At 45.4% G+C, this 115,343-nt stretch carries 110 protein-coding genes, 1 other RNA gene, 1 pseudogene and 2 riboswitches (2 of these 114 cut by a window edge); of the genes and pseudogenes, 26 read left to right on the top strand and 86 right to left on the bottom strand.

The features are described from left to right. From HUG20_RS09090 to HUG20_RS19460, 3 genes are all read right to left on the bottom strand, one after another. Positions 1-223, bottom strand: partial view of a hypothetical protein gene (locus HUG20_RS09090; protein WP_200090201.1) — the start only. Its footprint begins 581 nt before the window's first position; only the first 223 of its 804 coding nucleotides appear in the window; it begins with the start codon at positions 221-223; its stop codon lies off the left edge, out of view. A 65-nt stretch (positions 224-288) separates the two neighbouring features. Beyond that, complete coding sequence (locus HUG20_RS09085; protein ID WP_200090200.1) at positions 289-549, bottom strand: hypothetical protein; 261 nt, start codon at positions 547-549, stop codon at positions 289-291. Between the two features lie 376 nt (positions 550-925). Then, positions 926-1,057, bottom strand: a complete 132-nt coding sequence (locus tag HUG20_RS19460) for a hypothetical protein (protein WP_281392546.1) — start codon at positions 1,055-1,057, stop codon at positions 926-928. Positions 1,058-1,765: 708 nt separating this feature from the next. Here HUG20_RS19460 and HUG20_RS09080 point away from each other — a divergent pair. After that, the gene (locus HUG20_RS09080; protein WP_200090199.1) at positions 1,766-2,296 is read left to right on the top strand and encodes a hypothetical protein; all 531 of its coding nucleotides are present in this window, start codon (positions 1,766-1,768) and stop codon (positions 2,294-2,296) included. Positions 2,297-2,357: 61 nt separating this feature from the next. Here HUG20_RS09080 and HUG20_RS09075 read toward each other — a convergent pair whose 3' ends face one another. Next, positions 2,358-2,834 (bottom strand): pyridoxamine 5'-phosphate oxidase family protein, encoded by a 477-nt coding sequence (locus HUG20_RS09075; protein ID WP_200090198.1) that lies wholly within the window; start codon positions 2,832-2,834, stop codon positions 2,358-2,360. Positions 2,835-3,373: 539 nt separating this feature from the next. Then, positions 3,374-4,003: an HAD family hydrolase gene (locus HUG20_RS09070; protein ID WP_200090197.1), complete on the bottom strand. Its 630-nt coding sequence runs from the start codon at positions 4,001-4,003 to the stop codon at positions 3,374-3,376. Positions 4,004-4,158: 155 nt separating this feature from the next. Here HUG20_RS09070 and HUG20_RS09065 point away from each other — a divergent pair, with 155 nt between their 5' ends. From HUG20_RS09065 to HUG20_RS09050, 4 genes are all read left to right on the top strand, one after another. Next, the gene (locus HUG20_RS09065; protein ID WP_246476598.1) at positions 4,159-4,767 is read left to right on the top strand and encodes a CDP-alcohol phosphatidyltransferase family protein; all 609 of its coding nucleotides are present in this window, start codon (positions 4,159-4,161) and stop codon (positions 4,765-4,767) included. After that, positions 4,768-5,736, top strand: coding sequence for a phosphatidate cytidylyltransferase (locus tag HUG20_RS09060; RefSeq protein ID WP_246476597.1), 969 nt, complete (start codon positions 4,768-4,770; stop codon positions 5,734-5,736). It abuts the gene before it with no gap. 76 nt (positions 5,737-5,812) lie between these two features. Next, positions 5,813-6,451 carry a lysophospholipid acyltransferase family protein gene (locus HUG20_RS09055; protein WP_200090195.1) on the top strand — a complete coding sequence of 213 codons (639 nt, stop codon included), beginning with the start codon at positions 5,813-5,815 and terminating at the stop codon, positions 6,449-6,451. After that, positions 6,442-6,984, top strand: coding sequence for a hypothetical protein (locus HUG20_RS09050; protein ID WP_200090194.1), 543 nt, complete (start codon positions 6,442-6,444; stop codon positions 6,982-6,984). The genes HUG20_RS09055 and HUG20_RS09050 overlap by 10 nt, the downstream gene beginning before the upstream one ends. A gap of 116 nt (positions 6,985-7,100) precedes the next feature. Here the strand turns inward: HUG20_RS09050 and HUG20_RS09045 are convergent, their stop codons facing one another. From HUG20_RS09045 to HUG20_RS09025, 5 genes are read right to left on the bottom strand one after another with little or no spacing between them, the layout of a single operon-like run. Further along, positions 7,101-8,123, bottom strand: coding sequence for an NAD(P)/FAD-dependent oxidoreductase (locus tag HUG20_RS09045; protein WP_425504116.1), 1,023 nt, complete (start codon positions 8,121-8,123; stop codon positions 7,101-7,103). Continuing rightward, positions 8,116-8,964: an ABC transporter ATP-binding protein gene (locus HUG20_RS09040; RefSeq protein ID WP_200090192.1), complete on the bottom strand. Its 849-nt coding sequence runs from the start codon at positions 8,962-8,964 to the stop codon at positions 8,116-8,118. The genes HUG20_RS09045 and HUG20_RS09040 overlap by 8 nt, the downstream gene beginning before the upstream one ends. A gap of 12 nt (positions 8,965-8,976) precedes the next feature. Further along, positions 8,977-9,972 carry a FecCD family ABC transporter permease gene (locus HUG20_RS09035; protein ID WP_200090191.1) on the bottom strand — a complete coding sequence of 332 codons (996 nt, stop codon included), beginning with the start codon at positions 9,970-9,972 and terminating at the stop codon, positions 8,977-8,979. Between the two features lies 1 nt (position 9,973). Further along, positions 9,974-11,008: a FecCD family ABC transporter permease gene (locus tag HUG20_RS09030; protein ID WP_200090190.1), complete on the bottom strand. Its 1,035-nt coding sequence runs from the start codon at positions 11,006-11,008 to the stop codon at positions 9,974-9,976. 24 nt (positions 11,009-11,032) lie between these two features. After that, complete coding sequence (locus tag HUG20_RS09025; RefSeq protein ID WP_200090189.1) at positions 11,033-11,953, bottom strand: iron-hydroxamate ABC transporter substrate-binding protein; 921 nt, start codon at positions 11,951-11,953, stop codon at positions 11,033-11,035. A gap of 561 nt (positions 11,954-12,514) precedes the next feature. Between HUG20_RS09025 and HUG20_RS19455 the strand changes: the two genes are divergently transcribed. Next, positions 12,515-12,646, top strand: coding sequence for a hypothetical protein (locus HUG20_RS19455; RefSeq protein ID WP_281392545.1), 132 nt, complete (start codon positions 12,515-12,517; stop codon positions 12,644-12,646). 147 nt (positions 12,647-12,793) lie between these two features. On the opposite strand, the gene HUG20_RS09020 is transcribed toward HUG20_RS19455, so the two are convergent. The 30 genes from HUG20_RS09020 to HUG20_RS08875 form a co-directional block, all read right to left on the bottom strand. Continuing rightward, on the bottom strand, positions 12,794-13,480 hold the full coding sequence (locus HUG20_RS09020) for a response regulator transcription factor (protein ID WP_200090188.1): 687 nt from the start codon (positions 13,478-13,480) through the stop codon (positions 12,794-12,796). After that, a complete protein-coding gene (locus tag HUG20_RS09015) occupies positions 13,477-14,469 on the bottom strand; it encodes a sensor histidine kinase (protein ID WP_246476596.1) in 993 nt (330 codons plus the stop codon). The genes HUG20_RS09020 and HUG20_RS09015 overlap by 4 nt, the downstream gene beginning before the upstream one ends. 176 nt (positions 14,470-14,645) lie before the next feature. Continuing rightward, positions 14,646-14,843 (bottom strand): DUF5957 family protein, encoded by a 198-nt coding sequence (locus HUG20_RS09010; RefSeq protein WP_200090186.1) that lies wholly within the window; start codon positions 14,841-14,843, stop codon positions 14,646-14,648. Position 14,844: 1 nt separating this feature from the next. Further along, entirely contained in the window at positions 14,845-15,264 is a 420-nt protein-coding gene (locus HUG20_RS09005; RefSeq protein ID WP_246476595.1) for a DUF6220 domain-containing protein, read from the bottom strand. 133 nt (positions 15,265-15,397) lie between these two features. Further along, positions 15,398-15,784 carry a fluoride efflux transporter CrcB gene (crcB, locus tag HUG20_RS09000; RefSeq protein ID WP_200090185.1) on the bottom strand — a complete coding sequence of 129 codons (387 nt, stop codon included), beginning with the start codon at positions 15,782-15,784 and terminating at the stop codon, positions 15,398-15,400. A gap of 52 nt (positions 15,785-15,836) precedes the next feature. After that, positions 15,837-16,256, bottom strand: a complete 420-nt coding sequence (locus tag HUG20_RS08995) for a fluoride efflux transporter FluC (protein ID WP_200090184.1) — start codon at positions 16,254-16,256, stop codon at positions 15,837-15,839. Positions 16,257-16,331: 75 nt separating this feature from the next. Then, a riboswitch (Fluoride riboswitch) is annotated at positions 16,332-16,397 on the bottom strand. Between the two features lie 103 nt (positions 16,398-16,500). Next, positions 16,501-17,415, bottom strand: a complete 915-nt coding sequence (locus HUG20_RS08990; RefSeq protein ID WP_200090183.1) for a ketopantoate reductase family protein — start codon at positions 17,413-17,415, stop codon at positions 16,501-16,503. A gap of 230 nt (positions 17,416-17,645) precedes the next feature. Next, entirely contained in the window at positions 17,646-17,891 is a 246-nt protein-coding gene (locus HUG20_RS08985) for a hypothetical protein (protein ID WP_200090182.1), read from the bottom strand. 293 nt (positions 17,892-18,184) lie between these two features. Next, entirely contained in the window at positions 18,185-19,840 is a 1,656-nt protein-coding gene (locus HUG20_RS08980) for an FAD-binding dehydrogenase (RefSeq protein ID WP_200090181.1), read from the bottom strand. Positions 19,841-19,891: 51 nt separating this feature from the next. After that, entirely contained in the window at positions 19,892-20,473 is a 582-nt protein-coding gene (locus HUG20_RS08975) for a protein-L-isoaspartate(D-aspartate) O-methyltransferase (RefSeq protein ID WP_200090180.1), read from the bottom strand. Between the two features lie 5 nt (positions 20,474-20,478). Further along, complete coding sequence (locus HUG20_RS08970; protein WP_200090179.1) at positions 20,479-21,264, bottom strand: DUF429 domain-containing protein; 786 nt, start codon at positions 21,262-21,264, stop codon at positions 20,479-20,481. 257 nt (positions 21,265-21,521) lie between these two features. Continuing rightward, the gene (locus HUG20_RS08965; RefSeq protein ID WP_200090178.1) at positions 21,522-22,517 is read right to left on the bottom strand and encodes a D-alanyl-D-alanine carboxypeptidase family protein; all 996 of its coding nucleotides are present in this window, start codon (positions 22,515-22,517) and stop codon (positions 21,522-21,524) included. Between the two features lie 212 nt (positions 22,518-22,729). Further along, complete coding sequence (locus HUG20_RS08960; protein ID WP_200090177.1) at positions 22,730-23,239, bottom strand: metal-dependent hydrolase; 510 nt, start codon at positions 23,237-23,239, stop codon at positions 22,730-22,732. 16 nt (positions 23,240-23,255) lie between these two features. Next, complete coding sequence (parC, locus tag HUG20_RS08955; protein WP_200090176.1) at positions 23,256-25,694, bottom strand: DNA topoisomerase IV subunit A; 2,439 nt, start codon at positions 25,692-25,694, stop codon at positions 23,256-23,258. Next, on the bottom strand, positions 25,687-27,678 hold the full coding sequence (parE, locus tag HUG20_RS08950; protein WP_281392544.1) for a DNA topoisomerase IV subunit B: 1,992 nt from the start codon (positions 27,676-27,678) through the stop codon (positions 25,687-25,689). Before parE ends, parC begins: the two co-directional genes overlap by 8 nt. A gap of 338 nt (positions 27,679-28,016) precedes the next feature. Continuing rightward, positions 28,017-28,433, bottom strand: a complete 417-nt coding sequence (locus HUG20_RS08945) for a CoA-binding protein (protein ID WP_200090175.1) — start codon at positions 28,431-28,433, stop codon at positions 28,017-28,019. 18 nt (positions 28,434-28,451) lie between these two features. Next, positions 28,452-29,978, bottom strand: coding sequence for an ABC transporter permease/substrate-binding protein (locus HUG20_RS08940; protein WP_281392543.1), 1,527 nt, complete (start codon positions 29,976-29,978; stop codon positions 28,452-28,454). Then, on the bottom strand, positions 29,975-31,039 hold the full coding sequence (locus HUG20_RS08935; RefSeq protein WP_200090174.1) for an ABC transporter ATP-binding protein: 1,065 nt from the start codon (positions 31,037-31,039) through the stop codon (positions 29,975-29,977). The genes HUG20_RS08940 and HUG20_RS08935 overlap by 4 nt, the downstream gene beginning before the upstream one ends. Positions 31,040-31,123: 84 nt before the next feature. Next, entirely contained in the window at positions 31,124-31,336 is a 213-nt protein-coding gene (locus HUG20_RS08930) for a hypothetical protein (RefSeq protein ID WP_200090173.1), read from the bottom strand. A 130-nt stretch (positions 31,337-31,466) separates the two neighbouring features. Beyond that, entirely contained in the window at positions 31,467-31,613 is a 147-nt protein-coding gene (locus tag HUG20_RS08925) for a hypothetical protein (protein WP_200090172.1), read from the bottom strand. A gap of 124 nt (positions 31,614-31,737) precedes the next feature. Continuing rightward, a complete protein-coding gene (locus tag HUG20_RS08920; protein WP_200090171.1) occupies positions 31,738-32,865 on the bottom strand; it encodes a THUMP domain-containing class I SAM-dependent RNA methyltransferase in 1,128 nt (375 codons plus the stop codon). A 191-nt stretch (positions 32,866-33,056) separates the two neighbouring features. Next, positions 33,057-33,436, bottom strand: an RNA gene (gene rnpB, locus HUG20_RS08915) — RNase P RNA component class B. A gap of 57 nt (positions 33,437-33,493) precedes the next feature. Beyond that, a complete protein-coding gene (locus HUG20_RS08910) occupies positions 33,494-33,898 on the bottom strand; it encodes a ribonuclease HI family protein (protein WP_200090170.1) in 405 nt (134 codons plus the stop codon). Then, positions 33,895-34,254: a cell division regulator GpsB gene (gene gpsB, locus HUG20_RS08905; protein ID WP_200090169.1), complete on the bottom strand. Its 360-nt coding sequence runs from the start codon at positions 34,252-34,254 to the stop codon at positions 33,895-33,897. The genes HUG20_RS08910 and gpsB overlap by 4 nt, the downstream gene beginning before the upstream one ends. A gap of 173 nt (positions 34,255-34,427) precedes the next feature. Continuing rightward, entirely contained in the window at positions 34,428-34,751 is a 324-nt protein-coding gene (locus HUG20_RS08900; protein WP_246476594.1) for a CotD family spore coat protein, read from the bottom strand. A gap of 189 nt (positions 34,752-34,940) precedes the next feature. Next, positions 34,941-36,170 (bottom strand): ribonuclease H-like domain-containing protein, encoded by a 1,230-nt coding sequence (locus HUG20_RS08895; RefSeq protein WP_200090168.1) that lies wholly within the window; start codon positions 36,168-36,170, stop codon positions 34,941-34,943. A gap of 3 nt (positions 36,171-36,173) precedes the next feature. Further along, entirely contained in the window at positions 36,174-38,447 is a 2,274-nt protein-coding gene (locus HUG20_RS08890) for a DEAD/DEAH box helicase (RefSeq protein ID WP_200090167.1), read from the bottom strand. A 65-nt stretch (positions 38,448-38,512) separates the two neighbouring features. Next, positions 38,513-40,240 carry an aminodeoxychorismate synthase component I gene (gene pabB, locus HUG20_RS08885; RefSeq protein ID WP_200090166.1) on the bottom strand — a complete coding sequence of 576 codons (1,728 nt, stop codon included), beginning with the start codon at positions 40,238-40,240 and terminating at the stop codon, positions 38,513-38,515. Between the two features lie 86 nt (positions 40,241-40,326). Continuing rightward, positions 40,327-40,470 (bottom strand): hypothetical protein, encoded by a 144-nt coding sequence (locus HUG20_RS08880; protein WP_200090165.1) that lies wholly within the window; start codon positions 40,468-40,470, stop codon positions 40,327-40,329. A gap of 443 nt (positions 40,471-40,913) precedes the next feature. Next, a complete protein-coding gene (locus HUG20_RS08875) occupies positions 40,914-41,198 on the bottom strand; it encodes a thiamine pyrophosphate-dependent enzyme (RefSeq protein WP_200090164.1) in 285 nt (94 codons plus the stop codon). Between the two features lie 251 nt (positions 41,199-41,449). Here HUG20_RS08875 and HUG20_RS08870 point away from each other — a divergent pair, with 251 nt between their 5' ends. Then, positions 41,450-42,427, top strand: a complete 978-nt coding sequence (locus tag HUG20_RS08870; RefSeq protein ID WP_200090163.1) for an MBL fold metallo-hydrolase — start codon at positions 41,450-41,452, stop codon at positions 42,425-42,427. 183 nt (positions 42,428-42,610) lie between these two features. Next, positions 42,611-42,988, top strand: a complete 378-nt coding sequence (locus tag HUG20_RS08865) for an FAS1-like dehydratase domain-containing protein (RefSeq protein ID WP_200090162.1) — start codon at positions 42,611-42,613, stop codon at positions 42,986-42,988. Between the two features lie 46 nt (positions 42,989-43,034). Here HUG20_RS08865 and recQ read toward each other — a convergent pair whose 3' ends face one another. After that, positions 43,035-44,801 carry a DNA helicase RecQ gene (recQ, locus tag HUG20_RS08860; protein WP_200090161.1) on the bottom strand — a complete coding sequence of 589 codons (1,767 nt, stop codon included), beginning with the start codon at positions 44,799-44,801 and terminating at the stop codon, positions 43,035-43,037. 68 nt (positions 44,802-44,869) lie between these two features. Here recQ and HUG20_RS08855 point away from each other — a divergent pair, with 68 nt between their 5' ends. Then, the gene (locus tag HUG20_RS08855) at positions 44,870-45,727 is read left to right on the top strand and encodes an SDR family oxidoreductase (protein ID WP_200090160.1); all 858 of its coding nucleotides are present in this window, start codon (positions 44,870-44,872) and stop codon (positions 45,725-45,727) included. 619 nt (positions 45,728-46,346) lie between these two features. Here the strand turns inward: HUG20_RS08855 and HUG20_RS08850 are convergent. The 11 genes from HUG20_RS08850 to HUG20_RS08800 form a co-directional block, all read right to left on the bottom strand. Continuing rightward, complete coding sequence (locus HUG20_RS08850; protein WP_200090159.1) at positions 46,347-49,745, bottom strand: AAA family ATPase; 3,399 nt, start codon at positions 49,743-49,745, stop codon at positions 46,347-46,349. After that, on the bottom strand, positions 49,742-50,935 hold the full coding sequence (locus HUG20_RS08845) for a metallophosphoesterase family protein (protein ID WP_200090158.1): 1,194 nt from the start codon (positions 50,933-50,935) through the stop codon (positions 49,742-49,744). The genes HUG20_RS08850 and HUG20_RS08845 overlap by 4 nt, the downstream gene beginning before the upstream one ends. Positions 50,936-51,006: 71 nt before the next feature. Further along, positions 51,007-54,774: a helicase-exonuclease AddAB subunit AddA gene (gene addA, locus HUG20_RS08840; RefSeq protein ID WP_246476593.1), complete on the bottom strand. Its 3,768-nt coding sequence runs from the start codon at positions 54,772-54,774 to the stop codon at positions 51,007-51,009. Further along, complete coding sequence (addB, locus tag HUG20_RS08835; protein ID WP_200090157.1) at positions 54,771-58,205, bottom strand: helicase-exonuclease AddAB subunit AddB; 3,435 nt, start codon at positions 58,203-58,205, stop codon at positions 54,771-54,773. The genes addA and addB overlap by 4 nt, the downstream gene beginning before the upstream one ends. Positions 58,206-58,207: 2 nt before the next feature. Then, positions 58,208-59,086: a S1C family serine protease gene (locus HUG20_RS08830; RefSeq protein ID WP_200090156.1), complete on the bottom strand. Its 879-nt coding sequence runs from the start codon at positions 59,084-59,086 to the stop codon at positions 58,208-58,210. Between the two features lie 979 nt (positions 59,087-60,065). Further along, positions 60,066-60,266 carry a DUF6501 family protein gene (locus HUG20_RS08825; protein WP_200090155.1) on the bottom strand — a complete coding sequence of 67 codons (201 nt, stop codon included), beginning with the start codon at positions 60,264-60,266 and terminating at the stop codon, positions 60,066-60,068. 25 nt (positions 60,267-60,291) lie between these two features. Continuing rightward, the gene (locus tag HUG20_RS08820; RefSeq protein WP_200090154.1) at positions 60,292-60,780 is read right to left on the bottom strand and encodes a hypothetical protein; all 489 of its coding nucleotides are present in this window, start codon (positions 60,778-60,780) and stop codon (positions 60,292-60,294) included. A 199-nt stretch (positions 60,781-60,979) separates the two neighbouring features. Beyond that, a complete protein-coding gene (locus tag HUG20_RS08815; RefSeq protein WP_200090153.1) occupies positions 60,980-61,396 on the bottom strand; it encodes a hypothetical protein in 417 nt (138 codons plus the stop codon). A 297-nt stretch (positions 61,397-61,693) separates the two neighbouring features. Next, positions 61,694-61,921: a hypothetical protein gene (locus HUG20_RS08810; RefSeq protein ID WP_200090152.1), complete on the bottom strand. Its 228-nt coding sequence runs from the start codon at positions 61,919-61,921 to the stop codon at positions 61,694-61,696. 111 nt (positions 61,922-62,032) lie between these two features. Continuing rightward, the gene (gene odhB, locus HUG20_RS08805) at positions 62,033-63,349 is read right to left on the bottom strand and encodes a 2-oxoglutarate dehydrogenase complex dihydrolipoyllysine-residue succinyltransferase (RefSeq protein WP_200090151.1); all 1,317 of its coding nucleotides are present in this window, start codon (positions 63,347-63,349) and stop codon (positions 62,033-62,035) included. 1 nt (position 63,350) lies between these two features. Continuing rightward, on the bottom strand, positions 63,351-66,185 hold the full coding sequence (locus HUG20_RS08800) for a 2-oxoglutarate dehydrogenase E1 component (protein ID WP_200090150.1): 2,835 nt from the start codon (positions 66,183-66,185) through the stop codon (positions 63,351-63,353). A gap of 450 nt (positions 66,186-66,635) precedes the next feature. Between HUG20_RS08800 and HUG20_RS08795 the strand changes: the two genes are divergently transcribed. From HUG20_RS08795 to HUG20_RS08785, 3 genes are read left to right on the top strand one after another with little or no spacing between them, the layout of a single operon-like run. Continuing rightward, positions 66,636-67,436, top strand: a complete 801-nt coding sequence (locus tag HUG20_RS08795; protein ID WP_200090149.1) for an HAD family hydrolase — start codon at positions 66,636-66,638, stop codon at positions 67,434-67,436. A 37-nt stretch (positions 67,437-67,473) separates the two neighbouring features. Next, positions 67,474-68,811, top strand: a complete 1,338-nt coding sequence (locus HUG20_RS08790) for a YjiH family protein (RefSeq protein ID WP_200090148.1) — start codon at positions 67,474-67,476, stop codon at positions 68,809-68,811. Between the two features lie 18 nt (positions 68,812-68,829). After that, positions 68,830-69,255 carry an acyl-CoA thioesterase gene (locus HUG20_RS08785; RefSeq protein WP_200090147.1) on the top strand — a complete coding sequence of 142 codons (426 nt, stop codon included), beginning with the start codon at positions 68,830-68,832 and terminating at the stop codon, positions 69,253-69,255. Positions 69,256-69,457: 202 nt separating this feature from the next. Here the strand turns inward: HUG20_RS08785 and HUG20_RS19450 are convergent, their stop codons facing one another. The 5 genes from HUG20_RS19450 to HUG20_RS08765 form a co-directional block, all read right to left on the bottom strand. Continuing rightward, on the bottom strand, positions 69,458-69,589 hold the full coding sequence (locus HUG20_RS19450; protein WP_281392541.1) for a hypothetical protein: 132 nt from the start codon (positions 69,587-69,589) through the stop codon (positions 69,458-69,460). A gap of 128 nt (positions 69,590-69,717) precedes the next feature. Further along, entirely contained in the window at positions 69,718-70,365 is a 648-nt protein-coding gene (locus HUG20_RS08780) for a hypothetical protein (protein ID WP_200090146.1), read from the bottom strand. A 213-nt stretch (positions 70,366-70,578) separates the two neighbouring features. Further along, on the bottom strand, positions 70,579-71,784 hold the full coding sequence (locus tag HUG20_RS08775; protein ID WP_200090145.1) for an alpha/beta hydrolase: 1,206 nt from the start codon (positions 71,782-71,784) through the stop codon (positions 70,579-70,581). 279 nt (positions 71,785-72,063) lie between these two features. Continuing rightward, a complete protein-coding gene (locus HUG20_RS08770; RefSeq protein WP_246476592.1) occupies positions 72,064-72,453 on the bottom strand; it encodes a type II toxin-antitoxin system PemK/MazF family toxin in 390 nt (129 codons plus the stop codon). Between the two features lies 1 nt (position 72,454). Further along, positions 72,455-72,739, bottom strand: a complete 285-nt coding sequence (locus HUG20_RS08765) for an antitoxin (RefSeq protein WP_200090143.1) — start codon at positions 72,737-72,739, stop codon at positions 72,455-72,457. Between the two features lie 206 nt (positions 72,740-72,945). On the opposite strand from HUG20_RS08765, the gene HUG20_RS08760 reads away from it, so the two are divergent. Next, positions 72,946-73,497 carry a hypothetical protein gene (locus HUG20_RS08760; protein ID WP_200090142.1) on the top strand — a complete coding sequence of 184 codons (552 nt, stop codon included), beginning with the start codon at positions 72,946-72,948 and terminating at the stop codon, positions 73,495-73,497. A gap of 44 nt (positions 73,498-73,541) precedes the next feature. Here the strand turns inward: HUG20_RS08760 and lgt are convergent, their stop codons facing one another. Continuing rightward, positions 73,542-74,375, bottom strand: coding sequence for a prolipoprotein diacylglyceryl transferase (lgt, locus tag HUG20_RS08755; protein WP_200090141.1), 834 nt, complete (start codon positions 74,373-74,375; stop codon positions 73,542-73,544). A gap of 417 nt (positions 74,376-74,792) precedes the next feature. Next, positions 74,793-75,884, bottom strand: coding sequence for a class II aldolase/adducin family protein (locus HUG20_RS08750; protein ID WP_200090140.1), 1,092 nt, complete (start codon positions 75,882-75,884; stop codon positions 74,793-74,795). Between the two features lie 161 nt (positions 75,885-76,045). Here HUG20_RS08750 and HUG20_RS08745 point away from each other — a divergent pair, with 161 nt between their 5' ends. Further along, positions 76,046-76,684 (top strand): lysophospholipid acyltransferase family protein, encoded by a 639-nt coding sequence (locus HUG20_RS08745; RefSeq protein WP_200090139.1) that lies wholly within the window; start codon positions 76,046-76,048, stop codon positions 76,682-76,684. A gap of 76 nt (positions 76,685-76,760) precedes the next feature. Then, on the top strand, positions 76,761-77,636 hold the full coding sequence (locus HUG20_RS08740) for a diacylglycerol/lipid kinase family protein (protein WP_200090138.1): 876 nt from the start codon (positions 76,761-76,763) through the stop codon (positions 77,634-77,636). Here HUG20_RS08740 and HUG20_RS08735 read toward each other — a convergent pair. Further along, positions 77,633-78,298, bottom strand: a complete 666-nt coding sequence (locus tag HUG20_RS08735; protein WP_200090137.1) for a YhcN/YlaJ family sporulation lipoprotein — start codon at positions 78,296-78,298, stop codon at positions 77,633-77,635. The two genes, HUG20_RS08740 and HUG20_RS08735, sit on opposite strands and share 4 nt — an antisense overlap. A gap of 172 nt (positions 78,299-78,470) precedes the next feature. Beyond that, positions 78,471-78,654, top strand: a riboswitch (Lysine riboswitch). A gap of 181 nt (positions 78,655-78,835) precedes the next feature. On the opposite strand from HUG20_RS08735, the gene dapA reads away from it, so the two are divergent. Both dapA and yidD read left to right on the top strand, forming a co-directional pair. After that, entirely contained in the window at positions 78,836-79,723 is an 888-nt protein-coding gene (gene dapA, locus HUG20_RS08730) for a 4-hydroxy-tetrahydrodipicolinate synthase (protein WP_200090136.1), read from the top strand. Positions 79,724-79,818: 95 nt separating this feature from the next. After that, complete coding sequence (yidD, locus tag HUG20_RS08725) at positions 79,819-80,049, top strand: membrane protein insertion efficiency factor YidD (protein ID WP_200090135.1); 231 nt, start codon at positions 79,819-79,821, stop codon at positions 80,047-80,049. Here yidD and HUG20_RS08720 read toward each other — a convergent pair. The 4 genes from HUG20_RS08720 to HUG20_RS19775 form a co-directional block, all read right to left on the bottom strand. Further along, a complete protein-coding gene (locus tag HUG20_RS08720; RefSeq protein WP_200090134.1) occupies positions 80,046-81,218 on the bottom strand; it encodes a M24 family metallopeptidase in 1,173 nt (390 codons plus the stop codon). The genes yidD and HUG20_RS08720 overlap by 4 nt on opposite strands. 309 nt (positions 81,219-81,527) lie before the next feature. Next, entirely contained in the window at positions 81,528-82,958 is a 1,431-nt protein-coding gene (locus HUG20_RS08715; RefSeq protein ID WP_246476590.1) for an aldehyde dehydrogenase family protein, read from the bottom strand. Positions 82,959-83,043: 85 nt separating this feature from the next. Then, a complete protein-coding gene (locus HUG20_RS08710; RefSeq protein ID WP_343073205.1) occupies positions 83,044-83,802 on the bottom strand; it encodes a homoserine dehydrogenase in 759 nt (252 codons plus the stop codon). Continuing rightward, a complete protein-coding gene (locus tag HUG20_RS19775) occupies positions 83,741-84,079 on the bottom strand; it encodes a hypothetical protein (protein ID WP_343073204.1) in 339 nt (112 codons plus the stop codon). Before HUG20_RS19775 ends, HUG20_RS08710 begins: the two co-directional genes overlap by 62 nt. Positions 84,080-84,298: 219 nt before the next feature. On the opposite strand from HUG20_RS19775, the gene HUG20_RS08705 reads away from it, so the two are divergent. Further along, entirely contained in the window at positions 84,299-84,517 is a 219-nt protein-coding gene (locus HUG20_RS08705) for a hypothetical protein (protein WP_200090133.1), read from the top strand. Between the two features lie 43 nt (positions 84,518-84,560). On the opposite strand, the gene kapB is transcribed toward HUG20_RS08705, so the two are convergent. Further along, the gene (gene kapB / locus HUG20_RS08700; RefSeq protein ID WP_200090132.1) at positions 84,561-84,926 is read right to left on the bottom strand and encodes a kinase-associated lipoprotein KapB; all 366 of its coding nucleotides are present in this window, start codon (positions 84,924-84,926) and stop codon (positions 84,561-84,563) included. Positions 84,927-85,238: 312 nt separating this feature from the next. Between kapB and HUG20_RS08695 the strand changes: the two genes are divergently transcribed. Then, entirely contained in the window at positions 85,239-85,586 is a 348-nt protein-coding gene (locus tag HUG20_RS08695; protein ID WP_246476589.1) for an aromatic acid exporter family protein, read from the top strand. A gap of 436 nt (positions 85,587-86,022) precedes the next feature. Here the strand turns inward: HUG20_RS08695 and HUG20_RS08690 are convergent, their stop codons facing one another. Then, entirely contained in the window at positions 86,023-87,510 is a 1,488-nt protein-coding gene (locus tag HUG20_RS08690; RefSeq protein WP_200090130.1) for a glutamate synthase subunit beta, read from the bottom strand. A gap of 24 nt (positions 87,511-87,534) precedes the next feature. Continuing rightward, positions 87,535-92,106 carry a glutamate synthase large subunit gene (gltB, locus tag HUG20_RS08685; RefSeq protein ID WP_200090129.1) on the bottom strand — a complete coding sequence of 1,524 codons (4,572 nt, stop codon included), beginning with the start codon at positions 92,104-92,106 and terminating at the stop codon, positions 87,535-87,537. A gap of 268 nt (positions 92,107-92,374) precedes the next feature. Between gltB and HUG20_RS08680 the strand changes: the two genes are divergently transcribed. The 4 genes from HUG20_RS08680 (at position 92,375) to HUG20_RS08665 (ending at position 96,365) form a co-directional block, all read left to right on the top strand. Further along, the gene (locus HUG20_RS08680; RefSeq protein WP_200090128.1) at positions 92,375-93,439 is read left to right on the top strand and encodes a toxic anion resistance protein; all 1,065 of its coding nucleotides are present in this window, start codon (positions 92,375-92,377) and stop codon (positions 93,437-93,439) included. A gap of 18 nt (positions 93,440-93,457) precedes the next feature. Then, on the top strand, positions 93,458-94,372 hold the full coding sequence (locus HUG20_RS08675) for a hypothetical protein (protein WP_200090127.1): 915 nt from the start codon (positions 93,458-93,460) through the stop codon (positions 94,370-94,372). Positions 94,373-94,389: 17 nt separating this feature from the next. Continuing rightward, entirely contained in the window at positions 94,390-95,325 is a 936-nt protein-coding gene (locus HUG20_RS08670) for an MBL fold metallo-hydrolase (protein WP_200090126.1), read from the top strand. A gap of 80 nt (positions 95,326-95,405) precedes the next feature. Continuing rightward, positions 95,406-96,365, top strand: a complete 960-nt coding sequence (locus tag HUG20_RS08665) for a DUF2777 family protein (RefSeq protein ID WP_200090125.1) — start codon at positions 95,406-95,408, stop codon at positions 96,363-96,365. 216 nt (positions 96,366-96,581) lie between these two features. Here HUG20_RS08665 and HUG20_RS08660 read toward each other — a convergent pair whose 3' ends face one another. The 19 genes and pseudogenes from HUG20_RS08660 to ilvA form a co-directional block, all read right to left on the bottom strand. After that, a complete protein-coding gene (locus HUG20_RS08660) occupies positions 96,582-96,776 on the bottom strand; it encodes a hypothetical protein (RefSeq protein ID WP_200084239.1) in 195 nt (64 codons plus the stop codon). 131 nt (positions 96,777-96,907) lie between these two features. Continuing rightward, complete coding sequence (locus HUG20_RS08655) at positions 96,908-98,419, bottom strand: PH domain-containing protein (protein WP_200090124.1); 1,512 nt, start codon at positions 98,417-98,419, stop codon at positions 96,908-96,910. Continuing rightward, complete coding sequence (locus tag HUG20_RS08650) at positions 98,412-98,891, bottom strand: PH domain-containing protein (protein ID WP_200090123.1); 480 nt, start codon at positions 98,889-98,891, stop codon at positions 98,412-98,414. Before HUG20_RS08650 ends, HUG20_RS08655 begins: the two co-directional genes overlap by 8 nt. A gap of 143 nt (positions 98,892-99,034) precedes the next feature. After that, positions 99,035-99,247: a hypothetical protein gene (locus tag HUG20_RS08645; protein ID WP_200090122.1), complete on the bottom strand. Its 213-nt coding sequence runs from the start codon at positions 99,245-99,247 to the stop codon at positions 99,035-99,037. Beyond that, on the bottom strand, positions 99,244-100,395 hold the full coding sequence (locus HUG20_RS08640; RefSeq protein ID WP_200090121.1) for a conserved virulence factor C family protein: 1,152 nt from the start codon (positions 100,393-100,395) through the stop codon (positions 99,244-99,246). Before HUG20_RS08640 ends, HUG20_RS08645 begins: the two co-directional genes overlap by 4 nt. Positions 100,396-100,399: 4 nt before the next feature. Further along, positions 100,400-100,846 carry a TlpA family protein disulfide reductase gene (locus HUG20_RS08635; protein ID WP_200090120.1) on the bottom strand — a complete coding sequence of 149 codons (447 nt, stop codon included), beginning with the start codon at positions 100,844-100,846 and terminating at the stop codon, positions 100,400-100,402. A gap of 11 nt (positions 100,847-100,857) precedes the next feature. Next, complete coding sequence (locus HUG20_RS08630; protein ID WP_200090119.1) at positions 100,858-101,181, bottom strand: thioredoxin family protein; 324 nt, start codon at positions 101,179-101,181, stop codon at positions 100,858-100,860. 452 nt (positions 101,182-101,633) lie between these two features. Further along, positions 101,634-102,152, bottom strand: coding sequence for a GrpB family protein (locus HUG20_RS08625; protein WP_200090118.1), 519 nt, complete (start codon positions 102,150-102,152; stop codon positions 101,634-101,636). 145 nt (positions 102,153-102,297) lie between these two features. After that, on the bottom strand, positions 102,298-102,948 hold the full coding sequence (locus tag HUG20_RS08620) for a group II intron maturase-specific domain-containing protein (protein ID WP_246476587.1): 651 nt from the start codon (positions 102,946-102,948) through the stop codon (positions 102,298-102,300). A 427-nt stretch (positions 102,949-103,375) separates the two neighbouring features. Beyond that, the gene (locus HUG20_RS08615; protein WP_200090117.1) at positions 103,376-104,011 is read right to left on the bottom strand and encodes a reverse transcriptase domain-containing protein; all 636 of its coding nucleotides are present in this window, start codon (positions 104,009-104,011) and stop codon (positions 103,376-103,378) included. Between the two features lie 726 nt (positions 104,012-104,737). Continuing rightward, a complete protein-coding gene (locus HUG20_RS08610) occupies positions 104,738-105,181 on the bottom strand; it encodes a VOC family protein (protein WP_200090116.1) in 444 nt (147 codons plus the stop codon). Between the two features lie 122 nt (positions 105,182-105,303). Continuing rightward, entirely contained in the window at positions 105,304-105,927 is a 624-nt protein-coding gene (locus HUG20_RS08605) for a DJ-1/PfpI family protein (protein ID WP_200090115.1), read from the bottom strand. 464 nt (positions 105,928-106,391) lie between these two features. After that, the gene (locus HUG20_RS08600) at positions 106,392-108,632 is read right to left on the bottom strand and encodes an ATP-binding cassette domain-containing protein (protein WP_200090114.1); all 2,241 of its coding nucleotides are present in this window, start codon (positions 108,630-108,632) and stop codon (positions 106,392-106,394) included. A 339-nt stretch (positions 108,633-108,971) separates the two neighbouring features. Next, on the bottom strand, positions 108,972-109,214 hold the full coding sequence (locus tag HUG20_RS08595; protein ID WP_200090113.1) for a type II toxin-antitoxin system RelE/ParE family toxin: 243 nt from the start codon (positions 109,212-109,214) through the stop codon (positions 108,972-108,974). Continuing rightward, positions 109,215-109,466 (bottom strand): hypothetical protein, encoded by a 252-nt coding sequence (locus HUG20_RS08590; protein ID WP_200090112.1) that lies wholly within the window; start codon positions 109,464-109,466, stop codon positions 109,215-109,217. It abuts the gene before it with no gap. A 732-nt stretch (positions 109,467-110,198) separates the two neighbouring features. Continuing rightward, positions 110,199-110,327, bottom strand: a pseudogene (locus tag HUG20_RS19140) (IS110 family transposase); the annotation flags it as partial. Between the two features lie 239 nt (positions 110,328-110,566). Then, positions 110,567-111,067, bottom strand: a complete 501-nt coding sequence (locus HUG20_RS08585; protein ID WP_200090111.1) for a HEPN domain-containing protein — start codon at positions 111,065-111,067, stop codon at positions 110,567-110,569. A 410-nt stretch (positions 111,068-111,477) separates the two neighbouring features. Continuing rightward, positions 111,478-112,230 (bottom strand): DUF3891 family protein, encoded by a 753-nt coding sequence (locus HUG20_RS08580; RefSeq protein WP_200090110.1) that lies wholly within the window; start codon positions 112,228-112,230, stop codon positions 111,478-111,480. 13 nt (positions 112,231-112,243) lie between these two features. Further along, positions 112,244-113,512: a threonine ammonia-lyase IlvA gene (ilvA, locus tag HUG20_RS08575; protein ID WP_246476586.1), complete on the bottom strand. Its 1,269-nt coding sequence runs from the start codon at positions 113,510-113,512 to the stop codon at positions 112,244-112,246. 285 nt (positions 113,513-113,797) lie between these two features. Here ilvA and HUG20_RS08570 point away from each other — a divergent pair, with 285 nt between their 5' ends. The 3 genes from HUG20_RS08570 to HUG20_RS08560 form a co-directional block, all read left to right on the top strand. After that, positions 113,798-113,980, top strand: coding sequence for a hypothetical protein (locus HUG20_RS08570; protein ID WP_200090109.1), 183 nt, complete (start codon positions 113,798-113,800; stop codon positions 113,978-113,980). 80 nt (positions 113,981-114,060) lie between these two features. Beyond that, complete coding sequence (locus HUG20_RS08565; protein ID WP_200090108.1) at positions 114,061-114,387, top strand: phasin family protein; 327 nt, start codon at positions 114,061-114,063, stop codon at positions 114,385-114,387. A 118-nt stretch (positions 114,388-114,505) separates the two neighbouring features. Further along, positions 114,506-115,343: the 5' portion of an ABC1 kinase family protein gene (locus HUG20_RS08560; protein ID WP_200090107.1), read on the top strand. It continues 833 nt past the right edge of the window; 838 of the gene's 1,671 nt are visible here — the first part of the coding sequence; its start codon is at positions 114,506-114,508; its stop codon lies off the right edge, out of view.

Raw genomic sequence — 115,343 nt, 5'->3', positions numbered from 1 at the left:
CCCGAATCGAGCCGTCGTTCGTTAACGGAAGTCCTTCATCAAACAATCTACCGGCATTCACATCCTCCATGCTGTCTTCATGGAACTCGGCGCCTTTCATCGAGAAAAACCGGTCCCGTCGGTACAATCGTGGGCCGCGCCACCCCCAGATGAATCCGATAAGATAAATGGCACAAAGCATCAAAAATATATGCAACGGAATAAATTCACCAAAAATTTCCATGTCACAACCTCCGTTTGATGTTCCTCAAGTCCGAATGGTTCTTTTTCGTAAGAGAAAAGCGTCGATCACGATTCATGATTGGATTCCTCTCCGATGGGGATAAAAATCGTGTTCCCCTTGCCATCTTTCCATCCATCAATACTCTTGCCGTGGTTTAATTGGCCAATCAGTTGGGATTGATCGTCTAAGTTCTCAGGTCTGATCACGGCTAGTAGAAGGCCGTTGACATCTTTGACGATAAATTCATGCAAATCGCCGTCCGAAGCCACTTCATTGACCTCATATAGAAACCAATCGTTGTTATCTCTCTTGACCCATGTTTGCATATGACCATTCCTTTCGTTTTTGTGCTTGTGATGTATTCTATTGCGAATGAAATCGTACGGGTGAGACTCGGTATGTTTTACAATTGCTCCCCCCTGGCCTGTCTTAATGGGTCGCGACGATCGTTATATTATCGAAGTGTCATACGAACGGTTTTTACTCTTATACCCCTTTCAAGGTTCGACATAAACAGGGGATCCCGTTGATCATTGGCTCAATGGCAGGAACTTTTGTCACAGATCGTTTTCTGTCTTCTGAGAACCCCACAGAGAATAGTAGAGTAGGAAGAGGGTTTTCACCGACTACGGCACTTAAAGGGTTAAGTTACCGAGTAAATTTTAATCACTACCGTAGGGATTGCTGAACAACTTGCAGCTATCAGCTGAAGCCGGGATGCCGCTTCCATGGCTTCGCTTTCCGCGGACGAACGGTCAAGCCTCCTCGCGCAAAACAGGCGCTGCGGGGGCTTGACGCGTCCGTTTTTCCGCTGGAGTCTCGCCATTGCAGCACCGTCCCTCCGTACGTTGTCAGAAGTGCAAGGGTTTTTTTGCTTATAGGATGGATTTCCTTGCATCCAGCTTTGACAACACCAACGGAAAAATGCTTATGTACCAGTCTTTTTCCGTTATTCAGCAGTCCCTACCGTATGACTGCGAGAGACGCCAGAAAAAAGAAACCCAACTGAATAGAAGACAGTCGGGTCTCATGTCAACCATTTTTATTTTTTCTTAACTTGTATCCAAATTTCTTTCCTTCCGGAGGGTAATATTAAAAATGTATTCTCGTTTACAGCAGAAGTAGGAATTTTCTGTTATCCGTTGCTGCCATCTTACCATTTGCATCCTTTTTCAGATCGAAAGAGAAAAATGAGGCTCTTCACCAAAATCTATGGCTGACAAACTAGGGGCAATTATGATTGGTAGTGACCGCTACGGAAAAACCCTACGCTTTCCGTGGGCCCCGAGCTCAGCCTCCTCGGAAAAAAGAAGTTCGCTTTTTTCCTGCGGGGTCTTCGCCCTGCGCTTTCCCACAGGAGTCTACGTGTTTTTCCTTCGCTCGCTAGTGGTATTACCATATTTAATCACGAATACCAACCATTGATTTTAGTGTTGACCCAAAAATGATTCGCTTTTTTTTGCTGCTAGTTTATATGGCTATATCATCGAAACCATTCAGAATTTTCGGGGATTCAATCCCCGGTTTTCTGAAGTTGGCGGTTTGGTCGATACCATTGCCGGAGCTTTATTTGGCGCAGTATCTCTTGTACTCGTCGTCTTAAGTATCATACTTGCCATTCAATTCCTGATGATGAAAGCCCCTTTAGTGCGCCCTATACTTATCATGAGCATCCGCTATGCTTTGGTCTCGGTATTTATAGCTAATCTGACAGGAATCATTATAATTATCTTGCAAGACCGTTTCATCGGAGCTGAAGGAAATTTTATTGTACTACATGGAATTGGCTTCCACGCCTTGCGAACGCTATTGTTGCTAGCTTGGCTACTGGAGCATTCAAATCAACAGCAAGACAGACAGCGACTACTCTTACATGCAGGTAGCATAGCTTGGCTGGTTTCCATTTTGTTTATAGCCGTACAAACTGGTCTGGGTCATTCTATGTTTGAACTTAGCTTATTTTCGATACTAGCCAGCATCTGTTTGCTTTTTTGGCTACTCAATGAAAGTCGTCTCGGGTGCGTATATGTTATCTTCATTGTACCTGATCATCATACTGGCTTTTTTGAGTGATTTTGATATTTCTGTCACGGAATTAGGTACATGAATACCGAAGGGTATAGATGCAATATATTCATGTCTGAAGCTTATACGATTGATCTCTGACTACTATCGTTTCTGGTTCAAATCGGACGAACAACCAGTCCATATCACCGAGTACTGCAGTGAACCGTGGATCCCACCGTTCTTGTTTTCCCATATAACGGCTTAACAATCGCTTTACCCGCTCAGCATCTTGAGGTACAAGGGTCGCTTTTCCACGAAAGCCAACATGATGGACGAGACCTGTTTCAATGTTAAAGTCCACGATCCCGATTGCACATCGAGAATCTTGCTCAATCCGTTTCGGAAAAGAATCTATCGTGTAGCTACCGATAATCCAGATGTTCTCATTTTCCCACAAAAACCATACAGGTGAATCGCGAGGTCCTTTCTCATGGGAAGTAGATAAATGAGCAAAAAGGGGACGTGAGAGGATATCTTCAAGAAGACGTTGAGATTCCTCCTTATCAACACCAAACTGGGTACCATTATCATCGACGATTTTCATTTGTATATACCTCCTTGTTAACTGTAAACATCGTGACTTTGTCTTAAAATCCACAAGTTGTTTCCTTTCAGGTTTTACGCTCAATATCAGGGGTTCTGTCCGCTTTTTCCTTTACTTCTGCTAATGTCATTTCAATTCCTTCGACCTTCGTTTCAAACCATTCAAACTTTGCTTCCATACCTCTCCGCATCAGTCACTTTTTTCAATATCGCTTCCAACATTTTTCGATCACCCACTCGCCCTTTTTTCTTGTAAATTTTATACACATTCAACACTTTACCTTCATTATATGACCGTGGCATATATCTCTGCAATATAGGCAAGCATTCATATAAATCATTTTGCCTGTGGCCTATTACAGGATCTGATAACAAGCAAAACCCCGAAATCAAAATATAGTTTAATTGCTCGGTAACTTGAAAATATAAGTAATCCTAACAGTTTCCGTGGCGTTTGAAAAGCCATAACCGCAGTAATCGTCTGAACGACAATCGCGACACGATTGGTACCATTCGCTTCTGCAGATGGCAGGCAGCAAGCTAGAGATTATTAAATTCCTCTATTCGCTTTAAAATACGATGAGGCTGCTGCTTAAAATCTGCTGTTTGATATTCCGGAAGCCATTGCACCCCAATCGTGTACACATTGGCAGCGAGTCCTGCTTCAATATCCGCGTCACTATCACCGAGAAACATTGCCTGATCAGAATTCACTTTTACGATGGAGAGCGCTTGCTGTATCCCTTCCGGATCCGGCTTTGGACATTCAACATCATCGCCGGTAATGATAACATCAAAAAAATGTTCCATCCCAAGCGCTTCCAACGATAGATCCAAACTTCGCCTCGCTTTTCCCGTGACAATCCCCACTTTTAACCCTTGATCGCTTTTCAATGAACGCAACAAATTGTGGATGCCCTCATTTTTATGTACCAACTCGGCATGGTTCTTTTTATATACTTCATAATACATTTCGATGGCATCATTTTCCGCCTGATTCGCGAGGTTGCGCCTAATAATCTCTGTCTCTGACGGACCAAACATAGACATGACCTCTTGCGCCGAGAGGTTTTTCCCGTCAAAAGTTTTAAAAGCTGTTTGAAAAGCATGCTGCACCACTGGCAAAGTGTTGGCGAGTGTTCCATCAAAATCGAATAGTATCGCTTGCATTGTACCCCTCCCGTTACTGAAATTATCGTTTTCCTTTTTGATAAATGCAAGGGATGAAGAAAAACCTAGAAAATAGGCTTATCGTCCCTTGTCCAATTACTAACATCCGATATGCTCAATATAAGATCCATTTAATTTTAGGAGGACATCTTGCTGTGGTGAGTATCTACGAATTGAAACCTAAATTTCAACAATTATTACGCCCGCTTGTGAGAGGATTGGCAAAAATAGGAGTAACAGCAAATTTTGTTACAATCAGTGCCGCTGTCCTCTCAGTCGCGCTCGGGATCCTTTTGCTTCTATATCCCTCCTATAACTGGATAATTCTACTCGTCCCTGCTTTTCTATTTTTTCGAATGATGTTGAATGCCATTGATGGGATGCTTGCCCGCGAGCATAAGATGGAATCTTCCTTAGGATCCATCCTAAACGAATTGGGAGACATTGTTTCCGATGCAGCCATTTATTTGCCTTTTGCCCTCATTCTTGATACATCTTCTGCTTTTGTCGTCTCTCTCGTCGTTTTAGCGCTTGTGACGGAAGTAACGGGAATTCTTGGTACTGTTATTGGTGGGAGCAGGCGTTATGATGGTCCAATGGGTAAAAGTGATCGTGCGTTTGCGTTTGGTGTGTTGTCTCTGTTGATTTATTTTTTCTCATTCCCGACGGTTATCTACACCATCGTGATCGCTGCATTACTTTTGCTCTTAATTTTAACAACATTTAATCGTGCAAACCGTGCTTTAAAGGAGGTTCAGTCATAAATGACATTATTATCGGATGTTATGCAGACCATTTTAGATATGAATGTTTGGGCAAGCCCTCTTGTCCAAGTATTGCTCGGGATTTTTGTGCTTTTGATTATCGCAAGTATTGTTAATGGTCTTCTGAAACGATCGAAACCGGAAAAAAATTTCAGCGAGATCGGCGATCGTATTCGCTCCTGGTGGTTTATGGCGATAGTCTTTTCCATCGCGACGTTGATTCACGAAAACATATCACTCGTATTTTTTGCTTTCCTTACATATTTGGCTTTGAAAGAATACTTTTCGATGGTCCCGACACGACGGGCAGATCGCAAAGTTTTGTTTTTCGCCTACCTTTCTATTCCCATTCAATTTTTGTGGATTTATATGGAGTGGTATGGCATGTTCATCATCTTCATCCCTATTTATATGTTCTTATTTTTGCCGATTGTGATGGTGTTTATTGGTCAGACGAAGGGTTTTCTGAAGTCCATCGGTGCAATCCATTGGGGAATCATGCTGATGGTTTTCGGCTTAAGCCACCTGGCTTATTTTCTCGCACTTCCTGAAGCGATGAACCCGTTGGCAGGCGGTGCCGGTTTTATTATCTATTTGGTCATTCTCACGCAATTAAACGATGTCTCGCAATTTTTATTCGGAAAAATGTTTGGCAAGCGAAAAATTGTCCCGGCCGTTAGTCCGAACAAAACGTGGGCAGGATTTCTTGGCGGTATCGGAGTCACTGTGCTTCTTGCCCTTTTACTTGCTCCCTTGCTCACGCCTTTTACTTGGGTCGCTGCTATTGGCAGCGGGGTATTGATCAGCATCTTCGGTTTTATCGGGGATGTGAATATTTCAGCCTTAAAACGGGATATCGGTATCAAAGATAGCGGAAAGGCACTGCCGGGCCACGGGGGAATCTTGGATCGGATCGACAGCTTGACTTACACTGCACCGTTATTTTTCCATTTTACAAATTTCTTTTAGTGAACCTCTCTCTCCAACTAAATCAAAGATTTTGAAGGGGACTTCTCGACAAAACGGTTAAAAAGGCGGTGGCACTATGCCTCGGTTACAAAAGCTCTTTTTTATTCTTATGGTAAAACCGATATTGCTCATTGTGCTCGGCATTAATCTCCATCATCCGGAACGGCTGCCTAAGGATGGACCTGCGGTGATGATCGCCAATCACAACAGTCATATGGATACACCACTATTGATGAATCTGTTTCCTCTCAGCAAATTGCCCAACATCCGTCCGATTGCCGCTGCTGATTATTTTTTCAAAACACGCTGGCTTGCTTGGTTTGCCACCAATATTATGAACATCATCCCGATTGCAAGACGTGGCGGCAAAAAAGAAAAGGATCCGCTTGAACCGTTATCAGCTGCGCTTGACCGAGGTGAGGTGCTTATTTTCTTCCCTGAAGGCACACGCGGAGAACCGGAGCAAATGACGGAACTGAAAAGCGGGCTGGCTCATTTGATTAAACGTCACCCACATGTCCCCGTTTATCCCATATTTACACACGGATTAGGAAAGGCGATGCCGAAAGGAGACCCATTAATCGTCCCGTTTACCGCGAATATTCATATTGGGAAACCGCTTTATTGGCAGGGGGACCGCGAGCAATTTATGGCTGCCGCCAGTGATCGCTTTCGTATGTTGAGAGAAGAAGGGAACTACGGCGAATGGGAATGAAGTACTGGTCTGGCGTGTGGGGGTGGGCAGAAGCGACACTCTTCTTCATCGTCCCCGATGTGCTCATTACCTATGGGGCTCTCTCAAATCGAATCCGGATGGTCGTTCGTTTATGCTTGTGGGCGCTTGGCGGAGCTTTAATCGGGGGATGCCTGATGTACATCACGGGAGTATGGTTTGCTGATCACACGCGGCAACTCCTCGTCATGATACCGGCGATTGATGACGCTTTAATTGAAGAGGTTCGCGAAGAGTTACAGACGGCAGGCTGGCAAGCGATTATCCTAGGCCCTACTCAAGGCATACCTTATAAAATTTATGCCAGCTACGCCGCTGAAGCAGACATATCTCTCCTTTTCTTTTTGCTCATTAGCGTCCCGGCGCGTGTGGTACGTTTTCTTCTTGCCGGATTGCTCGCATGGGGCCTTAGTCAATGGTTGCTAAGGCCCATCGGATTACGCTTGAAGATTGGTATCTGGTTGCTGTTTTGGCTAACCTTTTATAGCTTTTACTTTGTGCAGATGGGGGGATGAACAATGTTAACCGAATATCCCTGTGGTAGTCGTATATCCCCTTCGTTCATCTTGATAAAAGATTCAGGTCCAGGAAAAGCCTTAACCCGTGAGTTACTCAATCGATCAGATTCTAATCAACCACTTTTTGATTTTTTAAAGCGATCATTGTGGGAAGAGACACGTGCATAACGGTCGGCTTCAGGGTGGATATAAAGCTTTGCGGCATTGACAGCTAATCCAGCCTCCGTAAAAGCCCCGGCAATAAGTGGAATACTGCTTGCATGATTTGATATATCACCAGCTGCGAATATTCCCGACGCTGCCGTTTCCATTTGATTAGAAGTGCGCAATCGGCGTTCTTCCACTTGTAAATCCTGGGGATGGTGATCAAGAAAAGTCAAATCCGGTTGATACCCATGATGGATGAGAACCGCATCTGTCTTGCGCCATTGACATTTTCCGTTTTCACAGTGTTTCAATCCCACCTGTTCGATACAACAACCATCCGGACACGTTTTGATATCGTCAATGGCATAGGGGGTCAGAATATCCACCGAAGAATGCCGCATCCTAGTCACAAATTTCTCGTGCCCTCCAAAATGATGACGTCGATGCACAACCGTAACACTTTTAGCCACCGGTTCAAGTTCATTGGCCCAGTCGACCGCCGAATTCCCCCCACCCGAAATCACAACATGTTCTCCTCGGAATTGTTCCAGATCCTTTACCGTATAGTGAAGGTTCGACGTTTCAAATTTCTCCGCCCCTTCTAAGTTTAACTTCGCTTGTCGCAAGATCCCATACCCTGTAGCCAAGATAATGGTTTTTGAATAATGCTCATGATTTTGATCCGTTTTTATTTGAAAATAGCCATTATCCATTTTCTGTATGTCTATGACCTGCTCGCCTAACGCAATCGTAGGATGGAACGTTAAGGATTGGTCGATAAGATGTGAAATAAGCTGAGCGCCACTTGTTGGCGGTAACCCTCCAACATCCCAAATGGTTTTCTCCTTATATACGTTCACTTTTCCGCCAAGCTCTTCTTCATATTCAATGACTTTCGTCTTCAAATCGCGCATTCCACTATAAAAAGCAGCGTATAAGCCTGCCGGACCTCCACCTATAATCGTAACGTCATAACACGCGCTATCCAGCACCGTGCTTCCCTCCTAACGAATAAAAATTTTGCGATGCTTGTTGGGAATCTGTATGACTCAACAAATCATAGCTTAAACAAACCGGTTTCCCATTCCTCGGATCAGAAACAACATCCGCATGAATGTGGAAAACATCACGTAAGACTTGGGCACTCATCACCTCCTCGGGCACGCCTTCTTGCACGATCGCTCCTTCCCGTAACGCCACCATATGATCAGCAAAACGAGAGGCATGATTGATATCATGAACAACCAACACGATCGTGCGCCCTTGTTGTTCGTTTAAATGCTGTAAGACCTGCAGAACTTCCAGCTGATGAGCGAGATCCAAATACGTTGTCGGCTCATCAAGCAGCAACAAGTCCGTTTGCTGGGCAAGCGCCATGGCAATCCATACGCGCTGTCGTTGACCACCGGATAGGGTATCTATAGGTCTATCAGCCAAAGCTTCCAAGCCGGTCTGTTCGAGCGCAAGAGCAATCATGTCGTAATCTTGTTTGCGCAACGCTGCAAATCCTTTTTGATGAGGATGTCTCCCGTATGCCACAAGCTCTCGTACTTTTAATCCACTTGGTGCTTCTGGTGATTGCGGCAGTACGGCCATTTTTTGCGCAATCTGTTTCGTCGGTTGCGTATGAATTGATTTCCCATCTAAATAAACGGCTCCTTTTGATGCTTTCATTACGCGAGCTAACGTTTTTAAAATCGTCGATTTTCCGCAGCCGTTCGGCCCGATGATGGTTGTGATTTTTCCTTCCGGAATGTACATTGTCAGATCATCGACGATGGCTTCTTTTTCATAACGGATCGATAGATGATTGGCTTCTAGACGTGTCATTGTTTCACCTCACTATGGGGTTTTCATGAGTAAATACAGAAAATACGGAGCGCCAATAACCGCCACAACAATGCCTACGGGTATTTCTGATGGAGAGAGAAGATTGCGGCCGACCATATCCGCGAATAGCAGGATTAAGGCCCCCATCATAGCAGCTGTCGGAATCATGACCTGGTGGCGCGGACCAACAAGACGACGAGCAATGTGAGGGGCTACAAGCCCAAGGAACGAAATCGCCCCGCCAACAGACACCGACGCCCCCGCCAACATGACCGCCCATACGAGCAAACGGCGACGTGTACGTTCAACCTTGATCCCTAATGATACCGCCGATGGATCCCCTAACCGCATAACATTCAGGTTCCTCGCCTGTGCCATCACGAGGGGGATGAGAAGGAGCATCCACGGCAAAACCGCAAGTGTGCTGGTCCAACTCGTTCCCCAGATATCCCCGTTGAGCCAAACTGTGGCTTGCATAAAGTCATCGGGATTCATGCGCAATTGAAAAACGATCAGAATCGCTGTAAATCCTGCATTTAACCCAATGCCGACGAGAACTAACCGAATGGGGGTAACGCCCTTTTTCCAAGCAAGTGTATAGATGAGAAATGCTGCCGTGAGCGCACCGACAAACGCGAAAATGGGAAGCGCAAAGACCGTCTCACCCAACGACGTGCTTGACCCTTGAAAAAAATAAATGAAAAGGACAACCGCCAAACCGGCCCCCGCGTTGATGCCAAGAATGCCCGGATCGGCTAATTCGTTACGGGAAAGACTTTGTAAAATCGCCCCTGAAATCGCTAATCCAGCCCCCACCAACAAAGCAGTCACCATTCTTGGCAATCGAAATTCGAATAAAACGAGCGCGTGCTGGTCAGTGCCCTCTCCCATCATTGTTCGCCAAACATCAAGAGGAGCAATCGTCATCGTTCCCATTTGCAAACTTAAGAGAAAAACACAAATAATTAGCCCTACGATGGCCACATAAATCCATATGGTTCGCTTCATGTCAGACGCCCCTCCCTTCTTTGCGAGCAAGATAAAGAAAAAAAGGAACGCCGACTAAGGCCGTTATCGCTCCCACCGGCGTTTCGTAAGGCGCATTGACAAGGCGAACCAGAATATCCGCTACGATCAATAGTAAACTGCCAAGAATGGCCGAACACGGAACGATATAACGGTAATCAAGACCAACTAAAGCGCGGGTGATATGGGGAATGACTAAGCCAATAAAACCAATGGTGCCGGCAACAGCAACGGCAGCGCCTGTCATGAGCATCACGGCCACGATGCCCACCGTTCGAACCATAACTGTGCGTTGTCCTAAACCTTGAGCTACATCTTTTCCCAAACTTAAAATGGTGATCGAACGGGCTAACCAAAGAGCTATAACCATCCCGATTAACGCAACGGGAAGCATAAGCTGGACGCGTGGCCAATCGATGTTAGCCAGACCACCGGCAAACCAGAAACTTAAATCTTGGGCGACATCAAAATAGATTGCAATACCTGAAGATATAGCGCTTAAAAAAGCACCAATCGTGACCCCGGCTAGCGCAAGTTTAGCTGGCGTTAATCCTCCCTTCGCCAACGAACCGACAAGAAAAACAAGCGCCGTTCCCACACCAGCCCCGATAAATGCCGCAAATAAGGAACCGGCATAAGGCACGCTCGGGAAGAAGGCAAACATGATCGCGAGCGCTAAAGCCGCCCCATCTGTAATCCCAATAATCGAAGGCTCTGCAAGGGGGTTCCTTGTCATCCCTTGCATCAGTGCTCCCGAAATAGCGAGAAAGCTCCCTATCAGCACAGCACCAACTACCCTTGGGAGGCGTATTTCTTGAATAATTTGGTGGTCTGTGAGCGACTCATCATAAGCTACGATGGTTTGCCACACTGTCTCAGGCGTAATACTGGCCGCGCCTAGAGTAATAGAAATCACACCTGCGCAAACTAAGAGTATCGTGCCGGCAACCATGATCATGGTAACAGCCATCGGTTTTGCGCGAACCTGCTTCGACGTCGGAGGCTTCTGATTCACCATTTAGGGCCAATCCTTCTTTCTCATTTAACCATCGGCTTCCATTTCCCTAATCATATCCACAAATAAATCAATCTGATGGTAGACGGAAATGGGATCGTAAGGATAAAAAGTGTCATAATCATTGAGACGATAACGTCCTTGTTGTACGGCATCTAATCCTTGCCAAACGGATGAACTCTCTAGCTGATCTTTGGCATGATGCTGATTTTCCGGATCATAACTCGTGAGAAACATATAATCCGCCGCATATTCGGGAACCACTTCTTGAGAGAGCATAAGCACATCTTCTTCATTCATGACTTCGTCTTCAATAATGTCAGGGGCATCTAAATCCAAAGCGTCATATAATACTTGACCACCGCGGCCGAAATTTTCCCCAAAAACATATAACTCATTGTCATTCGTAATTTCGTAAAGTCCAAAGGTCGCATTTGCGGGAACGTGATCCTTTATGTCCTCTCGAGCCTCTTCGGTCTTATCGTGATAGTCATTTAAGAATGTCTGTGCTTCCTCTTCAGCCCCTACAATGTCTCCAAACATTTCCGTCATCTCTTCAACGTTGGTCGCTGTGTTATATGGAATATGTACCGTCGGGGCAATTTGCTCTAATTGCTCAAGATTATCATCATACATCGCCACAATTAAGTCCGGATCCAGCTCCAGAATTTTTTCCACATTAGGTGGCTCCCCGATATCTTCAACCTCTGCGAGTTCCTCTTCAAGGAAAGGATTATCAAACGCGATCGATCCCGCCCCCACGACATTGGCATCAACAGTTAACAATTCGCCGGCGTAAAAATCGGTGACAATACGTTCAGGATCATCGGGCACTTCAACATCTTCGCCGTCAATATGAACCGTGCGATCGGTTTCCTCAGAAGATCCATTCCCACATCCCGCCAACGTAAGGCAACAAAACACCATCATTATGCTCTTTTTTCCCATATCTATCTTCTCCCTGCTATGAATAACTGGATCATGTGATGGGCAAGATCGGAGATTATAACATCGTTCCTTTTCATATTAATTGAAAATGATTATCATTGTCAACTTATGATTGCACGGGAGACAGTAATTCCTCTTAGACTCCCTTTTCCTCCGTTTGAGGGGTTGGATTAAGGAGCCGCTAGTAGAAAACAGCTAAAATATAATGTTACACCTGTGTAGAAAAACCATTGTGCCCTCACTACACATTCATTTTTCCATTTTAGTGCCCGCCCAATCAGTGATCGAGTCATTCAACTCTCTCAAAAATAAAACTGCTTGGGCATTTTATTTTAATATTCAAAAAAATTAAGAGTGAAAAGTCTTCATGAGTAATTTCAATCAACCCACCAACTGGTTTCCATATCGATGAGTCAATGGTTTCGTAACATAGGGACTGCTGAATAACGGAAAAAGACTGACACATAAGCATTTTCCGTTGGTGTTGTCAAAGCTGGATGCAAGGAAATCCATCCTATAAACAAAAAAACCCTTGCACTTCTGGCAACGTACGGAGGGACGGTGCTGCAATGGCGAGGCTCCAGCGGAAAAACGGACGCGTCAAGCCCCCGCAGCGCCGGTTTTGCGCGAGGAGGCTTGACCGTTCGTCCGCGGAAAGCGAAGCCATGGAAGCGGCATCCCGGCTTCAGCTGATAGCTGCAAGTTGTTCAGCATTCCCTAACATAAGAGCCTGCAGCTTTCCCGGTACCCGGTGGTGTAATCTCTAAAATTTGAATAATTTTGTTTTTTTTGCTTGCCCAAAACGAAGCTCACTATGAACTTCGTTTTGGGCACATCTCTTTATTTTTTAAACCGATAGCCTACTCCCCATATTGTTTGAATATACTTTGGATTGGAGGGATCTTCTTCTATTTTTTCCCTTAATTTTCGAATATGAACAGTTACGGTCGTAATATCTCCGAATGAGTCGATTCCCCAAATCCGCTCAAATAAATCTTCTTTCGTAAACACGTGGTCTAGATTAGAAGCGAACAATACCAACAAATCAAACTCTTTCGCGCGTAAATTTTTTTCTTTTCCGTTGACATAAAGCCTACGTGAATTCATGTCAATGTGCAGGCCTTTTATACGAATTTCATTTGGTTCACTATTCTTTTTCACAAGCCGTTCATATCTGGACAAGTGAGCTTTCACTCTCGCGACAAGCTCACTCGGATTAAAAGGCTTCTGGATATAATCATCAGCACCACGATCAAACCCACGTATTTTATCAATGTCTTCCTTTCGCGCGGTCACCATTAAAATGGGAATATCCAATCTATCTCGAAGTTTCCTGCAAATGTAAAATCCATCAACACCAGGCAGCATTAAGTCCAGAATAATAAGATCATAATTGTTTTCATTCGCTAGTTTCAATCCTTCTTCACCCGTCATGGCAATGTCTGAGGAATACCCGTTCACTTGCAAATAATCTCTTTCCAATTCCGCAATATGCATCTCGTCCTCAATGATTAACATCTTTTTCAAGACGACACCTTCTTTAATGTAAAATAAATACTTGTGCCTTCCCCTTGCTTACTATCAGCCCAAACCTTACCACCATGCTGTCCCATTATTTTTTTTACAATGGCCAGCCCAAGTCCACTTCCCCCTGTGGAGGAGTTTCTTGACGTGTCTGTTCGGTAAAAGCTTTCGAAAATGTGGAGAATATCTTTCTTGGCGATTCCTCGTCCATTATCTTTTATTTCAACCTTAACTTGGTGGGGCTCCGATTTTAAATAGACCTCAATCATCTTACGCTCTTTATCCATATATTTCAGGCTGTTTTGGACAATATTGGTCACGACGCGTCTTAATTGCTCACGGTCTGCTTTCACTATATAATCATCATTTTTATCAGCTTTCAAACGAGCCATTCCTTCTTCTCGTTCCAGATCAAAAGCCAATTCATCAATAAAATCAGTGAAAAAAGAATACAAATCCACTTCTTCAAACGCAAACGGTACTCGTTCGATATCCAATTTGGAATATTGGAGTAAATTTCCAATAAGGCCATCCATCTCATTGGCCGTTTTATAAATGATATTCATATAACGTTCCAGTTTGTCCGGAGTATTTGCAACTCCATCTTGAATTCCTTTAATGTGGCCTTTTATTGATGTCAAAGGTGTTGATAAATCATGGGAAATACTCGCGACCAGCTCCTGGCGATTGCGCTCATACTTTGCTTGATCCGCTTTTGCTTGTTTCAAGCTTAACCTCAATGCTTCAAACGTATTGGAAAGCTCACCAAGCTCATCTTTCTTATTCGTTGCAACACTATATTCTAAATCGCCTTCACGAATCTTCTTTGCCGATAGCGTTAAGTGTTTTATCGGTGTAATGATACTTCTGGACACATAATACGTTAACAGTCCATTCGTAATAATCAAAATGAGTATAATCCCAATAAATCTCACATTTAAAAATAGTTGTAAATCCGAACCTTCTAAACTGCCATTCAAAATGACAAACATAACGTATCCCAATACGATTTCGACTAATAAAAACCCAACAATCGGAAGCACAATCATCCCTATATTAGATAATAGCAATCGTTGCTTAATGGACACGGGCTTCACCTACTTCTTACATCGATTGAAACGAGCAACTGTGAACGTAAGCTAGTCGTTAAGAGAAGTTTAGCATATCACTAATCTGATTTCAGATTCTTTTGGTCAATAATCGGCACAACCACGGCACACATAATGGCTGTAAAATAAGGAAGATATTTAATTCCCATTGGCTCGTTAAATAATGCCATTCCCAACACTCCAATAAAACTTGATAACGCGATACCAAGAACAAATCCTCCGATTAAACCAACAAGTATTCCTAAAAAAGTTCTCATATTATGCTTCTCCCATCTGATTTTTTTTGTGATCGAATGTGAATTTCCATATCTTTAAAACCATTGTGCAGGACAATACAACTAGTAGCACGCCAAAAAGAGGATGCATCGCGCCAAACCACGGTAAAATAGTTGTCATATTTGCGGTAAAATACATGAAGAACATCAAAATTAGAGTCCCAAACAACTGTCCGTATGCCCAGCGCGGCAATGCACCGATAAATGCAAAGGCCAACATGAAAATCGGTATATTAAACCCAAATAAATGAACAAATATCATGTGCTTCATCCAATTCACCGGGTTTATAAATATAGCCATGCCTGCAAATAAAATCTGAGTGGCTATACTTAATGCAAAAATAATGGCTAATACAAGGTAAACGATTCTTCCTATACGAACGCTTTGATTTATTCTTCCCAAATGGTTCCCTCCCTTGTTTTGAACGCTGTCTTTATCATACAATCCAATGATAAAAACACTCTTAAGCCATTCTTAAAAAATTCTTAAATAAAACAAGGGCTCTTAACCACCATCTATGAAAATCGAACATTATCTACCAAATCCATAATCCCAGACTGTAGCCCGCACTAAACATGACAATACTGCCCAAAAGAGAAATAGCTACATACCAAACGAATTTCCGATAGGATTTTTTACGTAAAAGTTCCAACGCTTCCATGCTGAATGTCGAGAACGTAGTAAAAGCTCCAAAAAAGCCAATGCCCAAAATGAGGAACCAGAGGTCATCATAGGCATACATCGGAATGGAACGAAAATAAGCACCATAAAAAAGACCTAAGCCAAGAGCGCCAAGTATGTTTACGCTCAGCATGGTCACAGGAATAGGAGGGTCCGGATATTTCCCCATGATGACTTGTCCAAGCAAATACCGCGCGATGGCTCCTATTCCTCCACTGATAGAAAGCATGAATATGTCCATGGACGATGGATTCTCCTTTCAAATGTATATGTAAAGATGGATCTCCCATCCACTATTCAGCATTGGAGGGAGGTGATTCCCCATTGCGAACGTTCCCTATTGAGCGCCCAAGCATCATGCCGCTCAGAGCAAGTCCAACACCACCAAAAAGAGAAATAGCCAAATAAACAAAGGAGAAGTTTACATCATCCCGTAGTAAAAAAACCGTATCTGCCGCCAAGGTGGACATGGTTGAAAATGAGCCTAAAAAGCCCACTCCTACCCCTGCTTTAAGCCAATCCGTGCCTTTCCTAATGAAAAACCACCCTGTCACTCCTCCCAACAAGAAACTCGCGAGTAAATTTTCCATAAGAGTGCCCAATGGATAGGCCGTAAATAGCGTCCACATATTGAATTGATAACGACATAAAGTTCCCAGGGATCCTCCAACTCCTATTGAAAATATCATTTTCCATTTCATATTTATATACATCAACTTATTCACCCGTTTCATGATCTACGTGCCTTTATTTCAAAACAAAACTCCTGACAGAATGCACCCTAAAAGTGCCTGCCAGGAGTCATTAGCCGCTACGATACGGCGGTTATGGCGAACTCCATCGCCTATGTCCTTGTTGAGTAACAGATTATACGTATAAGCGAGGAATGTCAATGGAATGCTCAAACAACATCCTCCGGGTATGTTCGGGTTATGTTCGGGTTCTCCTCTATGTGCCTCATTGCTTTTCCAGATACTTCACCATCGCATATAAACTCTCATTTATCGGCGTGTCGATGCTGTATTCTTTTCCCAGTTCCATAACCCTCTTCGCGAAAAAGTCATTTTCGGTTTTTCGTCCTGCTTCAATATCTTGAAGCATCGAAGATTTTCCGTCGTACCCTACCTTCGTCCATACTTCCTCGAAAAAGTCGTCAATGTCTCTTGCTGTCAATGAAATTTCTTTTGCTTTTGCAATTTGTACGACTTCACGCATCGCACTTTTTGTAAGACCCATCAGCTCTTCAGAATCCCGAAGCATGCCATGTGTCGCCCTCATAATAGCGGTTACAGGGTTTATGCCTGTGTTTACCATGAATTTATGCCAAAGCTGGCGTTCCATATCTTCTGGAATTGCATTCGGAATTTCCGCTTTATCAAACATTGCTTTGAGCGTCTCTACCCGCGAGGACAACTTATCGTTTCGTTTTTCGCCAAAATATAAAATGCCAGGATGTGTATACTCGATCTTTTGCCCTTCCTTCGTTGCATCTATGCCATTCGCCAAGCCGTAAAGCACGTTTTCTCTTCCGAAACGACCAGCAATCATATTTTCACTATCGATACCATTTAACAACGATAAAAACAAACTTTGCTCGTTCACAAGCGATTCAATCAAATCGAGTGCAGCTTCCATTTGCGGATTTTTTACACAAAAAATAAATAAATCAACAGGTTGAACTAATTCTTCAACCGTCTTGTATGCCAATGGAACACGTTCATTATTTACATAAATGCCCTCATTTTCATAACGACGCTTACGCTCTGGATCCATCACACACTGAAGATTTATCTTCGGATTTCTTTGCAATAACTTTGAATACACAGAACCGACGGCACCAATACCTATCATTACAACGTTACGTATGGTCATATTGCTTCCTCCCACACATGAAAGTTTTCCCCTCTTATTCATTTTTTTGATCAGCCACGTCCCCCCTCCTTTCCAATTTACAGGAAAGGGGGAATGATTTCTAGTAATCTTATGACGACAGGAACAATTCCGTGGTCCATTGAGGATTAGAACCCAAATTTCTGTTTTCGTATCATTGCCTTATGAATTCCCCGTTCGGCATGCTGTTTTTCTTCTTTCAACAACAAAGCTCAGGATACCGTCTCCTGAGCCAATTCCTTTTCCGATATTTCACCAAGTTTTTCTTTGATATTCTCAAGCACCATAAATTTTTCCGTGTTGGAGGCCACTTGCTCTGAGATCGTGTCGACTTGCTTGCCGCTATCAGCTGAAGTCGGGATGGCTTCGCTTTCCGCGGACGAACGGTTAAGCCTCCTCGCGCAAAACCGGCGCTGCGGGATCTTGACGCGTCCGTTTTTCCGCTGGAGTCTCGCCATTGCAACGTCCCTCCGTACGTTGCCAGAAGTGCAAGGTTTTTTTTGCTTATAGGATGGATTTCCTTGCATCCAGCTTTGACAACACCAACGGAAAAATGCTTATGTACCAGTCTTTTTCCGTTATTCAGCAGTCCCTAATTTACCAATATTCATTTCCGACCCTGTTCTTTCTAGCCATCATAAACTATTTTTGCTGTTTCCGAAAGAGAAATAAAAAGCATTCCTAGTGGAGGGAATTTTGAGCTTTGAACACAAAAGGGAACTGTCAATCATTTTCAAAGATTGACGTATTATCATCCAAGATCGTCCGCGATCGCACGACCTGCCGTGCGACCGGTAAACAGACATCCACCGAGAAATGTTCCTTCCAGTGATCGGTATCCATGGACGCCGCCGCCTCCGAATCCGGAGACTTCTCCCGCGGCATAAAGTCCGGGAATCGCATTCCCTGCTTTGTTTAATACAGCTCCTGATAGATTCGTTTGCAGTCCACCTAACGTTTTACGGCTGAGGATGTTCAGGCGTACCGCGATCAACGGACCGTTTTTCGGATCGAGTATGCTATGTGGTGTAGCCACGCGGCTAATTTTTTCACCGAAATACGTACGAGCGTCACGAAGCGCCTTCATTTGCAAGTCTTTCGTAAATTTGTTCTCCAACGCACGATCCCGCGCACGAATTTGCTTTTCAATTTCTTCTGCATTTAATAGCTTTTCATCGACAAGATTGTTCATCCCGGAGACGAGTGCTTTCAACGTATCGGCAACGATAAAATCCTCGCCCTTGTCCTTAAACGCTTGTACAGGAGCGGGTGCTCCGGATTTCACACGGCTTAACACCTGTGTAAAGCTTTTATTGGTTAAGTCGGGATTTTGTTCCGATCCCGATAAGGCAAACTCTTTTTCAATGATCTTTTCCGTTAAAATAAACCAGGAGTAGTCATAGCCGCTCTGTTGGATCGCCTCTAGTGTGGCCAACGTGTCAAAGCCCGGGAAATTGGGTGCCGGTAAACGGCGCCCTCGGGCATCCAGCCAAATCGAAGAAGGTCCCGGTAGAATACGAATGCCGTGCTTAGGCCAAACCGGATTCCAGTTTTGAATCCCTTCCGTGTAATGCCACATACGATCGCGGTTGACAATACGTCCACCTGCATTTTCCGTAATGGTCAGCATGCGTCCATCCACATGGGCTGGCACACCTGAGATCATACGCTTGGGAGGTTCACCGAGATGGCTCGGCCAATTTTGACGGATCAAGTCAAAGTTCGCACCAATGCCTCCGCTCGATACGAGCACAGCTTCAGATCGGTATTCAAAATCTCCGATTATTTCCCGTGAACTTTCTTCTCCGCGGGAAACGTTACTCGGTGCGAGTTTGGAACCACATACGCCTACAACCGCACCGTTATGGATCATAAGCTCGTCAACACGGTGACGCGAATGGAAAACAACCCTTCCGTTTTTCATATGCTCGCGCACGCTTCGTGCGAAAGGCTCGACCAGTCCTGGGCCTGTTCCCCACGTAATGTGAAAACGGGGGAGGCTATTTCCATGGCCTTCGGCAAGGGATCCCCCGCGTTCCGCCCAACTGACGACTGGAAAAAAACGAATGCCCATGTTACGTAGCCATTCACGTTTTTCCCCGGCTGCGAAGGTCAGATAAGCTTCTGCCCACTGTTTCCCCCAATAATCTTCATCCTTTTCGCGGTCGAAACTCGCTGCCTCCATCCAATCCTGCCATGCCAGCTTCTTAGAATCCTTAATGCCCATGCGACGTTGCTCCGGTGAATCGATTAAAAATAAGCCGCCAAATGACCACCAGGCTTGGCCGCCGAAGGAAGTTTCCGGCTCTTGATCCAGAAGCAATACTTTTTTCCCCGCATCCGCCAGTTCGGCCGTTGCGACCAAACCCGCAAGTCCGGCTCCAGCGACAATGACATCAGCATTCATATTTGAACACCTCTTTCGCCCGTACAGATTTATCGTTGTGTGTCATTTTGCTTACTCCTCTCCACCCACTAATCCTACAAACACCACCGGTTCGATAGCACTGGACGAAATCTCACCTTCTCCGTCCTTTTCGATTAACATCAAGTTCTGGCTATGCGGACTCCCGATAGGAATAATCATCTTTCCGCCATTCTTTAACTGCCCGATGAGTGACTCCGGAACGTCGGGAGCAGCAGCTGTCACCATGATTCGATCAAAAGGAGCGTTTTCTTTCCAACCCTGGTTTCCATCCCCGTGTTTAAAATGTATGTTTGTAAATTCCGCTTCTCCTAGCCTTTCTTTTGCCTGCTCATGCAAGGAACCAATGCGTTCCACGGTATAGACGGACGCAGAAAATGCTGCGAGTAAAGCAGTTTGAAAACCGGAGCCCGTGCCAACTTCCAATACTCTGGATTCAGGAAACAGGTCCAGTTCCAACGTCATTTTTAGAACAAGCGTCGGTTGTGAAATGGTTTGTCCATAACCAATGGAAAATGCCTGATCCCAGAAGGCTAATTCTTTATTTTCATCCATAAAATAACCGCGGTCCAATTGTTCAAAATAGCGGATGATTTCTTTTTCCAGACTCGTCAATCCTGTCACCTCTTTTCGAGATAATAAATCCATCCTTCTTCTTTCGCCAGTTTTTTTGCATGCTCCGAAGGGTGTGCCAGCGCAGGCAATAACAAGCCGTTTGTGCCGAAAGCAATGGCATAAAGGGCACAAATACAAGCATCGTAGGCGTCTGTTCCCGGCTGGACATTGGAGGGTAAATATTTATTTAAAAATGTGTCTGCTTCCGACGTTTTCGATGCTTTCACCAATGCAGGATACACTTCAATCATCATTTTTTGATCTTCTTTATCCGGTTTGCCCATTGGATAAACCTTGAAGTTGTTCTCTTTTTGCCACTTCCTTGCGTGATATATTGCGACGGTCGAGTTATTTCCAATCCGGTCAAAAGTAGCAGATAGCGGTTTTTTTCCAAACTTTTCATAAATCACTTGATCAGTATAGCGATAAGCAAGAGGATTTTCTATTTCTCTATCCGGTTTTTCTAGCGATATTGATTCTCCGTTAATGAACCGCGTGAATGTCTTCGGGTAACCAAGTGGGGCATCGATGCCAATGATAAGTAGGCTATGCTTGTCAAACGTGAAAGTAGGATCAACCGCATGTATTAAATGATGAAATGATATCCCGCTGCTTGGGATCGCGATTTCGTTCGGCACACCTATCCAATCAACGGTATTGGTTATCCGGTCCCACACACAAATTGCAATCCCGTGGTTGTTCCCCATCCATCCTCCTACATCCCAACCGATGCCGATTACTTTAGTGGGCATCATATTGGTCGTTTTGTTTTCAAAAAAGCGGTTATGCATTGATATCCCCCTATCCCGTTGATCTCATTGCCTCCCCTGTTTGGTACGTTTTTTCGCATGTCACTTTCCGAATCACAATCCAAAAGCTTCAATATTTCGACATTTTCGTAACGGGAGATTTTTCAAAATTATACCATCTTCCCTGTCGAATATGCCCTCTCAAGTCATCTCTCCTTTGGTTTCATATCTCAACTTTACATAATTACAACCCCCCGCGATTCCGGAATAACGTTTGGGAAATACGTTTTTCGCGGGGATTAATCACGCTCAGCCCTAAGGTCGTTATGTACATGTTCAAATCCGGCTTTCAATATCTTTTGCGTTTCTTCAAAACGATCCTCAACAGAGTCGGTACGCATAACAACGGCGATTAATCGTTTTCCGTGTTGTTCGGAAGTGCCGATGAATGAGTATCCTGCCCCACGGGTATAGCCTGTTTTTAATCCATCCACTTCGGGAAAATTTGAAGACTGATCGATATCCTTCCCATCTATAGTGGTCTCCACTTCTTCACTCGCCAAGAGTTCATTGGTGTTTGGCAATACCTGGTTTCTATATGAGAGGCTTAACGTCGGTTGTTTTGTAAGACTTATGATGTCCGGATAATCATGGAGCAAATGATAACCGAGCAATGCCGTATCCAAGGCTGTCATTTTGGATTCATAATTGAATGTTTCATGAGGCATGCCGCTGGCATTGATGAAGTTTGCATCTTGAGACATCCCTAGTTCTCTTGCCTTTTCGTTCATGCGCTCGATAAAAGCTTCCTCGCTCCCGGCCACATATTCAGCCAGCGCCACCGAGGCATCGTTGGCAGAGACAATCGCTATTGCCTGAAAAAGATCCGCAACCGACAAAACAGATCCTTCCTGGAGATAGATACTGGCTCCTCCGGTTGCTTCGGCAACTTCGCTAATATTCACATCGTCTTCGACATCCATCTCTTCGTTTTCAAGCGATTCCAAGATCAAATACATCGTCATCACTTTTGACATGCTTGCCGGCGGCAACGGTTCAGTTGCATTTTTTTGCCAAAGGACATTGCCTGTATCGCCGTCTAAAAGAATCGCCGCTTCTGCCTCTGTCTGAACAGCATTGGACCCCATCGGTGTAATCAAGGATCTCTTCACTGATCCTCCGTTCTTCTCCGATAATTCCGTTGCGGTTTCTTCAATCATTTGAGAGGAAAACAAAAATAAAGACGAAGCTGCAAAAATGGCGACTAGAATGATAACACGAAAAAAATGCCGCATAGAACGCTCCTTCAAATATACATCTAAAGCCTTTCATACGACCTCTATTATAAGACAAAAGCCCCTCCCGAACAATCACAAACCAATGATTGTGTAAAAAATGTTGGATTAACACCAAAATCAATGGCTGAAATGTGGGATTCATAATCAGCTCGCGGACGGAGACTCCTGCGGGAAAGCGCAATATCAAATTAAAGAGCCAAAGTGTTACGTCAAATTCCGAGCATCAACATCCCATAATACGTGACCCAAGCGATGCAGAGAACGTTTACACTTCCCTCCCCGAGCCAAGAACCGGTTCGGGTATGAAACGGGAAACGTATCGTTACATCAATGGGATAAAAAAGCTGAATGCCCCGGGACGTTAGCATATCGAGGAGGTAATGGCTTGCCATCCCGATAAAGGTCCCGTATTGGATCATCACTCCGATTGTGCCCGGGATCATGCCTGTGAGTACAGCGATGAGGACAAGGAATATTAAGCTATGAGTAAAGGTGCGGTGTCCGAAGATTCGTTTTATCAACCATGAAAAAAAAGAGGCACGTCTTCCTATTTTCGATTGTGGATGGCAGATATCAGGAAGTAGCCCCCCCAAGAGAGAGGCGCTAAAAAAAACAGCAGCGTCCCATCCCCCTTCAATAGACGGGAGCGTTTCGGGGGCGAGGATATCATAAGCCGCCGCAGCCGCTAGAGCGCCAACGAGATGGGTGCCGCCTTTCATAATCGTAGACTCCTTTTCATTCTGTTGGCCGTTCGTGATCGATGTATGCCCACACATTGCGAACGATTCCGGACGCATCCGTATCGATCACGTAGCTCCCCGTCTGATAACGGTCATAATGGCGAACCCCGGATGCCGGAATCGCATGGATGCTATTATCCTCGGTTTTTACCATCAACGTATCATTCACATCTGCAGGGATAACGGAGACTAACGTATGAGGATTCGTTTTTAACTCTCGCAACATCGTAAGGCCTCGTTTCGCGCGGGAACTTCTCGGGAATTGATCCCACGTCATCTTTTTTATTGCTCCCCGGTGGGAAACGGAAAAAAGGGATGCAGCATTCTCAGCAGGCACAGCGAACGCAGACACGGCTTCGTCTCCGTCTTTTAGCGCAATGCCTTTCACGCCGGCAGCTCGTTGCCCGACAATATTAATATCCGATTCCGAAAACCGAAGGCCATACCCTTGTTTCGTGGCAAAAAAGATGTCGCCGGAACCATCCGTAAGTCCGACATCAAGAAGCGTATCCCCTTCCTTGAGCTTAAGTGCGACCAGCGCATTGGAGAAGCGCTGTGCCTGATAATCGCTTAACATCGACCGTTTGGCCATTCCGTTTTTCGTAAAGAAAATCAAGTAACGGTCTTCATCGAAAGAACGAACCGGAATCGCGCGTACGATGCCGTCATTCGCAGCAAGGGTTACAAGGTTACTGATATGTTGTCCGTCGTCTTTCCAGCGAATATCCGGGAGTTGATGAACGGGAATATAGACATAACGGCCTTGTGTAGTGAACAGCAGTAACGTGTCCGTCGTATTCATCTCCTCGAAAAATAGCAAGTCATCCGTGTCTTTCATCCCCGGACGCTCATCAATAGATGCACTGTAGGAACGTGGGCTCGTGCGCTTAACATACCCCTCCCTGGAGACCGTTACGATCACTTCCTCGGCAGGGACCATCACTTGCATGTCCACTTTCAGTTCTTCAACCTTTTCTTCGATCACTGTTCGGCGGTCATCCGCATATTTTTTCTTCATTTGTTTTAATTCTTTTTTAATTGTTTGGACGAGCTTTTTAGAGCTTCCCAAAATTTCATTCAAGCGTTGAATCGTTTGTTTTAACGCTTCCGCTTCTTCCTCCAATGTTGCAACGTCTGTATTGGTTAAACGGTAAAGCTGCAAATTTACGATCGCCTCCGCTTGCACGTCGGTGAAACCGAAAGCGTTGGTGATATTTCGCTTCGCGTCCGCCTTGTCTTTCGATTGGCGGATAAGGGCGATAAGTTCATCCAGCACACTGACCGCTTTCATTAACCCTTCCACAATATGTTGCCGCTTCGTCGCTTGGTCCAGTTCATATCGGCTACGATTAATTACGACTTCTTTTTGATGGTCAATATAGGCGGATAATAATGCTTTTAATCCCATTAATTTCGGAGCTTTATCGGCGATCGCGACCATGTTCAAGTGATAGGTGACTTGCAGGTCCGTATGCTTATACAAGTAATGCAAAATGCTTTGTGCATCTGCTTCTTTTTTTAACTCCACAACGATTTGCAAACCGGTGCGGTCGGTGTCGTCGCGAACTTCCGCAATGCCATCAATTTTTTTATCAAAGCGAATTTCATCCATGCGTTTCACGAGGGCTGCCTTAACCACTTCATATGGAATCTCGCTAATGACAATTTGTTCCTTCCCGCCCCGCAACGTTTCGATGTTCGCGGTGCCCCGTACGACGACTTTCCCTTTGCCCGTTTCATAGGCTTGCTTGAGGTTTTGCGTCCCTTGAACGGTTCCTCCACCCGGAAAATCCGGTCCTTTTATAAAGGACAGAATTTCTTCGAGGGAGCAATCCGGCCGGTCAAGCAAATGAATGGCCGCATCGGTTACCTCGCCAAGATTGTGGGGAGGGATGTCGGTGGCATAGCCCGAAGAAATGCCGGTGGATCCGTTGACGAGCAAATTTGGAAAATAAGCGGGCAGAACGACCGGTTCTTCGTCGGTATCATCAAAATTCGGAATGAACTCGACCGTCTCTTTCCCGATATCGCGAAGCATTTCTTGAGCTAAAGCAGAGATGCGGGTTTCCGTATACCGCATAGCTGCCGGCGGGTCCCCATCAATGGAGCCGTTATTTCCTTGCATCTCCACGAGGCCATGGCGAATTTTCCAGGGTTGGCTCATGCGCACCAATGCTTCGTAAACCGAAGAATCACCATGTGGGTGATAGTTGCCAATCACATTCCCGACCGTTTTGGCCGCCTTGCGAAAAGGTTTGTCAGCGGTATTGTTGTCTCTTACCATGGCGTAAAGAATCCGGCGTTGTACAGGTTTCAATCCATCTTTTGCATCCGGAAGAGCCCGTTCCTGAATAATGTACTTGCTATAGCGGCCGAACCGGTCTCCAATGACCTCTTCCAACGGGAGGTCCAAATATTTTTCAGCTTCAGTCACGGTAGTCTTCCTCTCCTTCCGCAAACAACATTTGCTCGTTGTCCATAATATTTGTTTCTTCATCAAGTCCGAAGGCAACGTTGGATTCGATCCACTTCCGTCTCGGCTCCACTTTGTCTCCCATTAAGGTTGATACGCGTTTATCCGCCCTGGCAAGGTCTTCAACGTTTACGCGAATGAGCGTGCGCCCATCCGGGTTCATTGTCGTTTCCCATAACTGGATCGGGTTCATCTCGCCGAGACCTTTGTACCTTTGAATCGTGTACCCTTTCCCAACGGTTTTGATCGCCGCGTTTAAACCTTCTTCATCCCACGCATACTCCATTTTTCGTTTTGCGCCGCTGCCTTTTTCCACTTTGTATAAGGGAGGCAAGGCAATGAACACTTTGCCCGCTTCCACGAGCGGTCGCATATAACGGTAAAAAAACGTCAGCAACAACACTTGAATGTGCGCACCATCCGTATCTGCATCCGTCATGATCACAACTTTATCATAGTTACAATCTTCAAAGGAAAAATCCGTCCCAGCACCTGCTCCGATCGCGTAGATGATCGTGCGGATTTCTTCGTTTTTCATGATGTCGTCGAGCTTCGCTTTTTCGGTATTAATCACTTTGCCGCGCAGGGGAAGAACCGCCTGGAATTTACGATCTCTCCCTTCCTTTGCAGAGCCCCCAGCGGAATCCCCTTCCACGAGATAAAGTTCATTTCGCTGCGGGTTTTTGGATTGGGCGGGGGTTAGTTTTCCGCTCAGCAGAGCCTCTTTTTTCCTTGACTTTTTGCCGCTTCTTGCCTCTTCTCGCGCTTTCCGCGCCGCCTCCCGGACTTGTTGGGCTTTGATGGCTTTTTGGATCAACATCGTGCTCAATTTCGGGCTTTCTTCAAAAAAATACCCAAGTTTATCCGAGAGAAAGGCGTCGATGGCGGAACGGGCTTCCGGTGTTCCCAGTTTGCTTTTCGTTTGTCCCTCGAATTGCAAAAGTGCCTCCGGAATATGTACGGATAACACCGCCGTTAACCCTTCACGAATGTCGTTTCCGTCCAAGTTTTTATCTTTTGGCTTGATCATTTGCAGCTTCCGGGCATGTTCGTTCAACGCACGCGTGAGGGCGGTTTTCATCCCAAACTCGTGCGTTCCTCCATCTCTTGTGCGAACGTGATTCACGAAGGATAAAATATTCTCGGTGTACCCATCATTAAATTGAAAGGCAAACGTGACATGTATATCTTGATTGGAGCTATCGAAGGAAATGACTTCATGCAAGGTTTCTTTATCTTCGTTCAAGTAGGAAACAAAAGCTTCAAGTCCCGTTTCATATTGGAATGTTTCACTTTGTGTTGGATCACTTCGTTCATCCGTAAAGGTAATCGCTGTTCCGCCCAAAAGAAACGCGGCTTCCCGCAAGCGCTCGGCCAATGTCTCATTGTGGAAGGAAACGGCTTGAAACACTTTCGGATCCGGTTGAAAACGCACGAGCGTCCCTGTTTTCTTCGTTTTTCCTTTCTTTTCAAGCGTTGTGACAGGTACGCCGCCATTTTCAAATCGTTGTTCATAGCGATGGCCATCCCGGTAAATCGTTAAATGGAGCCAGGAAGATAACGCGTTCACAACGGAAGCGCCCACACCATGGAGTCCTCCGCTCGTCGCATAGCCGCCTTGCCCGAATTTTCCGCCGGCATGCAGTACCGTCATGACCACTTCAGGCGTCGGCCGCCCTGTCCGATGTGTTCCGACGGGCATGCCGCGGCCTTCATCGCTTACGGAAACACTTCCGTCCCTATGCAAGGTGACCTCTATATGTTCACCGAAACCGGCCATTGCCTCGTCAACGGCATTATCGACAATTTCATCAATGAGATGATGCAACCCGCGTGTATCGGTGCTTCCGACATACATGCCGGGTCTTTTTCGCACAGCCTCCAAGCCTTCAAGCACTTGAATGGCGTCGTCATTATACTCGAGTGTGTGTTTGATGTCGTCCACGAATGTCCGAGACCCCTTTCCCGTATGTACCAACTTTCGATCTAATTATCTCTTATCTACAATAAAGCATAGAACATATGTTTTCAAGTGCTGCGCGTGTTGATGTGAAAACTTTTTTGCATAGCGGATCGCTGAAACATCCGTATGTTCATCAATGCGTTTGTCTTACACTGATTTTGACAATGCTTTTCGAAACTGTCAACTCAGCTTTTTTTTCAACAACAAAAAAAACCGTAACAAACAGCTGCACGGTTTTGCTCCAACGGCTCAAATAAAGGCAAATGGGAACACAAAATTGCGCGTCCCCATTATATTCTGGTAGCTACGGCAATCATTCCTCACTGCGTCAAACGATGCTCCACTTTAATGCATCGGTCCATCACAACGATTTTACCGCTATTTTTTGCTATTGTATACCCTTCCTTGTTGACGACGCCAAGTTGCGTCCAAAAAACATTTGCATCCGTTTGCGCGGCTTCTTCGGCAATGGCCGGCACAAATTCGCTGCGTCGAAACACATTCACAATATCAATCGGTTCCTCGATTTCACTAAGCGAGGAAACCGCTTTTTCCCCAAGAACTTCATCCACTTTAGGATTGACGGGAATAATTTCATAACCTGCTTCTTGCATCACTTTTGAAACTTCGTGAGACGTGCGCTCTGGGTTATCGGATAAACCGACAACAGCAATGCGTTTGGCATCCTTTAATATTTGGCCGATTTCTTCTTGAGACGGATTAGAAATTGTTGTCATCGTCGTTCCTCCTTGCGCTTATTGCAAAAACCCGTTTTCTTGTAAATAGTCTTCCGCGACTTCTTCCGGGTTCGCATCCTCATAATCCACGAGGTAATTCATTTCTTGCATGTCTTCATCGCTAATTTCCCCGGCGAGCGTGTTTAAAATCTCTTCCAATTCAGGATGCTCATGCAAAACGTCCTCTCGCATTAAAGGCGCTCCTTGATATGGTGGGAATAATTCCTCATCATCCTCCAAAACAATCATATCATATTCAACGAGATAAGCATCTGTGGAATAGGCATCGATGACTTCCACTTCCCCTTCTTCAACGGCTTGCGAACGAAGTCCGGGATCGAGGCCATTCACGTCGGCCAATTCAAACCCGTACGTATCAACAACAGATTCATACCCGTCATCGGGCCGGTCGAGAAACTCAAAAGTAAAACCGGCAGTCAACGCATGTTGATAGGATTCCAAATCAGACACCGTCTCTAGTTCATATTCTTCCCCGATGGTTTCGCTTACCGCTAACGCATACGTATTATTGTAAGCCATGGGATCGAGATAAATGACATTGTATGCTTCTTCTATTCCCTCTTTTGTCGCTTCATACACTTCTTCTTCGTTCATGCCCGATGGATCTTCCTCTAAAAGATCCACATAAGCGGTCCCCGTGAATTCCGGATAAATGTCGATATCTCCGACAAGAAGGGCATCGAACACGATGTCTGTACCGCCCAGCCCTGCCTGTACATCGACACTTAAATCAGTATTTTTTTCGATCAAGCGTTTGTACATATTGGCCAATATCTCCGGTTCGGCATCAAGTTTTCCGCCAACAACGATGTCCTCTTGCTGTGTGGACACGATGGCCGGCGCAATCACAATCAAGAAAGCAGCTCCCATAACGATCGAGAACGTCATAAATGAACGCTTTGCCTTTTCCGTCCACCGTAAGACAAAATCAAACAGTAAGGCTAATATCGCGGCTGGGATTGCCCCGAGTAGTATATAGGATTGATCCGCCCGCTGGATGCCGGTCATAATCAAATCACCAAGACCGCCTGCACCGATTAAGGCTGCCAATGTGGCTGTGCCGATGATCAGGACCATTGATGTGCGAATCCCTGCCATTACAACCGGCATTGCCATCGGCAATTCCACTTTTCGAAGTCTTCTCGCGGGACTCATCCCCATTCCGGTAGCCGCTTCCTTAATGGACGGATCAATTTCGCGAATGCCCGTGTATGTATTGCGGAGTATCGGAAGAAGCGCATATGCGGTAAGCGCGATAATGGCAGGCACCGTTCCGATCCCGAAAAAAATAATCATAAATCCGAGGAGCGCAAGGCTCGGGATTGTCTGCAGGATAGCTGCAACGCCAATGACCGGTTCGGCGAGCCGTCGTGTGCGCGTAAGGAAAATACCGAGGGGAACGGCAATGAGAATTGCGCATAAAAGGGAAATCAAAGACATTTGCACATGTTCCCAGAGCGATTCTACAAGTGATTCTTGTTGATCGGCGAATAGGTATAAAAGCTCCCGTATTGCATCTGTCATAATAATCCCCCCGCTTCCGTTCGGTTGGCGTGGATGTATGTGACAATGCTTCGGTAACTCAATATACCAATGAGTTTGTCATTATCAACAACGGGAAGCGCATCGAAATCGGAGGCTTCCACGGCAGGGACAACTTCATGCAAAGGGAGCTCCGGGGAAATCATAGGGGCATGGGTCGTAACGTTTCCCGACGGGTCCAAACGGCCGAGAAAACGCCGTTGATCGCCAAATACATATAATGGCGCAGGGGAAGTTGGCACATGAATCATCGTCTCTCCGACCATATGCATGCTGTTGGTTTCCATCACTTCTGATATTGGCGTGTTCCATACATCCAAGCCACGATCGCCGATAAACTTTTTGACAAACGTGTCCGCGGGCGAGTGTCGAAGTTCCGATGGAGTTCCAATTTGTACAGCCTCCCCTTCTCTCATCAAACATATGCGATCAGCAAGCAGCATCGCCTCTTCGATGTCATGGGTGACAAAAACGATGGTTTTCTTTATGTTCTCCTGAAGTTTGGCGACGTCTTTTTGCAAGTGTTCGCGACTGATTGGGTCAAGTGCACTGAAAGGCTCGTCCATAAGCAAAATATCAGGATCCCCGGCCAACGCTCGTATCACGCCTACCCGCTGTTGTTCGCCGCCGGAAAGCTCATCCGGCCGACGGTTTCGATATGTATCCGGGTTTAATCCGACCATTTCCAACAATTCATCGATTCGTTTTCTTGTTTCCTTTTTCCCCCATTTTTTCATCTCCGGAACGACCGCTATATTTTCCGAAACCGTCATCGTCGGGAACAGCCCGATTTGTTGCAGCACATATCCGATATTCCACCGCAGTTCCTGGCGATTAAAATCACGAATGTCTTTTCCATCGATGGAAATGCCCCCCTCTGTCGGTTCCACGAGGCGATTGATCATCTTTACGCTCGTTGTTTTCCCGCAACCGCTCGGTCCGATGAGGGCAAAAAATTCTCCTTTTTCCACTTGGAAATGAAGGTTTTTTACCGCTTCGATTTTTCCGGGAAACGTTTTCGATATATCGTTGAATGTAATCATTTACTACTATCACCTGCCTCTTCACTTCATTCCCCTACCCGCTCCTATTCGTTGCCAAACAAAAAAACTGCCGAAAAACGACAGTCATCCTTTTTGGTTGATTTCCAGTTCATAGTAAAGCGCTTTATCAGTGCGAAGGTACGCGTCATACACAGCCGCTTTCACTTTTTCCCTTTCGTCATTTTCGAGTGCAGGCAAGTGGTGCAGTTGTTCTTCCGTGTGCTTGATAGCGGATTGGATGCGTGTGATTTGCGCGTAAGTATGCGAACGTTCTTTAAAACAAAGCTGTGCGTACAACAATTTTTCCTCCCCTTACAATAGTGGTAACAAAGCTATTGTACGCACAGAGCTGTTAGATTATACATGCAATTTTTCCTGTTAAAAATTAGGGTCTTCACCAAAATCTATGGTTGATATAAGTGAATAATTATGGATTGCTGAACAACTTGCAGCTATCAGTTGAAGCCGGGATGGCGCTTCCATGGCTTCGCTTTCCGCGGACGAACGGCCAAGCCTCTTCGCGCAAAACCGGCGCTGCGGGGGCTTGACGCGTCCGTTTTGTTGTCTTCGTCATTGCAGCGTCATCCCTCCGTACGTTGCCAGAAGTGCAAGGATTTTTTTGCTTATAGGATGGATTTCCTTGCATCTAACTTTGACAACCACGTCCTGTGACGCTTATACGAACATTGTGAAACAGGTTATCTTTTCGCCCAAAACTGATAATAGTCGGTTTTTATGTTTCCGTTAAACAACTTTCGTTTTTTTGTGGCCTTCTGTCCATAAAATTGTTCAAACTGTTCGTTTGCGGTAAGTACGTACACGGACCAACCTTGAAAATAATTCGTGCTCACACGGCCGAGGGTTTCATAAAGGGTACGAATGGTATCCTTCTCCTCCAGTCTCGTCCCATAAGGAGGGTTGCAAACTAGTGCTCCGCGTTCGGCCAAGCGCTGAAGGTCTTTCACGTTTTTCGTTCTCCACTCAATCTCTTTAACGCCTGCGAGCGTTGCATTCTCAGCGGCAAGTGCTGTCATTTCTCGATTCCGATCGCTTCCGTATATGGCGGGGCGAATCGTGTTTCGGGCAAGGTCACGGGCTTCTTCCCTCGCCTCTGCCCATGTCTTTTCGTCAATCAACGGCCATTGCTCAGACTGAAACCCCCGTTCCAAGCCGGGAGCGATGTTTTTAGCCATCAGCGCGGCTTCAATCGGAATCGTTCCGGAACCGCAGAAAGGGTCAAGGAATGCCATATCGGAATCGGGTTGCCAATTCGTTAATTGAATCATGGCAGTAGCCAACGTTTCTTTTAGCGGTGCTTCGCCATGCAGGCGCCGGTATCCCCGCTTATGCAACCCGTCTCCTGTCGTGTCGATCGTAAGAGTGACTTCATCTTTTAACAGCGCGACCTCAATTTTAAAAAGAGGGCCATCTTCATTAAACCATGATTGGTTATACGTTTGTTTCAAACGCTCCACAACCGCTTTTTTCACGATTCGTTGACAATCGGGGACGCTGTAAAGTTGGGATTTCACCGAGCGTCCGACAACGGGAAAAGTGCCGTAGACGGGGATAATTGCTTCCCACGGCAAGGCCTTCGTTCCCTCAAACAATTCATCAAAAGATGTCGCAGTGAAGCCCCCGATTTTAAGTTTCACCCGATCTGCCGTCCTTAACCAAAGATTTGCCCGGCAAAGAGCCTTTTCGTCCCCTTCAAACATCACTTTTCCGTTTTCAACCGTCGTTTCGTATCCGAGCTTTTGCACTTCTTTGGCAACGAGGCTTTCAAGTCCCATCGTTGCCGTTGCAATATATGTATATGCTCCCATGAATTGAATCCTTTCATGTCCATATTTATTAGAAAACTTGGCTTTTCGCCAATTTATGTAGGGACTGCTTAATAACGGAAAAAGACTGGCACATAAGCATTTTTCGTTGGTGTTGTCAAAGCTAGATGCAAGGAAATCCATCCTATAAGCAAAAAACCCCGTATACGGGGTCCTCCCAGAGGCTGAAAACGTTCTGTAAGCCATGTTCTGTATCGACGTGCTGCGGCTGTTCACCTTGCACGGCGATGGCAATCATCTATCTGCGAATCAATCGCCTCTCCCTGCCGTTTCCAACAGGGAAAGTGCCCCTACCATAATTTTGGGTTACTCGCTCGCGGGGTTTACCGCGTTCCACTCTTCGCGTTTCCACGAAGACTTCGTCACTGTGGCACTTTCAGAAGGATAACCGTATTCCTAAAAAAGAACGTAGGTGTCCCTTGCGCCGTCAGCCCGGATGGCCGGACTGCCCTGACTTATGGTTTCGTCAGGCACGATCGTTACAACCCTTTAAGGTTGTGCGAGCATGGACTTTCCTCTCTGTCCAGGATGAACAGAGCGATTGCCCGAACATTTTCAGCGTGTACCAAGCTGTATTATAACGCGCTTTGCCTATTTATGCAACATGGGGTCATGAATAAAAACAAGCCTTTTTTGCCAAACGATCGGCTTCTTTGTTTGCACGCGTGGGGAGCCAATCCACGATGAACAGGGAAAAGTCGGCACTTAATAGTAAAATTTCATCCAGAAAATGCTTGTAACGGGAGCGTTTCACCGCTCCCTGATTCACTGCATCAAAAACAAGTTGCGAATCCGTGAAAAAGCGACCTTGATGATAGCCAAAACGTCTCGCCCATTTCAACCCTTCATAAAGAGCCGCAAATTCCGCTTCGTGGATATGCGTTAACTGTGAAACTTCCATTTCTCTTTCCACTTGCCCACTTGGATGCTTCATAAAAAGGCCGTATCCGCATGTACCGGGATCCCCGTTACAAGCTGCATCGACATAGACATGAACCACTTGGGCGGTCGTCATTCAGATAGTTTCTTCCCAAACACTTCTTTTTCCAGATTGGAAATACGCTTTAATATATCATAATTGGTTGACCCGGCCGCTGATGGATCCGCAGCCGATGCCCGGCTCGTTGCCGGGGCTTCTTCCACCGGTTCCGTTTGCGAGCGTTGGGAGCGTTGGGTAAGGGTTGATGATTGCATTTTGCGCAATTGCTCTACTTCCTTCTCCAACTTGTCAACCTGTTCCCGAAATCGTTCATAGTCTTGGATGACCGTATCTAAGAATTGATCTACTTCTTCTTTGTTATAACCTTTCATGCTCGTCTTAAATTCTTTTTCAAGGATCTCTTTTGCTTCTAATTGAACGTTTGCTGGCATCGTACACACCCCGCGCTAGTATTCTCAATCTTATCCTTATTTTTTCAGAAGACGCGGGAAATGTCAATTTGCTGTTGATGCCATATAATAATCCCGGCAGAAAATCAATCTGCCGGGTATATGGGAAACCAGGAATGGGAGAGACAACGTTCATATCAAAGTCAGCCAATGAACTACCAAGGACGATTACACTGTTGCCCATACCCGTGTTGTTGCTTCGGCGGGCAATGAAAATGCTCTGAGTGCGCATCGGCAACTTGATCCTGACTGTGTGGATAACTGTGTACGTGTTTGTAGACGTCATTGTGAACATGCGTAGTGTGCGACGGATGCACTTCAGGCACAACATATTCCTGCTTGCTGTGTGTGACGTTGCATTTCGGCGGATGGACGACGGCAGGCAAAACAACCGGTTTTTGCTGGCAATGCTGCATCGGTTTCATTTGCGAATGGTTATTGCCGCAATGATGATTATTATTGAAATTATTATAACCCATTACACCAATTCCTCCTTTATTTTAGGGCTACTAATAACTTATGAGGAATAGGTGATTGGAGGAATAATGCAAGCACCTATTTTTTATAGGCGCTTTCACTGAAAAATCTCCGATACATTGACAGCAGTCGCGATAATTTCACATACAAAATCATTATTTTAGCGAATTATGCGCTTCCCCGGGAAATAATCACCCCGGAAATGCAGCTTCATTTCCCAATTTCCTTCTCAACCTCTCCAGCCGATGTTCCCATGCATCGCTTTTTGCATCCCGATTTTGAGTTTTTGCCTGCCCGCGCTTGCTGTAATAATAGGCGCGGACGTAATCTTTTTTATGGTGTTCGTACCAGATCGCGAGCGCCTCTGCTGCGTTAGGGGCCAAGCGTCCTTGCATGGCCCAAACCTTTTGGAAAAGATCAATACTGTCGGCATGCCGGTTTGTTTTCTTAAGAAGATGGCCTCGTTCGTAAAGAGCATGTTCATACCAATCGTTTTGATCGTTTACTTCGGCGTACGTATCCATTGCACGTGCATAGTGCTTCGTATCCCGCCACCAGCGAGCGATTTCATAGGTTTCTTTGGCTGTCGTCCCCCCATTCAGAACCCTTCCCGAAAGTTTGATGTATAGGCTAATGAGCGATAATAAATCTTGCTCGTTATGGTGAAATACACCTTCGATATAGGATGGTTCTCCTTCGGAGAGGAAATCCTGATAAAACATGGGGGCCAAATAACCCGGTATATCGTCATCTCTTACAAATCCGAGAATCTCTTCTTCCACGATGTTTAAACGACATGAAGCCAACTCATGCTTAAACAAGCGTCTGGCCGCGTGCAAAAGATCGAAATGCCCAAAAGCAGGCAACGTTGGCAGTTCTTCGCGCAGTAACGTGTGCCGCGTTTTTAGCTGTGGCCAATCGAACGCTTTGCCATTATAGGTCACGAGGGCGTGCAAGGACGTTTTGTTCATTAAAAAATGGTGGTAAAACGCGATTTCATGTTCCGGTCCCGGCAAGAAAAATTGATCGACGATGATCTCCTCTTCGCTTAGCTGTGCCGTCCCGATCATGAAAATCATATTGCCCGCCCCATGGCTGAGCCCGGTCGTTTCCGTATCGAGAAATACGAGGTCTTCCGCCTCAAGTTCTTTCCCGGGAGCGAGCGGGTGCCCTTCAATACCGGCTTCTTTCCAGGCGGCAACTGTTCTCTGTAGTTCTTTAAAGGGATGTATCCCATGCATATGGGAAAGAGGGTAGCGCCTGCGCCGTCGAACCGCGTAACCATCTTCAAAAGGTAAAACATCACATTGAAAGGCATGCCACTTTTGTTCAGGCACATCCTGCTCCTCCGGCACGGTTTCGACCGGATGGGAACGATTCATATGCGGTTTAAGCCGTTGCAACTTTTTCTGAATATCCATGGCCTACACGTTCCTTGTTTGTTTTTCCGACAATGACACTAACCATTGCTGGACGTCGTTTTTAAGCCCTTGTTGTTCACTCGTTCCGATACAAACCGGGCATCCGTCGCTACAGGGACAGTCGTGAATCAATTTGGCGCTTCGCTCAATCAGCTCGTCCATGCGCTTATACAATTGGGAAGCAAGTCCAATGCCGCCCGGGTAATGATCATAAATAAAAATCGCCGGCATTTGGGAATGATCGGCTTTTATTTGCGCCGCAACATGAAGATCACTCTTGTCACTCATCGTAATAACCGCGCCCAGGTGATGAACCACTTGGGAAAAAGACACAAGCATACGTTCGAAACGTTGCTCGCCAAATGTTTGCAGCCATGTTTCGTCAAAATCCATCCATGTGCCTGCGGTATGGATTTCTTCCTGCGGAAGATGAATCGGCCCTGAGCCGATATTTTCATACGTCGAGAGCTTTATTTTCTTAAAAATGGAAGGCATAATCGTCACCGCCACATCGCCGAACGCAACGTGATGATGTTCACGGTGTTTGCTCTCGTCTTTTTCAATGACGGTTAATTTCACATTTAGGCTCGCGTCGGTAAAATATTCGACCTCGACAAGCCGAACGTATGCCTTTTTTTCCTCCCAGTCCAGCGTTTCCACTTGGTATTGCTGTCCCTGGTGAAGATAAATCGCTTCTTCATGGAGCAACGTCATAGCACTAAAACGATCCATTTCGCCGATGACCTTTGCACTGCCCGTAATTGTCGTGTCAATAATGACGATATTTTCTTGGGAAGCCGAGCGAAGACTCACATTATGGGCCGGGAAAGCTTGGCTCATCCAATACCAGGATTCTTTGCGCTTGTGGACGACACGTTCCTCGGCGAGATAATTCATCATGTCGCTGATGTCGATGCCGCCAAAGGTGTCTCCTACCTTAAATGGTAATTCATAAGCGGCACATTTCAGGTGATCGATTAAAATAATCAAGTTGTTCGGTTCGATTCTCGCCTCTTCCACTGGAGAAGACAAAATATATTCCGGATGCTGCATCACGTATTGGTCAATAGGGGTTGATCCTGCGACCATAATGACGAGAGATTCTTCCTGACGGCGTCCGGCGCGGCCGGCTTGTTGCCAAAGGCTGGAAACCGAGCCCGGATACCCTGTAAGTAAGCACACCTGGAGTTGTCCGATGTCCATCCCCAATTCAAGGGCATTCGTACTGACGACGCCGCGGATGTCCCCTTCCCGCAATCCGCGTTCGATGGCTCTCCGTTCGTTCGGGAGGTAACCGCCGCGGTACGCGCGAATGGAGGCAGGGCCGTAGTCATCCTTGATTAACGCTTGCAAATCGCTATAGATAACTTCCACACGTACGCGGCTACGGGCGAAGACGATGATTTGAACCTCCGCTTCAAGAAACCTTTTAGCGAGTGTACGTACTTCTTTAGAGACGTTGCGTCGTACATTTAACGATTGATTGACGACCGGCGGATTGTACAGGGCGAGATGTTTTTTCCCCTGCGGCGCACCGTTGTTGTCGATGAGGGAAAATGAGCTTCCGGTTAATTGTTCGGCCAATTCTCGCGGATTGCGGATCGTTGCTGATGTCGCAATAAATTGAGGATCGCTCCCATAATAATGAGCCAGACGCAAGAGACGCCGTATGACGTTCGCCACGTGACTTCCAAACACGCCCCGATAGGTGTGCAACTCATCAATGACAATAAAGCGCAACTTCTCAAATAAAGACACCCACTTCGTATGATGGGGCAAAATCGAGGTATGCAGCATATCGGGATTTGTCATGACGATATGGCCGGCGTGGCGAATCTTTTGCCGGATGGCAGGCGCCGTGTCTCCGTCGTATGTGTAGCTATTAACATTCAAATCGGCCGCTTCAATCCATTCCGCCATTTCGCTCTTCTGGTCCTGGGCAAGCGCTTTTGTCGGAAATAGATAGATGGCACGCGCTTCAGGGTCTTCTGTGATTGCATTCAAGACAGGCAAATTATAACAGAGCGTTTTTCCGGAAGCAGTCGGCGTAACCGTCACAATATTCTTTTCGGCCTCCACTTCATCATAAGCGGAACGTTGATGGGTATATAGTGCTTCGATTCCCCGTTTGCCGAGCGTACGGGCCAACGTTTCGTTTAATGTGGAAGGGAACGCCGCGTATTTGGCTTCCTTTTCCGGTTGTTCATGCCAATGGGCGATATGTTCATCTTCTTTAAGTGCTGCGATCAAACTTTGGAGGTCTTGTTTTTGTCTCATGTTCTCCCCCCTCTTTTTCATAGTATAGCATATTAGAACGCTTGTTTGTAGATTATGTGATCGTTTTATCGGCGATTTTTCAGCGAAACTTCCACCCACCCGCGCACACTGTTAATCAGCCAGACGCGATTGGCTTTTTCCAAATCCACAATCGAAAGCACATGCTCCTTGACGATGTCCTGCTCGAAAAGATACTGCCGATAGACCCCTGGCAACAAACCGAGGTATACAGGCGGAGTCACGTATGCCCCATCGATTTCGAGCACGAGGTTGCCGATCGTAAATTCGAGAAGTTCATCCTTGTCATTATAGAGCAAAATATCAAAGACATCGGCTGATGCCCGGGAACGAAGCGCATTGAAAACGTCTCGAGACGTCGTTTTATGAAAAGAAAACGGCTCGTTCTTGGCAATCGCTACCGGGGATAACTCCACGACGACAGGTTTGCTCATCTCTTGAATCTGAGTCCCTTCGATAGAAAACCCTCGTTCCGAGTGATAAAGCAACCGAACCTTATAGGTCCCGTTCGGATGTTTTCGGGCAAAAGAAAGCAGAACATCACGCATTTTTTCCACGGAAAATGACCAATGAAAAACATCAGCAGACGTTTGCATGCGCTGACAGTGCCGCTCGAAAAACGGATAATGCCCACCTTCCAAACGTAAACTTTCCAACAAAGAAAAATCAGTCCTCATGTCAGCCACGATTTTACTTTTCAGCACTGCCTCTTCATACTCTCCTTGCGGACTTGAATCCCAGGTAATACCACCGCCTGTGCCGTATGTAATTTTCTGTTTCACGGAGTCAACGATTGCTGTACGGATGGCAACGTTGAACACACTGTCCCCTGTTGGGGTTATATAACCGATGGCCCCACAGTAGACGTCACGGGAATCACGCTCCAACGCCGCAATTTTTTTCATCGTCTCTTTTTTCGGTGCGCCTGTTATAGAGCCGCACGGAAATAGAGCACGAAATATTTCAACGAAGTCAATCCCTCGCTTTAGTTCAGCGTCTATCGTCGAAGTCATTTGCCAAACAGTTGGATAAGCTTCGATGGCAAAAAGATCTGTCGTATGGACAGTACCCGTATCGGCAATCATCCCCAAGTCATTGCGGAGCAAGTCGACGATCATGACGTTTTCCGCCTGATCTTTTTTTGAATGCCGCAGTTCTTTATACAGACGCTCGTCTTCTTGTTTCGTAGCGCCGCGGGCGATCGTGCCTTTCATTGGCTTCGTTCGCAAGTGATTCCCCTTTTTTTGAAAGAAAAGCTCCGGAGACACGGACAAGATTTGCTGTTGTCCTGTATTCAAAAACGCACTATAAATCCCTTGTTGGGATGGCTTTAAACGCTCATACAAGGTGCGAGCATGTCCTTGAAAGCGAGCTTCCATGCGCATCGTATAATTCACTTGATAGGTTTCTCCTCTTGCAATGGACTGGCGAATGTCCTCGACATTGTTTTTGTAATCCGGCGCGCTCGTCGAAAACGCCCAATCCGAGAGATGATAAGATTGTGTCATCATATCAGGTGGCGGGCTCGTTTTTTCAAAAATGCCAAACCAAACGAGGGGCATTTTATGTCCGCTAACAACGGAAAGTTCCGGCCGCAGACCTTTGGCCGCTTCGTATGATATATACCCCGCGGCATAAAACCCTTCCCCGACGGCAGATTGGACTTTTCTTATACATGCTTCTACCTCTTTTGGTTGCTCCGTTTGGATAATGGAAACGGGGTCGCGAAAGTACAGGGGCGCTTCGCGATTAAAGTCGATTTGAATGTCTATCATGGCTATCACCCTTCAGGAATTCCGTTTGCCTTCTAGCTTAAGCGAAAAGAAAAAAGAACGCCACCTACAGGCGCGTTCTTTCGTGTCTATGCTTCTTTTTCCAGGCTGCCCAGCCGTTCTTCAAACAGTTTTTGAATGGTCTCCGTGTCCATGTTTTCCAGAAATGGTCTGGGAATCCCGCATAAGTCTATCAACAGGCGACGCATCTCTACACGTGACAGTCGCGTCATTTGCATTCCCCCTCCTGTCTTCTACTATATGCATGGAAGGGGAAAAATATTCAAAATGATAGATAGAGGCTTCTTGTGAGCTATGGCATATAGAACAGGTGCAACGATTATCCAATTTTATCCGTTTCGTTAACTTAAACAACCGCGACGCTTCGTTACCCCAATTGCAGATGGAGAACATGTTAAAAATGCATTATTTTGTTATATTTGCGGACGAATTTGCCATTCGGCACCATTATCCCCCCAAACCCGAGCTTCAGGACTTATCCGATCCCTGCTCGAGACCGCTAGGCATACGTGCCGGCGGTTTTTCCACATGTAACACTCGAATGAAGGCGTACAATTGCGGGTTAGGACCCGAACAGAGGCATAAAACACGCTCGAAGGGTCACTAATCATACAATTAGCACCTGAACAGCGGGGGAAAACCGCTAAAAGGGTCTCTAACCGGCACCTGAGTCACCTTTGGAGTTCACCGCAGGTCTCGTTCCAACTTTTTCGGATTCAAATCCCATCGATTTTGCCATCATAACGAAGTCCGGATTTTTCAGATCAACGGATGTGCGCTCGCCATACGATGCTTCTTGAAGGTATCGCAAAATTCCATATCCGGAATCGTCGAACAAACGGCGGCCTTCACTTCTTCTGCATAGGTATAACGTTTCGAGATTACGGTTAAACGCATTTGGATTTACACCGATATTGACATGATTTTTTGAAATTGGCAACGTCCAATCATTCGTTACGAAAATGTATACCAATACTAATAAGCAGATCCGATTTGCTTATTAGTTCTTCCACTTGTGGATGGGCGCGAGCTTCCAGGCTTTAGGATGAAAATCCTTCGTATATGTATGCTATTCTGCCTTATTGTTCGGTCGAATCATCACGTATCATATTTACGAAACCTTCAAGAAACGGTACAATCATCTTATTGCCACATACTGAATCATCATTCAGAATAGGAGGAACAAAACAGATGGACATAGATAAAATCGGGAACCTGGAATTGGTCAAAGGAAGGCGAAACAGTAAAGTCCCCTATTCCACAAGTATTGTTGTTAAGGGGAAAAACGGGGAAAAGGATGCACTTGTAGATATTGGCACAGGAAAAGAAGGATATGCTTATATCCATGCGTCTTACAACATTCAAGACATCTTTATCACCCATTATCATATTGACCATATCAAAGGCGTTCCCCATTTCCCGGAGGCTACGATGTGGGTGAATGCCGTTGACGAACATAAATTGAACGACTTGGGAGCACTTGCCAAGGCAATGGGGATGTATGCGTTAAAAGGGAATAGCGCTGTTGAAAAGTGGATCGAAAACAACAAGAACACGCCACCGTATCAAGATGTATTGACAAGAGAGAAAAAACGCTACCCCTATGAAACACCGATGACGATTGCGGGGCAAAACGTGCAAATGCTCTATACCCCCGGGCATTGCGAAAGCTATTGTTGCCCTTACTTTCCCGAGGAAGGGGTGCTCGTCGTGGGCGACTATGATTTAACCTCTTTCGGCCCGTGGTACAACAACGCCGATTCGGACATTGACGATTTCATCACTTCGGGTGAAAGAACGTTGGATATCGACGCCGACTACTATGTGACGTTTCACCATAAAGGAACCTTTTCGCGTTCGGAGTACGAGGAAGCGCTCCGGCGGTATTTAGCGATCATCGAAAAGCGTGAACAGAAAATTATCCGCTTATTAGAGGAAGGGACGTCCATCGAGGATCTCATTTATCGTGAAGTATTTTATTTACAAAGAAATTTGGATATGGCCCCAATGTTGCTGGATTCTGAAATCATGGGAATTGCCAAGCACCTGAAACGCCTTGCCAAACAAAACAATTATTATGAGGATCCGTACCGATCGTTTCTCGCTCACCATTTTGCCGTTCCTGAATACAGCGATTGTTTTGTTCGGGAAGTTGCTGAAAAAGAATAAGGGATTCTTTTTCGGGCTCTTCACCAAAATCTACGGCTGACAAACTAGGAGCAATTATGATTGGTAGTGACCGCTAGTGTTTTTCCCATATTTCATTACGAATATCAACCATTTATTTTAGTGTTGACCCCTTTTTCGAAGCCGTTATGACTTGCGACTAATTCCTGCGAAGGAGGGATTATATTGCCACTGAAATTGGGTGAAGTGATTACTTTTGAACGTTCATTTACAAATGAGGATGTGGAGTTATTTACTAAATTATCGTTGGATGAAGGTTCGCACCACGTTATTCCTGACGAGCAAGGGAGACTCGTCATTCAAGGGCTGTTGACCGCAACGTTGCCGACAAAAATTGGCGGAGACAACAATGTGCTCGCGAGGAACATGACGTTTGATTTTAGAAAACCTGTTTATACAGGAGACACGATACGGTGTGAAGTAACAATCGATGAGTTAAAACAAAAAGAAAACGGAAGAACATCCATTTCCGCATCATTTGTCTGTTTCAATCAAGATGAAACCAAAGTATTGACGGGGACTTTTGCAGGCGTAATCTTGTAAACAACTAGCCGCATTATCCTTTTGATAATGCGGCGCTTTATGCTCCCTAGACCTCCCTATGAATCTCCTCCAAAAACGCTTCTCCGTACACTTCGCATTTATGTTCGCCAATCCCTTTGATGGCAAGCATGCCTGCTTTTGTCGTGGGCTTTTTGCCGGATATTTCTCTTAGGGTTTGATCGGAAAACACCATATAAGGGGCTATTCTATGTTTCTTTGCGAGTGCGGTTCTCAGCTCCCGCAAACGATGAAAGAGAGGATCGTCATCCGTGGCTTGTGCTTTGGCTGCTGCATCCTCTTTTTTCATTACTTTTTGTTCCCCTTTGAGAATCGCAACCGCCTTATCGCTTAGTTGCAAGACAGGATACTGCCCTTGCGTAAGCGCTAAATACCGATGAGCGGTTAAAAAATCAATGAATGCGACAACCGCTTTTTGGGACTCCCCTTTCATGAGGCCATAGGTAGACAATTGGTCAAATCGCAAATCTTGTATTTTTTGATTGCCGGATCCTGTAAGCACCTGAGCAATGATCGTTTTCCCAAACCTTTCTTTCATTCGTTTAATGCATGATAACACCATTTGTGCGTCTTTGGTCACGTCAATGACATTGCGCTCATCCGTACAATGCAAACATCGTTTGCAATCGGAAGGGTTTTCTTCGCCAAAATAGTCAAGAATGTAGGCTTGCAGGCAGGATTCGGTGTGGCAGTAATTGACCATTTCCCGTAGTTTACGGAATTCGTTCGTTTTTCTGGATTCATCAAGCTGGGATTGTTCGAGCAAGTATTGCTGAATTTGGATATCTTGAGGGGAAAATAACAAAATGCAATCGCTGTTTTCGCCATCTCGCCCTGCTCTCCCCGCTTCTTGATAATACGCTTCCATCGTCCTCGGGATTTGTGCATGAATCACATAGTGAACGTTCGATTTGTTAATGCCCATCCCGAAAGCGTTTGTTGCCACCATCACGTTAATTTCGTCGTAAACGAATGCTTCTTGGCTTTCGACACGGGCGTTTGCTTCCATGCCCCCATGGTAATAAGCGGCATTGAATCCTTTCGCCTTTAAACGTTGGGCGATTCGTTCCACTTCTTTTCTTGTTGTCGCGTAAATAATGCCCGATTCGTTTTGATTTTTTTCAATATAATTTTGTATGTACGCATCCCGGTCCTGTCCTTTAATGACAGAGAACGTGAGATTATCGCGCGCAAACCCGGTTTTTACGATGTTTACTTCCGGAATCCCAAGTGATTTGCATACATCATCAGCTACCGTCGGCGTTGCCGTTGCCGTGAGAGCTAAAATCACTGGATCGGATTGCAGTTGATTGATAAAATGAGGGATATCAAGATAACTCGGACGAAAATCATGGCCCCATTGAGATAAGCAATGCGCTTCATCAATGGCAACCAGCGAGATCGGCATGGATTGGATACGAGCCAAAAAATGAGGCGCAGTTAAACGTTCCGGCGCCAAGTATAACAAGGAATATTTTCCTGCCTGTACATCACGTAACCTCTCCTGCATATCTTCAAAGGACAGGGAACTATTCAAATAGGTGGCAGAAATGCCGAGTTCCTGAATTTCGTCGACTTGGTCTTTCATTAAGGCAATCAACGGTGAAATGACGATCGTCAGTCCATCCAAAACGAGCGACGGCAGTTGATAACAAACGGATTTCCCACCCCCGGTAGGCATAATCCCCATTGTGTGCTTCTCGTTAAAAATGGAACCTATGATCGCTTCTTGACCGGGGCGAAAATCATCATAACCATAATAGGTGTGTAGCAATTGACGCGCTTTCGTGAACATTGAGATCCTCCCAGAAAGGTTGCGATAAAATGAATCTATCATCTTATGATAGCGGGGGAAACTTTTCAGTGCAAGGCAAAAAAATCATTATTACCGGAGCGAGTGGAGGGATTGGAAAAGAAACAGCAGAAGTATTGGCGGCGAGGGGCGCACAAGTGACGATAGCGAGTCGGAACGTACGGCGGGGAGAAGACGCAAAAGCGGATATTCTCAAGCGCATTCCGCACGCCCATCTGGATGTGGAGCACTGTGATTTGGCTTCCCTTACGAGCGTCCACGCCTTTGCCCAAACGTATCGGGAAAAACACGGGCATCTTTATGCGCTTATCAATAACGCCGGAGTTGTAACAGTTAAACGGGAAAGCACCGAAGACAGTTTTGAAAAAATGCTCGGCGTCAACCATATTGGTCATTTTTATTTAACAACCAAGCTGTTGCCTTTACTTAATGGGGAGGATAACGCACGCATTATCACCCTTTCTTCCGGTGCTTACAAATGGGGAGCGATTGATTTTGCAGATCCGCATTTAGAGGCGTTTGGGATCTGGAAAGGGTATGCACGCTCAAAGCTTGCCAATGTCTTGTTTACGATTGAATTGGCGAGGCGTTTGAAAACAAGTTTTGTCAATGCCGTGAGTGTGCATCCGGGCGCTACAAGCACAGAAATCGGAGTAAATCGCGACACGGGGTTCGGTCAAACGATTCATGATGTCCTGCGTCCTTTTCTGAAAACAGCACGGGAAGGCGCACAAACGAGCATTTACTTGGCTTCGACCCGTGAATTGGTGAACGGCGGGTATTACTATGAAGGTGGAAAGCGCCAGGCGTTGAAGAAAAAAGCATTGGACCACGCACTCGCGAAAGAGCTTTGGGCATGGAGTGAGATGGAGATCTTGCGGCGGGGGTTTACGATCGAAGCTGTTTAGTTTTTCGTATATTGTGGGCAGCATGAAAAAAGAGCATCACGATTTCCCGTTGAAGGACGCAATGTACCTCGAATTGGGCTAAAACATCCCAATCCAAAAGTTGTAAAAGGCAATCGCGTAGGTCGGTGAGTCCTCATAGATGTACGCGACTGCCCTTTCCAAGTCATTAGCAGCCAGGCTTGACCAGATACGACATGTAGCATAAAAGAGATGGCCATGAAGCAACCTCATGACCGTTTCTCGCTCATCCTTTACCTACAGTTTTTTAGGAAATAACAAACCATACAATACTGAGGGCAAGAGGGTTTAGGATTTCGGCACAATCCTTTGTCTTTTTGACTTTGATAACGTTGCGTCCCTAAATGTATACGCGCATCAAATGACATGATAGTCCCTCATTACTTTCATTTTTCGTTATTGTATGCCGGAAAGCCATGGATTGCATAGGGAGAAGCCCAGCACAGATTTCTTTTTCCGCTTTTTTAGCTTCACTTGATCCCCATAAGGCACTCATGGCAACTGAATTCATCTTTTTTCTTCCGCTCAGGCTCCATAGGGCGTTCATGGCGACCGAATCACTTGTTTTTCTTCTGCATCGGGCGCCATGGCCCATAAATAATCAGTGCGTGATCGTTAACCGGCTGCCTTGGCCTTCGGGTTTTGGCGCTTCCACAAGCAAGCGTTTATGCAGCCGCTCCTGCAATTCGGGGACATGACTAATGATGCCGACGGCAAGGTGGTCGGTCTGCAATTGTTCCAGGGCGTTGACGACAGTATCCAACAGTTCGGCATCCAGCGTGCCGAAGCCTTCATCGAGGAAAAAGAATTCGAGGGGATATTGGCCTCTCAACTGAATGGAAACGGATAGGGAGAGGGCCAGCGCCAACGATGTTAAAAAGGTTTCACCTCCGGAAAGCGTGGACGTCGGCCGTTTTTGCCCACCGTTAAAATAATCGGCAATTAAAAAGTTATTGTCCGAATCAAGGGCCAGGGCGTATCTTCCCTGTGTGAGGGCATGAAGTCGCTCGGAGGCATGACGGGTCACCTGCACCAGTTGTTCCTCGGCGATAAAGTTAACAAACGCTTTGCCTTTAAAAACTCTCTCCAATTCTTGATAATGACCGATCCTTGTTGCCAGTTGCTGCCGTTCTTCTTCGAGCTTGACATAGCGGTGGTGCTTTTCTTGCAGATCCTCCCATTTTGCGCGGGCAACGCTTCGTTCTTCCTTCCTTTGTTCGACCTGTTCTTTTTTCTTTTGAAAAGCTTCGTCTAATGCTTCCCATTCTTCCTCTGTCATCCGTTTTCCGTCCAATGCTGTTTCTATTTCCGCTAACCGCTGTTTCGTTTGGGCCCATTGCGTTTCAAAACGTTGAATTTCCGCTTCATATTCATTTCGTTTTTCAACATTCAGGGCGTAACCTTTCAGTGTTGTGCTGTCCAATTGTGCTTGCAAGCTGTTTTTGGCTTCCATGCCTTCGTCTGTATTTTTTTGCTGTTCCCAGCGTTCGTTTGCCAATGCATGATTTCTGCGCGCAGATGCGTATTGTTCCTCGGCGGCCGCTTTTGTTTGTTCTGCTTCTTGTCGGCTGGCTGTCGCTTTTAGGAAGTTCTCTTCAGCGATTTTCTCCTCGGTTTGGAAATGCCGGAGGGCTTCCTCTTCGTCCGCCAACGCTTTCGTTGCTGATGTGTTTTCACCAAGTGTTTCATTAAGTTTCGCTTGGGCTTGATGGTATTCTTTTTCCTGTTGTTCCCTTTCTGCTTTTCGCTGCAAAAGAGCCATTTGTACGTTGGTTCGTTTGGATTCAATCTGTTTTATGTTTTCTCGTAGAGATTCTAAATGTTTTTGTTGTTGACGCATGTCTTCCCTTAACTTTTCCTGCTGATCATGATCTTTTTGTGCCGTTTCCCATTCTTCATGAATCGTTTGCAAAGAATGGCCGGGGAAGGATTCATGCCATTCTTTCTTTTGTTTTACATAGATGTCTTCCTGTTTTTGTTTTTTCATTGTGACATCTTCGCGATTGGATATCGTTTGCGTGTACAACGCTTCGATTTCGTTGAGATTAGAGGTATGTTGGTGCGCTTGTTCGATCCATTGCTTTGTCTTAGCCAGAAGTGTATCTAACGATTTGGTTTTTGCTTCCAGCTTATGAAAAAATTGATCCGCTTTCGTTGGTGCATCCTCCGCCGTCAAATCGCTTAAACGCTTCGGATGGGAAGGCGTGCCGTATAAACCTGTTGGTTGTTGTGCTGCTTTTTCCTCTGTCACTGCTGCGATTTGCTCAGAGTAGCGCTCAAGTTCCCAACGATATCGGTCAATGCTTGTATCTGCTTCCAAACGCTCGCATATGGATTGAAGCAAATCTCTATCATGCGTGTCCTCATCAAGCGAAATTCCCGGCGCCGGGTGTTCGGTGGAACCGCAAACGGGGCAAGCGTTACCTTTTTCCAGCCGGGAAACGAGCGCTTGCACCGCTTTTGCCTCGTTCGCATGAATGTTTTTTGCTTGCATGTCCTTAATGGTTGCGATTAACGCTTGCTGTTCTCTTTTTGCTTCGCTTAAATCAAAAAACCACTGATAAAGGTTGTTGTGGGTAGACGAAAGCCATTCGAATGTTTCATCCCTTTTTTGTTTTTCCTCTTTCATGTAAATTTCCTGTTGTTTCTCTTTGTCGATGGCGTTTCTTTCCGCGTCTTTCTCCTCTTCCAGACGCTCGGCTTGTTGCTTTAAGGCTTCGCCTTTTTCAAAAGCTTGTCGGATGTTTTCCCGTTTGGATTGGGCTGCTTCAAAGGCGGTAAGCTGCTCTTCTTTCTCCTTTATAAGGTGTTTTGCGCTCGCTTCTGCTTCTTGTGCTTGCTGCAGGGTGCGGTCTTCGGTGTCTTGTTCCTTAGATAAGCTTGATTCTTCTTTCCGGACTGCGTCCATTTTTTGAACAGACGTTTGCAGCTCTGTCTCCAGTACTTTTGCTTCTTCAAGTTTAGCGATTTTCACGGTTAGCTGTGGCTCTTCCGCTTGTCGTTTCTCTCTTGTATTCCGAAAGGTTTCTTGAGCTTCTTGCTCCTTTTTCACAAGTTTATCCGCTTGTTCCTCGCTTTCTTTTAATGCCTTTTCGGCCTCAAGCCATTCACGTTCGCTCCGTTCCTGCTCTTCCCGATACGGGAGCAGCTGATTCGCGATTGCGCTTATGCGTAAGGCCTCCCGGCGTTTTTCATGTTTCGGGCGTTCCTTCGATAGGGACGCTAGCTCGCTTTCGAGTTCAGCCTGAATCTTCTGTTGCTGAAGCACTTCTTTTGCCCTCAGCCATTTGGTTTCCAGTTCATCTTTGAAGCTTTCTTTTCTATGTAGCGCGTTTTCTATTTGAACAACGGCCTGCCTGGCTTTCGTCAACGCTTCTTCGGAAGCATCTCCGAGACCGTTCTTCTCGGCTTCAATTGTGTCTTTTTTTGCATTTGCCTCGGTGAGATGTTTTTTGATTTTCTCGTTTAACTCATCCCCGTATTTTTCTAAATCAAATAATCGCTGCAGCATTTTGCTGCGTTCGGCGCCTTTGAGGCTCAGAAATTCGGAAAACTTATTTTGCGGGAGAACGACTGCGCGAGTGAAATCTTCGATTTTCAGGCCGATCATCGCTTCGATCTCCTGATCCATCACCCCTTTTTTGTCGGCCAATACGACAGGTTCTTCGGTCGTTTCGATAAATCGGGAACGCGTGGTTTGCAAAGCCGCATCCTTTCGTTTTGCCCTTCTTTCGGCGATAAACGTACGGTTTCCGAGCCGAAAGGAGAAAGAAACGGCGACTTCCGTCTCCGATTGATTAATCATGCTCGCACCAACGCTTCCAGACCGGCTGATTTTCCCATACAAAGCAAACGTCATCGCATCCAGAATCGACGACTTTCCGCTTCCCGTAGGGCCGAAAATGCCAAAAACACCACCATCGCAGAGTTGGTTGAAATCAATTGTTTGTTCTTCACGAAAACTGTGCAAGCCCCTTACCTTTAACTGCAATGGTCTCAACGGACGCTCACCTTCTCTCGAGTGCGATCTTCTTCCAGAAGTTCCAAAAATAGTTGCGTAAGTTCAGGCTCCGGCGTAGCTCCGTCGCTCTTTTTCTCATAAAATTGTCGGAACAATTCATCAATAGGCAGATGTTGACGCGATTCCTCCGGTTTGAACGTCTCTTCGGGTAAAACGGTGCGAATGGTGACAATTCCCGGATGAGCGCGACGAATCGCTTGGATGTCTTCAGGATTAAGTGTGTGCTTACTGTGAATGGATAAGTCAATCCAATCGTTCGTTCCATAACGTGCATCCAACCATTGGTGCACTTGCACAATGCCCTCCGTGGCATGCCAACGTGTAAGTCTTTTCCCGCTCGAAAGCGGAACTTCTGTTACGTGTGCTTCTTCACCGGGGCTTGCATCTATCACCGTGACCGACTTGGTAACCCCGGTCTCATTGAAGGAGAAAGCAAGGGGGGAGCCGGCATAACGGGCCGGGGATGTTGCTCCTTTTACCCACTGAGGACGATGCAAGTGGCCCAAAGCGGTGTACGCAACGTTATCAGGAAGACTCCCCGGGCGCACGGTGTATGCCCCGCCCATTTCAATTGGGCGTTCCGAATCGGAACCAGCACCGCCGGCTATAAATAGATGGCTCATCGCCATATTGACATTATCGTGCGTGAAGTCGCTGCTTAACTGTTGAAATAAACGGGCAATGCGGGCATCATACGCTGCCCTATACGTTTCATCATCCCCCGAAAATGCTTCGGAATCTGAAAAACTTTCCTTTAATCTTGCCTCTGAGGGATAAGGAAGCGCGGCAACGTGTAAATAGGTCCCTTCCCGTTTTACCGGGACTTTTAACGCTGCAGACTGCGGCAACCCGACCATGTAAATCTGCCGTTCTTGAACGAGGGGCATCGCAGCCGATAAACGCTCCGGCTGATCGTGATTGCCGGCGATGATGACGACCGGCCGCTTTCCTTGATCGGAAAGCCTGCTCATGCTTTCATAATAAAAACGTTCGGCTTCGGCAGGCGGGTTGCTGCTGTCGAAAAGATCCCCGGCAATTAGAATGGCATCAATGGCATATTCGTCAACAATTGTCATGACTTCATCCATAAATGCTTCATGCTCCGGCTTGCGGTCTCTGCCTTCCAATGTGCGTCCCAAATGCCAGTCGGCGGTGTGTAAAATTCGCATGAAAACCCCTCCTTTATCTCCGATTTGATCCCCTCCTTATCAGAGGGGATCAAAAATCTCTTTAATGAAAGCTATATCGAGATCGTGAACCCGCCATCAAAGAAATACAAATATCTTTCCTGAACGCTTGTTTTCCATATCTGTTCGATTGCTTCCGTGTAGAGACGCATCTGTTCTTGATAACGATTGCGTAGCAGTGTCTCATTCATTCGGCTGTTGATCTGGTCGCTCTTGTAATCAATGAGAACGAAACGCTGATTATCATCATGAAACAAGCAATCGGCCACCCCTTGAATAAGGATGGGTTCCGAATATTCATCGCTCCAACCCGGATAGATTTGGTCAGCGGGCTTGACGAACGTAAACGGCACTTCGCGATAAACATGAGAGGACCGTCGGAGTCGTTTGCCTAGTTCGGATTGAAAAAAACGTAAAATAGCATGGACATCAATCGCTTGTGCTTGTGTTTCGGTTAACTGTTCTTTTTCTTTCATTTCCTCGATCGTTGCTTCCACTTGAGAGACGGTATGCCCTTGAAGGGAGATGCGTTGCATCACCGCGTGCATCGCTGTTCCGAACTCGGCGCGGCTAAGCGAACCCTTATCTTCTTGCATGAAACGGGGACGCCCGGCATTGGCGGATTGAAAATGATGTTCACGCATCGGTTTTGCTGCATATGGATCTTCGTTATCGTTACGCTTTTTTATTTCGCTTACACTCTGTTTGGCAAAATGTGTCGTTGCCGAAGGGTGTGGATAAACCCAATCGAGACGTTTTTGCACGAGATCGGCAGCGGTATCGTCTTTTGCTTCCAGTTCAATTGGTTGTAATGTTTGCACCTTGGCCAACGCCGTTTCCAGGTCGTCGTTTTTCGTTTCGTCGGCAAAAAAACCACGGGTTTCAGCAAGGGTAACGTTCCACTCGGATTCATCCGCAAGCATGGAATCGAACGGGCTTTCCACTATTTCGCGTAAATAGCTTGAAGCAGGATGTCGAATAATGGCAGGGCCAATCCAATCGAAAAACGATTTCGCCCGCGCTCGTGTTTGAAAAGGCAACCGTCCGCTGGCTGTCATTGCTTTTTTCACCCATTTATCAATCGTTTTCTCCGGGTCTTTCACGGCCCCCACAAGCATGGCCTTCTCTTTGGCGCGCGTCATCGCCACGTAAAGAATGCGGAGCTCCTCCGAAATTTGCTCTTTTCGCGCTTCCTGTTTCATAGTGATGAGCGGCAATGTTTGGAACATCGCCCGTTGCTCTGTGTCCGTATAGTTGGATCCAAACCCGAGCGATTGATGAATTTGTATGGAGGCTTGTGCATCTTTTAAATTAAATTGTTTGGTCATCCCGGCGACGAACAGCACCGGAAACTCTAAACCCTTGCTTTTATGAACAGACATGATCTTCACAACGTTCTCCTGTTCCCCAAGGGTGCGCGCGACTTCCAAATCGTCTCCTCTCTCTTCCATACGGTCGACGAAACGCAGAAACCGAAATAATCCGCGGAAAGAGGTTTGTTCATAGGCACGCGCCCGATCATAAAGGGCATGAAGGTTCGCCTGCCTCTCCTTTCCTCCGGGGAGACCGCCAACGAATGCATCATAGCCTGTTTCACGGAACAAATCCCAGATTAATTGGGAAAGAGAATGATTGCGCGCTTGGGAGCGCCATTTTTGTAAATGGTTATAAAAGGCTGCCACCCGATTTCTCCATTCTTCTCCGGCCCTTTGTTTTTCTTCCATAAACGAAAGTTTGGCGTCGAACGGAAGGACGGGTTGTTCCGCTACAATTCTTTTCATCGCTTCATAGAAAGATTCTCCTTTACCGGCTAAACGGATGTCTGCCAATTCATTTTCACGCAGACCAACGATCGGGGAGCGGAGCACACTCGCGAGCGGAATATCTTGATACGGGTTGTCAATCACACGCAATAAAGCCATCATCACTTGTACTTCCACCCGTCTGAAATACCCGCCGGATTGGGCTGCGTAACTGGGGATGTCCGCTTGTTTAAAAACATCCATAAACGTTGGCGCCGCATTCATGGTGCGCATCAAAATCGTGATATCCCGATATTCCACAGGTCGCGTTTGACCTGTGTGTTTATCGTAAACGGGAAAGCGGTTTGCGATCATTGATTGGATGCGTTCCGCGATCCATTGCCCTTCCTTTTCGGCAGCTTGGAGTTCTTCTTCCTCGTCGTCGTTCACATGTCCCGTGCGGTCTAGCAGGACGACCTCATTTTCATAACCTGCTGCTTTTTGGTCATAGTCCATATTGCCGTAACGAAGCGCCTGGCTCTCATCATAATGGACATCGCCGATCGTTTCATCCATCGCTTGCTTAAAAACATAATTGACCCCGTCGATCACTTGTTTTCTGCTTCGGAAATTTTCAGCGAGATCCACGCGAATCCCTTCGCTTTCGATGTTTCCTACATCTTCAGTGCTCAATGTTTCATAGCTTTGTTGTTTCTCCAAAAAAAGCGAAGGTTCAGCGAGCCGAAAACGGTATATGCTCTGTTTTACATCCCCGACCATGAAACGGTTGCGCCCGTTGGAAAGCAAGTGAAGAATCGCTTCTTGGACACGGTTTGTATCCTGGTACTCATCGGTGAGAATTTCCGTAAAATAGTCCCGATAGGCAAGAGCAACCGCCGATGGTTGATGCGTGTTCCCTTCCCGCAAGATTTGCAAGGTTAAATGTTCCAAATCTTCATAGTCGATGAGGGCTTTTTCCCTTTTCACATCCGCATAGCGATCGCTAAACGATTGAACGAGGGTTACAAGCAAGCGTACATGCTCTTTCATGTCGCGAATCTTTTGCAAATGGGTCTCGGGATCAGGGGCAAATATTTTGGCCATATCATTCATAATCTCTTTAGCTTCATCCCGATAACTTTTGCTTTCTTCTGCCAGCGATGCATCAGCATCTTTGTCTTTGGGGGGCATCCGTTGCGGCGAAAATTGTTTGAATGTCTCGTGCCAAGCGTTCCAAGTATCGCTCAACATCAAGGTTTCCAACATCCGTAGTTCACTTGAGAGCACATCGATGTATTTTGCGGGGCCGGAAGGAAGCTCGGCAAGAGATAATGCTTTTTGTAATAAATCGGCGGCAACTTGCAATTGTTCACGGGCGTGCGCTTGAAAAGAAGCCCCCCAGGGCGTATCCTCCAAGCTCTCATACGAACGCTCGTACATGCGAGCCGTCTCTTCCAGCCAGCGATGCGGTTCCGGCTGCGCACGCGCTTGGGTAAACAAGGACAATAGCAACTTTCGGAGCCCTTCATCACTGCGATCACCGCTGTAAGCATCCACCAGTTCAAAGAAAAGCCGATCCCCGGATCCGTAATATTCTTCCAAAACCTCGTCCAGCACTTCTTCTTTTAAAATTTCTCGCTCGGTATCATTGGCGATTCTCACGTTCGGATCAATATTGACTTCATAATAATAATGCCGTATCACTTGATTGCAAAAGGAATGAAGTGTGGAGATGTGGGCACGATTCAACAAATGGCGCTGGCTTTGTAAATGTAATGAACCGGGATTGTCTTTCAATGCTTCATCCAATCGTTCGCCAATGCGCACGCTCATTTCAGCTGCCGCCGCATTTGTAAAGGTGACGACGAGCAAGCGATCGATCTCTGCCGGATCATTCGAATCGATTACTCTGCGCACGATTCGTTCGACGAGCACCGCGGTTTTTCCACTACCGGCAGCCGCTGATACGAGAATATTTCCCCCGCGTAACGCGATCGCACGCCACTGATTATCGGTCCAACGAACGTTGGCCGGCTTTTCGCCGATCTGCCACCGCACTTGTTCTGTATTAGGGGTCAAGACTCATCCTCCTCTCGCTTCATATTTTCCATCGTTGTTTCATCCGAAAGCGTGGATAGCAATCGGTAGTCATTGCTCGGAAGCGTCGGATCAAATTGGCAAACTGATTGAAGTGGGCAGTACGTACAAGCGATTTCGTTTTTATCGGTGCGATATGGGTCGATTCCTACTTTACCGTCGCTCATCATTTCTCCGATTTCTTTCATCTTGGTACGCAAATACCGTCTCAATGATTGGAAATCATCTTTTGCGACGACGGAAGATTTAGATTCGGAAAAAGCGCCGTCCTTTTTCATGTAAACGGGAACAATGGACGAATGGCCGCCTTCATGAAGGGATTGATCCATTAAGGTGGCAATGTTTTCATCCGCAGGCAACATCCCTTGCATCTTAAACTGCTTTAAAAGTTTGTCGGCAATCTTAGCCTCATCCATGCTCTCATCCGCTTCAACGACCGGGTTGTGGACATGGAAATAAAACATCCCTCCGATATCCGCATCTGTACCCAACCATTGTTTGGCGCTATGCAAAATGATATCCAAATAAACCGGCATTTGTAGGGAAATGCCATGAAAGACATCCGATAAACGCCATTGCTGCCGGCTCGATTTATAGTCGATCACACGCAACAGGTCACCGCTTTCACTTTTAGCATGATCTACGCGGTCAATACGCCCGCGCAAAGACAGATTGCTCCCGTTTTTTAACCGAAATTCATAAGTGGGGATATTTCCTTTTTGATTTCCGAATTGGACTTCAAGCCCAATAGGGACGAAGCTTGATGATTGCGCCTGGGTACGTAATGTCTTTGTCGTATGGACAACGACGTCCTCCAATTTTTTGCTTATATAGGCATGGCGATTCGTGCTAAACATAATGTTTCGTTGAACGTAGGGCAACAGCTTTTCTACGGTTTCGCGGGCAATATGCGCGCACTCACGATCGGATAGATCCGCCCATACAAGGTTTTGTTCCCGGACAACTTCCGCTACATCTTTAAGGGCAGCATGAAAAAGCTCTCCGATATCCGGGGCTTCCAATTTAAAAACCTCGCGCTCTTTTAAACCTAATCCATACGTACCAAAATGCCGAAACGCACATTTTTGAAACATTTCCATACGGCTGACGCTCGTTTGGATATCTTCTCCGTACAGTTCCTTCGTCGTTCCTTCATCCAATCTAATGGCTTGATTTTTGTAAAATAAACTTCCCAACACGGTTCGCAAACGATCCTGCCACTCTGATTTTGCCGTAAACCAATTATAGACATGGCCCCAAACGTCAGGGATCTCTTCACCGTTCCGCCATTTCTGCAATTGCATGGCCAATTCTTCGATTGCTTGTTCCGGATGATTGATAAACGTCCATTGCATGTCTTCCTGTGCGCTGCCGGCATCTGCTTCAATAAACGTTTGCTGTATGTTTGGATATTGCTCCCGCAACCGTCCGATAAGTGGGGAAGGAAGCAATGTTTTGCCATCCTCATCGGCAAGCGCGTATGTGTAAATAAGCAAATCGGCCGGGCTTGCTTCCGCCATATATAAGTAAAAGGGTTCGTTCCAAAGGCGGTCATTGGCCGAAGGTCCAACAGACAGGCCGATGGTTTCCAACTGGTCACGTTCACGGTCACGGATCAACCCTTCTTCTTCCGGTTTGGCCGGGAGAATGCCCTCATTCGCGCCGAGAATAAAGGTGACACGCACATCCGGCAGACGAGAGCGCTCCATATCAGCAATGGTTACTTGATCAATGGCTGGGGGAACGATCGCAAACTGCATGCTTTCCAACCCGGCGTCTATCATGCGGGTAAAGTAAAAGAGGGATAGACCGTCATCGCCGGCCGCATCCACAAATTGATCGAGCAGATCCATCACATTTTCCCATACTTGATCATGCTCGGCGGCACTTTCCAACGCACCGTCCGTGATCGCTTGATCTCGCATCCGTTCAATTTTAGCCGGCAGCTGCAATTCTTCGAAAAAAAGATACAATGCTTCACAGCGCCCTCGTACGCTTTCGCTTTGTTTCAAACGCGTTTCCAACGTGAGTAACGGCGCAATCAACGCATCTCGTGTGTTATTCAGGCGGTCCTCAATCTTTTTTTCCATGTCGGTCTGTCCATCGGCATCCATCACATTTCGGTGCCGCCGATAATGCCAACGTTGCCCTTCTCTCCATTTATTTCCGTTAATGCCGTGAGCCAACGCATAGTTTTCCAGTTCATCGACTTTCTCGCGCCAATCCCTCCAATTATCATCGGGCGAAAAAAATAAGTCGGTTTTCAAAGCGCGAAAAACCGCTTCAAACGGCCAATTTTTTTCAACAATTTCGAGCGTGGAGCGAATAAGTTCCACAACCGGGTGATGCATCATTGATCTTTTTTCATCCAAAAAAATCGGAATTTCAAAACGGCCAAACACACGTTTCAACAATTCATCATATGGTCGATCGTCGCGCACGAGAAGGGCAATGTCCCCGTATTTATATCCATCATCACGAACAAGTTCAATGATTTTACGCGCTACGCCTTCAACTTCCGCTCGCCGGTTTACCGCTTCAAACAACTGAGGGGTCTCTTCGTGAACACTTGGGCGTTTGTCTGAAAACATACAAACGTTCCAACCAATATTGTGATCCATGGAAAGGGTGGTCAGTTTCGTGTACGTTTTTGCCGTCAAATAGAAACGATCAAGCTCATTGGGACTCCTATCTTGGTTAGGAACATGGTCGATGGTAAGGGCAACCGTCATTTCCTTCGCTTTGGCAAAGAGGGACTCAATGACATACAGCTCCTGCGGGCTAAAATCGTAAAACCCATCGATGTAAACGATGGCGCCCTCTAGCCACTCCGAATCAGGCAGTTGGCGGATGAGCCGTTTTAGCGCTTCTTCCGTGTTCATGTACGTACCCTGAAAGGCCTGTTCAAACCGCTCATAAACGAGGGAAATATCATGAAGCTTATCACGCAGCCCGGCCGATTTTCCATCTTCTTCTAATTGTGATTGCTTGTCGGCAATCACATCCGGTGCCAACGCTTGCCGGCGCATTTCCGTCATCATTAGTTCCAGCTCATGAATAAAGCCGTCCGTATCGGCTGCTTTTCTAAACACCCGGAAGTGCTTTTTCTCCTCTTCGACGATTTTGCGAAGCAGCATATGGACGCCGGCCCGTTGCAAACGGTCGCCGGTATTCCCTCCGGTTTCTTGTAAGACGCGCAACGCCAAACGAGAAAAACTTAACACATGGGCACGCGTCATCCCGCCGAGTTGTTTTGTCAATTGGTATTCGATTTGAAACGTCATTTGTTCCGGAACGAGAAAAAGAATAGGCGAACCGTCGACGGCTTCTTCAGATAATGCTCGTTCTACTTCGTTCAATAAGGTGGTCGTTTTTCCGCTTCCGCTTTTCCCCAGATAAAAACGCAATTGCATGTTTAGCCCTCCTCTCCTATCTCTTGAATGTGCCCCCATACTTCATCGACAGGAACCATCAATCCTACACTTCCTCCTTGCCCCCTTGGCTGTTGCCGTGTTGCAAAAATGACACCGACGACGTCTCCATCCTCGTTGATGGCAGGACTTCCGCTGTTGCCCCGATAGGTAGGCGCGGAAATGGTGGTTGGATTTCCGGTTTCAAGAATCTCCCCTTCATTGGCAATACCGCTAAAATTAAGCGGATTTCCGATAATAGTAATATAGGTTCCTTCTTCGACGTCTTCTTCTTGCGGTTGCAGTTGGAGCGGGTCGACAGCAACATCTTCCTCGATCCGGATCAATGCCAAATCCACGTCATCGGATTGGCTCACAGGGGTTGCTTCATATGCGGAGCCGTCGTGCAGAGTGACGACCGTTTGCAAAGCATCCTCTACCACATGGCGATTCGTGGCAATGAGCCCGTCCTCATGAATAAAAAAACCGGTTCCTCGCGTCACCCGTCCCGGTTGTTCTACTTGCAATGTGACAACCGATTCCCGCCACTCCGACACGTCTTCATCTTGGGACAATTCATAAGACGTTGCCAGGAAATCCACGACATCAGGTTGCAAGAGTTGAATAAGAGAAGTGGTCCCTTGGATGACCAGTAGAAAAGATACAAAAATGATGCCTAATTTCATCCAACGTTTTTTCCTTTTCTTTTTCTTTACAGTTCCCGCATCTTCTATTTCTTTGCGATAAAAATCTTCCACTGGAGGCTCTTCCGGTGGAACGTCTTCATCGTTTCCTTCTTCCGGATCATGAACGGTCCCATCGTCCTCTTCTTCAAAGTGATCTTCATCTCGTTCGTTAGGTTCTCTTCGTTTGTAACGATCCATATGTGACATCCTCTCGGTATTAAAATACCGTGCTTCCTGAAGGAATTACGGGGGTTGCTCGCTATGTGGACGACATGTATGATTGCATGCCTATTTGTTCCTTTTCAGACCCACAATGCTTACGGCAACCGTACCTCATGCCACAATGAAGCTCCTACGTCAGGTTGTACTGCATAGGCACTTGGTCTATCGGTACTGTTTCGCAACATACCTACACCGCCAAGCTCGTGCTGTTTCCTCACTCCGCAGGGAAACTTCGATTGTATTTATTATGGCAAACAAATGTTTGATTTGCAAGTTCGAATCATTGGCATTCATTCCCTTATTGAAATAAAGGGCGTTCTGTCGACCGTCAGTAAAAAGTTTCCCTTTAATATCCTCCATAAGCGATTCTTTTGACATAGAGGAAAATAAAGAACATAAGTTTTGCTAAATCATAGCACAATCGATAAAGTGAATCTACCATCAGAGGGGGTTTTTCATCTCTGATAGTTAGGGATTGCTGAACAACTTGCGGCTATCAGCTGAAGCCGGGATGCCGCTTCCATGGCTTCGCGCTTTCCGCGGACGAACGGTCAAGTCTCCTCGCGGCGCTGCGGGGGCTTGACGCGTCCGTTTTTCCGCTGGAGTCTCACCATTGCTGCTTCATCCCTCCGTCCGTTGCCAGAAGTGCAAGGGTTTTTTTGTTTATAGGATGGATTTCCTTGCATCCAGCTTTAACAACACCAACGGAAAATGCTTATGTGCCAGTCTTTTTCCGTTATTCAGCAGTCCCTAGTTAGTTGAACAAATTGGGCTGTTAGCCATCCTTATAGACGGAGGTCAGACATCGGAAGCCGGAATTCGGAAGATCATTTCCTAAAAAAGATCTTTCCGACCTCTGGCCTCTAAAATTTGATCTTTGGAATTGCTAGCGCTTATCACCGGGATAGTAAAATGCCAATGAAAACGATAAAACGGCTGTCAAAGCAGCCGTTTTTCACTCGCGAAAATAATCCTTTTTAAATCCCCCGATAATCCCGGTGTTATCAATGATAAAGTAGAATTCATCGGTTTCATTTTGCACATCGTATGTTTTCCCGGGGGTCAGCACGCGATCCACTTTGTACTTTTCCGCGTTTGCGTGGACACACGTAATTGTTTTTATCGGAGCCCGGCTTTGCCACTGCAAATGTTGCATGAAATGTCTCCCCTATCATCCATCGTTATTCATAATGAAAGCTAAGCTCAGGCAAGTGATCCAAAATAAACTGCGCTTTCATGGGGTCAGCTTTTAGGTTGAACCGTTTGTAATACGTCAACACTTTATCGAAATGATGCGCCATTTTTTCATTGTCTTGAAAAATTCGTTCGAAGGCTTCGTCGGCCAACATGAACGCCGCAACAAAATCACTAAACGGAATCACGTAAACGTTCGTTTCGCTTTGCAAAGACGTGCATTGGGACATTTCCCGCGCTTGTTCCCGGAAGAAAGAGGCGAGCTCCTCCATGTAAATGCGGTGTGAATCGGAAACGCGGGTAGCTTTGTTTTCATAGAAATTGGTTAATTCCCGAAAGAAAGAAATAAAAAACGGAACGTCTTCGCGTTTAATCGTTAAATCGAACCCATCTTCTTTTATTTTTGACCATGTGATCGGTTCAATGGAGTGGTTTAGTGAACGCAGATAATAATAGTGCTTAGGAGCTTTGCTCATGGTGATCCCTCCCGGCGTTGTTCGCGCAAAACACGCACAACGTTTTCACTTAATTGATAGTAATTATCATTATTATATCATGTGTATCCGGAGAAAAAAACCCGGAGTGTACCGAATCCGTTATCGACTAAAAAACAACCGGTGTGGGCACCGGTTGTTTTGTGGGAGGGATCACCCCTCCCAATTCATGAATGTTTCATTATAAACAATTTAATCGTCGAATGTCACCGATCATATCAACGAGCGCGGAATCGTTGAACTTAGTATTGCTCAGTTCTTCTTCACATAAGAATATGTGCAACGTGTCTCGGTCCGATTTGTTTTCCAAAAATACACCGCTAGCATCTGTCATTTCATCACTGGGAATAATATCCAATTCCAGTTTTTCGGCAACCGCTTCGATTTCAAAATGGCCTTTTGGCAAATCGACGCTAATCGTGAGACGTTCCGGCGTGTTTTCGGAAATAAGTCCCCATCTTGTTCCCTTCCAGGAACGACAACCCGTTCGACTATTCAACACAAATCCTTGATGTTGATTCGGAGAAAGCTGAGTGTTAGACCAGCCTCGCATTTGAATAGCCGCACATAGTTCACGCGCTTTTGATTGTACACGCATGTCAATCCCTCCTCAAAAAATTAGGCACTTGCCATTGACGTGTGCACCGTATGGATGCGACTAAAATGTGAGACTTTAGAAAAAAACACCTACAATTCATTTCCCTTGGCAGGATGTATTGCAGGTAACACTATAATATCATAATTCTTTATTTTTGCAACCCCATTTTTCAAGATTTTTCACATTTGCAATGATAAGGGGATAAATTAGTGCTTTTTTCATGATGAACGTTAAACCCGTCCGCCTTGGAAAACTTGGCTTTTCGCCAAGCTTTTATGGCGAGAGCCTTCGCCCAACTTATGTAAGGAATGCTGAACAACTTGCAGCTATCAGCTGAAGCCGGGATGTCGCTTCCATGGCTTCGCTTTCCGCGGACGAACGGTCAAGCCTCCTCGCGCAAAACCGGCGCTGCGGGGTCTTGACACATCCGTTTTTTCCGCTGGAGTCTCGCCATTGCAGCACCGTCCCTCCGTACGTTGCCAGAAGTGCAAGGGTTTTTTGCTTATAGGATGGTTTTCCTTGCATCTAGCTTTGACAACACCAATGGAAAATGCTCATGTGCCAGTCTTTTTCCATTATTCAGCAGTCCCTATGTAGATCAAAAAAAGCGCCCCCGAAAGGGCGCTTTTCGATCGATTATCCTTCCAGTAATAGATCTTCCGGCTCTTCAAGCAACTGCTTTAATCTGACGAGGAAGCTTACGGCTTCTTTGCCATCTACGATTCGATGATCATACGATAGAGCGATATACATCATCGGCCTATTTTCCATTCGCTCTTTATCAATGGCAACCGGTCGCCACTGAATGGTATGCATGCCGAGGATCCCGACTTGCGGCGTGTTCAAGATTGGGGTGGACAATAGGGAACCGAAAACGCCGCCGTTCGTAATCGTAAACGTTCCCCCCTGTAAATCGTCCAGACCCAATTTATTATCCCGGGCTTTCGCCGAAAGTCTGCCAACCTCTTCTTCGATACCGGCAAAGCTTAAGCGATCGGCATCGCGCACAACGGGTACGACGAGACCGTTATCGGTGGAAACAGCCATTCCGATATCATAAAAATTCTTTTTGATAATGTCTTTTCCTTGAATTTCCGCGTTTAGGAGCGGAAATTGCTTAAGTGCGCCAATAACACCTTTGGTAAAGAAAGACATCATGCCTAGTTTTGTGCCATCGTTTTTTTCCTGGAAAGATTCTTTTTTCCGTTTTCTTAGATCCATGATGGCAGACATATCCACTTCGTTGAATGTCGTGAGCATGGCGGTGGATTGTTGTACATCTACGAGACGATTTGCAATCGTTTGCCGGCGTCTTGACATACGTTCGCGTTCCACCGGTTTTCCGCCGAACTCATCGCTTTCTTCATCATTTTCAGGAGCGCTTTTTTGTGTGGACGCTTGTGTTTGTGCCGCTTTATTTGATTCATATGATTCAACATCTTCTTTTCGCACGCGGCCAAGTGGATCCCGAACCGGGATATCGGCAAGGTTAATGCCTTTTTCCCGTGCAAGTTTTCGGGCAGCGGGAGAGGCAACGACATGTTCGGCCGACGCGTCTTGCGTGTCCTCGGAACTTTCCTGTTTCGAAGCGGTTTCGGTTTTCTTTTCTTTGTTATCCCCTTCACTTTGCTCCGCTTGCGCTTTTTCTTCTTTCTTGTCTTTGGCACCTTCTTCTTTTGTTTCGGAATCTCCGGATGTTCCGCTGTTTCCTTCCGAGGCGTTTTCATCCAGGGTGGCAACGACGTCACCAACAGAGACGTCTTCCCCTTCATCGCTAATGATTTCCTGGAGGACCCCTGATTGTTCTGCATTCAATTCTACGTTTACTTTATCGGTTTCAAGCTCGGCAACCGCTTCTCCCTTTTCGACAAAATCGCCCGGTTTTTTCAACCATTCGGCAATCGTTCCTTCGGTGATCGATTCCGCAAGCTCTGGTACTTTTATTTCTGCCATGCTAGTTTCTCCCTTCTTTGAGGCCTAACGCTTTGTCAATAATTCTTTGTTGTTCTTTTTTATGAACATTAGGGTCGCCTTCAGATGGGCTGGAACGGCGTCTGCGTCCGATATATTCAATGTCAATTTTCTTGGGCAACGTTTCGCGAAGATAAGGTTCAATGTAGCCCCAGGCTCCCATGTTTTTTGGTTCTTCTTGTACCCATTTTGCCCGTTTCACATTTTTATATTTGGATAGAACCGCTTTAATGTCTTCTTTAGGGTAAGGATACAGTTCTTCGATTCTTACGATATGCAACTGGCTTGCATCGACATTTTCGTCGATCGTTTCATGGAGATCAATGGAAATTTTTCCACTGCAAAAAAGTAACGTTTCCACGTCGTCAGCTTTGTTCTCGACGGTTTTTGGATCTTCGATAACTGCTGAAAATTTTCCATCCGTAAATGCTTCGTTCGTGTCGGCAATCGTTTGATTTCTAAGGAGACTCTTCGGTGTCATCAACACGAGTGGCCTTACTTCATCCATTTTCAAAGAAGCAGCTTGCCGGCGCAACAAATGGAAATACTGTGACGTGTTGGTGGCATTGACGACATTCCAGTTATTTTCGGCAGCCAGAGATAAGAAGCGTTCCAAACGAGCGCTGGAATGCTCGGGTCCTGCACCTTCATGGCCGTGCGGCAACAACAGCACAATGCCTGACTTTTGGCCCCACTTTGCTCTTGCAGCCGATATGAATTGGTCATAGATGACTTGTGCAGCGTTATTGAAATCCCCGTATTGCGCTTCCCAAAGCACCAAAGTGTCCGGAGCTTGCACGTTGTATCCATACTCAAATCCTACAACTGCAGCCTCCGACAAAGGACTATTATGAAGAGCGAAGGATGCTTTAGCCGTCGATAACGTATGCATGGGCGAATGGTTATCCCCAGTTTCTGCATCGTGAAGAATGAGATGACGATGGTTAAATGTTCCCCGCTCCGAATCTTGTCCGGTCATTCGGATAGGAGTACCATCGGAAATAATGGATGCGAAAGCCAGGGCTTCTGCGTGCCCCCAGTCAATTTTTCCTTCGGTAAAGGCTGTTTCCCTTCGGTTAAGAATGCGTTTTAACTTGGGAAAGACCGTGAACCCTTCCGGGAATTGCAACAATTCTTCGTTGATTTGCCTGAGTGTTTCGTAATCAACGGTGGTATCAATGTCGGGCAAGCCTTTTTCAATGACTTCCGGGGGGTCTGCTTTTCCGGGAGTTGCGCTTCGTCCGGAAACTTTTTCATATTCTTTTTCCAGCTTTTCCTGAAGTTCCTCTTGCATGGCTTTTGGTTGGTCCTCTTCGACGATCCCTTCTTGTTGAAGCTTATCGGCGTAGATGGCTCTTGCCGTATCATGAGAACGAATCATTTCGTACAGCTGGGGTTGCGTAGCCGCCGGCTCATCCATCTCATTATGGCCATAACGACGATACCCAACTAAATCAATTAAAAAATCTTTATGGAAACGACTACGGTACTCACAAGCCAAATGGACGGCTGCTATACACGCATCCGGATCATCTGCGTTCACATGGATAATGGGGATCTCGAAGCCTTTAGCCAAGTCACTTGAGTAGGTTGTTGATCTGGAATCGTGGCTTTCGGTCGTAAAACCTAGTAAATTATTCGCGATGATGTGGAGTGTCCCACCGATTTGATATCCCTTCAACCGGCTTAAATTCAACGTTTCGGCGACGATGCCTTCACCGGGGAATGCTGCATCTCCATGCACAAGAATTGCTCCTGCTTTGTTCAATTCAACATCCGGAAAGCCGGTTTTATTGCGGTCTTCCTGAGCAGCGCGTGCATATCCGGCAACAACTGGATTGACAAATTCCAGGTGGCTGGGGTTGTTGGCTACATTCACCGTTGTATAGGTAGATGCTTGATTCAATTTTCTATTTGCGCCTAAATGATACTTCACATCACCGGTCCACCCATAATTTAACGTCGAGGCACCTTCGGAAGGAGATGTTTCTTTGCTGGGCGCATTCATGAATTCGGCAAAAATCAGATTATATGGCTTTCCAAGCACATGTGCAAGCGTGCTTAAACGGCCGCGGTGCGCCATTCCAAGCGTCACGTGTTTCGCGCCCTCTTGCGTGAAATGTTGCACCATCTCGTCAAGCATGGGAACCATGGAATCAAGGCCTTCGACGGAAAAGCGTTTTTGTCCGACAAAATTTTTATGCAAAAACTGCTCAAATTTCTCAGTAGCCGTTAAACGTTCAAGCAGGTTCCGGCGTTTTTCGTTTGACAAATCTTCATAGATCTCTCCTGATTCGACCATACGGTTCAACCAGTTTCGTTCTTCCAGGTCGTACACATGGTCAAATTCAAAAGCGATGGTCTTTGTATACATCTGTTTTAAATGTAAAATGGCTTCATACCCATCTTCTATATAGCTTGGGGCATCTTTGCACAGCATATCGGCAGGCATGGCTCTCAGATCTTCTTCATCTAAACCATTTTCCTCGGGCTGTAAAAGAGGAGACTCCTCTCCAGGGGCTTCAAGGGGGTGCATGTCTGCCAAAATATGACCGAAGGTTCGAATATTATCCGCCAATTTGATAGCTTTTCCTATTTTGTGCATTGCAGAAGTGGGTACTTCAGGCGATGCAGTTGTTGCTTGTCCGTTTAGCGGCTCCACGGATGGTGCTCCGTAGGTTCGAAACCATTCTTTCAAGTCTGAGTCTACTTCGTCTGACTCGTTCTTATATTTTTCATACATATCCATCACGTAACCTAAATTAGGCCCGTGAAATGTTTCCCAAGTCTTATCCGCCTTGGAAACGTTTCTGTCCATCTGCTACTACCTCCAACTACACTTGTTTGCTCAAGGATTGACGATCTTTTTTTGAAGTGTGTTTTTAAGTAACCGGACTCCGGCACATCACTCTCCCGTTGCACTTGTCATTTAGCGCATGCAAAGTTGGGGAGCATAACACCTTAAAGCGACAGGTTTTTCCAAAACGTGCTCCCCTTTTTCATGCACATCGTAAAGTCATCATGTGTTCACAAATTTCATTTTAACATGCCCTGTAACAGGATACAAAAGAAAGACTGCTATTCTTGTCAAAAGTCCTTGATTTTTTTGGTTTTCTCCAATCTCCGACAGAACTAATGCCATTATCAGGAAAAGAAATCTCAACAATTGCTATTGGTATTGTTTGGCCATATGCTACAATAAGATGGAAACTCCGGAGGAAATTTTGCCTCATATCATTACACTTATGATTTGGAAAGGATGTATTACATGATCCATACACTTCTTTTTGATTTGGATGACACGTTACTTTGGGATAAAAAAAGCATTTCCGAAGCTTTGCTGGCGACATGCAACGAGGCATGGCGGCAAGCGGGGGTTGAAAGTAACGAATTGATGGAGGCCGTGCGGTCAGTGGCACCTTCCCTTTACGAGAAGCAATCGTTTTATCCGTCAACAACCGCTCTCGGGATTAATCCGTTTGAAGGATTGTGGGGAACGTTTGATGACATCCATGACGTTCGACTTCGGGAGATGGGGGCAAACATCCGCATGTATCAATTTGAAGTTTGGACGGAAGCATTAAAAAAAGTTGGCATTGAAGATTTTTCTTTGGCGAGGGAGCTGTCCGAACGTTTCATTGACTATCGAGAAACACTTCCCTATGTATACGAAGAAACATTTGAAGTATTGACAAAAATGAACGTCCCCTACCAACTTGCACTTATAACCAATGGCGCTCCCAGTTTACAACTGAAAAAGCTGCAAATGACAAAAGCGCTTATTCCTCACTTTGACCGAATCATTATCTCCGGCACATTCGGTGTGGGAAAACCTGATCCGTCCATTTTTTTCCACGCGCTCACGCAGCTTGGTGCCGAGCGGAATCAAACCGTCATGATTGGGGATAATTTGCATACGGACATTGTTGGCGGCAACCGCTCCGAAATCAATACCATTTGGGTGAACCGTGAAGGTGTCGAACCAGACACTACAATAGTGCCAGACGTTGAGATCGCTACCTTGCGAGAACTTGAAGGTGCACTGGATAAACTCAACGGATTTGAATGAAAATATATTTGCTAAGATGTGATTTGGAAGTGATCGATTGTCCGAGAAACAATTTAACAGTACACATATTCTAAAATTTCTTCTCCCCTCCATCATCGGTATCATTATATTTATTACACCGGTCACCGTGGAAGGGGAGCTCACCATCCCAATCGCTTGGTTGGCCGAAACACTTGACGGATGGATCTCACCGATTTTGGGGGAGACGATCGTGGCCATTACCGGCGTATCTGTGATTGGAACCGGCATCTATCGTTACCTCTATCCGCAATGGATGCGCCGTTCGTTGTTTGCTTCCCTTTTTTCCGTTACCCCCATATGGTTTATCATCCGGATCATTGGGTTTATATTCGCAGTTGCCATTCTTTTTGAGTGGGGACCGGAATGGTTTTGGGGAGAAGCAACGGGTGGAGAAATTCTCGCTTTGGCTTCCTTCTTGCTTACCATTTTCCTGTTTGCCGGCGTCTTTTTGCCGCTGTTAATGAACTTTGGTCTGTTGGAATTTGCAGGGGCATTGTTGCATGTCATTATGCGGCCGCTTTTTACGATGCCCGGCCGGTCTTCCATTGACAGTTTGGCTTCATGGCTCGGGGATGCAGCCATCGGTGTATTATTAACAAACCAGCAGTATGAACAAGGGCATTATACGAAACGGGAAGCAGCCGTGTTGGGGACAACCTTTAATATCGTGTCCATTACGTTTGCCATCGTCGTTTTGGGGTACCTCGAATTGAGCCATATGTTCGTTCCCTATTACATTACGATTATCATCGCCGGTTTCGTCGCCGCGATCATCATGCCACGCATCCCACCGCTTTCAAGAAAAAGCGAAACGCACTACCCGGGCGCGGAACCGAAAACAAAAAATGAAAATCCCGATCAGCCGGCGCTCACCCGTGCGTGGCGAGGAGCGCTTGCGCGTGCAAGCCACGCGACTGTACAAGGAGCGGGACGAAACGGAATAAGTAATGCGTTGGAGATGTGGCTTACCGTTATCCCCATTGTGTTAACGATTGGAACAATTATGGTTATCATTGCCGAACATACACCGGTCTTTCAATGGCTTGGCCTTCCTTTCATTCCAATTTTGGAACTGATGCAAGTGCCCGAAGCACAAGCGGCATCGGAGACAATTTTGATCGGGTTCGCGGATATGCTGCTTCCCGCTATAATCGCTGCGGATATCCAAAGTGAAATGACGCGTTTCATTATCGGCTGTCTCTCGATCACCCAGTTGATTTATATGTCCGAAGTCGGCGGGATGATTCTCGGCTCAAAAATTCCAATCACCTTTTGGGAACTGATCATGATTTTCTTGCTAAGAACAATCATTACCTTGCCGATTATCGTTCTATGCGCACATATTATTTTTTAACCGAAGGGGAGATGGATAATGGAAAATACGTTTCGTTTTTCTCATGAAATACGAGTGCGATACTCGGAGATTGATGGACAAGGCATTGTATTTAATGCCCATTATATGACGTACCTCGATGTTGCCGTTATTGAATATTTTCGAACAGTGCTTGGTGAGAATTGGTTGGAAACGTACAGCAAAAGCTTTGATATCGCTCTCGTTAAATCGACGCTTGAGTTCCAAAAGCCTGCTCGCCTTGACGAACAACTATCGATTTGGTGCAGAATAAAACACCTAGGTAACAGCAGTTTTACGACTGCTTTTCAAATGACAAAGAAAAACGAGGATGCCATCTTGCTTGAAGCAGAACAAATTCATGTGAATTACGATGCATCCGAAGGAAAAGCCGTTCCTATTCCCGAAAAGGTTCGTTCACTCATTGAACAATATGAAGGCTGGTGATCCTACCGGTAAAATCGAATGCCGGTATCACCGATCATCTACAAATTAGAAAACTCGGCTTCTCGCCAAGCTTTTATGGCGAAAACCTTAGTGGCACTTATGTAAGTAAGAAGTATAAATCAACTTTCTTACCTACCAAAAAAAAGCTCCCCAATTTCCGGGGAGCCTTTTTAATTAGGGATTGCTGAACAACATGCAGCTATCAGCTGAAGCCGGGATGTCGTTTCCATGGCTTCGCTTTCCGCGGACGAACGGTCAAGCCTCCTCGCGCAAAACCGGCGCTGCGGGGGCTTAACGCGTCCGTTTTTCCGCTGGAGTCTCGCCATTGCAGCACCGTCCCTCCGTATGTTGCCAGAAGCGCAAGGTTTTTTTTGTTTATAGGATGGATTTCCTTGCATCCAGCTTCGACAACACCAACGGAAAATGCTTATGGGCCAGTCTTTTTCCGTTATTCAGCAGTCCCTAATTAACGGTATTTTCCATCCGTTTTTCAAACTTATGAATTTGAAGATCTTCATGATTCTTTTCATACTGCTTCAATTGGCGCTTAAGTTTGTTATGAGTCATCGTTACCGGTATCATGCGTTTGCTGATCAAATTTTGTCGCAAGTATTCCAAATGATCGATGTGATAATAATCTGTTTCATTAACGAGATGCAAATAGCGATCGAACACATCTGTAAGGGAGTCCCCCCGTAATGTCAGCAAGCCATACCGCTTTTGCATATGCTGAAAGCTTATGATCGCCAAATGATTCAGAAGCACATGGGCGAACAATGCTTCATGGCCGTTTAAATCGAATCCTTGTTTTCGCAAATACTTAATAAAGACAAAAAGATCTTTATGGTAAAAACGCGCTTGATCGCGAGCATTCTTTTTGAAGAAGAGCTTTGAAGGAACCCGGTTTCGATCGACTGTTTGCAAAAATTGATGAAGCTGCCGTTCCATTTCCGGGCGCAATAAAAAAACCGGCATGCTCATCGTTAGAAATCGGGGCATCTCACGTTCAAGGATTGCAAGATTTTTATTTTCCCGTATTCGATCATGGACATTTAATTGACGACGCCGTCTGGCAAATGTCTGTAGTCGTTGTTTTTGTCCCGCCAACATTAGGGACCCCCCTTTTACATTGTGATTGTTTCTCCATGTTAGGCAATCCTTTAGTAGTTTAGCACAGTCATAATGAAAATAAAACAGAGAATGTAAAAGAAAATGGACATATATTGGACAAAATATAGATACAGACAACCTTATGATGATATATACTCAAAAATCAATCCTGAATCCCATATTAGGGATTCAGGATATGCTTCTTTTCATCATTTATTCATCTTCGGAATCAGCCAATAACGAGGTTTCCACCCATTGATTGAATTGGCGTTGAACGTGTAACCCAAGAAGGTAAACAGCCCCCATATGGGCTTCTGTCTCTTCTCTTAGTCTTTCAAAACCTGTTGGCTGTTCCCTTTCAACAATTCGAAACCCAGCCCCAGCCACTTGCTTGTCATTTAAGGTCCGGTCAAGAAATGCTACGCTGTCATCCAACGCATGGCGTCCGGTGGCCAACACCTCATAAAAGGATAAAAATCCATGCATAACGCCCTCGTATCGAATAGCCTCCACAGTGACGTCTTCTTCGTGAAGTTTATAAGCGTATAGTTCACCCTCGTCTCTGAGCGGATCAAATTCAGCCGTTGCTATAAATGCGGGCGGAAGTCCGTTGGCCTCCCCTTCATCAAGGGGTGAAACGTATGGGTCTTCCCGCATTTCTTCCCCAGGTGTATAGGCATCTCGCGCTTTTTTCATGACCGTTTTTGACAGCAAATAATTTCCGCTTGCATATTTATCACGGGTTTCCAATGGTCGGTCATGAAACGTTGTTAAAGGATAATAGAGGAGTTGAGCCTTCAATTCGGGGCCATCTTCATTTCGCGCTTTCATCGCTGTGACAGTGGCAAGGTTGCCGCCGGCACTATCCCCAGCTACAATCATTTTATCCTTTGAACCGCCAAGTGCTTCCGCCTGTTCATACGCCCATAACATCGCGTCATAGGCATCATCGACTGCTTTTGGAAAAACATGTTCCGGTGCCAAACGGTACCCAACGCTGATCACAATGGCATTCGAACGATAAGCGAGGGCACGGATGATATTATCGTGGGTATGGATATTGCCATATCCCTCCATGAAAGCGCCGCCGTGATAATAAACGATAACCGGTGCATCTTCAGCGTTCGCGGGTCGATGCATGCGCCCCGGCAATACTGTGCCGTCCCTCACGGGGATTTGTATAGACTCATGTTCGAAAGGCGTTCCACCGAAAGCATTGCCTCCGGTTAAAAACGATGGAGGGGTCAGTTGTTCATCCGGGACGACCAATTGATTGTTAATGGCATGAAGAATCACTGCTGTTTTCGATGGCAGTTCTCCTTCTGACGTTGTTGCCCAACCGCTGACAAAACTTGATAAGATCATGCAAAGGCCAATGCCAATCTTGAAAGTTGCTGAAATCACTTTTCTTTTTATCATAGCATCCAGCGTTCTTCGCCATTCCCCCCTCTTTTTTCATTATATCATGAAATTAATGAATTTGTGCGATTTTATTTCATTTTTTCACACATTATCACATATTTTTTGAGGAAGTCGCTGTCTTTGGTTATGATATCCATCATTGGAAAAGTTATGTGCATCAAATTTAAAAACACCAGCATGGGGGGAGAGCTGGTGTTTTTCTTCTATTATGTACGGATGGTTCAATAAGCATTTCAAATTTACGTCCGTTTTTTCTTGGTGTTTTTCCACTTACATCTATAGATCACTGAGACCGATGCTGATTTCCAATGCTTGTTTCACCTTTTTCATCATCTCATCGTCTAAGTGCGTAATTTTATCCGTAAGGCGTTGTTTATCTATCGTACGGATTTGTTCCAGAAGTACGACACTGTCACGGTCAAAGCGGTGTGCTTCGGCGTCGATTTCCACGTGCGTTGGCAATTTCGCCTTTTTAATTTGTGCGGTAATCGCGGCTACAATGACGGTGGGGCTAAAGCGGTTCCCAATATCGTTTTGAATAATAAGGACCGGCCGAACACCGCCTTGTTCCGAACCGACAACCGGAGATAAATCTGCAAAGAAAACATCCCCTCGTTTGACGCTTTTCTTTGCAGTTGGATGTTGAGACTGGTTCGAATTATTCACGTCATCCATTCACCTCCTTGTTATATTGAATCCCATGCTTGTTGGATTCCGATTTGAAGAGCGCTTCCGATTCTGCATAAACGAAGCTTTCGGCGATCGACAGATTTAATTCTGCCATCTCCATATACCCTTCCTTTAATTCAGCGCGGAGGTGTTCCTTCTTTCTTCGCTCAATATACCGTTTAACCAACTGGTGGAAAAATTGATTCTGTTCGTTTTCGGATAAGTGCCTGATTTCACTGAATAGTTCATCTGTAAGTGGTACGGAAATTTTTTCTGACTGCATGGTGTCCCTGCGCCCCCCAGACGTGTATTCCACACCATTATAAGCGAAAATCACATTGGATTAAAGATATTTCGCGATAAGTTTTCTTAAAAAATGACCTCCCCCCATCAATCAGGGTGGCCTCATCCTGATTCTTTCATGCATAGATGCTTTCATTTGACCCCATACTAAATGATGAAGCTTCAACAGGAAAGGGGATGAAAAACATGCGCTTCATGAAAGGATCATTTGTCATCCTTTTGCTCATGCTTGCCATTTCGGGTTGCGGAAGTGAGAATGCGGATGATCTGGACGACGACCTCGCCAGAATGGAATATGTGACAAACCCCGGCATTGAACCTAACGACTTATATCGAAGAGATTTGCATAACGCGACAAGCAATTATGATGAAATAAAAGGATACAGTGATCATTACAGTGCTTTTTTGGAACATTTCCATGAAGAACTTCACAGTCTTTACACGTATGTTGACGAGCTTGATGAATCAGAAACACAAGCGTCCGTAGGACGTTTATCCGATTTAGTCGATGAAATCACGGAAAAGCCAACCCCACCCGAGTTTTATGATCTCAGGGATGTTACCTTAGGTTCCCTGTTGGAAATGAACGCAGTCGACAAAAACATCAGTGAATGTGCGGATGGCAACGCAGAAGCCTGTGATCTCACACGCAGTTACACAGAAAACCTTACGGAATATTTACGGACGATGGAATATACCCATCAAGCGAAAGTAGATGATTTTGGGGTAGTGTCTTGATTTCCTTCCTTGTCGGCCACCTCAGGTTGTGGCCGAATTTTAACTTATGAACGTTTTATAGTGTTTGTCGTTCCGTTTCCATCATCCAGATAACGAACATCGGCATGTCCATTTTTCCGTCGGTAAACCATTACGGCCACCGCAAATAGGATAAGGAACAAAGAAGCGACTTGGGCCATCTGCAAATGCTCCGTAAGCATTAAACTGTCCGTTCTTAAAGCTTCAATAAAGAAACGTCCGATCGAATAATAAAGAAGATAGATTAAAAATAATTCTCCTCTGCGTAAATTTACCCGCCGCAGCAACATTAGCCCAATAAATCCCGTGAAATTCCACAGGGATTCATACAAAAACGTTGGGTGATAATAAGTGCCATTTATGTACATTTGATTCATGATAAAATCGGGTAAATGCAACCCTTCCAGAAACGTCCGCGAAACGGGTCCTCCATAGGCTTCCTGGTTGATGAAATTCCCCCAGCGGCCGATCGCCTGCGCCAATATTAAACTGGGTGCCATAATGTCTGCGAGTTGCCAGAAGGAATATCTACGGACATACGCAAAAACAACAAGGGTTAGTACTGCCCCGATTAGTACCCCGTGCATGGCCAGTCCGCCTTCCCAAATAGCGAATATCCTTAAAGGATTGTCCGCATAACGTTCCCAATTGAAAAAAACATAATAGGCTCTGGCAAAAAAGACGGATACAGGAAAGCCGATCAGCAGAAGATCGACAAAAGTGTCTTTCGGAAGACCATGGCGTTGGCTCTCCCGGACTGCGAAATATAATCCGAGCAGAGCGCTAGCTACAATAATAATCCCATACCAATGAATTTGGATCGGTCCCCATTCGACGGCAATCGGATTCATCCCATCCATATATTTTCTACTCCTCATTTAGGCTCTTCACCAAAATCTATGGCTGACAAACTAGGGGCAATTATGATTGGTAGTGACCGCTATGGAAAAACCCTACGCTTTCCGTGGGCCCCGAGCTCAGCCTCCTCGGAAAAAAAGACGTTCGCTTTTTTCCTGCGGGGTCTTCGCCCTGCGCTTTCCCACAGGAGTCTACGTGTTTTTCCTTCGCTCGCTAGTGGTGTTACCATATTTAATCACGAATACCAACCATTGATTTTAGTGTTGACCCCTCATTTATTTGATTTGTTTTTGATGTATTTGGCTCTGTTCCAGCATTTCTTCATATTCAAATTCAAACATCCACATTAACGCTTCAATAACGACTTCGATGAGGCTCAATTTCATGTAACCCCCCTCCGTTGGACAGGCAACCTTTTCTTAAGACATCGGCACACGGGGGATGATACGGCCTTCTATGCGATGAAAAATATCATCCAAATCCGTCCCCGTAATCGTTAGTCCATGATTTTTAAGGCCAATCACCGCCCTGGAAGGATCAGCGGATTCCCGCACTAAACCTGCCACTGTTTCTGCAAGTTGGATCGTTCCGCAAGGATAATTCACAGGTGTCGGTTCGACACCGTCCATCCAGGCATGGATATGTACGATAGCTCCTACATCCGGGTGTTCTTTGTAAATCATCCAATGCTCAATCGCATCCACAGATGCTCTTTTAGGCGTTGTTTCCGGAGGGATGCTGATGTTCATCGCATTTTTTTCCGAATCATACCCGGTGATATAAAGCATATCCCTTCCCACCGTTTTCATGTTCGATTTATCAATCCCGCTCGCGCTCATCCAAAAATGATCATTATTTTCACGGCTGCTTAGATTTCCGTAGCTCAATCCGCCAATGCCATACAATTTTTTCAAATGACGCATGTCCCTCGAAGACAAATATTCCTCAATTGGGAAAGGCGTAGGCAATAGATTCATGTCGTCCAATTTTTTTCCGCCCAAAGCCATTTTTTCCGTCACTTCATTTCCTTCTGCCAACCCGTCAAACAAATCTTCGTAAAAATTGTTATCAATGACGAGTTGTGACGAAGCTAACGGTTCCAGCCTTTCGAATATGTGTCGGAAAAAAAGAGCTGTATCTTCTTCTCTGTGATAAGACTTGCTATAGAAACCTTGTTCTGGCGTAAGAAAATAGAGGGTTGTGTCCTCAGCTTGATGAGAAATGTAAATCAAGTGATTGGCGAGGGATCGAACCAAATAAGGGTAAGCGGATTTAAAAACATTCTCCGACTCCTCATCATTCTCCACCACGGAAACAACAAACGTGGATTGGGAGTTTCTGCGGTAATGACGGGGGTTTTTAGGATCAATGAGGTTGAAGACCAAGTGGATGGAATCCACAGGTTCATCATGATAACGATAACCGGCCAATTCGAATTCGTTGATCATCCCTTCGGTTAACCATGATAAAAATGGACTTTCCGCCTTTCCGGCTACCGTAAAGTTTTTCATGCATGAATCCTCCTTGATCGATCGTAAATGCGTTTAAAAAGTTTGGAAGAAATACCATTCCTATTTTAACCACACAGGAAGTTGGTATACGCTTTCCCGGTATTTTTAAGCAGGATTTCAGGCACAATAAAGAAAGAAGTCTGTAAACGGAGTGTTGATTCATGGTTTATTGGTTGTTTAAACCGATCGGAATAATGGTTTTACATTGTTTCTATAAAATAAACATGATCGGGCGAGAACATATCCCCGACGGTTCCTTCATCATTGCCGCCAATCACCATAGCAATGTCGACCCGATTATTCTCTCCGGAATGTTTAAGCGGCCGATTCATTTTTTGGCAAAAAATGAATTGTTTAATCATCCGTTTACCAATTGGTTTTTACGCCGGCTTCATGCCATCCCTGTTGACCGTAAAAGCGGGATCGTCATTCGGCCAGTACGCCATTCCTTAAATGTTATTAGGCGCGGGGAATGGTTTGGAATATTTCCTGAAGGAAAAAGGTGCAAAATAGGCGAAACGGTGCGTCCCAAAAAAGGGGTGGCGTTTTTAAGCCGGAAATCTTCTGTACCGATATTGCCTGTTGCGATTGTTTGGGGAAACAAAACATTATGGCAAACCCCGATCACCCTTGTGATTGGAAAACCTATCGAACCGGGTCATTTTCCAAACACCGACAATCATGCATTGGCGCAATTGGTGATGGACCAAATTAAAGAGCTTGCTGAAAAAGAGGGACAGCGGGTTGGAAGCCCCTCTAAGAATAATGATAGAGCTCCCCGTTTGAACCGTGAGTCTTAGAAAACTTGGCTTTTCGCCGAGCTTTTATGGCGAATGCCTTAGTCGCACTTATGCAGATAAGAAAGGGGCGAGTGTTTTGTATCATTTTATTGTCAATAAGGTTTCGGGAAATGGGAAAGGCTTGTCGATTTGGAAGGACGTTGAAAAAATTCTTGCTGTTACACAGTTGAATTATCAGGTTTTTTTTACAAACTATCCTTCGCATGCGACAGAGATCAGCAAAAAAATTAACAACGGGGTTATCATTGTCATTGGCGGAGATGGAACCATACATGAAGTCATCAACGGATTGATAAAATCGAATATCCCTATGGGGATCATCGCCGCCGGGTCGGGGAATGATTTTGCCAGAGCATTGAACATTCCCATGAATGCAGCGGAAGCATTCGAATCGATATTGGCAGGAAATGAACGTACCGTTGATGTTGGACGAATCGGAGATAAAAGCTGTGCTACTGTTATCGGAATCGGTTTTGACGGACAAGTAGCCCAAACCGTAAACGCTTCTAAAACAAAAAAGTGGATGAAGTTTTTTCGTCCGGGGAAAATGTCTTACATCATCAGTGTTTTTAAAGTTTTGTTCGATTATAAGCCGGCCAACATATCGATAAAAATCGATGATAAAACGGAGGAAATGATGGATGTATGGCTGGTTGCCGTTGCAAATTTCCCCTATTACGCAGGTGGAATGGCCATTTGTCCGAACGCAAAAGGGAACGATGGCTATTTCGAGCTCTGTGTTGTTCATGGAATGTCGAAGCTCCAATTTATCCGAACATTCCCCGGTGTATTTAAGGGAAAACATGTAAGCCATCCATCCATCAAAATGCTTACCGGAAAGCAAATTGAAATTTCCTCCTCGTCAACCATGATTGTGCATGGGGACGGTGAAATTATCGGGGAAACGCCGATAAAAATTAATATGGAAGAAAATGCTTTGCGCGTGGTTTAATGCGTCCAATCGTCCCCCAATTTTTGTAATTCGTACTCGACGTCCTCGAGCCAGCCATGAGCGCCGAATCCACTATTGGGATCCATTGTTTTCTCCGCCGCACGAATACGGTTCACGGCTCTGCGATCCGTATGCCATACAACATCTTCTTCATTGACTAGGGAAGAGATTGCCCGTCCCAATTGTTCATCATCTACCGAAGCGCCTTCGATCCCTATATATAAACGGCCGTCGTGCGAAACGACATAAGCATTGGATACTGGTTCAAGCATTTCAATTTTTTCTTTAACGATGGTAAGGTCTTCTTGTTCTCCTTCGTATTGTTGATTAATTTCCTGTACTTGGTCATGAAGACTTTCAGCGTCATTATTTAAACGCGGGTGATCGTTCACTCGGCCAATTTTTACAGCGTTGGTACGGTTTTCATGCCAACCGTAATCCCGTTGGCTATCGCTATTCTGCGTTCCTTCTTTTGTTAAATTCCCTGGGCCGTCATCAGGCACCAACAAATCGGAGGCAGGACCGAGATGATCTTGCAAATTAATGCCAAGCTCACGTTCGGGATCGTCATCGTTCCTGGTATGCCCCATGTCCTGTTGCGTTTGGACACAACCGCTGATTACGAATATTGCCATCATCGCCAAGGCGAGGGCTTTTTTCATAAAGACCATCCTCCTTTCTTACTGTTTAGGGTAACCGATTGTGGACGTTTAACATCCGGAAATTAATGACGGTCAAAAATTACATTTCATCTGCAAAAAGTGTAAATCAACCGTTGTGTTTCTAAAAAAAATTTGATATCATGAATATATAAATACATCCAGCTTCTTCTGAAGTGGGAGTAGAGGAGCAGATACCATCAGTACGTATGCGCAGGGAATGTGGAATCCTGGTACGTTTACGGAAAGGGGCATTTGCCGAAGCTAGGAATGACTCCACGCATTCTCGGCTGGTCTTGCATTGAACAGGTGCAGGGCTGTCATATAGCACAAATGCTATATGGAGGGCTATCTCACGCATGAAGTGCTTCTGGTTATACAGGAAGTGTTCATGCAGCAATGAGAGCGCTCATTGCTGTTTTTTGTTGAATGTCCATTTTTTTCTGGTTGGACGCCTACACTTTCTGGCCAAATGCACATAAACTAAAATTGTGTAAAGCCCCTCAAGAACCAAAAATATCAACACGAGGGTGGTAAAAAATGAATGTAGGACGATTGGTTACAGCGATGGTTACTCCTTTTGATGACAACGGCGAGATTGATTTTCATGACGTCACCAAGTTGATTAACCATCTTATTGCGAATGGAACGGAGTCACTCGTTGTTGCAGGGACGACAGGGGAATCACCGACGTTATCAAAAGAGGAAAAATTGTCCTTATTTAAGCATACGGTAAAAGTAGTGAACGGAAGAATCCCTGTTATTGCCGGAACAGGGACGAGTGATACCCGTGCTTCGCTCGCGCTTACACAAGCGGCTGAGCAGGCGGGCGTCGATGGCATTATGCTCGTTACCCCTTATTACAGCAAACCTTCCCAAGAAGGGATGTATCAACACTTTAAAACCATTGCCGCTAGCACGGATTTACCGATCATGCTATATAATGTACCTGGCCGAACCGCTGTCAGTTTAGCACCGGAGACGATCGTCCGCTTATCCAACATCGATAACATCGAGGCCGTCAAAGAAGCGAGCGGAGACACCGACGCGGCTTCCTTCATTATTGAAAATGCCCAGGACGGTTTTAAACTATACGGTGGAGACGACAGTTTAACATTGCCGCTTATGTCCGTCGGGAGCAGCGGAATTGTTTCCGTCGCTTCACATATTGTCGGAAAGAGTATGTTGCAAATGATACAGAACTTCTCGCAAGGGCATATTCAAATGGCGGCTAAACAACACCGGGAATTATTGCCCGTCATGAAAGCGATGTTCATGGCTCCAAGCCCTGCACCGGTGAAAGCAGCATTGGAAATGCATAACATTGTATCCGGCAATCTGCGTTTGCCATTGATCCGATTAAATGATGAAGAACAGCAACTTTTATATCAAACCCTGCAACCAAAAGCTACTTTTTTCGTTAGTTAAACACTGGATGAAGTAAAAAAGAGCGGCCAATGAAAATGGTCGCTCTTTCTAATGCAGCTGGAAAACACAGTTTTTACATGAATTGAGGAGCACGAATGCTACGTAAAGTGTTAATTTTCCCTATTGAATTGTACCGGCGCTACATCTCTCCTTATACACCGCCAAGTTGCCGTTTTTACCCGACATGCTCGCAATATGCGGTTGAAGCCATTGAAAAACAAGGGGCTTTCAAGGGGATCTTGCTTACCGTCATACGAGTGAGCAAATGCCACCCATTTCATCGTGGCGGTTACGACCCGGTGCCGGAGAAAAAGAAAAAGGACTAGTCCATTGGTTTTTCATAAATTTCACGATTGAAGGAAGTGAACGTCTCTATTCCATCCTCCGTCACTAACAGTGGTTCTGTAATCTCGATTCCGAAATCATCAAACCAAATGCCCGGCATGAGATGAAAAGCCATATTAGGTTCCAAGATGGAATGGTCGCCTTTCCGGAAACTTATCGTGTGCTCTCCCCAATCCGGAGGATAGCTCAATCCGATCGAGTAACCCAATCTGGAAGCTTTTACGTAGCCATGTTTGGCAATGGAGTTACTCCAGATCTCTTCCACTTCTTCAGCGGTAATGCCCGGTTTCATATGCGCAAGCGTATCCGAAATCCCTTCATTAACGACCTTGCCGACGTCTCGGACAAAATCCGGAGCTTTCCCGATCGCCATTGTTCTGGCCATCGGTGTATGATATCGATGATAGCAACCGGCGATTTCCAATGTTAAAAAATCGCCTTCTTTATATTTTTGATCGGTCCAGGTCAAATGTGGGCTTGCCGTGTATTTCCCTGACGGCAACATTGGAACGATGGAAGTATAATCCCCCCCAAAATCTTTGCTGCCGTAGATTTGGGCATGATAAATTGCCGCTGCCACTTCATTTTCCCGCACGCCTACATCTACTTTATCGTAGGCCGCTTGCATGGCATTTTCCACGATGAATGCAGCTTTTCGCATATATTCGATTTCTGCGTCGCTTTTGAGCACCCGTACCCAATTCACGAGAGAGCTCGCGTTTTTAAACTCGGCATCCGGCAACCCGAATTGCAGTCGATCGTGGCACATGGCCGTATAGTAAAAGGCATCCATCTCTACACCGATTTTTCTCGTATGTTGTCCCAAATCATTTAATACGTGAGCAACAAAATCCATCGGATGTTTAATCGTTGATTGCACAAATTCATCAGGGTAAGAGATAATGTGAGAGTCACTTAACCAAGTGGTTATTTTCGCACCTTTCGCATCCATTTCCCGACCAATCCAAACCGGTTCTTCTTCATCGATGAAAACGATGACGGCCTGATGAACATAAAAACTCCAGGCATCATACCCCGTGATATAACACATATTCGAAGGATTGGAGAGGATCAAGACCTCTACGCCGTATTCTTGCATTTTCTGCTTTGTTTTGTTCACCCTCGTCACAAATTCATCTTTCGAAAACATTTATCTCCCCCCTCTTATAATCGTCATATTATGTGACAAACGCGGAAGCCGCCACATCTTCACAGGATGTGGCCGGCTTAGAGCTGTGAAAACGCCAACCTGTTATTCTTATCGAGGTGCTCCTCGCCAATGTTGTAAGTGCTTTTTACATGTGCAACACTGTTCCTACCCATTGGAACTTTTAATCACACACGACAGGGCAAGGAGCTAGAGCAGGTACCCCGGGGTGTCGTGACACAAACAACGTAGCCAATAACGGCTTAGGCTAGTCAATAAGGGCTTTTGTAAGCCCGCGTCTTTAGACGTGGGTTATTGACCTTCTATTTTGAAGCTCACGACTCGCGGTTCCGTCATATCCATGATTGCATTGTGCACGCCTTCCCGATTGATGCCGGATCCTTTAACCCCGCCAAAGGGCATTGCATCCACTCGGAAATCGCTGCTGTCATTGATAATGACCCCACCGACATGAAGGTCGTGTGCAGCTTTGTGAGCCGTTTGCAAATGATTGGTAAAAACACCTGCTTGTAGGCCGAAATTGACTTCATTCGCCGATCGGATAGCTTCATCATAATCGGAAAACGTATGAAGGGAAGCAACAGGGCCAAAAATTTCATCTTCATACAACGTTGAGCTTTTGGGAACATTGCTTACTAATGTTGGGGACACGAAGGAATTTTTGTGTGTGCCGCCAAGAAGCACTTCCGCTCCTTGTTCTTTTGCATTTTCAATGTTTGTCATGATGCTTTTTGCTTCTTTTTCGGAAATCACAGGTCCCATATCGGTGTCTTCACGCTTTTTATCGCCAGTGACCAGTTGTTTTGCTTTTTGTATGAATTTATCCGTAAAGCTTTGTTCAACGTCTTTATGGACAAAAATTCTTTGCACGCTCAAGCAATTTTGTCCGCCTGCTCCGTATGCTCCGTCAACAGCAGCTTCTGCCGCTTTTTCCAAATTGGCATCTTTAAACACGAGAAATGGCGAATTCGAGCCAAGTTCCATGCTCAATTTTTTCAAGCCGGCACTTTTTGCGATTTTTTCGCCGGCCTCCAATCCTCCGGTAAACGTGAGCATCCGAACTTCCCTGCTTTCAAGCATAGGAGGGGTCACTTCACTACCGCGCCCGGTAATCGTACTCATCACTTTCGCCGGCAACCCGGCTTCGAGAAATTTTTCCGTGAGCCATAACGCAGATAGCGGCGTTTGTGTTGCGGGCTTGAGTATAACGGCATTCCCACCCGCGATCGCCGGAGCAATTTTATGAGCAACAAGATTCAAAGGATCATTAAACGGGGTAATCGCGCCAATAATCCCTAATGGAAAACGAAATGTATACCCGTGTCGATCGGCATTTCCGGATACCTGGTCAAAATTGATCGTCTCCCCTCTCAAACGCCTGGCCTCTTCTGCCGCCAAACGGAGGGTTTCAGCGGCACGACTCGCTTCCGAACGTGCCTCGTTAATCGTTTTAATTCCTTCTGTGGCAATGAGTTGGGCAGCTTCTTCCACATTATCGTCCACCAACTTCGCGGCGTTCACAAGAATCTCCATGCGTTGTTTCGTCGTAAGATTGGCAGCAACCTTTTTTCCTTCAATAGCCGTAGATAATGCTTTTTCCATATCTTTGGATGTGCCTTTCGGAACGGTAGCGATAATTTCTCCGGTGCCCGGATCATCCACTTCGATCACTTGTGATTTATGTTTCCATTCTCCTGCTAAAAACATTGCTTGTTCTTTCATCAATTAACCACCAACCTTTTGAAAAAGTGAATGCTAAAGTCCTCTACCCTTTATTGTTCACTTTTACACACACGACACATCAGACTTAATTCCTGCCAATGCTTAGGATATCACTAAGAACTGCGTATCCGGTTTCAGTGATTCCCGCACCTGCACCAATAAGGGTTACTTCTCCCAATAAATCACATTGATAGCATATGGCATTCGTCGGTCCAGAAATATTCGCGAGGGGATCGGTGTCATCCAATTTTTCCGGGCGAACATATCCTTCCACCTGTTCTCCGTTTTTTTCGATGACCCCGATAAGTTTCCATGTTTTCCCTTCGTGCTTTGCCTCGGCAATATCTGCATTTGTTAAATGCGCGATCCCTTGGCAGGCAATATCATCTCTTGTCACGTTTCCTCCCATAAGAACATTCGCAAGAATAACGACCTTGCCTTGAACATCATGCCCTTCGACATCATTAGTTGGATCAGCTTCCGCGTAGCCTTGCGATTGGGCATTGATAAGCGCATCTTCATAGCAAATGCCGGTTTCCATTTCCGTGAGTATACTGTTTGTCGTTCCGTTTAATATTCCGCGGATTTTCTGTATGTCGTTGCCGACTAATGTTTCCGATGACATTCTTAAGGCGGGGGTCCCACTCATAACGGTTCCTTCGAAAAAAACACCAACACGATTCCTTGCGGCTAACTGTTGCAATTCCCGATAGGCATTTACTACCGGCCCTTTATTCGTCGTGACTACATGCTTACCGACAGATAATGCCGTTTTGCAATGATCAATGGCAGGCTGCCCGGTTCCTATATCTGTAGGAGTGAGCTCCACGACGACATTTTGCATTCGTTTTTTTTACCGTGGTAATGGCGTCCCATCCCTTTTCCAATCCAGGTTCATCCGTATACGGATGAAGGGTACCGTCTTCTTGGAAGCTGGATAAAACTTTATCCAGATCTAAACCGTTGTCATGATGCAAAGCCCCTTTTGAAACGTCAGAAATCGATACAATCTCAATTGATTGCCCATACTGCGTTTGCAAGGCCTCATTCTTTTCTTTGATAATATTCAAAAATCCTTGAGCAACGCCACCGAAACCTAAAAGTGCAATTTTGTGATCCATCTGCGATTCCCCTTTATTGAATTCCTGTGTCGTTGACAATTGACATATGGGTATTTCGTTGAAAAAACCGCCCTCCTTTTCTTGCTTACATAGGGACTGCTGAATAACGGAAAAAGACTGGTACATAAGCATTTTTCCGTTGGTGTTGTCAAAGCTGGATGCAAGGAAATCCATCCTATAAGCAAAAAAACCTTTGCACTTCTGGCGACGTACGGAGGGATGACGCTGCAATGGCGTAGACATCAAAACGGACGCGTCAAGACACCGAAGCGCCGTTTTGTGGCGAGGAGGCTTGACCGTTCGTCCACGGAAAGCGAAGCCATAGAAGCGGCATCCCGGCTTCAGCTGATAGCTGCAAGTTGTTCAGCAATCCCTAAATATTTTTCCCTGGGCGAAGGCTTTCGCCATAAAAGTTTGGCGAAAAGCCAAGTTTTCTAATCTGATGTTGATCCCAAAATATTCCCTACCCCTATGATACGACTTACGGGTCCAATTTATATCTTGTTTCAAGTTTTTCCAAACTTTTAAGCGCTTCGTTTCCAAATGCATCGTTTCGTGCTTTCATTTTTTTCATTTCTTCATCCAGAGCTGTTCGCAAACTCTCTTTATAGTCGGGAATGTCCTGATCGTATTTTTGTACCGTTACCGTAGGCACCCAGGTTTTTTCATATTGAGATAGCGCATTTCTCTCGTGAAATAAAGGAACATTCGTATCAAAACCTTGGTGCAGATCTCCTTGCAATGGATGTTTAAGCACGGCCAACACTTTTAATAATGTACGATCTCCTTTTTCTTCAATTTTTTCTCCGACATATACCCCGGTTTTATATTTTCCTTGAATAATCATGATTCGCACCTCTTTCTTTTAAAGTTCCCCTATTGTTATCTTAAGAGATTTTGCAAGCAATCAGCAACGATTTCGATTACGTGCATAATCTCCCCCTTACTTTGGAAAATTATATATATAGGTATATTATTACGGTACGTGAAATTTTTAGTCTGGGGGTTATCGTTTGAATTCGGCGGCCTGGAGCGGACGATTATTTAAAGCAAGCTTAAGCATCAGTTTAAGCATTGTCCTTTGCCTATATTTGCAGCTTCCCCCCTTTTTGCTGTCGTTGCGGCGGTGCTCACTTGGGAGCCCAGGGGGGTAAGTCCGGTGCGCAACGGATGGACCCGTTTGCTCTCTGCCTGTATAGGTGCCGGATTTGCTTTGTTTCTCTTTTACACTCTCGGTGCGCATCCAATCGTTTACACGTTTATAACCATCATCACCCTTGCTTTTTGTTATTACATGAACATCGGTAAGTTCAGGGCGATCGCTTCCGTTACCGCCATTGCAATATTGCCGACGATGGCCGGTGCTGAGCTTTACGAATACATCACACGCGTCATGAGTACGCTAGTGGGGATCATCATGTCTTCAATCATGAACATCGCACTTTATAGGTTTCCCTCGGTCACGCCCTTCAAAAGAAGAGTAAAAAATGTTGACGCCGGGGACTAGTGCAACGTTTCAAAAGTTCTTTCTCTATAAATAATTGTACAGGCTCCGCGGCAGTTTGGCCTCCGCACTATGGGACAAGTCATACAAAATGGTCGAACCCCGTGTCAATCGGTCGAAAATCAGTACGTCCATCGATCTGTTTTCGGCCAGCACCCTGATTTCAGATCGTTAGAAAGCACCTATCGATCTACTTTCTTCGGGCACCCTGATTTCAGATCGTTAGAAAGCACCCATCGATCCACTTTCTTCGGCCATCACACTGATTTCAGACCGTTAGACCACGTCTCACGATTTTTCTGTGCACGGAAAAAGAGCAGGACGAAAACATCCCTGCTCTTTTAGAAAACTTGGTTTTCCCCAAGCTTTTATAGCGAAATCACCCAATTTATCTACCAACAAAAACCAAATGCATTCGTCACCACCCAGACTCCGGTGCTTAAGGCAAAATGGTCGATCCGGTTAAATAACGATCGCACTCTCTTGCTGCTTCCCGTCCTTCATGAATCGCCCAAACGACGAGGCTTTGGCCCCGACGATTATCCCCGGCTGCGAACACATCGGTTCGGCTTGTCACGTAATCGCCGTACGCCGCGTCTACCGTGCCATGTTTTGTCGTGTTTACACTCATTTGTTCGAGAAGGTCCCGTTCGGGTCCCGTAAAACCGATCGCGAGCAATACGAGATCCGCTTCCCAAATCCGCTCGGTTCCGGGGATCGGTTTTCTCCCCTTTTTCCCATTTTCGTAAACGGTATCTGCCTGGACCGCTTTTAGACCGGTAAGATTCCCGGTGTCATCAGTGAGAAATTCAGTCGTTAGCCATTGGTAAGCGCGTGGGTCTTCGCCGTAAACGGCCTCGGCTTCTTTTTGCCCCTCTTCTTGTTTGTATGTCATCGGAAACAACGGCCATGCATCTTCTTCTCCGCGCATTTCATCTTTTTCGGTGTTAATGTCGAATTGCGTGATCGAATTTGCGCCGTGCCGGACAGATGTTGTGATACAGTCCACACCGGTATCGCCCCCTCCGATCACAATGACATCTTTATCTTTGGCTGAAATATAATCGTTGTTACGTAAATTGTGATTCAGCAATGCTTTCGTGTTTTGCGTCAGAAAATTCATGGCGTATTCAATGCCTTTTGCGTGATACCCCGGGACATCTTCAACATCCCTCGGTACTTGTGCGCCGGTACAGAGAACCACTCCATCAACGGATTGGCGCAATTCATCCCAACGAATCGTTGTCCCGATATCAACGCCTGTTTTAAATGTCACGCCTTCTTCCTCAAGCAACTGAACACGCCGCATGACGGTTTCATATGGCAATTTTACATCCGGAATGCCGTAAGTGAGCAACCCGCCGATCCGATCTTCTTTTTCATAGACAACCACTTCATGCCCGGCTCTGTTTAGCTGGGCGGCTGCCGCCAAACCAGCCGGCCCGGAACCAATGACCGCCACTTTCTTGCCGGTGCGGCGAAGCGGTTGCTTCGCCTTGATCCATCCTTCGCGAAAACCTTTTTCCACAATCTGCAGTTCGATTGATTTGATCGTAACCGGTTCGGCGTCAATGGCGACCGTACACGAGCCTTCGCAAGGAGCGGGACATACCCTCCCGGTAAATTCCGGAAAATTATTCGTTTTATGCAGACGCGCAAGTGCTTCTTTCCAATGACCTTTATAAACGAGGTCATTCCATTCCGGAATAAGGTTATACACCGGACAGCCGATCTCACCGGAACCCGTCATATTCGTTCCCGCTTGGCAAAAGGGAATGCCGCAATCCATACAGCGCGCCGCCTGCGCTTGCACTTCCTCGTCCGGGGGCGTTAATTGATATTCGTTCCAATCGTTCACTCTCTCTTTTGAATCCCTTTTCGGGGGATTCTTACGTTCAATATCCATAAATCCGGTCGGGTTTCCCATATTATCCCTCCCCTGTTTGCTTTGTTAATGGAGTTGTTTTTGTTTGTTTTTGTCAAACGTAGTCATGATTGCTTCTTCTTCGGATAGCCCTTCCCGTTTCAACGCTTCGATCGCCTGCAACATTTTACGGTAGTTGGTCGGGATTACTTTTACAAATTGGGTGATGGCGACGCTCCAATCAGCCAAAATGCGTGAACCTAACGCGCTATCCGTATACTTCACATGCCGATGGATCAACGCGTACAATTTTTCGGCATCGTCATCTGCCACACGTTCAATTTCCACCAGTTCCCGATTGCAATTGTACTCAAAAATGTTATCCGGATTATAGACAAATGACTCTCCGCCTGACATTCCGGCAGCAAAGTTCTTCCCGGTTGCACCCAGGACGACGACACGTCCGCCCGTCATATATTCAAGGGCGTGATCGCCTACACCTTCAACGACGATATTTGCACCACTGTTTCGCACGCCAAAACGTTCCCCCGCGATTCCCGATATATAGCCCTCGCCGGACGTTGCACCGTAAAAAGCGGTATTTCCGACAATAATATTGTCTTCGGCATCGATCTGCGCCTCGGCGTGTGGTGCTGCAGTGATTTTGCCGCCGGAAAGCCCTTTGCCGATATAATCATTGGCATCTCCGCACAATCGAAGCGTCATTCCTTTCGGAACAAAGCTGCCAAAACTTTGGCCGGCTGACCCGGAGAAGGTCAGATCGATGGTATCTTCCGGTAAACCTTCAGCACCGTATTTTTTGGAGATGGCACTGCCGAGAACCGTGCCGACCGCGCGATTAATGCTCCAAATGTTCAAGGAAGCCCGCACAGGTTGTCGGTTTTCAAGCGCCGGACGGCACATATCCATCAATACTTCCCGGTCTAACGATTCGTCTACCAGGTGCTTTTGCTTTCCATTGCCTACATGGGCAGCTTGATCGTCGGCTTTTGGCCGGTATAGAAGCGATTGTACGTTCACTTGTTTGGCTTTCGGATGGGTAATCGTCTCTTTTTGTTCCAAAAGATCCGTACGTCCGATCAGGTCATCTAGTTTCGTGAAACCGAGTGTCGCCATAATTTCTCGCATTTCTTCGGCAATAAACGTCATAAAACGTACGACCTGGTCCGCGGATCCTCCGAATTTTTTTCTCAGTTCCGGGTTTTGCGTCGCGATCCCGACCGGGCAAGTATCCATATGACAGACGCGCATCATAACACAACCGACGACGACAAGCGGTGCGGTCGAAAACGCATATTCCTCGGCACCGAAAAGCGCGGCGTAAATAACATCTTTTCCTGTCATCAATTTCCCGTCGGTCTCAAGTCGAATACGGTTTCTTAACCCATTCATCACCAGTGTTTGATGAGCATCGGCCAAACCGATTTCCCACGGAAGGCCGGTATGTTTGATGGAGGTGCGCGCGGCGGCGCCTGTTCCACCGTCATACCCGCTGATGACGATCCCGTCCGCACGTCCTTTTGCCACACCGGCGGCGATCGTACCCACACCGGTTCCGGAGACAAGTTTTACACTAATGTTGGCATGTGGATTGGCATGCTTAAGGTCATGAATTAATTGCGCCAAATCTTCAATCGAATAGATATCATGGTGCGGAGGTGGTGAAATTAATCCAACACCGGCAGTCGTTCCGCGAACCTTTGCAACCCATGGATACACTTTCTCACCGGGAAGTTGTCCGCCTTCCCCAGGCTTTGCCCCTTGCGCAATTTTGATTTGGATTTCATCGGCATTCACCAAATAATGGCTCGTTACCCCAAAACGTCCCGAAGCAACTTGTTTGATCGCACTGCGGCGAAGATCTCCATTCTCATCTCTTGTAAAACGGTCGGAATCTTCCCCACCTTCCCCGGTGTTGGATTTTCCACCGATCCGGTTCATGGCGATCGCCAACGTTTCATGGGCTTCTTTGGAAATGGATCCGAAAGACATGGCACCCGTTTTGAACCGTTTAAAAATCTCTTCGACGGATTCGACAGCTTCACGGGGAACGGGAGCACGATCTTTTTTTAAATGTAGCAGCCCGCGCAGTGTCGTTTGCCGATCATTTTGTTCATCGATGGAACGGCTGTAGTTTCTGAACATTTCTTGATCATTGGTGCGACACGCTTGCTGTAACATATGAATCGTATGGGGATTGTATTGGTGCTCTTCCCCATTGCGGCGCCATTGATGATCATCACCGGTATCAAGGGTCAGTTCATCAAAGTGAAGAAGCTCGTATGCCCGTTGATGGCGCTTAAATGATTCATTCGCAATCGTCGGCAAGTCAATTCCGCTTATCCGGGATTCCGTCCACGTAAAATGACGATCAATGACTGCTTCATCGATTCCGACCGCTTCAAAAATTTGCGCTCCCCGATAACTTTGAATCGTGGAAATCCCCATTTTCGAAAGAACTTTCATGATTCCCTTGGTTGCGGTTTTAATGTAACGTTGGACCGCTTCATTGTGTGAATAATCCGAGAGTTCACCGTTTTTGATCAACTCCTCCAATGTTTGGAAAACGAGATATGGATTGATCGCCTCAGCCCCGTATCCGAGCAAGGCACAATGGTGATGAACTTCTCTCGGTTCGCCGGACTCTACGAGAAGGCTTACTTGCGTACGCTTCCCGTTACGAATGAGGTGATGATGCAAACCGGATACTGCCAGCAAGGCCGGCATCGGCACCCATTTCGAAGAAAAGGTCCGGTCGCTTAAAACGAGGAGGGTCACGCCACGTTCGATGGCTTTATCTGCTTCGGCAAATAATTGTTCCAATGCCGCGTCGATGCCTTCAGCCTCATCCGTTGCCGAAAACACCATCGACAATGTCGCTGCGCGAAGCCCTCTTTCATCGCACGCGCGTAATTTGGCCATCGCTTCATTGGTTATAATGGGCGTATCCAAATAGATTCGGCGCGCGTTTTCCGGTCCCGGATGCAACAAATTCCCTTCACGGCCAATCGTCGTTCCGACGGCTGTAACCGTTTCTTCCCGAATGACATCGATCGGGGGATTGGTCACTTGGGCAAACTGTTGCTTGAAATAATTGTATAAAAGCTGCGGTTTTTCCGCCAATACGGCGAGTGGGTGATCGTATCCCATGGATCCAACCGGATCCGCACCGTCTTTAACCATCGGCAGCAATTGTTTTGTGATTTCTTCATCCGTGTAGCCATGCACCGATTGTTGCAACAGGAGAGGTTCCTCGTCTTCCAACGCTTTAGCGGCATGCTCACTAATGTCATCAAGGGTGAGCATTTGCTCCTTTACCCACTGTTTGTATGGTTCTTCGTCGATAATGTTGTTTTTCACTTCCTCATCCGGAAGAATACGACCTTCGTCCGGATCGACGATGAGCATTTGCCCTGGGTACAAGCGGCTTTTTTTAACAATTTTCTCCGGCGCTACCGGCAATACTCCTACTTCCGAAGACATGACGACAATATCATCTTCCGTCACGATGTATCTGGACGGCCGCAAGCCATTACGGTCCAAACTGGCGCCGACTTGATTGCCATCGGTAAACACAATGGCCGTCGGTCCATCCCAAGGTTCCATTAAACAACTGTGAAATTGATAAAACGCGCGCTTCGCTTCACTCATTCCATACGTATTTTGCCATGGTTCGGGAATCATCGTCATGGCTGTATGCGCCATGGAACGTCCGGATAACGTCAGAAATTCAAATGCATTGTCAAACATGGACGAATCACTGCCGCTTCCATCGATGATCGGCTTTGCTTTTTCCAAGTCGTCTCCGAACGCCCGGGAACGAAAAACCGATTCGCGCGCATGCATCCAGTTCACATTCCCCTTGATCGTGTTAATTTCCCCGTTATGCATTAAATAACGGTTCGGATGAGCACGCTCCCAACTAGGAAACGTGTTCGTGCTAAAACGGGAATGCACGAGCGCCATCGTGCTTTTGAAGGTCTTTTTTTGCAAATCAACGTAGAAGCTTTCCAACTGTTCCGTCGTCAACATGCCTTTATAAACAATCGTTTTCGTTGACAAACTTGCAAAATAAAAAGGATCATCATCGCTAAGCCACGCGGGCACGTCACGTTCCGCGCGCTTTCTGAGCACGTACAGTTTTCTTTCCAAATCGATATCGCTTAAACCTGTGGCCCGAATAAACACTTGCTCAATAAACGGCCGGGCGCCAAGGGCGATATCACCGATGCCTTCTTCATTCACCGGGACGCTTCTGAATCCAAGCACCTCTGCGTCTTCATCGGCGCATATGTTCATGAGCATCGTTTTACAAACGTTTCGTTTTTCTTTGTCGGTAGGCAAAAACATCATGCCGATGCCGTATTCCCCAACTTTCGGGAGAGGAAAACCTTCTTTTTCTGTCTCCGCCCCAAAAAACGCGTGGGGAATTTGCAATAGGATCCCTGCCCCATCACCGGAATTTTCTTCGGCACCTGCCCCTCCGCGATGCTCCAAGTTGCACAACAAATCTAAAGCACTTCGGACGATCGTGTAAGAAGGGGTTCCTTTCATATTTGCGAGAAAGCCAATCCCGCAATTGTCACGTTCAAAATCCGATCGATAGAGACCGGTGCTTTTTACGTCTTGATTCAGCATGATCCTTTCACCTCTTCCCATTGATCCATTTTTGGGTAAGGAAGAGTTTATCACTTGTCTGAACCTTCGGCAATATTTTTTTATTTTATAAAAGAATCTGAAAGCGCTTAATGGAAGGCCACTACAGAAAAAATTTTATCGGAAATTTTTTTCTCCAGTTTTTCCGATACGGTCGTTGGATCGTAATGAAACGAGTATGTAACGACGAATTCGTCTTAAAATGATACAATGGATGTAGCATATTTCACGTAAAGGGGAGAAGCAATGCATGTCCGAAGAAAAAAATCAGGAAAATGAAGAAATAGAAACGCAGCTCCCTGAGGAAGCGCAGTCAAAAGCAGAGGAAGCTGCTAAAGGTTATATGGAAAAATTTAAAGAAAGCGACGATGCCTCATCTCTGGTGAACGAGCTTGGCGGACTGGGAGAACACGAACAAAAGCAAGCCGGCGAATCGTTGGAAGCATTAAAACGGCCGGTCGGGGAAATGTTGGAACAAAAAAACAATGAACTTCCGGATCGTTTATACGACTTGCGCCAAAAAGTGGCGAGCCTCGAACCCGATCATTTAAAAGAAAGCCGCTTACAAAAAACATTAAACAAGTTGATTCGCAGAGATCCGGTCGAGCAATATGCGAAAAAATATAAAACGGTCGAAGGACAAGTGGAAAACATTATCGAGTCCCTCCTCGCCGGCAAGGATAAATTGCAGGCCGACAACCTCATGCTCGATCAATTGCGCGAGACCGCAAACGAGCGCATTCAAAATCTTGAACAACAAATCGAAACGGGCAAACAATTAAATGAAATGCTGGAAGCGGAAATGACGGCTGAAGAATGGCGCGATAACCCCGTCTCCTTGCAGAAAGGACAGCAAAAAGTCGTCACCCGCATCCAAAACATGTCCCAGGCGATCATGGTCTTGCAACAATCACTCGCTTCCGTCGATCTTATAAAAGAAAACAACGAAAAGTTGGAGGAAGCCATTTTTAACGCGATCACAATGACGAAAAACGTCATCACCGTGACCGCTTCCATTCAACTCGCCCTCGGCAATCAAAAGAATGTCATTGATGCCGTTCAAAATGTCAATCAAGCGACCGAAGACATGATTTTAAGCAACGCAAAAACGTTGCGCAGCAACACCGAAGAAACATTAAAAACCCTTGAAGAACCCGCGGTCGCAATTGAATCGTTCCGAGAGGCGTACGAAGACGTGCAAGCGGCGATTGATATAACCGAACAGTCCAATGAACGCATTGTGAAATCGGGCAAAGCATTTATTGCCGAGCTTGAGAAGTTAAACGAAGATGTGCGAAAGAAACTACCTGAATAGCAAAAGGTGATGATGGTGGTGAAAGATTGGCTCACAACATCGATGCAAGAATTTTTTCTGCCGGAACGGCTGCGTTCCGTGGATGATCATATTTTTTCCGATCCTAACGGCCTCTCCCTCATTAAAGAAAGCGAGGCAGTTATTGATAAAATTATCACGCACGTCCTCGAAAAGGGACCGGTAAAAGGAACGCAAATGTTTAAAAAAAATGGCCGCACTTTCAAATTAAAATTGAAAGTGAGCCAAAAACGATTAAAATTGATGAGTTTTGATACCCATTTGTCCCCGTCTGCCATAAAAAAGCGCGTGGTGATCACATTTGTCCGTCAACAAACGTATAAAGCCCAGAAAAAACCGTTAAAAGAAGGCCTCGTCTATTACATGAAAAACGGAAAATCACACGTACGAAGCATCCAAAAGTCTCCTTTTTTTCAAGGAATTATGGAAAAATTCATCCAGTTGGACGCAGCACTCGAAGGTCATGCGCCTACGGCAGGGCTAAGTACACCGTTGACAAGAGAGGAAGTCTCTGCAAACAATGAAGATCAATTGGAACAATCAAGCTATGAAAAAGCGATAAGAGAATTATACAGGCAAAATTCCGAGCTCCCGCAAGCACTTTCCAATCGGCTCGCGCAACTTTTGGAAGAAATAACCACGCTGACCCCATCTCTTCATCTTCTTTCGGTAGAAGACCGATATCAAATCAAACGAATGATCGATGAAGATATCCCTCATTTATTGGAAGCATATCGAAAGTTGGATGAAGAGACACAAACAACACAAATGACCCGTGTATACGAAGCATTGACAAAAATGGAGGTCAACTTGCGACGTTTACAAGAACATGAAAACCGCGCAAAGACCGATCGCTTTGAATATTTGCTGAAACTAAACGAGAAACGATACCCAAATACAAAAGAAAACGAATGAGAAAGGGGCATGTTCACATGGAAGCAAAGGTGGAACAACTGGATGCGGATACGTATATGATCGACGGGCTTGACCTTCACTTACCAGAACGCACCGGCATTTATGTCCTCGATGCCGAAGAATTAACGATCATAGAAACCGGCCCTAGTCTTTCGTATCCGCAAATCAAAGCCGGATTGGAACAACTCGGGAAAAGCCTCGAGGATATCCGCCATATTATCGTCACCCATATCCACCTTGATCATTCCGGCGGCTGTGGGCAATTGCTGAAAGATACCCCCCATGCCACCGTTCACGTCCACCCTTCGGGCAAGAAACATCTTGTCGATCCCGAAAAGCTTGTCAAAGGGGCAAAGGTCGTGTATGGCTCTAGTTTTCATGATCTATTCGATCCTGTTATCCCTATCCCCGAGGAACGAACAAACATATGTGAAGATGGAGATCGCTTACAGATTGGTGAAAACCACACACTGGCGTTCTTTGATACTCCCGGGCACGCGTTCCACCATATGTCCATTCTTGACGAACACACGAATGCACTTTTTACCGGTGACACCGTCGGGATTCTTTATCGAGGCTTTCGTCATGAAAAACCACTCGTGTTGCCTTCCACTTCCCCGCCGCAATTTGATGCGCCAAGCATGAAAGAATCCTGGAAGCGGATTGAATCATTACAACCGGCAACGATTTATTTCGGCCATTTTGGAGGAAGCGGAAATATCGCCGACATTTTCCAATCCACTTCCAAATGGCTGGAAAAATGGATAAGTATTACAAAAGAAGTCGCTGCTGAAGAAGGTGGAAGCGGAATATTAAGCCAGCGGTTATATCAATCCGTGTATGACGTATACAAAGGCTTAGACGAGAAAAACCCTGCTTGGGAAGCGATAAAAATGGACAGTCACATTTCCTCCCTCGGGTTGTACCAAGCATATGAAAAAGGGAGACTGTGAGAAATGCCCCTTGATTGCTGATTTTTGCCGATCCCTATATAATAGCAGGCAGGTTATTTGTGAAAAGTGAGGGTTTCTCTATGAACCGAAAAGAAGCAATGGAACATAAAGGATCTACCGTTTTGGTGAACGCCCACCCGGACTGTGTTTATTATGGAAAATTACTGGCGATTGATGCACCGGACAACAAAACGTGGCAAGGCACGGTGCGGATGACCGGCATTCACTCCGTGAAAACCGCACATATTGCCTCTCACCTTCCATATGGAGAATGGGAAGAAGTGAAGCTCTCCGGCACAAAAATAAAGCCTTATTCAGGTACATTCACACGGTCTTACCGCGCTTCCCTTTTATATGCGATTCGGGCACTGGAAAAAGAAACAAATACTTCCATCTATGAACTTGAAGAAGAACGGCAACAATTACGGGACATGCGACTCGAACTGGGAAATAAACGCGGAAAGGCGGAAGATCCGTACTTATATTTTCATCTAACAGAGGAACACGGAGAAGTCGTTTTAAAGGAGCAATCACAAAACGAAAAAATGCTACTGGAAGGCTGTCCATTTGAAATGGATTGGTTTGATCCCGCCCAAAATCAATGGACCAAAATTGCCCATGATCGCCAGTGGGCATTTAAAACGGCCACAGGGCGAAAAGTCCGTCTACAAACGAAAGACATGATCCGTATTCACAAAGAACAGTTCGAACCATTTCAAATCCTCCTCAATGAATTGGAATCTCCTTCTAAGGAATCATTGGCACGGTTGTTGCACTATTACGGCTTTCAACGCAAACATATGGTCCAATGCCACAACACTTTGTTACGCCAATTGCTGCAATCGGAAGAGGATCAACATTTTCAAGGCGTTAACTTTATGACATTCCAAAAAAATGATACGTTTCTCACGATCCAACACCGATTTGAACGGGTTCTCCATAGCGATCGTGACGACTATATTTACGACCGTTTTGAGTGCACATCCGAGCGCAATGAACGCCAAGTCATCACGTATTCGAACATGCAAACATCTAAATGATAAAAAATGGCTTTCGCAAAGTTTTTGCGAAAGCCATTTTACGATGGCGGAACTTCCGATCATAACTTTTTTGTGAACCTTTTGGCTCTTCACGAAATCTATAGTTGACAAACTATAGATCGTTTGATAAAGGCAACCGCTGCGGAAAAACACTGCGTTTTCCCACAGTCTCCGTGTTCCTCCGCTAGCTAGGGATTGCTGAACAACTTTCAGCTATCAGCTGAAGCCGGGATGTCGCTTCCATGGCTTCGCTTTCCGCGGACGAACGGTCAAGCCTCCTCGCGCAAAACCGGCGCTGCGGGGGCTTGACGCGTCCGTTTTTCCGCTGGAGTCTCGCCATTGCAGCACCGTCCCTCCGTACGTTGCCAGAAGTGCAAGGGTTTTTTGCTTATAGGATGGATTTCCTTGCATCCAGTTTTGGCAACGCCAACGGAAAATGCTTATGGGCCAGTCTTTTTCCGTTATTCAGCAGTCCCTAGCTAGTTATTCTCACCACATTCTCTCATATATTTCAACCATTGATTTTGGTGTTACCCAAACGTTTATATCAGAGATTTTTCTTTTTCTCCTTCTCGTGAAAATTCAGGGGTAACCCCTTCTTTGGAATACCAAGCAAGAAGATCTTCTCCCCTACCGGCCGTAATATCACGGATTTCAAAGCTTTTTCCGGACATACTCGATAAAATGGACACGGAATACGTGGACAACCTGCGCCACCTTTGCAGCGGCGACTGCGTAACATCCGCCGCCTGAATGCGTTTTCGGGGGATTACCGCTCGATTTAAATTAAATAACCGCCATTGCAAAATAAGATAATTTCCGCTGACATTGAAACCGCCATTTCGATGCCTTGCCCAACCAAGAAAAATCCCGAGAAGGACGAACAGTAATGCATAGGCGCCAAACGGCAACACAAAGCTTAGCGGGACGGCTACGACCAAAATCGGAACGACCGCACGAATCATATAGCGAATCAAGGCCCTTCTTGGTAACGGTTTGATCCCAACTTCATCTTCGACGACAAATTCCGGCAAAAATTTCCCTAACACATCGTTGGCCATTCTTCGGTTTACGAGCGGAACGAGAATGGTTGATTGTTGTTCGTCCGCGCGTCCGCCCCCTTTGCTTTCCACATAGATCGTTGTAAATCCGAACGGTTGTCGTAAAATTCCCGTTACAAAGCGTACGGCAGTAATACGGTGAACGTTTAACGTCAATTGTTTTCTTTCCAGTAACCCTCGGGAAATCACAAGATCATTGCCGCGCTTAATGACAGTAAATTGTCCGTATTTCACGATGGTGATGACTATGGAAATCAACCATGCAAAAAAGGCAATCAAAAATACGGCGAACAATAAAAACGCGATCGTTGACGACAGGAAAAAGCCGACGGTTGTTTCATAAAAAGCATCAGGCAACAATACATCCACTTGGGAAAACAGCGCCAAAACAGCTGAGAGGACAAGTCCTACCCCGCCGGAAGTCATCCCGGCAAACAGCAAATGCTTAAACCCTAAGCTCCATGATGCTTCGATCTCCGGTTCAATTGTTTCAGGTTCTTCCCATTCCGTCATTTCCGCAGGCTCAACTTCTCCATCTTCAGCGGTTACTTCCGGGTTTGCCAAGAGCGTTTGCCTTAAGCGCTCAGCTTCCGCGCGATCGAGAGCAATCAGATGCACATCCGGCTCACTTCCTCCACCCGCGGTTTCAATTTGAACTTTCACCAATCCAAACATTCGCTGCAAAATACCCGCGGACATATCAAAGCTTTGGACACGTTTCCTTTGGATATACCGATGCTTTTTGACGAAGATCCCTTGTTTAACGTGAAGTTCCTGATCCTCAACGCGATACCAATACGTCAACCAATATAATAAACTGTAAACAGCGGAAAAAATGAACAAAAGCGGAAGGGCAACCGTCGCAAACAGGCCAATTCCCCCACCGGTTGCGCCTACGAAAAAGACGAAGATGATCGGGATGATGAAATCCTTGAGGCGGGTGAGTAACATAATGACAACAGTGGCGCCATGTAGGCGCTTCCCCTCATTCATCTTCATCAGCCGTTTGCGCGAATACGGCAATCTGATCGCGGAGATCGGAAGCTGTTTCTTCCGTGAGCGCCGGTATTTGATGGACGGTGGCGGCCGTCGATATAGATACAGCTGCGAGTTTATAATGGCGATATATGGGTCCATGTTCCGTATCTACATGTTGAACCCGAATCATAGGAATCAACGTCCGGCGAATAATGAACACCCCGTATTGCAAATCAATTTCTTCTTCATATACCTCATAACGCCATCGTCGCCAACGAATGGCCGGTACGAGCAGGCTTTGCAATAAGGCAACCGCTATCCACATAAGGATCAACACGTATAAAATCCATAGCGGCCAATCAAACAAAACCAAAACAATTCCGTATCCAACCGGAAAAATTAAATAAAACAAGCTTTCCAAAAACCCGGTGATCCGCCAAACGGGAAGTGCTTTTTTGGAAAGACGCTTTGCAGGTGCTTCCCTCATTATGTTATCTCCTTTTTTCAGCTGCTTCAATTAACACGTTGCACTTGTTTTAATACATGCGTCAACGAAATGCTCACACCATAATGGGCCAACAGAACGAAACGGTTCCGAGGACAAAATATGGCCACGCATTGCCTTAGCGTCTACCCATCCGTTTCGTCGGCATCTACAATGGTGACCCCTTTGCCCTTAAGGTACTCAAGGACGGCGTCGTTTAATTGTTGATCTTGTAACAGCCCTAATGAAGGAAGAAGTTCGAGCTCATCCATCTCCCCATTATCGGCTTCCTCGATTAACTCCAAAACTTCGTCCAATCCTTTTGATTCCAACGCTTGTATGAGTTCTTCCCTCGTCATCGCAGTCCATCCTTTTCTTTTCGATCGGCCCGTACGGATTCAGTCATTTGTTTCCATACGGAGCCTTTTGCTTCTTCCCCGCCTTCAATGCGCTCGAGTGCCATCTGCATTTGCATGTCAACTTCAAATTCTGGGTCGCCGATCGCTTCCTTTAAAGGAGCAATCGCCCGTTCATCCCCGACTTCATAAAGAAACATGGCTGCTCTCCAACGCACGAGTTTGCTTTTGTCTCGCAGACTTTCAATAACCGCGTCCATCGCTTCAGGGTCCCCCAGATCGGAAAGGGCATCTCCGGCTGTACGCCGCACGGTTACCGATTTGTCTTTGAGTGCCTTATAAAGATAAGGGAGCGTTGCATTCGTTTCAATCATGCCAATCAACGTCGTGGCGAGCCTCCGCACCGATTGTTTTTGATCATCCAGTGCCATATCCAGTACGGGAAGATCTTCTTCGCCGGGATCCATTTGATCCAAGGCTGCAAAGCGATTTTTCCAATCAGGGTCTTGCAGCATTTCTTTCGTTACTTTCAACGGTTGTGGGCGCTCCGCAGGATCTTCTTGATCAAGATTTCCCCATTGCACGAGCTGATCGAGCCTTTCCTGGCTATAAGCCGCCGCGATCTCTTCGGCCACTTCATTTCCAATTGCCTCCAAGTCATTTCCATAGCGGGCGCTTCGCTCTTCCCATTTCCGTTCAAAAACGATGTTTTCCTGTTCACCGGCAGCCGCGAATGCAGCTTCCGTGAATCGGGAGGGCAATCCCACTCGCTTTTCTTCTTCTGCCGTCAACACTTTTATTTGCATGGGAATGCTTTTGAATGTTTGCACTTGAATTTGGATTTCACCGAAATGGTCGCCGCCGGCAACAGATGCTTCAGCAGTCTCGGCGCCTTCTTCTCCGAATACTTTCCTCGCTTCCGCAAGCACAAGTTCCCAACTCGCTTTCGGTTCCCGTTCCAAAGCAATAAAATCAGCGACATGATAGACACCTTTAATGCCCTCAACCTCAAACAATTGTTGAATTTGCAGAGGCGCATCCTCTTTATCGTCTTTCGTGTAATTGCCGCTTTTGCCTCCAGGCAAATGTTCGTCTAACGTTAGTTTCATCGTGTTGGGACTCGGGGTCGGTTCAATTCCGGTAATTTTCATTATATTAGCCTCCTATTATATTGGAAGTCTCGTTGAGAAAAGAAGCCAATTGTTTCATGATTTCTTCAAAAGGGGCTTGATCGCCAAACTGTTCGGCAATCCAGCCGTCCGGTGTAATAAAGACAGTCGTCGGCACCCCATGGCACTGATACCTTTCGTACGTATCCGTGCCTCGGTCTTCGGCCATCGGAATCTTCATCCCGTGCGCGCTTGCATACGTCTGGCCGGCTTGATTTGCGCGCTCGCGTCCTGTCACGTTGACGTTCAGCATAGCGAAGGTTTCCTCGCCGGTTTTTGCGTATAAAACTTCTTTCTTTTGCAAGTCACGGTGCGAATCCGGGCACCAAGATGTCCAAAAGGTTAACACAAGGGGTTTTCCTTTGTATGTTTCATTTGTGACTTCTTTCTCGTTAAATGGATCGTAGACGGAAAAAGCCGGTGCTTGTTTCATTCTTTGCCCTCCTAATTGCTTTTATGGGTAGCAAGAAAATGCATGATATTCGCGGGATTTTTGATCGGCGATAAACGTCCGACAGGCTCTTTTCCATAAAAAAGCAACAGCATCGGTACGGATTGGATTTTATGTTCCCGCGCAAAATCCGGAGCAAGTTGCAAGTTTAATTTAAAAATGTCCGTTTGCCTTTCCAAGTTCATCGCCTCTTCAACCATTTTCTCCGCAAGCGTGCATGTTGCGCAAAAAGGCGAGGTTATTAGCAAACCCGTATAATGAAGGGGTTCAATTTTTTTCCATTCGGACGCGCTTATTTCCTGTAACAAATGCCACACCTTTCCTCTCCGTGCATGCCACCTTCATTTTACATGATGACTGGCGACCCAACAAATGAAACAACTAACACCCATTGTAGCTTTAAAATAAAGCTTGATCAAAAGTACCTCACAAGTATCGTAAACAGCAAAATCCATTTTGAAAAAAGACTGATCAAAATGGATGTTCTGTCCCGATATACAATTAGAGTTACTATATTTAATATTATAGTAACAACAAGAAGCACTGATCCCACAAGTACCACAGCACCAATTTCGCTAAGAGCAGACCAATCCTCAATCTTCACCAGATGATTACGCTTTGTATATCGAAAAAGATTAACCATAGGAAGTATCCAAGCCATAAGTCCAAGCACAAGACTGACAACATTAAGCCAACCCATTAAAATGGTCCAATGAGCTAGTGAAACCGCATTTTTATTCCTGATAAGCGCCCGTTTGTTGCACTTAGCTCATTTTAAGTTTTGATACCAAACCACTGCTTTGCTTTCAATCTCCGATACTAACTGTCCCTTTTCCTTTGTATATGATGCAACATCGTAAGGAAAACGCTTAGACAATTCGTCTTTCAGATCAGCATAGGTTTTTATAACATCAGGATACGTTCGCAGGTAATCACGGAATGCTAAATGACGCTCAATATCAAAACTACCGGCCTCATAAATATGAACGTGATGCGTTCGTTCATCCCCACCCTTTTGAAAAAATCGCCGTTCTTGTACTCCATTTTCTCCTTTTGGTTCGTAGCCAATATCAATCATTGCAGGGTTGTATTTATCAATACTACTAATCCTTTTTACCACAGGCATTATATCAATAATCGGTTTTGCTTTTAGTCCTTTTACTGAGGTGCTGCCGATGTGATGAATTTTAATGATTTCAGGACCAATAATGTTATATAATTTATTGGCCTCTTCTTCAAACATCGTAGGCCAATTTTTGTTATAAGGAGTTACTTCAACCTTTCTCATTCATTATCCTCTCTTCTTGTTCCAGATAATGGTGTTATTCTTGGGGAGAGGCGCAATCCCTGTTATTCCAGAATTGCGCTCGATTATGGACTGAGTAGGCGTAGTCATTACTGACTACGCCTCTCACAGATCCACACGTGCGGGTCTACGCATGTGGCTCCTCCCATTTATCCCGTTTAGAGATAAGTTTCTGATAAACAGATGTTAAGCTAACAAGATTTAATTGATGAAAGTAATCATTATCTAGGGCGACATGAACCATCGGGCTCTTGGAACTTCGCCAGGCGAACATGCGAATACCTCGCAGGTCATCTTCCTTCCATCCTTTGTGTCTTAATACACGATGGAGGTTTTTGACATGACGCCAACTTCGTAGCTGCACCATGCGCAATCGGCGGCGAACCCACGCATCCCATTCTCTAAATTTCCCTTTCACATAGCCATGTCCAAAGTAATTTGCCCATCCTCGAATATAGGGGTTCAAGCGATCGTTAATGAGGGTCTCAATGTCAACGGTTTGGTTCCGTCTTGTGATTTCCTTGACTCTTTTCTTAAATTTCGCTTCCTTCTTCGGATCGATTCTTCGGATATGCTTATAGAACTCAAAGCCAAGGAACGTAAACGGTTCTTGGTTGACATCAACGACCTTTGTTTTCGTCGGATGCAACGCTAGGCCTAAGTCTTCTTCAAGGTAACGGGTGACACTTCTCATCACTCGTTCGGCTCCTTTCTGGCTCCGGCACATAATGACGAAATCATCCGCAAACCGAACGATGCGGTGACCACGTTCCTTCATCAACTCATCCAACTGGTGCAGGTAAATATTGGAAATTAATGGGCTCAAGACTCCGCCTTATGCAAAGAAAGTAATTATGCCAAGTAATCAATAAAAATCCCTGTATTTCAATGATCATATTCGATTTTCTTCGCATAATATCCAGAGTATGGAAAAAGGAATCTGGCTCAAAAATCTTTATGCAAAGATTACATTGAATGATCGATGTGACGGAGCAGAAACGCACAAGGTTCGGTAATTCTCACTTCGTATGTCCATGAAGTTACCAGATGTTCGATCTAACAACAGAACTACTCAATTCTAGTAAAAGTAATGGAGAACTCGATTTCTTGGCTTTCCGAGCTGAAGCAAGACAGATATTATGCAAAGTAAATGGAAGAATAGTCCCTTGTCAATGGGTTTTTTGGCGTTCACTTTGCATAACGGATTACTTCGCATAAGGCGGGTTATGCAAAGCTTCGCATAACCCGCCTTGTGGCGCCCCCGTCGGTGTGTCTTCATACGAAGCCCCATCCATGACACCTGCTTTCAGGAATTGCTTGATGAGTTGAATAACAGAGCCATCCGTGACTCGTCGGCGGATTTGAGCCTCCAAACGGTCATGCGGGATCGTGTCAAAGTAGCTTTGCAAGTCCGCATCAATCACATATTCATATCCCTCACGAAGATGTTTACTTACTTGGTCCAATGCCATGTGCGCGCTGATATTCGGGCGGAACCCGTGACTGCACGGAAGGAAATCTTCTTCAAAAATCGGTTCAAGAATGTTTCGGATCGCTGCTTGAACGACCCGATCTTCCACTGTTGGAATACCAAGCGGTCGCTCTTTTCCATTCTCTTTCTCAATCATCTTCCGGCGGACAGGTTTTGGATGGTAGTTCTTTTCTTTCAGCTTTTGTTGGAGCACTTCTAGATTGTCCTCCAATGCCGCCTCATAGGCTTCAATCGTAACCTTGTCTACGCCGGGAGCCCCTCTGTTCTTCTTCACTTGAACGAAGGCGTCTCTTAGATTAACTTTCGCAAACACTTTGTCGTACAAACTGTACCAGACGCGTCCTTTCATCCGTCTACACTCCTTACGTCACTGCTTTCGATGCTTTCGCTGTTTCTGTTTCTCCTCTATGATGGCACGTCCGCAAGGCTAGTAGCTTTCCCAGCAGTCCTTATTTCTTTGCCATCAGGCGGTGGACGGTGTACCCTTCTGTTCGACCCCGGCATCAGCCCGAATTGGCTATCCAGTTTCTGCCCACTTCCACAGACATCCAAAAGTCTACTTGCATTGAGCTTCATGGGTCACGCCCTTCGCACGAAATCCCCGCTTTTTGGGTCAGGGTTTCCAACTGCAACGGTGCGCAGTTTCACTCATGTGCTGGCCTCGTTCCTGTTGCCAGAAAGTCTTAGGCATGAGCTTCTTCACTACTATGGCGATCTCTGACTTCTCCCTCTCATCTCGATATCCTTGGCATGGCCTTGCGATATCAATACCTCCATGAGGAAGCAGGGAGACCTCAATGGGTCACATCATACACTTTCTCCCTAATCCAGCCCTCATAACACTTTGAGCGATCAGCTATTTGGACTTCCTGTTTTCTTGCACAGTCATCCCGCTCACGTGCCAACATGGGATTCAGCTCTGTTCAGGGATTTGCCTTCAGATCCTCCGCACGATACCTCACGGTCATCGCACTATCTGTTAGCTAATGCTTACCGGCTGTTCGGCTGCATTCGGGACTTACACCCTATAGTGGTATGTGCTGCCACTCGCGAAAGAACTTAGATTAAGTTTAATCTAATCCTTAATGATCAACATGTTTGAGTCATCGAATTCCCAGTTTGAACCGTACGCAACTTCCCAATAATAACCATCAGGATCAATAAAGTAACCTCCGTATCCACCCCATGATAATGTTTGTGGCTCCTTAACAACCTCGGCACCGGCTTTTTTGACGGATTGAAGAATATCATCAACTTCAGTTTCAGATTTCGCATTATAAGCAAGAGTGACACCCGAGAAACCCTCTTTTGACAATTCAGGAGGATTTTTTTCGTTGATATCCTTTGCCAATTCTTCAAGCGGAAATAACTCTAACTTTGATCCTTCATTTTTAAAGAACACAATGACAGGTTTTTCTTCGTCTCCTGTGACTGATGCTTCAAAACCGATGTCTCGGTAGAATTTAAGAGACTTACCAATATCTTTAACGCCTAATGTAATGAGATTAATTCTATTCATATTGAAACCTACTCCCTTTAAGTTTTGTTCATTGTTAAATTAGACAAATCATTAATAATCCCTGCTTACAAAAGAAAACGGCTTCGTTATTCTTATTCCGCATACGCGCTTCGTTCGTATATCTAATTGCTAAATTCAATGGTTTTTGCTATCCGTTCCGAGGCAGACCTACCCATAATCTCCTCGACAAGATATAATGCCATATTAATTCCTGATGAAACACCTCCGGATGTAATCATTCCTCCATCTTTAATCACTTTAGAATTAGTTTCTACGCCGATTTCAGGGTATTTTTCTTGAAATTTATTTAACGCTAAATGGTGAGTTGTTGCCTTTCTACCATTAAGCAATCCAGTTTCACCTAAAATAAATGATCCAGTGCAAACTGAGCATATGTATTCAATATCTTTACTTTTAATGATCCATTCTTGAACTTTTTGGTTTTTAACCATAGAAAGAACAGCCCTTAATGGTCCACCTGGAATAATGATGATATCCAATTTAGGACTGCTATCAATACTAAACTGTGGTACAACTCTAATTCCTGAGTGGGTTCTTATCTGCCGACCTGTTTCACTAATAGTAAATACTTCAAAAGGCATTTTAGATGGCAGCTGTTTTTTATAGAGGGAAATATACTGCTCTGCTTTTGTTTTTGCAGTAAGTGATAAAACCTCAGCTGGACCAGCAAAATCTAAAATGTCTACAAAATCGTATATTAATATTCCTACATTCTTCTTTTTCACAAAGTATTCCTCTCCTTATCAAAGCTGCCATAAGCAGAATGAGGGGTTATCTAATTCGATCCTACTAACTCCAAAATCTCAATACTGCCACTGTTATTTGTCACATAAAGTGCAAAACGAGTTTTAGCGTAAAACAGAGTAGAAGGACTATTCATTCTTATTCTGTTCAAGTAATACAATTATTCTATCCAATTTTTTTCAATGTTATTTGAATTGTTCTCTTTTACTAAATGAGCGATTAAGAAGGAAAGGAATAAGAACCATTCCAATAATAAAAATAAACCCTAACAGTGGTACTATAATAAAATCCACAAGCTACCCCTTCCTTTTCATTTTAAATATATTGTATCACTTTTTTAATTTTCCGAGGTTTCCATTGGTAAATGAGTGTTCCCGTATTCCATTAAAACGCCTCGTTTCTGGAATAGTCTTTTCTGATATTGGCTGGTATTGCAGAACACTTTTCAGTCTTCTCTAAGATACTGTGCTGTAATTGATCCCCCTTCATGAGTTAATTGCATAGGCGTGCCTTCAAAGATAATTTGCCCACCCTTGCGTCCTCCATCAGGACCGAGATCAATAATCCAATCCGCTTGTTTTATAACATCCATGCTGTGTTCAATCACTATCACAGAACTTCCATTTTCAACCAGACGAGTTAAAATGTCCAACAAATTGGTGATGTCCGACATATGAAGACCTGTCGTAGGTTCATCCAGAATATAGACATGTCCCTCTTTGTGTAACTCATCGGCAAGTTTAATCCGCTGGCATTCTCCTCCTGAAAGGTTGCTTAATGGCTGCCCCAATGTTAGATAATCTAAGCCTACATCATGTAATACCTGTAATTTACGGTAAATATCTTCTTTATCGAAAAATTGAAGGGCCTCAAATACTGTCATATCTAAAATATCTGAAATGGATTTACCATCTAACTTATATTGAAGGACCTCATCTTTGAACCGTTTACCATGACAGGTGTCACAAGTGGTTCTCATATCCTCAAGAAATGCAAGATCCATATAAATAAATCCATTCCCCTGGCATTCCGGACAAGCCCCTTTTGAATTAAAACTAAAAAATGATTTACTTATCTTGTTAACATTTGAAAAGGAATCTCGAATGGTATTCATAATGCCCGTATATGTCGCCGGATTTGACCGAATTGAGGTACCTACGGGCTTTTGGTCGATAACAATGGCATCTGGATGCTGTGCCACAAACTCATCAAAAATCAATGTACTTTTCCCTGAACCAGCTACACCAGTAACTGCCGTAAGCACACCGCAGGGAACTTGAACAGTCACGTTCTTTAGGTTGTGTTTTGAGGCTTCGGCAATGGCAAGATATCTGTTAGGTTGGCGGGTTTCCCTATTGATCGATTGTTCAGTCCTCATATACCTTCCGGTTAATGTATCAGCATCGTATAACCCAGGAACGCCTCCTTCATAGACAATTTCGCCGCCGTTTGTACCAGCCCGTGGCCCAACATCTACAATATAATCTGCGATTTCAATAACATCCCGGTCATGTTCCACCACAATTACTGTGTTCCCTTTGTCTCGAAGTTTTTGCAGCATCTCATTGAGTCTGTGCACATCACGAGGGTGAAGTCCGATACTCGGTTCGTCGAAAATGTAAATCATGTCTGTCAAACTGCTATTGAGATGTCGTACCATTTTAACACGTTGTGATTCGCCGCCCGATAAAGTTGATGTTTCTCGATTTAATGTAAGATAATAAAGTCCCATGTCCATGAGATTCTGTAATCGACCTGCAATGTTGGAAGTAATCGGTCTTGCTATTGGATCTTTTATTGTTTCAATTACCTTTATCAGTTCTCCTACTTCCATAGCAGTGAACTGAGCAATGTTATAACCATTAATTTGACAATTTAATATTTCTTGATTTAACCGACTTCCATTGCATGCCGTGCAATGTGTTAAGGTAATAAACTTCTTAACATTATTTGATAATTGATTGATCTCATTTTTTAAGTACATGCGTCTAAACCTGTCTACAACACCTTCAAAATACTTGACGGGTTCATTTTTTAAGGGCAATACGATTTGCTTGTCTTTTCCATATAATAATGTTTGCCACTCTGTATCCGTGTAATCCATTAACTTTTTGTCTGGATTGAATATACCTGAAATTAAATGCTTCTGCCAATACCAAGTCCCCACGGAGAAAGTGGAAAACAAAATCGCTCCTTCATTAAGCGACTTTGTGGTATCGAATAACTTTTCTATATTCGGCTTTATCCTTCGTCCGATTCCCTGGCACTTCGGACACATTCCTTCCGGATTATTGAAAGAGAAAACTTTGGATTCGCCAACAAACGGTTTTCCAATACGAGAAAATAACAATCGTAATAATGAATAGATATCTGTGATCGTGCCAAGTGTTGAACGTGCATTTCCTCCTAAACGTTTTTGGTCAATAACCATTGCAGGGGAGAGATTATCAATAGATAAGGCATCAGGTTTACTGTATGTAGGTAATCGATTTTGCATAAATATCGTAAAAGTCTGGTTCAACTGGCGTTGGGCTTCCTTACTGATCGTATCAAAGACAATGGATGATTTTCCTGAACCAGATACACCTGTAAATATGGTGATTTTCTTCTTTGGAATTTCAAGGGAGACGTCTTTTAGATTATTTTCGTTTACTTCTTGAAGCTTGATATAACCGTTTTCGTTCACCACCTGCACCTCCTTAAGGATATTTATTTGGTATAAACTTTAACGTTTAAATTGCATATGACGGTTTATTGGATTTCTGGTTACATCTGAATTTATGTTTTCTGATATCCCTCATTACTCGGGCATACACCCTAATGAGTTATTCAACAATATGGCCTCGTTTGTTGAGTAACTTATGTTCCCAATCATATAAGTTTTGGTTCTTAACCTCCATTGCATGTGAACACACAATGCGACGCTTTTCTCGGCAGCAGATTAGATTTTCCCGAAAAACCAGGCCAACTCGCATCGATGCTTGTATCCATTTTCATCTATCCTGGCTAGAATGCTTGAAGTATTCTATATAACAAGTTCCCGGTCTTCAGAAAACGAATAGTAAACAACAAATTTATCAATGATTATTTTATAACTGCCTTCCCATCCCTCTTTTCCAACTGGTATGCTTGTTCCTAAAAGAGAGACTTTTTCTTTAATGTTTTTGAGCAAACGTTTTTTGTACTCTTTTGTCTCAATCGAGGTGAAGTGGCGACTGCGAATATTATTTAAGCCTTCTAATGCTTGCTCAGTCCATTCCAAATTCATTTATATTTCTCCCTGATCAATCATTTCCATAACTTCTTCTGTCGTATAGCTTTTTCCTTCCAATATATCCTTTTTTGCTTGCAGTAATTTTTGTTTTAATTCCGGATCAGCTTCAACATCTTCTGTAACCGTTGTCGCTGGCTCTTCAGTTAGATATAGGTAATATTTCTTTCCATCTACTTCGATAACGGTATCACCATCGTGGATGATTCTTTTCATTAATTCTGCACTTTGCCCTTCAAGTTTTTTCAAACAATCATCTCCTTGGAGCGCTTCGGCTTTATCTTTATTATACAATAATTGAAATGAAGTCGCGATCGATCTTTGAACAGTGAAGTAACAAACCACTTTATATGAAAAACCAGACCAACCCTCACCGAAACCCCGCATCGCCATCTCGCACTGGATGCGCGCCCCGTTTCACACATCGGCATCGGATGCGATCTTAAACAATCGCGCCTATTAATGGAATTGCAATAACATGTGAAAAAGGGTTTAGCATCCTATGATTCACCTTTTAAGGTGGACCCCATTGTCAAAACACATATTAGAAAAACAATATAAATACACAAGTTCTAGGTATAACTTCTTTACTGCACATCACTAGTGATGCATTAAGTTAACACTCTAATTGTCAAGCAAAAAGACCCGAAATCCGCTAAAAAAAAGTATGGGATTTCTGTCCAAAAAAAACACAAAAAAACCTTATAATGAGAGGTAACGGTGGTCCACGTCCAAATCTCTCACTATAAGGAGTCCCTATGGACAAGGATACCACAACAACCACATTTAAAGAAACTATACATCCGTTAAATACCAAAAAGGTTTTAGAAGATTTTTTAGGGGTCGATCGATACGTCAAAAAATTAACCTATGAAAAATTGGTTGCCCTGATGATTTATGCACAGATCTACCAAATGCCAAGCGCGAAGCAGTTAGCGTTGACCCTCAAGAATAGCGAAGAACTCCAAGAAAGCGTCAATCTTTCTTGCCAAATTCATAACCGCGATCATCGACCGCTCGTGCGACGTGTTTGTCCTTCGCAATATCAATGCCTACAATCAATGTTTCCGGTGTGATTTGCTCGAGTTTTTCATTCGCGTTATAATTCATTTTGAGTCCTCCTTGGTTGTTTAATTAGGAGTCGATCCGGATCGACATCCCGTATGATACCAAGGGGGACTCATTTTTGTTAAACCCCAAATTCTTTTATGACAGGAATGCTTAGCTTTTTTTAAAAAAACGGCCAAGCTTATATGTCAGAATATGCATAATAATATTTTAATTAGCTTGGAGAGCAATTCTCAGCGAATTTTATGCATCGCTAGTGACTGCACATGGAGAATAAAAATTCACTCACATTTTTTATTATAATGAATTACGCTGTGAAGCGTAAATAATAATTCCATCAAAAACTGAAAATTATATGCCCTATTCCCTCGCTCATATATATAACGGAAAATCATATATGCTTGACCAATATTATCAAGTTCTAGTTCAAATTCATCTATTGAAATATTTCCACAGGGGTGCTTTTTCTTTAAATCTTCTTGTATTTTCTCAGGTAATTTTTTATATAATTTATAGAGATTATGTTCTTTTCTGCAGTTTATATACTGTTTTAAGAGCAAATATTTTAAATATAGTTCACATGCAAATGAAACATTTGTTAAAAAAGCGTTCTTATATTCACTAAGAAACATATCCTTACATCTGGATGATACTTCAAAATACGCATTCGCTTCATTAAGACAATTTTCTGACCATCTTAAATAATCTTCATATGATTTCAATTCTGTAGAAGGGTTTTCATCCATTTTGAGGTATGCTATCGAACGATTCTCATCTTCCATAAAGATTCACTCCAGTAAAATCTACAATTTCTTCACTTATTTACTGTTGAGACCTTCCAACTCTTAAGCCATCCCCATCTTTTTTGATCCATATCAAGAGCGAAATGATCAAACATCACTGCAGCTATTATCAAAAGAATCGCTAAAAACGGATTAACCACCCTTATCGCACCCTTTTCAAGTCAGAGTTATTCAACAATCTGGTCGTTAATTGAAGATTATTTTCTGTAAAAATTCCCTTTGGAATCATCAAATCCAAAGGGATAATCCTTCGCAACTTTATTTTAATTCCACACCCATACCATATAAGATACGGATGCTTTAAAAGCCGAAATAAACACATGGAGTGGCTAATTACGTGCGAACCAGCCGGGTGCCCCGGAACCCGAAAGCCCCCGTCCCGTTTGCCTTCATTTCGACAGGAGCGTGACGACCTGCGTGGATACCGGCGTACGGCCATACGCGTTTTTCCATCCATACTTCCGAATGTTTTCCTTGGGCACTCGCCGCAGTTTTAATGGGAATTGCACTTCAGCACTGATGGGTGCAGGTGTTAGCTCAATTTCTTCTTCATTTTTCCAAGCGGGGATGACCGTTTGATGATTCAAGAAATCAAAGTGCATCGTGAACCCGTTTCGAAACCAGGAAACTTCATCTTCTTTCCGGACGCCCGGGTTATTCATGCAAGCAAACAGCGAAAGTTCATCGCACATTTTTAAAACCGAAAGGGCTGTTTTTTCATCTTTGCTTTCTTCTGCCCCCCGCAAGCGTTCCCATCGTTCTTGCTCCTCCGCTTTAAACGCTTCTGCAGCATCTGTGTTGATCCGAGCAAAAAAGGAATGCAAATGGCGGCTTACGAGCAGCCCCGCCCATTCGTCCATCATTTCCGTTTCATTGATTCCCGTTTGATAGGCAGCGATTTTTTCGCGCTCGGGATAATCGGTGAAATCATAAGGCCTTTCTTCGGCGTCATTCCATATCGGATGCGTGTCCAGCGAGATCCATGCCCGGTCATGTTCGGCAATCGCTGTGTGCAAGCTTTCCTTCCACCCTTTTTGCTCAAGCAATGGGTCTCCCCATTGTCGAAATAGAGCACCGCTTAAGCGCGCGTGTTCGTCTTGATGAATACACGCCAAATGCTTTCCTGCGTCTCTTACGATCATTTCTTCCCTCCTCCTACAAAACAAAATTGAACATGTTATCATCCGCGGAGATTTTATCGACAATAAAACCTTCCGCCCGCATCCGTTCCATCAAAACCGGGTAATCATTCGCATCGGCCAACTCGATGCCGACGAGTGCAGGAGCAATTGATTTATTGTTCTTTTTCGTGTAATCAAAGCGGGTAATGTCATCATCGGGCCCTAATACATCATTCAAAAATTCCCGCAATGCGCCTGCCCGTTGTGGGAAATTAACAATGAAGTAATGTTGAAGGCCTTCGTATACCATGGAACGTTCCCGCATTTCCGCCATTCTGCCAATATCATTGTTTCCGCCACTGACAACGCAAACGACCGTTTTACCTTTTATCTCGTCCTTGTAAAAATCCAACGCAGAGATCGGCATTGCCCCTGCCGGCTCGGCAACAATGGCGTGTTGATTGTACAATTCCAGGATCGTCGTGCAAATTTTCCCTTCCGGAGCGAGGACAATATCATCGACGAATCTGCGGCAAATCTCATACGTGATATTTCCGACTTGCTTTACGGCTGCGCCATCCACAAATTTGTCCATTTCCTGTAAGGCAACGACTTCATTCTTCGCGAGGGAATTTTTCATGGATGGGGCGCCTCCCGGCTCAACACCAATAATTTTCGTGCCGGGGCTAATCGATTTAACATAGGTGCTTAAGCCTGAGATCAGCCCTCCTCCACCAATGGAAGAAAACAAATAATCGATGTTTTCATCGATGTCATTCATGATCTCCATCCCGACCGTTCCTTGTCCGGCGATCGTTTTCTCATTATCGAAAGGATGGATAAACGCCATATCATTTGCTTCTTGGTAGTGAATCGCTTCCGCGTAAGAATCATCAAACGTATCGCCGGTGATGACGACTTCAATATAGTCTTTGCCGAATTGTTTTACCTGATCTCTCTTTTGGCGCGGGGTCGTTGTCGGCATGAAAATTCTCCCCGGAACTTTCAGCGCCCGGCAAGCATAAGCGACTCCTTGCGCGTGATTACCGGCGCTTGCGCATACGACGCCATTTTCCGTTTGTTCACCGGATAGGGTCTTCATTAAATAATAAGCGCCTCGCAATTTAAATGAGCGAACGAGCTGCAAGTCCTCGCGCTTTAAATAAATATTCGCATCATACCGATCGGATAAAACCTCGTCCTTTTGCAACGGGGTGTGTTTCACAATATCTTTTAACGTTTGGTAAGCAATGATTACATCTTCAATTTGTAACGGACTCGTGGTCATTTCCTTTCGTGTCATCATACGTAACCGCCTTTTGTCATCGTATTCTTTATCATCCATTAAATTTAACATATTTATCGTCTGTTTTGCCATGTATAGCAACAATTTTACATCCGTCATGAGTGTGTGGGAAGCTTACGCTCATGAATGATAGAGCTTTTTTTGTGACACATTAACCAAAGTTTCATCTTTTGCGTCGGGTACCCGATTTCACGGACAAGTATTTTCTAATTGAGAATTGCTAAATTGCTTCCAAACTTCTATAATGAATGTGATTGAATAGTCATTGAAGGAGGATGTTCCATGAAAATGAAATTAATCACCGGCCTCATCGTTATGTTGTTCGCCATTGTTCCGGCAAATATTGTCCATGGTGCAGCGACGACCCCTCACGATGCCGAACCTTTTCTTGTAAACAGCATCTATGTTCTATCTGCAGGTACGATTGTTTATTTCATCATTTCCATGTTTAAAGATAATGATTAGGGAACACCTCCCATACGTTACGCCATCCTGCCGTTTCCTCGGGAAATGAAATAAAATAATAAAGATAGGAGCGATTTTTCATGAACGAATGGCTCAGAAACGGTTTTTTTCTAGGTTTAGGCGCTGCTGTCGCCGGCAAAGAAAAAGTGCAAGCGTATCTGGATGATCTCGTCACGAGAGGACGAATCACCCCCCGAGAAGCGGAAGAATTTGCCGAAGAATTAATTCGCAAAGGGGAAACGAAAGAGGAAGAATGGTCGCAAACGTCCAAAGACCGTGTCAAAGGGGTTTTTAACGATATGGGAGTGGCCACCCGCGATGATGTCGAGCAATTGGAAGCGAAAATTGAACGTTTGGAAAACATGCTAAAACAGTCCGGGACAGATGATGACACAAAGCCTTCATAATATCACTCGCTCTCCGGTGCGTTTCTCAACACCACAATCATTGATGAACCTTGGCGATCACCGATTGATCGTCATTCTTTCTTACACTTTAAGAGCATCCTAAAAAGGAAGATGTCCATTGCTCTCTACAGGATTGAAACACGCCAATCGCTACCGAAAAATTGCCACCGTGTTGGCCAGACACGGCTTTGGTTATATTTTGCAAGAAGTTGGTCTTTTTCACGTTCTATCGTTGCCAAAGCGTTTGGCCACGAACCCTAAAGACCCCAATTATCGCTTAATCGGGGAGCGCATTCGTAACGTAATGGAAGAGCTTGGCCCGACCTTTATCAAATTGGGCCAAATGATCAGTACGCGCCGCGATTTATTTCCCGACTATATCGTCGATGAAATGCAAAAATTACAGGATGATGTGCCTCCGTTTAATTATGCAGAAGTTAAAAGAATAGTGGAACAAGAGTTGCAAGCGCCGATTAATGAAGCATATGCTTCATTTTCCGAAGAACCGCTCGCGGCTGCTTCCATCGGCCAAGTACATAAAGCCCAGCTTCCCGACGGGACCGTCGTCGCTGTCAAAGTATCCCGCCCAAAAATCAAAGAAACCATCGAAAAAGATTTGGACATTTTGCATGACCTTACCCGCCTTTTGTCCCAACGATTTCATTGGGCTCAGTATTACCGGTTGGAAGACGTTGCCGATGAATTCGCTGAAGCCATTCGCAATGAAGCGGACTATACACTGGAACTGCGCAACACGGAAAAAATGCACGTGAATATGCAAAAATTCAGCAGCATCATAACTCCGGAAGTTCATCCGGCCTATTCGACCGGTAAAATGATCACGATGGCTTTTATGGATGGCATAAAGTTTAAACATTGGAAGGACGAGCAAGAAGGAGACCATCCCAAATTGGCTCGTGAACTTGCGGACGCTTTTCTGCACCAAGTGCTCATCG

It is taken from the genome of Salicibibacter cibi (assembly GCF_016495865.1).
Classification (GTDB): domain Bacteria; phylum Bacillota; class Bacilli; order Bacillales; family Marinococcaceae; genus Salicibibacter; species Salicibibacter cibi.
The sequence above is the reverse complement of the archived record's forward strand: the minus strand, read 5'-3'. Positions and strand labels throughout refer to the sequence as shown.

Excerpts from the sequence above, each read along its gene's own strand:
- HUG20_RS09085 (WP_200090200.1), bottom strand. The coding sequence starts at position 549 with ATGCAAACATGGGTCAAGAGAGATAACAACGATTGGTTTCTATATGAG.
- HUG20_RS09075 (WP_200090198.1), bottom strand. The coding sequence starts at position 2,834 with ATGAAAATCGTCGATGATAATGGTACCCAGTTTGGTGTTGATAAGGAG.
- HUG20_RS09070 (WP_200090197.1), bottom strand. The coding sequence starts at position 4,003 with ATGCAAGCGATACTATTCGATTTTGATGGAACACTCGCCAACACTTTG.
- HUG20_RS09060 (WP_246476597.1), top strand. The coding sequence starts at position 4,768 with ATGACATTATTATCGGATGTTATGCAGACCATTTTAGATATGAATGTT.
- HUG20_RS09055 (WP_200090195.1), top strand. The coding sequence starts at position 5,813 with ATGCCTCGGTTACAAAAGCTCTTTTTTATTCTTATGGTAAAACCGATA.
- HUG20_RS09050 (WP_200090194.1), top strand. The coding sequence starts at position 6,442 with ATGGGAATGAAGTACTGGTCTGGCGTGTGGGGGTGGGCAGAAGCGACA.
- HUG20_RS09040 (WP_200090192.1), bottom strand. The coding sequence starts at position 8,964 with ATGACACGTCTAGAAGCCAATCATCTATCGATCCGTTATGAAAAAGAA.
- HUG20_RS09035 (WP_200090191.1), bottom strand. The coding sequence starts at position 9,972 with ATGAAGCGAACCATATGGATTTATGTGGCCATCGTAGGGCTAATTATT.
- HUG20_RS09030 (WP_200090190.1), bottom strand. The coding sequence starts at position 11,008 with ATGGTGAATCAGAAGCCTCCGACGTCGAAGCAGGTTCGCGCAAAACCG.
- HUG20_RS09025 (WP_200090189.1), bottom strand. The coding sequence starts at position 11,953 with ATGGGAAAAAAGAGCATAATGATGGTGTTTTGTTGCCTTACGTTGGCG.
- HUG20_RS09015 (WP_246476596.1), bottom strand. The coding sequence starts at position 14,469 with ATGTTTGTCATTTTGAATGGCAGTTTAGAAGGTTCGGATTTACAACTA.
- HUG20_RS09010 (WP_200090186.1), bottom strand. The coding sequence starts at position 14,843 with ATGAGAACTTTTTTAGGAATACTTGTTGGTTTAATCGGAGGATTTGTT.
- crcB (WP_200090185.1), bottom strand. The coding sequence starts at position 15,784 with ATGGACATATTCATGCTTTCTATCAGTGGAGGAATAGGAGCCATCGCG.
- HUG20_RS08995 (WP_200090184.1), bottom strand. The coding sequence starts at position 16,256 with ATGTATATAAATATGAAATGGAAAATGATATTTTCAATAGGAGTTGGA.
- HUG20_RS08990 (WP_200090183.1), bottom strand. The coding sequence starts at position 17,415 with ATGACCATACGTAACGTTGTAATGATAGGTATTGGTGCCGTCGGTTCT.
- HUG20_RS08985 (WP_200090182.1), bottom strand. The coding sequence starts at position 17,891 with ATGGCGAGACTCCAGCGGAAAAACGGACGCGTCAAGATCCCGCAGCGC.
- HUG20_RS08980 (WP_200090181.1), bottom strand. The coding sequence starts at position 19,840 with ATGAATGCTGATGTCATTGTCGCTGGAGCCGGACTTGCGGGTTTGGTC.
- HUG20_RS08970 (WP_200090179.1), bottom strand. The coding sequence starts at position 21,264 with ATGCATAACCGCTTTTTTGAAAACAAAACGACCAATATGATGCCCACT.
- HUG20_RS08965 (WP_200090178.1), bottom strand. The coding sequence starts at position 22,517 with ATGCGGCATTTTTTTCGTGTTATCATTCTAGTCGCCATTTTTGCAGCT.
- HUG20_RS08960 (WP_200090177.1), bottom strand. The coding sequence starts at position 23,239 with ATGAAAGGCGGCACCCATCTCGTTGGCGCTCTAGCGGCTGCGGCGGCT.
- HUG20_RS08945 (WP_200090175.1), bottom strand. The coding sequence starts at position 28,433 with ATGACAACAATTTCTAATCCGTCTCAAGAAGAAATCGGCCAAATATTA.
- HUG20_RS08940 (WP_281392543.1), bottom strand. The coding sequence starts at position 29,978 with ATGACAGATGCAATACGGGAGCTTTTATACCTATTCGCCGATCAACAA.
- HUG20_RS08935 (WP_200090174.1), bottom strand. The coding sequence starts at position 31,039 with ATGATTACATTCAACGATATATCGAAAACGTTTCCCGGAAAAATCGAA.
- HUG20_RS08925 (WP_200090172.1), bottom strand. The coding sequence starts at position 31,613 with ATGACGAAGACAACAAAACGGACGCGTCAAGCCCCCGCAGCGCCGGTT.
- HUG20_RS08920 (WP_200090171.1), bottom strand. The coding sequence starts at position 32,865 with ATGGGAGCATATACATATATTGCAACGGCAACGATGGGACTTGAAAGC.
- HUG20_RS08910 (WP_200090170.1), bottom strand. The coding sequence starts at position 33,898 with ATGACGACCGCCCAAGTGGTTCATGTCTATGTCGATGCAGCTTGTAAC.
- gpsB (WP_200090169.1), bottom strand. The coding sequence starts at position 34,254 with ATGCCAGCAAACGTTCAATTAGAAGCAAAAGAGATCCTTGAAAAAGAA.
- HUG20_RS08900 (WP_246476594.1), bottom strand. The coding sequence starts at position 34,751 with ATGGGTTATAATAATTTCAATAATAATCATCATTGCGGCAATAACCAT.
- HUG20_RS08895 (WP_200090168.1), bottom strand. The coding sequence starts at position 36,170 with ATGGATATTCAGAAAAAGTTGCAACGGCTTAAACCGCATATGAATCGT.
- HUG20_RS08890 (WP_200090167.1), bottom strand. The coding sequence starts at position 38,447 with ATGAGACAAAAACAAGACCTCCAAAGTTTGATCGCAGCACTTAAAGAA.
- pabB (WP_200090166.1), bottom strand. The coding sequence starts at position 40,240 with ATGATAGACATTCAAATCGACTTTAATCGCGAAGCGCCCCTGTACTTT.
- HUG20_RS08880 (WP_200090165.1), bottom strand. The coding sequence starts at position 40,470 with ATGACGCGACTGTCACGTGTAGAGATGCGTCGCCTGTTGATAGACTTA.
- HUG20_RS08870 (WP_200090163.1), top strand. The coding sequence starts at position 41,450 with ATGGACATAGATAAAATCGGGAACCTGGAATTGGTCAAAGGAAGGCGA.
- recQ (WP_200090161.1), bottom strand. The coding sequence starts at position 44,801 with ATGTTCACGAAAGCGCGTCAATTGCTACACACCTATTATGGTTATGAT.
- HUG20_RS08845 (WP_200090158.1), bottom strand. The coding sequence starts at position 50,935 with ATGCGAATTTTACACACCGCCGACTGGCATTTGGGACGCACATTGGAA.
- addB (WP_200090157.1), bottom strand. The coding sequence starts at position 58,205 with ATGCAATTGCGTTTTTATCTGGGGAAAAGCGGAAGCGGAAAAACGACC.
- HUG20_RS08830 (WP_200090156.1), bottom strand. The coding sequence starts at position 59,086 with ATGGATCGTTACAAACGAAGAGAACCTAACGAACGAGATGAAGATCAC.
- HUG20_RS08825 (WP_200090155.1), bottom strand. The coding sequence starts at position 60,266 with ATGCAACATTTGCAGTGGCAAAGCCGGGCTCCGATAAAAACAATTACG.
- HUG20_RS08820 (WP_200090154.1), bottom strand. The coding sequence starts at position 60,780 with ATGAGCAAAGCTCCTAAGCACTATTATTATCTGCGTTCACTAAACCAC.
- HUG20_RS08815 (WP_200090153.1), bottom strand. The coding sequence starts at position 61,396 with ATGCGTGTACAATCAAAAGCGCGTGAACTATGTGCGGCTATTCAAATG.
- HUG20_RS08810 (WP_200090152.1), bottom strand. The coding sequence starts at position 61,921 with ATGCAAGGAAAACCATCCTATAAGCAAAAAACCCTTGCACTTCTGGCA.
- odhB (WP_200090151.1), bottom strand. The coding sequence starts at position 63,349 with ATGGCAGAAATAAAAGTACCAGAGCTTGCGGAATCGATCACCGAAGGA.
- HUG20_RS08800 (WP_200090150.1), bottom strand. The coding sequence starts at position 66,185 with ATGGACAGAAACGTTTCCAAGGCGGATAAGACTTGGGAAACATTTCAC.
- HUG20_RS08795 (WP_200090149.1), top strand. The coding sequence starts at position 66,636 with ATGATCCATACACTTCTTTTTGATTTGGATGACACGTTACTTTGGGAT.
- HUG20_RS08785 (WP_200090147.1), top strand. The coding sequence starts at position 68,830 with ATGGAAAATACGTTTCGTTTTTCTCATGAAATACGAGTGCGATACTCG.
- HUG20_RS08780 (WP_200090146.1), bottom strand. The coding sequence starts at position 70,365 with ATGTTGGCGGGACAAAAACAACGACTACAGACATTTGCCAGACGGCGT.
- HUG20_RS08775 (WP_200090145.1), bottom strand. The coding sequence starts at position 71,784 with ATGATAAAAAGAAAAGTGATTTCAGCAACTTTCAAGATTGGCATTGGC.
- HUG20_RS08765 (WP_200090143.1), bottom strand. The coding sequence starts at position 72,739 with ATGCAGTCAGAAAAAATTTCCGTACCACTTACAGATGAACTATTCAGT.
- HUG20_RS08760 (WP_200090142.1), top strand. The coding sequence starts at position 72,946 with ATGCGCTTCATGAAAGGATCATTTGTCATCCTTTTGCTCATGCTTGCC.
- lgt (WP_200090141.1), bottom strand. The coding sequence starts at position 74,375 with ATGGATGGGATGAATCCGATTGCCGTCGAATGGGGACCGATCCAAATT.
- HUG20_RS08750 (WP_200090140.1), bottom strand. The coding sequence starts at position 75,884 with ATGAAAAACTTTACGGTAGCCGGAAAGGCGGAAAGTCCATTTTTATCA.
- HUG20_RS08745 (WP_200090139.1), top strand. The coding sequence starts at position 76,046 with ATGGTTTATTGGTTGTTTAAACCGATCGGAATAATGGTTTTACATTGT.
- HUG20_RS08735 (WP_200090137.1), bottom strand. The coding sequence starts at position 78,298 with ATGAAAAAAGCCCTCGCCTTGGCGATGATGGCAATATTCGTAATCAGC.
- dapA (WP_200090136.1), top strand. The coding sequence starts at position 78,836 with ATGAATGTAGGACGATTGGTTACAGCGATGGTTACTCCTTTTGATGAC.
- yidD (WP_200090135.1), top strand. The coding sequence starts at position 79,819 with ATGCTACGTAAAGTGTTAATTTTCCCTATTGAATTGTACCGGCGCTAC.
- HUG20_RS08720 (WP_200090134.1), bottom strand. The coding sequence starts at position 81,218 with ATGTTTTCGAAAGATGAATTTGTGACGAGGGTGAACAAAACAAAGCAG.
- HUG20_RS08715 (WP_246476590.1), bottom strand. The coding sequence starts at position 82,958 with ATGAAAGAACAAGCAATGTTTTTAGCAGGAGAATGGAAACATAAATCA.
- HUG20_RS08710 (WP_343073205.1), bottom strand. The coding sequence starts at position 83,802 with ATGCAAAATGTCGTCGTGGAGCTCACTCCTACAGATATAGGAACCGGG.
- HUG20_RS19775 (WP_343073204.1), bottom strand. The coding sequence starts at position 84,079 with ATGGATCACAAAATTGCACTTTTAGGTTTCGGTGGCGTTGCTCAAGGA.
- HUG20_RS08705 (WP_200090133.1), top strand. The coding sequence starts at position 84,299 with ATGACGCTGCAATGGCGTAGACATCAAAACGGACGCGTCAAGACACCG.
- kapB (WP_200090132.1), bottom strand. The coding sequence starts at position 84,926 with ATGATTATTCAAGGAAAATATAAAACCGGGGTATATGTCGGAGAAAAA.
- HUG20_RS08690 (WP_200090130.1), bottom strand. The coding sequence starts at position 87,510 with ATGGGAAACCCGACCGGATTTATGGATATTGAACGTAAGAATCCCCCG.
- gltB (WP_200090129.1), bottom strand. The coding sequence starts at position 92,106 with ATGCTGAATCAAGACGTAAAAAGCACCGGTCTCTATCGATCGGATTTT.
- HUG20_RS08680 (WP_200090128.1), top strand. The coding sequence starts at position 92,375 with ATGTCCGAAGAAAAAAATCAGGAAAATGAAGAAATAGAAACGCAGCTC.
- HUG20_RS08670 (WP_200090126.1), top strand. The coding sequence starts at position 94,390 with ATGGAAGCAAAGGTGGAACAACTGGATGCGGATACGTATATGATCGAC.
- HUG20_RS08665 (WP_200090125.1), top strand. The coding sequence starts at position 95,406 with ATGAACCGAAAAGAAGCAATGGAACATAAAGGATCTACCGTTTTGGTG.
- HUG20_RS08660 (WP_200084239.1), bottom strand. The coding sequence starts at position 96,776 with ATGCAAGGAAATCCATCCTATAAGCAAAAAACCCTTGCACTTCTGGCA.
- HUG20_RS08655 (WP_200090124.1), bottom strand. The coding sequence starts at position 98,419 with ATGAATGAGGGGAAGCGCCTACATGGCGCCACTGTTGTCATTATGTTA.
- HUG20_RS08650 (WP_200090123.1), bottom strand. The coding sequence starts at position 98,891 with ATGAGGGAAGCACCTGCAAAGCGTCTTTCCAAAAAAGCACTTCCCGTT.
- HUG20_RS08645 (WP_200090122.1), bottom strand. The coding sequence starts at position 99,247 with ATGACGAGGGAAGAACTCATACAAGCGTTGGAATCAAAAGGATTGGAC.
- HUG20_RS08640 (WP_200090121.1), bottom strand. The coding sequence starts at position 100,395 with ATGAAAATTACCGGAATTGAACCGACCCCGAGTCCCAACACGATGAAA.
- HUG20_RS08635 (WP_200090120.1), bottom strand. The coding sequence starts at position 100,846 with ATGAAACAAGCACCGGCTTTTTCCGTCTACGATCCATTTAACGAGAAA.
- HUG20_RS08625 (WP_200090118.1), bottom strand. The coding sequence starts at position 102,152 with ATGAGAAAGGTTGAAGTAACTCCTTATAACAAAAATTGGCCTACGATG.
- HUG20_RS08620 (WP_246476587.1), bottom strand. The coding sequence starts at position 102,948 with ATGAAGGAACGTGGTCACCGCATCGTTCGGTTTGCGGATGATTTCGTC.
- HUG20_RS08615 (WP_200090117.1), bottom strand. The coding sequence starts at position 104,011 with ATGAAAGGACGCGTCTGGTACAGTTTGTACGACAAAGTGTTTGCGAAA.
- HUG20_RS08610 (WP_200090116.1), bottom strand. The coding sequence starts at position 105,181 with ATGAATAGAATTAATCTCATTACATTAGGCGTTAAAGATATTGGTAAG.
- HUG20_RS08595 (WP_200090113.1), bottom strand. The coding sequence starts at position 109,214 with ATGAATTTGGAATGGACTGAGCAAGCATTAGAAGGCTTAAATAATATT.
- HUG20_RS08585 (WP_200090111.1), bottom strand. The coding sequence starts at position 111,067 with ATGGAAGATGAGAATCGTTCGATAGCATACCTCAAAATGGATGAAAAC.
- HUG20_RS08580 (WP_200090110.1), bottom strand. The coding sequence starts at position 112,230 with ATGATCGTAAGAGACGCAGGAAAGCATTTGGCGTGTATTCATCAAGAC.
- ilvA (WP_246476586.1), bottom strand. The coding sequence starts at position 113,512 with ATGACACGAAAGGAAATGACCACGAGTCCGTTACAAATTGAAGATGTA.
- HUG20_RS08570 (WP_200090109.1), top strand. The coding sequence starts at position 113,798 with ATGAAAATGAAATTAATCACCGGCCTCATCGTTATGTTGTTCGCCATT.
- HUG20_RS08565 (WP_200090108.1), top strand. The coding sequence starts at position 114,061 with ATGAACGAATGGCTCAGAAACGGTTTTTTTCTAGGTTTAGGCGCTGCT.